Below are 113024 nucleotides of genomic sequence, written 5' to 3'. Positions count from 1 at the left end.
TTCCTTGCCGTCGACTTGCTCGGGCTGGATGGTGTCGACAAAGGCCAGCACTTTGGCGATCAGCGCTTGCAGGTCAGCGAAGGTGACTTCGGTATCTTCATATTTCGGCACTTCGATCTCGGCCAGGCGTGCGGAAACGCCCTTGGCGAAGTCGACAGCAATCTGCACCTGGCGCACCAGTTGGAACATGTCCGGGAACAGGCGTGCTTGCAGCAAGGCGTTCGGCTCGATGTTCTTGGCGGTGGCGTGGGCTTCGGCCTTGGCCAGCACACCGCTCAGGGCGGTGAGCATTTGCTTGAAGACGGGGATGGAGGCGGCGTACAGGGAAATAGTCATGGCAGTCTCTGGGTAATGTCACGGTTTGAACCAGCGGCGATTATAGCCATGCCCGCCGCTTGTCTTTTATTTTTTCCGGCTTACGCTAGGCACTTCACTGCATAGGGAAAGCGCGATGACCGCCGAGCACGACACCGAGACCCCTGAGCCGCGCCTGAACAGCACGGAAATCCGCATCCTGGGCTGCCTGATCGAAAAGCAGGCGACCAACCCGGAAACCTATCCCCTGACCCTCAATGCCCTGGTACTGGCCTGCAACCAGAAGACCAGCCGCGAGCCGGTCATGACCCTAAGCCAGGGCCAGGTCGGCCAGAGCCTGCGTGCTCTGGAAGGCCAGGGCTTCACCCGCCTGGTGATGGGCAGCCGTGCCGACCGCTGGGAACATCGTGTGGACAAGGCGCTGGAGCTGGTGCCGGCGCAGGTGATCCTCACCGGGCTGCTGTTCTTGCGTGGGCCGCAGACCGTCAATGAACTGCTGACCCGCAGCGGGCGCATGCATGACTTCGAAGATGCCGAGCAGGTGGTGCATCAGCTGGAGCGCTTGATTGCCCGCGGGCTGGCGTTGCTGGTGCCGCGCCAGGCCGGGCAGCGCGAAGACCGCTACACCCATGCGCTGGGCGATCCGGCGGACATCGAGACGATCCTCGCGGCACGGGGCAACCCAGTGGAACGCGGGGCTGGCGTTTCAGCGGACCGGATCGAAGAACTGGAAGCGCGGATTGCAGCGCTCGAAGAGCGCCTGAGCCAGTTGGAACAGGGCTGAGGGTGCTGCGCAGCAAGCGCCCTCGCCACCGTTTCAGCGCAAGGCGTTAACTAGCATTCCAATCGCCACCAGTACACACAAGCTGGCGAACCCCACTTGCAAGATACGGGCGGGAATCACCGAGCACAGGCGTCGGCCAGCCAGCATGCCGACGATGCTTGCGCCGATAAACACCCAGCCCACCGACTCGATGCGCACACCGGCATGGAATGCACCGGCCACGCCGATCAGCGAAAGCAGGCTGATCACCATCAATGAGGTGGCGACAATGCCGCGCATCTGCACATCGGTGAGTTGCTTGAACGCCGGCACGATCAGAAAGCCACCCCCAACGCCGAGCAGACCGGACACTGCACCGGTCACCGCGCCGAGGGCGGCCAGGGTCGCGCTGCATTTGGCGGTCCAGGCCAGGCGCCCGGTCTGCTGATCGAGCATGCAGTTCTTCTGGCCCCAGGACGCCGTGCCATGGTCACTCGGCCCTGCCTCGCGTTTTTCACGCTGCAACATGCGCCAGGCTACTAGCACCATCAACCCGCTGAACAGGCCCATCAGCAGCGCTTCCGGCAATTGGTGGGCAAGAAAAACACCCACTGGCGAAAACAGCGCACCGAGCAAGGCGATCAATAACGCGGCGCGGTAACGCACCAGGCCATGACGTAAACCGTCAATCGCCCCTACCGCTGCCGCCGCACCGACGGCGAGCAACGACACCGGCGCGGCCTGGGTCATGCTCAGACCCAACCCCAACACCAGCGCCGGCACCCCGAGGATGCCGCCGCCCGCGCCGGTCAGGCCCATGACCAGGCCCATCAATAATCCCAACACACTGGCCAGCAGCATTCAGTCCACCTTGCTCAGGCGGGTCAGCCATTCGCGCCCCTTGAGCATACCGTTCCAGTAGAACCACGGCAGCAAAGTGGCCTTGAGGAACCACATCGAGCGGCGCGCCTGGGTCGGGTCCAAGGGAAAGGTCGGCAGCAACTTGCCGCCGTAGCCGAACTCAGCCAGCACCACCTTGCCCTTCTCCACCGTCAATGGGCAGGAACCATAGCCATCGTATTTAAGCGGCAGCGGCGCCTGTTTGCGCAGGGCCAGCAGGTTTTCAGCGACCACTACGATCTGCTTGCGTACCGCAGCGGCGGTCTTGGCGTTGGGGGTGCCGCACACATCACCCAGGCCGAAGATGTGTGGGTAGCGCAGGTGTTGCAGACTATGGGGGTTCACTTCGCACCAACCGGCGGCGTCGGCCAGCGGGCTTTGGCGGATGAAATCCGGAGAAACCTGCGGTGGGACCACGTGCAGCAGGTCGAAGGATTTTTCTTCAATGCGCGCAGTGCCTTCGGCGTCCTTCACTTCGAACCAAGCCTTGCCAGCGGGGCCATCGACTTTCACCAGGTTGGCGTTGAACGCCAGGCGGGCGTTGTACTTCTCCACGTATTTCATCAACGGCGGCACGAAGGTCGCCACGCCGAATAACGCGGCACCGGCCAGGTTGAATTCGACGTCGATGTTTTTCAGCACGCCCTGCTTGAGCCAGTGATCGCAGGACAAATACAGGGCCTTTTGCGGCGCGCCTGCGCATTTGATCGGCATGGCTGGCTGGGTGAAGATCGCCTTGCCACCCTTGAGTTGCTGCACCCGCTGCCAGGTGTAAGCGGCGTGCTGGTAGCTGTAGTTGGACGTGACGCCATGCTTGCCGAGGGTGTCTTGCAGGCCTTCGATCTTCTCCCAGGCCAGGCGCAGGCCGGGGCAGACAATCAGGTTTTGCCAACTGACACGCTGGCCGCTGTCAAGGATCAGGGTCTGCTCGTCGGGCAGAACTTCGGTGACGGCGGCTTGCACCCAGGTAACGCCGTTGGGCAATACATCAGCCAGCGGACGACGGGTCTTTTTCAGGTCATAGGCGCCGCCGCCCACCAGGGTCCAGGCGGGCTGGTAGCAATGATGGTCGCTCGGTTCGATCAGGATGATATTCAGGTGCGGGTCGCGCTTGAGCAGGCTGGCCAGCAGGCCAATGCCCGCCGAGCCGCCGCCGATGACTACGATGTCGCCACTGATGGTTGGTCCCCAGTGTTGGTCGGTCATGGTCTATCGCCTTTGTCATACATGCACACAAGGGTCGCTGCCGGATGGCGTCACGCCCAGCTTTTTATGACCGCGCCGCAGTACAAGCCGGACAGGGTCTTCATCACTTGAATCACTTCGTGGCTGGCCAACCCGTAGAAGATGTATTTACCTTCCCGACGGGTGGCGACCAACCCTTCATCACGCAGGATGCCCAATTGTTGAGACAGCGTGGGCTGGCGCACGCCGGTCAGGGCTTCCAGTTCGCCGACATTGCGTTCGCCCTGGGTCAACTGGCACAGGATCAACAAACGGTCCTCATTGGCCAGGGCCTTGAGCAAGGAACAGGCCTTGGACGCCGATGCGCGCAACTGGGCGACTTCGCCCTCACTCAGAGTAGATTCCATTTGCCTCGGGTCCTTTTTGTCACTTAAGCTCAAAACATTATGTGAAAACGTAAACTGATTGTAACTACTTTTTTCTTCATCCGGGACAACCGCCATGCCAGCGCTGATTCAAGCCTTTCTGGACGACGCCTCTTCGACCTACACCTACGTCGTTTATGAAGCCGACGGCGGCCCCTGCGCCATCGTCGATTCGGTGCTCAACTACGACCCGGCCTCGGGGCGCACCGACACCGCCCAGGCCGACAAGGTCATCGCCTTTGTGCGCGAGCATGGGCTGCAGGTGCAATGGCTGCTGGAAACCCACGCCCACGCTGATCACTTGTCTGCCGCGCCTTACCTGCGCCGCACGCTGGGCGGCAAGATCGCCATCGGGCAGTCGATCAGCACAGTGCAGGGCGTGTTCAAGAACCTGTTCAACCTGGAGCCGGAATTTCGCGTGGATGGCTCGCAGTTCGATCACCTGTTTGCGCCGGATGAGGTGTTTCACATCGGCACGATCAAGGCCCAGGCCCTGCATGTGCCCGGGCATACCCCGGCGGACATGGCCTACCTGATCGACGACCGGTTGATCCTGGTGGGGGACACGCTGTTCATGCCGGATGTCGGTACGGCGCGCTGTGATTTCCCTGGCGGCGATGCGCGGCAGTTGTATGCGTCGATGCGCAAGTTGCTGGGCTTTCCCCTGGAAACCGAGTTGTACGTCTGCCACGACTACCCGCCTGAAGGTCGTGAGGCAAAGTGCCGGACCACGGTGGCCGAGCAGCGGGCGGGGAATATCCATGTGCATGATGGCGTGGATGAAGCCGCGTTTGTCGAAATGCGCACCACGCGCGACGCAGGGCTGGGGATGCCGACGCTCTTGCTGCCGGCGATCCAGGTGAATGTGCGGGCGGGGAATATGCCGCCGGCGGAGGACAATGGTGTGGTGTACCTGAAGATTCCGGTCAACCACCTCTAACCCAGGTTGATGCCGTTGGCCGGTAACGGCAACGCGGTTTTATAGCGCACCTGCTTGAGGGCAAAGCTGGAGCGGATGTTGGCGACGCCCGGCACCTTGGTCAAAAAGTCCATCATGAAGCGCTCCAGCGACTGGATTGTCGGCACCAGCACCCGGATCAGGTAGTCCGGGTCGCCGGCCATCAGGTAACACTCCATCACTTCTGGCCGGTCCGAGATCGCGCCTTCGAACTGCTGCAACGCCAACTCATTCTGCTTTTCCAGGCTGACGTGGATGAACACGTTGACGTGCAGCCCCAATAGATCGGCGTCGAGCAGCGTGACCTGGTCACGGATCAAGCCCAACTCCTCCATGGCCTTCACCCGGTTGAAACACGGCGTGGGCGACAGGTTCACCGAGCGGGCCAGGTCGGCGTTGGTGATGCGGGCGTTCTCCTGCAGGGCGTTGAGAATGCCGATATCGGTACGGTCCAGTTTGCGCATGAGACAAAATCACCTGTTTATTATGTTTATGCAGATTTTTTATCCGCAAATGATCCTGAGTGCAATGAAACACAGATAAATATTCTTCCACGCCCCGCCTATGATTGTTGTAGGACAAGATTTCTCCTATCCGGAGGCTGACTGTCAGCTAGCGCGCCCACTACAAGAAATTCACAAGATAGAGCGTAGAAAGCCATGACCCAGCAGTATGAACCACTGCGCCTGCACGTCCCTGAACCCTCGGGCCGCCCAGGCTGCAAGACCGACTTCACATACCTGCGCCTGACCGACGCAGGTCTAGTGCGCAAACCCGCCATCGACGTAGAACCCGCCGACACCGCCGACCTGGCCAAGGGCCTGATCCGCGTGCTCGACGACCAGGGCCAGGCCCTCGGCCCGTGGGCCGAAGGCGTCCCGGTCGAGATCCTGCGCAAAGGCATGCGTGCCATGCTCAAGACGCGCATTTTCGACAACCGCATGGTGGTCGCCCAGCGTCAGAAAAAAATGTCGTTCTACATGCAAAGCCTTGGCGAAGAAGCCATCGGCAGCGCCCAGGCCCTGGCCTTGAACATCGACGACATGTGCTTCCCCACCTACCGCCAGCAAAGCATCCTGATGGCCCGCGAAGTGCCCCTGGTGGACCTGATCTGCCAACTGCTGTCCAACGAGCGTGATCCGCTCAAGGGCCGTCAGTTGCCGATCATGTACTCGGTCAAGGACGCAGGCTTCTTCACCATTTCCGGTAACCTCGCCACCCAATTCGTACAAGGCGTGGGCTGGGGCATGGCCTCGGCGATCAAGGGCGATACCAAGATCGCCTCGGCCTGGATTGGCGACGGTGCCACCGCCGAATCGGACTTCCATACCGCCCTCACCTTCGCCCACGTGTACCGTGCGCCGGTGATCCTCAACGTGGTCAACAACCAGTGGGCCATCTCCACCTTCCAGGCCATTGCCGGGGGTGAAGCCACCACGTTCGCCGGACGCGGCGTCGGTTGCGGCATCGCTTCCCTGCGGGTGGACGGCAACGATTTCATCGCGGTGTACGCCGCCTCCGCCTGGGCCGCCGAGCGTGCGCGCCGCAACCTTGGTCCTACGCTGATCGAGTGGGTCACCTACCGCGCCGGCCCGCACTCCACTTCTGATGATCCGTCGAAATATCGCCCAGCCGACGACTGGAGCCATTTCCCTCTGGGCGACCCGATTGCCCGTCTCAAGCAGCACCTGATCAAGATTGGCCAGTGGTCCGAAGAGGAACACGCAGCGGTCAGTGCAGAACTTGAAGCCGAAGTGGTCAAGGCGCAGAAAGAAGCCGAACAGTACGGCACCCTGGCCGGCGGCCAGATTCCAAGCGCCGCGACCATGTTCGAAGACGTCTACAAAGAGATGCCGGAGCACTTGAAGCGCCAGCGTCAAGAGTTGGGGGTCTGACATGAACGATCACAACAACAGTATTGAAGTGGAAACCGCCATGACCACCACCACCATGACCATGATCCAGGCCCTGCGCTCGGCCATGGATGTGATGCTCGAACGCGACGACAACGTGGTGGTGTTCGGCCAGGACGTCGGTTATTTCGGCGGTGTGTTCCGTTGCACCGAAGGCTTGCAGACCAAATACGGCAGCTCCCGCGTGTTTGACGCGCCGATCTCCGAAAGCGGCATTATCGGCGTGGCCGTGGGCATGGGCGCCTATGGCCTGCGTCCGGTGGCCGAGATCCAGTTCGCCGACTACGTCTACCCCGCCACCGACCAGATCATCTCCGAAGCGGCGCGCCTGCGTTACCGCTCGGCCGGCCAGTTCACCGCGCCACTGACCATGCGCATGCCGTGCGGCGGCGGCATCTACGGCGGGCAGACCCACAGCCAGAGTATCGAAGCGGTGTTCACCCAGGTCTGCGGGCTGCGCACGGTGATGCCTTCGAACCCCTATGACGCCAAAGGTTTGCTGATCGCCTCCATCGAGAACGATGACCCGGTGATCTTCCTTGAGCCCAAACGCCTGTACAACGGCCCATTCGATGGCCATCACGATCGTCCGGTAACCCCGTGGTCGAAACACCCGCAAGCCCAAGTACCGGACGGTTATTACACCGTGCCGCTGGACGTGGCCGCCATCGTGCGTCCGGGTTCGGCCGTTACCGTGCTGACCTACGGCACCACCGTGTATGTGTCGCAAGTCGCCGCCGAAGAAACCGGCATTGACGCCGAGGTCATCGACCTGCGCAGCCTGTGGCCGCTGGACCTGGAAACCATCGTCAAATCCGTGAAGAAGACCGGTCGTTGCGTGGTGGTGCATGAAGCCACCCGCACCTGCGGCTTTGGTGCGGAGTTGGTGTCGCTGGTGCAAGAACACTGCTTCCACCACCTGGAAGCGCCGATCGAACGCGTCACCGGCTGGGACACCCCCTACCCGCACGCGCAAGAGTGGGCGTATTTCCCAGGGCCGTCCCGAGTGGGCGCGGCGTTGAAACGGGTCATGGAGGTCTGAATGGGCACGCACGTTATCAAGATGCCGGACATTGGCGAAGGCATCGCGGAAGTTGAACTGTCGGTGTGGCATGTGAAGGTTGGCGACATGGTCGTGGAAGACCAGGTACTGGCGGATGTGATGACCGACAAGGCGATGGTAGACATTCCCTCGCCCGTGCACGGTAAGGTGATTTCCCTCGGCGGCGAGCCGGGGGAAGTCATGGCCGTGGGCAGTATTCTGATCAGCATTGAAGTGGAAGGTGCCGGCAACGCCAAGGAAGCGCCCGCCGTGAAGGAAACGCCGAAGGCCGCGCCTGTAGTTGAAGCCAAGCCTGCGCCAGTCGTGGTTGAAAGCAAACCTGCGCCGGTTATCGCAGCCCAGGCACCTGTGGCACGTGAAGCCGACGAACGCCCATTGGCCTCCCCGGCCGTGCGCAAGCATGCATTGGACGCCGGGATTCAACTGCGTCTGGTCCAGGGCTCTGGCCCGGCGGGCCGGATTCTGCACGAAGATCTGGAGGCTTACTTGCTCCAGGGGCCGACGCAAAACAAAACGGCTGCCAACCCTTACGCCGAACGCCACACCGAAGAACAGATCCCAGTGATCGGCATGCGCCGCAAGATCGCCCAGCGCATGCAGGACGCCACCCGGCGTGCCGCGCATTTCAGTTATGTAGAAGAGATCGACGTCACCGCCCTCGACGAGTTGCGTGTGCACCTCAACGAGAAACACGGTGCTACGCGCGGCAAGCTGACCCTGCTGCCGTTCATCGTGCGCGCCATGGTGGTGGCACTGCGTGACTTCCCGCAGATCAACGCGCGTTACGACGACGAAGCCCAGGTCATCACCCGCCTCGGCGCGGTGCATGTGGGCGTCGCCACCCAGAGCGACGTTGGCCTGATGGTGCCGGTGGTGCGTCACGCTGAAGCCCGCAGCCTGTGGGGCAACGCCGAAGAAATCGCACGTTTGGCCACGGCTGCGCGCAATGGCAAGGCCAGCCGTGACGAGCTGTCGGGCTCGACCATCACCCTGACCAGCCTGGGTGCCTTGGGCGGCATCGTCAGCACGCCGGTGCTGAATCTGCCGGAAGTGGCCATCGTCGGCGTCAACCGTATCGTTGAACGGCCGATGGTGATCAAGGGCCAGATCGTGGTACGTAAGATGATGAACCTCTCCAGCTCCTTCGATCACCGGGTGGTCGATGGCATGGACGCGGCGCAATTCATCCAGGCCATTCGCGGCCTGCTCGAACAACCCGCCAGCCTGTTCCTGGAGTAAGGCATGACGCAGACATTGAATACCACGCTGTTGATTATCGGCGGCGGCCCTGGCGGTTATGTGGCGGCGATTCGTGCCGGCCAGTTGGGCATCCCGACGATTCTGGTGGAAGGCCAGGCGCTGGGCGGTACCTGCCTGAACATCGGCTGCATCCCGTCCAAGGCCTTGATCCACGTGGCCGAGCAGTTCCAGCAAACCATCCACCACAGCCAGGGTTCGCAACTGGGCATCGAAGTGGATGTACCGACCCTGGACATCCGCAAAAGCGTGGAATGGAAAGACGGCATCGTCGATCGCCTGACCACCGGCGTCGCCGCCTTGCTGAAGAAACACAAAGTGCAGGTGATCCACGGCTGGGCCAAGGTGGTGGACGGCAAGACCGTCGACGTCGGCGACCAGCGCATCCAGTGCGAACACTTGCTGCTGGCCACCGGCTCGAAAAGCGTCAACCTGCCGATGCTGCCGATTGGCGGGCCGATCATCTCGTCCACTGAAGCGCTGGCGCCAACACGAGTGCCCAAGCGCCTGATCGTGGTGGGTGGCGGGTATATCGGCCTGGAACTGGGCATCGCCTACCGCAAGCTCGGTGCCGAGGTCAGTGTGGTCGAGGCACAGGATCGTATCCTGCCGGCCTACGATGCCGAGTTGACCCAGCCAGTGAATGAATCCCTCAAGCAACTGGGCGTGAAGCTGTACCTCAAGCACAGCGTCACCGGTTTTGCCGATGGCAGCCTGCAAGTACGCGACCCGAATGGCGACACCCTGTCTCTGGCAACGGATCAAGTGCTGGTTGCTGTGGGTCGCAAACCCAACACCCAAGGCTGGAACCTCGAAGCGCTGAACCTGGAGATGAACGGCGCGGCGATCAAGATCGACAGCCGTTGCCAGACCAGCATGCGCAATGTGTATGCCATCGGCGACCTGAGCGGCGAGCCGATGCTCGCGCACCGTGCGATGGCCCAGGGTGAAATGGTCGCCGAACTGATCAGCGGCAAGTCCCGCGAATTCAACCCAGCCGCGATTCCGGCAGTGTGCTTTACCGACCCGGAACTGGTGGTGGTCGGCAAAACGCCCGACGAAGCCAAGGCCGCCGGGCTGGACTGCATCGTGTCGAGCTTCCCGTTCGCGGCCAATGGCCGGGCGATGACACTGGAGTCGAAAACCGGCTTCGTGCGGGTGGTGGCACGGCGTGACAACCACCTGATCGTCGGCTGGCAGGCCGTGGGGGTTGGCGTCTCCGAACTGTCCACCGCCTTTGGCCTGAGCCTGGAAATGGGTTCGCGCCTGGAGGACGTGGCGGGCACCATCCACGCCCATCCAACACTCGGCGAAGCGGTGCAGGAAGCCGCGCTACGCGCCTTGGGCCACGCCTTGCACCTGTAAACACAGCCTCTGTAGGAGCGAGCTTGCTCGCGAAAATCGCCAACGATGACGCGTGGAACCAGAATGAACGCGGCGCCCTTGAGTTTTTCGCGAGCAAGCTCGCTCCTACAAGGGACGCGGGGGATGCGAACGGCCCCGGGAATGAAGTATTGTTGCGCCCATCCAGAAAAAAACCGACTTGACCAACGATAGAGGGTGTCATGGGTAACGAAAGCATCAATTGGGACAAGCTGGGTTTTGACTACATCAAGACCGACAAGCGGTTTCTCCAGGTCTGGAAAAACGGCGAATGGCAAGACGGCACCCTGACCGACGACAACGTGCTGCACATCAGCGAGGGCTCCACCGCCCTGCACTACGGCCAGCAATGCTTTGAAGGCCTCAAGGCCTACCGCTGCAAGGACGGTTCGATCAACCTGTTCCGCCCGGACCAGAATGCCGCCCGCATGCAACGCAGCTGCGCGCGCCTGCTGATGCCGCATGTGCCGACCGATGTGTTCATCGACGCCTGCAAGCAAGTGGTCAAGGCCAACGAACATTTCATCCCGCCGTACGGCAGCGGCGGCGCGCTGTACCTGCGCCCGTTCGTGATCGGCACCGGTGACAACATCGGCGTGCGCACCGCGCCGGAGTTCATCTTCTCCGTGTTCTGCATCCCGGTCGGCGCCTACTTCAAAGGCGGCCTGGTGCCGCACAACTTCCAGATCTCCACCTTCGACCGCGCCGCGCCACAAGGCACCGGTGCCGCCAAGGTCGGTGGCAACTACGCCGCCAGCTTGATGCCAGGTTCCGAAGCGAAGAAAGCCGGTTTTGCCGACGCGATCTACCTGGACCCGATGACCCACTCGAAAATCGAAGAAGTCGGCTCGGCCAACTTCTTCGGGATCACCCACGACAACCAGTTCATCACGCCGAAGTCGCCTTCGGTGCTGCCAGGCATCACCCGCCTGTCGCTGATCGAACTGGCCAAGACCCGCCTGGGTCTGGACGTGGTCGAGGGCGAAGTGTTCATCGACAAGCTGGACCAGTTCAAGGAAGCCGGCGCCTGCGGTACGGCTGCGGTGATCTCGCCCATCGGCGGCATCCAGTACAACGGCAAGCTCCACGTGTTCCACAGCGAGACCGAAGTCGGCCCGATCACCCAGAAGCTCTACAAAGAGCTGACCGGTGTGCAGACCGGCGACGTTGAAGCGCCGGAAGGCTGGATCGTCAAGGTTTAAGCAACCCTGAAAAAACCCGCCAGATGGCGGGTTTTTTTATTGTTCCGGGATATTCACCGTGATCTTCTTGCCCATGCTGATCCTCGGCTCCACCCCATACCCCAATGCCTCGTAGAACCCCACCACCGCGTCATTGCCGCCATTGATCTGCAGGTTGATCTTCATGCAACCCAAGGCGGTCAACGCCTGTTCCGCATAGCGAACCAGTGAAGACCCCAAGCCATGGCGCCGATAGTCGGCATGCACCGCCACTGAATACAGCCAGCCACGATGGCCGTCATAACCGGCCAGAACCGTTCCGATCACCGTCTTTTTATCCGTGGCCACGAAGAACAACCCATCGTTGACGGCCAGCTTCTTATCGATCGCCAGGGTTGGCACGTTATGGGCAGTGTCATAGCCAAAGGCCTGCTGCCACAACGTAACCACTTGCGCCCGATGCTGACGGTCGCGGTACGGCCCGATGGGATGCCGGGACAGCAACGCCTTTTCCATCACCAACGTACGCTCGTTGCCGTGGTAAACATCGCGCACGGTGTTGAACCCCAGCTTGGTGTAGAACGGTTCGGCCGTCAGTGATGACGGCACGCTCAATACCGTCACCCCCGCCTCACGGGCGCGCAGTTCAATCTCGATCATCAACAGCCGGCCAATGCCCTGCCCTTGCAAGGCTGGATTGACGAACACCGAGCGCACCACATTACCGTCAAGGGCAGCGGTGGCGACGATCATTTGATCTTGAATGGCCACCAGTACCAGGCGGCGCTTAAGCAAGGCCAACACGGCATCAGGCGTGAAATTACTGGCCACCCGCGCAATCACATCGATCGGATAGTCCCGCGCATTACTGCTGTGCAAGGCCGCCAGGATGACCTGGCTGATCCCTTCGGCATCGGCTGCCTGGGCGAGACGGACGACGGTAGACATGATTCCTCCTGGTTGACGGCGCAATAACAAACACCTATGTACACCAACCTACCCCCCTGGCCGCAACAACTGCATCTGCTGCCGATAATCATCCGTCACCTGCCGCGCCTGCCCACTGCTGGTAATCACCTTAGGCGTAATCAACACAATCAGCTCCGTCCGATCCTTCGACTTGCTGGTACTCCCAAACAACCACCGCAACCCCGGAATCTTCCCCAGATACGGCACAGCACTCACACTCTCCCCGTTGTCCTGCTTGATCAACCCCCCCAGCAACACGGTCTGCCCACTCTGCACCGCCACTTGCGTCGACACCGAGCGCGTCGAGATACGCGGATTCACCGGCGTGTCGCTGTTCGCACTCTGACTCTCGGCATCACTGACTTGCTGCTGAATATCCATGTACACCAACCCACCCGGATTGATCCGCGGCACCACGTCCAGAATCACGCCCGTCTGCACATACTCGACACTGCTCAACGTGGTATCCGCATCCCCGGTATTCACCGTGGTCTGGTTGATCGGAATGTTGTCCCCCACCTGAATCTGCGCCGGCTGGTTGTTCATCACCACCAGCGACGGCGCCGACAGCACCTGGGTGCGGCCATTGGTTTCCAGCGCATGCAACGCCACCTGCAGATTCGAACTGACAAACGAGTAGAACAACGAATCCGTCGCCCCCAACCCCGCCCCACCCCCGCCGAGTGCGCCCTGGCTGCCGGAAACGTTGGCGACGGTGGTGCTGGAGGAATTACCCGCCAGCCGCCCCAGGTACCACTGCACGCCCAAGTCCAGTTCACCGGTGAGCTTGACCTCAAGAATCCGCGTCTCGATCTGCACTTGCAGCGGCGGGTTATCGAGCCGCTTGATCGCCGCTTCGATCTCTTTCCACTGCGCGGGCCGGGTGCGCACCAGCAGTTGATTGCTGCTCTTTTGCGCGGTAATGCGGGTGCCGGCTTCGAGCGCGCTGGTGGGCGCGACTGCCTTCTCGTCCGGCTCCGGCGCTTCGGCAGCAGGCGGGTTGTTCTGCAAGCCGCCGGTATTGAGTGACGACAGGGTCGTGGTGCGCAGGCCTGGCGCGACCTTGGCCGGTGTGTCGTCCTTGATCGCGCCGGTGCCGTAGATCTGCCGCAAGTACTTGGCCAGGTCGGCGGCCTTCATATTGCGCACGTCGTAGACGTACATCTGCGGCTCGTTGCCGCCGCCCTCGTCGATGGTGCGAATCCAGTCGCCCACCTCGCTGAGGTACTGCGGCTGGGAAGAAATCGCCACCACCGAGTTGGTCCGCTCAATCGGCAAAAAACGCAGCATGCCGGCCAGGGGCATGCCGCTGTCAGGACCGAACAGGCTTTGCAACTGGGGCATCAACTCGGCCACGGACGCCCGTTGCAGGCCGAAGACGCCCACCGACATGCCTTTGAGCCAGTCCACGTCAAAGGTGTCGATGGTGTCCTGGTAGTTGGCCAATTCATCCGGAGTGCCAGCCAGGCTCAGCACATTGCGCGCCGGGTCCACCAGCAGGAACGCATTCTCGCGGGCGAAGGGCTTGAGCAGTTTCTGCATCTCGGTGGCGGAGATGTAGCGCAGTGGGAACAACCGCGCCGACAGGCCGCTGGACGGTTGCGCCACGCTCATCTGCGGCACCAGCTTGCCCGCCACCGCTTGGTTGGCGGGCAGAATCACATAGCGATCACCCTGTTTGATCATGGCGTTGTCGGTCCAGGACAGCAGGGTTTCGAGGATCGACAGCGCCTGTTGTTTGTCCACCGGCTTGGAGGTGGAAAAGCTCACATTGCCCTTCACGCCTTGGGCGATGCTGTAGTTTTCATGCAGCAGGTCGCCCATCACGCTGTTGATCACCGCTTCGATGGGCTGGTCGGCGAAGTTGAAGACGATATCGCCACCCTCCTCTTTCGCCACCGGCTGCGCTGCCGGCCCGCGCATGAACTGCTGGTTGCCACGGATCAGTTGGCGCTGCGTTGGCGTTTTAACCGCAGGTGGTGGGCTTTCCGGCGCGGCTTGCTCGGTCGACGGGCGTTGCGAGCCGGTGCCTTGCAGGGCTTCGTGCAGCAGGTCGTCGTCCGGATCGAGGCGGTCGGGGAAGGATCCACATCCGCTCAGGACAAAAGCGGTCGCCAGGCAAAACGTTGAGGTGCGCATGTCGATCAAGGGAGAGGCTCGCGGGGCAAAGTAATGGGGGGCCGGGTGGACGGCGGCGGCAGGCGCTTGGCGTAGAAGCTCAAGGTTTGCGTGCGGCCGTCCAGGTTGAATCGGGCGGATTGCGGGGTCAGGTGGTCCAAGCGCCAGCCGTTGGGCAAGGCCTGGCCGAGGCGGACCGTCAGGGCGCGGCCATCGGCCTGCTTGAGCATGGCCATTTGCAGGTTGCCGGTGATCATGATGCCGCTGAGGGTCAGGTTGGCCAGGCTGGTGACCTGGGCTTTGCCCACGACGCGATCCGGGCTGCGATCCGGGCTGAACAACGGCGCCTGCCACGTGGCGGCGAGGTGCTCCAGCGGGACACTCGGCGCGACCTGTACCTGGGCGGTGGGATGGGCGCGCGCGGGCGCGTCAGGCAGCCATTGCGGCTCATCACCGATGCTGCTGAGGATCACCGCCATCAACACGCCCAGCAATCCCGACAAGCCGAGCAGGCCCCACTCCACGGGGCGTAATCTGCCGATCATGGCGTCACCCGCGCCGGTTGCAGGTAACCGCGCACCAGCAGGTGCACCACCAGCTTGCCCGCACCGCCACTGGCCGGCGCCTGTTGGCTGCGGCGGATGCGCAGTTCATCCACGAACAAGAACGGCGGTTGATACTCCAGCTCATGCAACAGCGCTTCCAGGGGTTCGATGGCGCAGTCGAGGGTCAGGCTGACCTTGACCTGGCGATACGGCTCGCCGTCGTCTTGCTCCGGCGTGATGGGCTTGCGCTGGGTCAGGCTGCAACCGCCGCCGAGGTTGGCGTGGCTGTTGATCAGGTCGGCAAGGCGCTGCATCAGGTCGGCGGCCACCACGTCGGGGTCGTCCCCCGGCAACAGGCTGGTGCTGCTGGCCGGGTCCTGGCGGGCTTGCTCAAGCTGTTGGCGCAGCGCATCACGTTGGCGCAACACGCCGGCATAGCGTTGCTGTTGCTCGCGCAACTGTTCGGCTTGTTCGCCCATGTCGCGCAGGGGGCCGGCGAACCAACTGTCGATCAGCAGCCAGTAGGCCGTGCCGAGTACCAACGCCAACACCAGCAAGGCAGTGCCGCGGCGTTCACGGGGTGTGAGGGGTCGGCGCATCGGCGGCCTCCTGGCGTAGGTGGGCACGCAAGGCAAACTGGTCCTTGCCGGTACGGGCATCGGGCTGGATCACCCCTTCGAACTGGGCGTTTTCCAGGCTGCGGCAGCCTTTGATGCGGGTAATCAGTGCGCTGGCCTTGGCGCTTTGACCTGAGAGGGAAATCTCGCCGTCCTTCACGTCCAACTGATCCAGCCAGGTGTCGGCGGGCAGACAAGTGGTCAGGTCGTTGAGTAGCGCGGCCAGGGGCGGTTGCGCCAGTTTGCGCCGGGTAAGGTACTGCGCCGCGCCCCGGGTATTGAGCAGTTGCTGGCGCAGGGCATGCACCTCGGCGACCTCGGCTTTCTGTTGCTGCACACTGGCGTGCATGGCGTCGATGACGCGCTGGCGGTCGTTGAGCCACAGCAGCATCGCTGCGATCAGCAAGGCCCCGCACAACCACGGCAGGCTGCGTTGCAAACCCATGCCCGGCGGGCGTTGGCGTGGGCGCAACGGCGGGGGCAGCAGGTCGATGCCCAGGTTGGCCGCATCCACGCGATGGGGATGCAGGCCTAGGGCGGTGCAGTCGCTGAGAATCTGGTCCAGGCGTTCGCGCAGGATCGCCACCAGCGTGACTTCAAGGTGGGTGGACGTGCGCCGTTCCTGGCACGCGACGAAATAGAGTTGGTCGGCCTCGAACGGGGTGTAGCGATCCAGTTCATAACCGACCACCGCGTTGAGGTTGCGCCCGGCGGCCAAAGGCAGTTGCACGCGCTGCAGCAGCACGGCATCCGCGCCAAGCATCAGCACTTGGCGCGTGCTGTCCGACGCGACCGGCGCCGGTAACGGCCAGTGGTGGATCTGCTCCGGCGGTTCTGGCCGTGCCAACCCACTCGGCACACAGGCGCGCAGCTCCGCAAGCCACAAGCGCCAACCCTGTTGCAGCAGGCTGCCGCGCCAGTGCCGGGCGATGGGTTCTAGTCGATTCATTCTTGCCAACGCAACACCCGATAGGGTTGTGCGCTGTCCTCCGTTGGGCTCAATAAAACGGTGACTTGCAGCCGCGCCTGATAACCGCCGGGGCGCTCGGCGCGGCTGTCGACCACCAGCACTTCGCCAGGGTCGGCACCTTCGGCGTTCTGGCGCGGCAGGTTCAGCGCCTTGCGCATCAGCGGGCTGGCGAAGGCGGGATCGGGGCGATCCAGGTCGCTCCACAAGGTGATCTCGGGTAGCAATTGGCTGTAGAGGGTTTGCGTCATACCGGGCAGTTGACGCACTTCTTCCAACACCCGGAACGGCGCCAGGCCCTTTTGGCGGCGCGCTTCAAGGGCCTTGGACAGTTGCGTCGCCTGGGCCGGGGTGGCGCCGCAGGCCAGGGCCAGGCGCGTGAAATCCTGTGCCTCGGCGTTAATCAGGTAAAGCTTGCCACGCTCGCTGCGCAGGCTGACGTGCAACTGGGCGTCATCAAACACCAACGGGATATCGCGACCATCGGCCACCCAGCGCCGGTCAGCCATGACCAGGGCGATACCGGCTTCCGCGGCCAGCACGGTTTGTGTGTGCTGGCGCAACCACAGGGCCTGTCGGCTTTCCAACTGCACCCAGCCGGCCAGGCCGCCGAGCAATACGCTGAGCAAGGCCAGCACCCACAGCACCAGCAGCAGGGCCGCACCACGTTGGCGCCTCATTCTTCCACGCTCCCGCTGGACAGGTTCAAGCGCAGGGCAATCACCTGGGTGACCCAGGGCACCGGGCCGTCGACGTTGGCGGCGATGCGCACGGCCGCAGGCAGGCGTTTGGGCCATGGCCAATCACTGATCCAACCCGTCGGCTGACCCAACGGCGACACGCCGCGATAACTGAACTGCACAGCCTCGATGTTGTTCAGCAGCACCTGGGGTTCACGCTGGGAAAAACCGACCTGCAAATCCTGTTCGACCCGTTGCAGGCTGAACCGATGAATCCCACCACCCAGCACGCCGGGCAAGGTCGAGACAAACTCCAGCCGCTGCGCCGTGCCGACAAAAAAACCATCGCCCTCACCCACCGCCAGTGGCAACGTTTCGCTGATCGCCGTGCGCAAAAACTGTTGAGCGGCGCGCACTTCATCCAGGTTCACGGTATACGCCTGGGCCTTGGACACGGCGCGATTGGCGCCCAGCAATGCGCCCCCAACCAGCACCAGCAAAACGCCCAACAAACTGAGCACTACGAGGATTTCCAGCAAGGTAAAGCCCTGCTCGCGGCGCGTCATAGGCGCGCCTTCAAGGTGCTGAAACGGGCCTGGTGCGGGCCTTCGCTGAGGGTCAGGTCGAGGCGAAACACATGCGTCTGTTGCCGGGTGCTGATCAGTTGCCAGTGAATACCGTCGAGCTCGCCTTGGCTGACGCCGTTACTCAATCGTCCCGCTGCCTCCTGATCGAAAATCGTCAGCGCCGCATGGGTAAGCCGATCACTGTGGGCCACCTGGGACAACGAGCGCGCACTCTGGCCGAACGCAACCAACAGCACCGTGCTGCACACCGCCATCAGCGTCAGCGCGGCGAGCATTTCCAGCAGCGTGAACCCAGCCTGGCGCCTCATGGCAATGCCTTGGATTGCACGCTGCCGGTAAGCCAGCCGATATCGATGCGCCAACGCCGTGTGCCATTGGCCAATAGAAGATTGCCGCCCGTGGAGCTACCGTCGGGATAGAACTCGACGGAGGGGCCCACCTGCTCGGCAGTGTGCAGTGTCACTTGCAACTCGGACGGCCACCGTTGCAGCGCACGTCCCGGCGCCTGGAACGTACGGTCTTGCATATCGAATGCAGTCCGTGCCGCCTGCCCGCTGACGATCGCCCCCGCACGCGTGGTGCGCAGCGCTTCCACCACCTGCCCCACCGCGCGGCGCTCTTTCGCCGTCTGCAGGCCCTGGCGCACGCCCAGCCCCAGCAAACTGGCGGCGAGGCTGATCAACAGGATCACCACCAGCATCTCCAGCAGGGTAAAGCCGCGCTGGAACATGGCCGCGTTACTCCCAATTGCCCAGGTCGGCGCTATAACCTTCGCCGCCCGGCTGGCCATCCTGGCCATAGAAGATCAGGTCGAAGGCGCCGTGCTCGCCGGGAAAACGATAGCCGAAGGCATGCCCGAACGGGTCCTTGAGGTCAGAAGGTTTGGCATAACCGCCGGGCCTGTCCACCAACTGTTGCAGGCTGGTGGGCGGCGCGCCGACGTCGAGCGCGTAGCTGTCGATCTTCATGCTCAGGCTGGCCAGTTGCGCCTTGCCCGCGCCGTACTTGCCCTTGTCCACATTGCCGCCGACCTGGCGCACGACGATGGTGGCGACGATGCCCAGCAACACGATCACCGCGAGCATTTCCAACAGGGTGAAACCGCTTTGGCGGCGGGGTTTTCTCATGGGTCAAGCTCCTTCATATATTGCTGGTCAGGCTCATCAGCGGCAGCATGATCGCCAACATGATCACCGCCACCAGCACCGCCATGACCACGGTCAGGGACGGCACCAGTGCGGCAAGCAAGCGGTCGATGCCGCGCTTGGCTTCGACGTCGAAGATGTCGGCGACCTTGAGCAACATGCTGTCGAGTTCGCCGGCCTGTTCGCCGACTTCAATCATTTGCAGTGCCAGCTCGGGCAACAGCGGCTGGCTGCCGAACGCGCTGGCGAGAGTACCGCCGCCTTTTACCGATTCCGTCGCATGGCCCACTTGAGCCTGCAATGCGCGGTTGGTGCAGACGTGCCGCGCGATCACCAAGGCTTGCAGCAACGCCACGCCATTGTTGAGCAGCGTGCCGAGGGTGCGCGTCAGGCGTGCCGCTTCGACCCGTTGCAACAACGGGCCGAGCACGCGAATGCCGAGCAGGCGTCGATCGTATTGTTCTCGAAATGCCGGATTGCGCAGGCGTACGGCCCAACACCCACCGCTGACGATCAGCCCGGCCAGCACCGCCAGGCCATAGCTGCCCAGGAACTCACCCAAGGCCAGAATCACCTCGGTAATCCACGGAATCGGCACGCCCAGGTCCTGGAAGATCGGCACGAACTGCGGCACCACATACGCCAGCAACAACGCCAGGGAACCCAGCACGCCCACCACCAGGAAGGCCGGATAGATCAGCGCATTGATCACCTCGCCGCGCAGCCGCTCGCTGCGTTCCAGGTAGTCGCTGAGCTGACGCAGGGTACTTTCCAGCGCGCCACCGGCTTCACCGGCACGCACCATGCTCAGGTACAACGGTGAGAAGCTGCCGCCCTCTTGTTCCAATGCGGCGGACAGGGGTTTACCCGCCTTGACGTGATCGCGGATGCGCTCGATCAGCGCGCGCACCTGAGCGGGGCCGGGTTGCTTGAGCAACAGGGTCAAAGAGCGTTCCAGAGGCTGGCCGGCCCCCAACAGCGTCGCCAACTGCTGGGTAAAACTCACCAACGCCGTGCCCTTCAACTGCCCACGTGGGTTGCGCAGCAGGGGCCTGCCGGCTGCTTCAATCTGCAGCAGCAACAGGCCGCGCTTGTGCAAGGCGGCGACGGCGGCAACTTGATCCGCGGCTTCCAGCGTACCGTTCTGCGGCACGCCCTGGTTGTCCAGGGCGCGGAACTTGAACAGGCTCACGCGCTGTCCCCACGGGTGACGCGCAGCACTTCTTCCAACGAGGTAATACCGGCCAAGGCCTGGCGCAGCCCTTCTTCGTACAGGGTGCGCAAACCGGCGCGGCGTGCGGCCTGTTCCAGCGTGGCGGCATCGGCGTGACGCATCAGCAGGCTGCGCAGCTCATCGTTCATCACCAGCAGCTCAGTGAGCGCACTACGACCGTAATAGCTCCCGCGATAGAGCAGGATCGGGCGTTGTTCGGTCAGGCGATCCAGGCCATGTTCTGCGATCAGTTCCGGCGGTGCTTCAAAGGCCGCGCGGCTGGCCGGGTCCAAGCGCCGCACCAGGCGCTGGGCGAGAATGCCGCTGACGGTCGAGGCGATCAGGTAGCTTTCCACGCCCATGTCCAGCAGCCGCGTGATACTCGCCGCGGCGCTGTTGGTGTGCAGGGTGGAGAGCACTAGGTGCCCGGTCAACGACGATTGAATGGCGATGCGGCAGGTTTCCAGGTCGCGGATCTCGCCGATCATGATCACGTCCGGGTCTTGGCGCACGATGGAGCGCAGCGCCCCGGCGAAGTCCAGGCCGATGGCGGGCTTGACCTGGATCTGGTTGATGCCTTCGAGTTGGTATTCCACCGGGTCTTCCACGGTAATGATCTTGCGCTCGGCGGTGTTGAGCCGCGACAACGCGGTGTAGAGCGTGGTGGTCTTGCCGGAACCGGTGGGCCCGGTGACCAGCAGAATGCCGTGGGGTCGTTCCAGCAGGTCGAGGAAAGTGGCCAGGCGCTGGCCGTCAAAGCCCAGGCTGGGGAAGTCGAACTGCACGGTTTGCCGGTCCAGCAGGCGCAGCACCACCGACTCGCCGAAACTGGTGGGCACCGTGGACACGCGAAGGTCGAGTTCCTTGCCCTGGATGCGCAGCATGATGCGCCCGTCCTGGGGCAGCCGACGTTCGGCGATGTCCAGCCGCGCCATGATCTTCACCCGCGAGATCACCGCCGCCGACGAACTGGCCGGCGGCGCTTCGGCGTCGTGCAGTACGCCGTCGATGCGATAGCGCACCTTGAGTTGGTTTTCGAAGGGTTCGATATGGATATCCGAGGCGCGCTGTTCCACGGCGCGCTGAAGGATCAGGTTGACCAGGCGGATCACCGGCGCCTCGGAGGCCATGTCCTTGAGGTGTTCGATATCTTCCTGGGCGCCGCCCTGCTCATCGAGGTTCTCGATCAGGGTGCCCATAGCCGAGCGGCCCTGACCGTAGTAGCGCTCGATCAGGGTGTCGACTTCATTGCGCGGGCCGATCGCCAGCCACACCGGCACCTGGCACGCATAGGCCAGGGCCTCGAACGGATAATGTTGCGCAGGGTTGGCCGCCAGTACCCGCAGGCCGTTGTGGTTCCAACCCATGGGCACCACTTGGTAGTGCCGCATGAAGCGTTCGGTCAGTGCAGGCAAAGGATCGAGCAGCGGCGGCGCGGCGTCGGCCAGCAACAGCGGCGCGTCGAGCAACGCCGCCCAGGCACGCGCCAGTTCAACTTCGGAGATCAGGCCCAGGCGTGTCAGCAGACTCAGCAGATCGTCCGTGGACAGGCGTCGGGCGCGCTCCAGGTCCACCGTTTTCAGCCCGGCATGCTGCATCAGCCACGCACACACCTGCTCGGTGTGCGGGATCTGCATCTGGCAGGCATCGATAGGCGCTGACGACATAATGTTCAGGTATCTAGTGTTGCGAGAAAGTATGGCTATTTGAAACTACGGAAACATGCCATTAGTTAGCCATAACCCAGGGAAAAGTAAGCAGGGGTTATCGACTGGAAGTTATAGACCTAGTTCCTGAAACAGGGGAATAAAATAAACACAACCTCCAAGACCATTGCGCCAGAGCCTTGGCAGCTAATAGCCATCATCCCACTAGTTGCAATTAGCCACTTAGGCGCTTTCACGCGCAATCAAACGGCATTCCAATAAATTCAAACGCGTTACTTCATCTTCTACAGGCAGCACACCCAAACTTTCAAGCACACGCGTGGCGGCCAACACACCTATTTCCAATGCGGGCGGTTTGATCGTACTCAGGCTCGGCAGCAGCATTTCGGCGAACGGGTAATCGCCGAAACCGAGCACCGCGCACTTCTCGGGGATCTTCAGTCCGGCCCGCTGCCCAGCCAGTAAACCACCGGCCGCCAGGTTGTCATTGGCGAAGAAGATCGCATCTGGTGGCGTAGCATGGCTCATCAATACCTCCATGGCCTGTTTACCCGCTTCGAAGGGCGCGCGATCTGGGTCGGGAGAGAAGACCCAGGGTTGCACACCCAACTCGGTCAAAGTCGCGGCGAAACCCTCACCCCGCTCCATGGCGCTGAAGTCCCCTGCTGCACTGTTCTGCACGAAGGCAATGCGCCGATAGCCTTGACCATGCAGGTAACGCGCGGCGGTGACGCCCACTTCGAAGTGGGAAAACCCAATCTGCAGCGGTGCGCGTTCGGGCACGTAGTCCCAGGTTTCTACCACCGGAACATCCGCGTCGGCGATCATCTTTTCAGTCGTCGCGCTGTGGAAGCGGCTGGTCAGTACCAGCGCCGCCGGCGACCAGCCAAGGAACGCACGCACCGCACTCTCTTCCTGCTCGGCGCTGAAGTAACTCGACGCCAGCAACAGTTGATAGCCATGCCGGCTGAGGGTGTCGCTGAAGCCCTGGATGGTATTGGCAAAGATCGGCCCCGAGATGTTCGGGATCACCATCGCCACAATGCGCCCACGTGCCGAGGCCAGCCCGCCGGCCACCAGGTTGGGCACATAACCCAGCTCGGCCACCACCTCGGCGATGCGCTCGCGGCGTTCGGGTGACACCTGTTCCGGCTGGTTGAAGTAACGCGACACGGTAATCGCCGACACCCCGGCCTGGCGGGCCACGGTATTCAAGGTGACACGCCCGGCGCCACGGCGTTTGCGCGGTTTGTCTTCGCTCACGGGATGATCCTGTTAAAAACCAAAAAGAATATAGGACTAATTTTTCAGTATTTGACGTTCTAAACCAGACCTACCAATAATGGCGATGTTAGCGCTAACAAAGCGCGTTGTCTGCTACTCGCTCGAGCGAATGCCAAAGACATTTCACAGGCGCTGACGGTCGCAAGAACCGCAGCGGTTCAGGGCATTCTTTTCGAGCGGGCACAGCATGCACACCTTCCAACGCAGCACTTTTCTGATACTGGCCGGGTTGACCACCCTTCCCGCCCCCGGTGCCTTTGCGGCCGATGCGCAGGAGCCGACACTCAAATCCGTGACCGTCACCGCCACCCGCCGCGAAGAATCGCTGCAAAAAGTCCCGGTGGCCGTCTCGGTCCTCGATGGCGAACAGCTGGAGCGCGATAACCGCAACGGCGTGGCGAGCATCGCGCAGCAGGTGCCGTCGCTGAACTTTCGCACCGGCGCTTCCAACAAGGACACCTCGCTGTTCGTGCGCGGCGTGGGCACCATTTCCACCTCCCCCGGCGTCGAGCCGACGGTGGCCACGGTGATCGACGGCGTGGTCTACGCCCGCCCCGGCCAGGCCACCCTTGACCTGCTCGACCTCGAACGCATCGAGGTGCTGCGCGGCCCCCAAGGCACACTGTTCGGCAAGAACGCCTCGGCCGGTGTGCTGAACATCACCAGCAAGGCGCCCACCGCCGAGACTCATGGCTATATCGACCAGTCGTACTACAGCGGCAACGAAAGCCGTACCCGGTTCGGCATCGGCGGCAGCCTGGTGCCGGATGTGCTCAAGGGTTCGATCAGTACGCTGTTCGGCAGCTACGACGGTAATGTCGACAACCAGCACAATGGCCAGGAGGTCAACGGCTACAACCACAAGGGCATTCGCGGCAAGTTGGAATTCACCCCCAACGACGACCTGAAACTGACCCTGATCGCCGACTACATGCAGTCCCACGACGACGCGCCGAATGGCGTGGTCAGCAAGTCCCTGACCCCGGCGTTCGCCAACGCGCTGAGCCCGGTGCGGGCCTCCAGCGACAACCGCGACGTCAACACCGATACCCGCAGCCATGTGGAAGACACCAACAAGGGCCTGTCCGCCCAGTTGGACTGGAACCTCGGCGACTACACCCTGACGTCGATCACCGCCTGGCGCGGTTGGGACAACACCCAATATCAGGACGGCGACCGCCTTGGCACGGTGACCGCCGCGTTTCCCGGTACCGCCGACAAAGGCACGCTCGCATTCAACCAATACTCCCAGGAACTGCGCCTGGCCTCGCCCAAAGGTGAGTTCCTGGAATATGTCGGCGGCCTGTTCTACATGCACGGCAAGGACGAAGAAACCTACCAGCGCACCCTCACCACCACCACGCGTACCGACCGCGGCATCGCCGACTACAGCACCACCAACGACAGCTACGCGGTGTTCGGCGAGACCACGCTGAACTTCACCTCGCGGTTTCGTGGCATCGCCGGCCTGCGCTACACCCACGATGACCTGAAATACGATCACCGCCGCGCCTCCACTTCGGCCACTACGGTCAGCGGGATTCAACCGGCCACGTCCAGCTCCGGTTCGGTGGACGAGGACGGTTGGTCCGGTCGCCTGGGCGTGCAGTACGACATCAGCGACAGCGTCACCAGCTACCTGACCTATTCGCGCGGCTACAAAGGCCCGGCCTACAACGTGTTCTTCAATATGCAGCCGCGTGACACCGACGCGCTCAAGCCGGAAACCTCCAACACCTGGGAAGCCGGGATCAAGGCCAGTGCCTGGAACAACCGCCTGACCACCAACCTGGCGGTGTTCCACAGCGATTACGACAACTACCAGGCCAACTTTTTCGACACGGTCGCCGGGCAAGTGGTGACGCGCCTGATCAACGCCGGCAGCGTCAGCACCGAAGGCGTCGAGTTGGATTACGCCTTGCAGGCCACCCAGCAACTCAAGCTGTCCGGTGCCCTGGCCTACACCCGCGCGCGCATCGACGAATTCGCCTGCCCGGCCGGTGCCGCCGCGACCTGCAACGTGAATGGCAAGCCGCTGCCTTTCAGCCCGGACTGGAAAAGCTACGTGCGCGCCGACTACAGCATCCCGCTGGATAATGGCCTGGACATCGAACTGGGCACCGACTACAGCTGGCAGAGCGAAGTGCAGTACGACATCAGCCAGAACCTTGACACCAAACAAGGTGCCTACGGCATCTGGAACGCCAGCGTGGCCCTGGCCGACTACAGCAATGGCTGGCGCGTCGCATTCCTGGCGAAGAACCTCGCCGACAAATCCTACTCACCGCTGCTGGCCAGCGGCGGCAACTACATCTACCGCGCCGTGCCCCGTGACGACGAACGTTACTTCGGCGTGCAACTGCGCAAGGATTTCTAAGCATGAGCCGTCAACTGAAACTCGGCGCCTTCCTCATGGCCACCGGGCACCACGTCGCCGCCTGGCGCCACCCGGACGTGCCGGCCAATGCCGGGCTGGATTTTGCCCAGTACAAGCATTTGGCACGGGTGGCTGAAGCGGCCAAGTTCGATGCGCTGTTCGTGGCGGATAGCATTGCGGCGGCCACAGGTGACATCGCCAGCCATATGGCGCGTTCGGATCACTTCGAACCGCTGACCTTGCTCTCGGCGTTGAGTGCAGTGACGGACCACATCGGCCTGATCGCCACGGCAACCACTAGCTACAACGAGCCCTATCACGTGGCGCGCAAATTCGCCTCGCTGGATCATCTGTCTGGAGGCCGTGCAGGCTGGAACCTGGTGACCTCGGATGCCGCCGCTGAAGCGCAGAATTTCGGCCGCGATGAACACCTCGGCCACGCCGAGCGCTACAGCCGCGCCAGGGAGTTTCATCACGTCGTGACCGGGTTGTGGGACAGCTGGGAGGACGATGCCTTCGTGCGGGACAAGGCCAGCGGCAACTACTACGACCCGGCGAAACAGCATGTGCTGGACCATGTCGGTGAACATTTCCGCGTCAAGGGCCCGCTGAACGTGGCGCGCTCGCCGCAGGGCCACCCGGTGATCGTGCAGGCGGGCTCATCGCAAACCGGCCGTGAACTGGCGGCGCAAACGGCAGAAGTGGTGTTTACCGCGCAAACGTCGCTGGAAAATGCGCAGGCGTTTTATGCGGATCTCAAAGGGCGGCTTGAGCCATATGGGCGTGAGCCGGATTCGCTGAAAATCATGCCGGGGGTGTTCGTAGTGGTCGGCCAGACCGAGGCCGAAGCCCAGGCGAAGTTCGAGGCGTTCCAGGACCTGGTCGAGCCCGAAGTGGGCATCGCCTTGCTGGGGCGCATGCTAGGTAATTTCGACTTGTCCGGCTACCCGTTGGACGGGCCGTTGCCGGAGTTGCCGCTGACCGACAGCGGGCAGCGCAGCCGTCAGCAACTGCTGAGTGATTTGGCCAACCGTGAGAAACTGACGCTGGCGCAATTGGGCCGACGGATCGCGGGTGGTCGCGGGCATTACAGCCTGATCGGCACGCCCGCGCAGATCGCCGATGAGCTGCAACGCTGGTTCGAAAACGGCGCCGCCGATGGCTTCAACATCCTGGTGCCGCACCTGCCGGGCGGGCTGGAGGATTTCGCCCAATGGGTCGTGCCGGAGCTGCAACGGCGCGGCCTGTTCCGCACCGAATACACCGGCACTACCTTGCGTGAAAACCTCGGTTTGGCGCGCCCCGAAAACCGCTTCAAAAAGGACGATGCATGAAGATTCCCGCACTGTTACTCGCCCTGCTGGCCGTCACTCAAACCGCACTGGCGGCCGACCCCGCGACCCTGCGCATCGGCTACCAGAAAGGCTCCATCGCCCTGGTGCTCGCCAAGGAACATAGCCTGCTGGAAAAACGCTTCCCGCACACCGACGTGAAGTGGATCGAATTCCCCGCCGGCCCGCAGATGCTCGAAGCGCTCAACGTCGGCGCGCTGGACGTGGGTTCGACCGGCGACATCCCGCCGCTGTTCGCCCAGGCGGCGGGCGCGGACCTGGTCTACATCGGCGCCGAACCGCCCAAGCCCAGCGCCGAAACCATCCTGGTGCGCAACGACAGCCCGCTGCATTCAGTGGCGGATCTGAAGGGTAAGAAAGTCGCCTTCCAGAAGGGTTCCAGTTCCCACAACCTGATCCTGCGCGCCCTGAACAAGGCCGGGCTGAGCTACAAGGATATCCAGCCGGTGTACCTGCCCCCTGCCGACGCGAGCGCGGCGTTCGAACAAGGCAGCGTGGATGCCTGGGCCATCTGGGAGCCCTATTCATCCTTGGCATTGAGCCAAAGCCCCAGCCATGTGCTGGCCAATGGCGAAGGCCTGGGTTTGTCGGGGCCGGTGTATACCGCGCGTCGCGACTATGCGAAGGCCAATGGCGTGTTTGTACATGACCTGCTGGATGAGCTCAGCGCTGCCGAAGCGCTCACCCGCAGCCAGCGTGAAGACAGTTTGAACGTACTGAAGGGGTTTATGGGACTGCCTGCCGAGGTGATCGCGCGTTACATGGATAACCGCCCGCCTTCGCCGATCTTGCCGATTGACGACACGATCATCGCGGCGCAGCAGGCGACGGCGGATCTGTTCTATCAGAACCACCTGTTGCCCAAGGCAATCGACGTGCGCAAAGCCGCTTCCCTGTAGGAGCCGGCTTGCCGGCGAAAAACCCACAGGCAGCGCGTCCATTCCTGTTTCCCGCGTTATCGTTGGCGACCTTCGCCGGCAAGCCGGCTCCTACAAGGGTTTATCTGTGCCTCGCGTGCTCTTTTCCACGAGGCACATGGGTGTACCGGCGACCGGCTCCTGCATCACTTGCACCTGCACATCAAACACCTGCCTCATCAACTCGGCATTGATCACCGCCCCCGGCGCACCATCAGCCACCAACTTGCCGCCGTGCATTACCGCCAAATGGTCGGCGTAGCGGCAAGCCTGGTTGATGTCGTGCAGCACCGTGATCACAGTCTTGCCTTCGGCGGCCAGTTCACCCATCAAGTCCATGAGTTCGACTTGATGGCTGATGTCGAGGTAGGTGGTGGGTTCATCCAGCAACACCACTGGCGCATTCTGCGCCAACACCATCGCCAGCCAAGCCCGTTGGCGCTGGCCGCCGGACAGATCGGCCAATGCGCGATCAGCCAACACGTCCAGCTCCAGGCGCTGCATGGCTTGGGTCACGTGGGATTGATCACTGCCGCTCAAGCGTCCCCACAGCGAGTTATGCGGGCTGCGGCCATAGGCGACCAACTGACGCACGCTGACACCTTCCGGCACCGGCAGCACCTGCGGCAAGAACGCGATCTGCCGCGCCAACTCGCGGGCGGACAGGCTGGCGTAGGCCTGGCCATCCAGGGTCAACTCGCCCTGGGTCGGCTTGAGGATGCGCGCGAAGGCCTTGAGCAAGGTCGACTTGCCGCAGCCATTGGGCCCGATCAAGGCGGTGACCTTCCCGGTCGGCGGCGCAAAGGACAGGCCTTGCACGATGCACGTGGTGCCGTAGCCAATGTCGAGCTGCCGTGCGTGAAGAATACTCATGTGATCAGCCCTTGAACCGTGCCAGCAACCAAAGAAAATACGGCGCGCCAATCACCGCCGTGAGCACCCCGGCGGGGATTTCGCTGGGCGCGATCAACGTGCGCCCCAACGTGTCGGCCAGCACCAGCAGCAACGCACCGATCAGCATTGCCGCCGGCAGCAGGTACTGGTGATGCCCGCCCACCAAGCGCCGCGCCATGTGCGGCGCGACCAGGCCGATAAAACCGATCGGCCCGATTACCCCCACGCCCAGGCTGGTCAGCAGCACCGCGCAGGCCATCGCCAGCCAGCGTGTGCGACTGAGTGGCGTGCCGAGGCTATGGGCCGCTTCATCGCCGAGGGCGATCAGGTTCAGCGGTTTGGCCAGGCACAACCCGACGGGAATCAGCACCAGGAACGGCAACACCAGCGCCACATGGTGCCAGTTGCGGCTCCATAGGCTGCCGGTGAGGGCGAGCAAGGCGGTGTTGATATCCAGCGGATGGGACAGGATCAGAAACTCGGTAACGCTGGACAGCGTCACCGCAATCGCAACCCCGGACAACGCAAAACGCACCCCGGAAAAACTCACCCCGGTGTTGTACAGCGCCAGCAGCAACGCGCCGCCGGCCCCGCCCAGGCAAGCCACCAGCGGCAGCCACACGATCGGCAAATGCGGCCAACTGATGATCGCCACGGTCAGCGCCAGCCCGGCGCCTTGGGTCACACCGAGGATTTCCGGCGAGGCCAACGGGTTGCGGATCACACCCTGCACAATCGCCCCGGCCAGGCCGAAGGCTGCACCGGCAAGGATCGCGATCAAGCTGCGTGGCAGGCGGTGGTTCCAGACTTCGAAGTCGAGGGCGTCGTTGGCCAGCAGGCGGTCCAGCACGGTGTCTGGGGTGAGCCACACAGTGCCGGCACTGAGGCTGATCAACGTCGCCAGCAGCAACAGGCCGAGCAGCAGCCATAGGCGCAAGGGAGGCCGGGTCATAGGGCGCGCCTGGCAAGAAAGAGGAAGAACGGCGCGCCGATCAGCGCGGTGACCACACCCGCCGGGGTCTCCACCGGAAACGCCACGGCGCGGCTGAGCAGGTCGGCGCCCAGCACGATCACCGCACCCAATGCCGCGCTCAGCGGGATCAGCCAGCGGTAGTCATTACCAAGGAATTGGCGAAGGATATTCGGTGCGATCAGCCCGACAAACCCGATCGGCCCCACCGCGCAGACGCTCGCGCCCACCAGCAACAGGCTGGCGATGAACACCTGCAAACGCAGGCTGGCAATGCCCACGCCCAGGGAGCGTGCGGCGTCTTCGCCGAGGTTGATCAGGTTCAGGCGCGGCGCACACCACAGCGCCCACAGGCCGCCGATCAAGGTGCACGGCCACAGCAGTTGCACCTGGGCAGCGCCGACATTGGCCAGGGAACCGGCCAGCCAGTTGAGCACGCTTTGCGCCTGGGCCTCGACCAGGATCACCGTGAGCCGGGTCAAGGCCGCGCACAACGCTGCCACGGCCACGCCGGCCAATACCAGGCGACCTTGGGCGGTGGTCGGCGACCACGCGCCGCCGAGGCTGAACACCGTGACCCAGGCCAGCGCGCCACCCAGGCAGGTCATCAACAAGGCGCCACCGGCAAACGGCGGCGCGACCAACCCGGTGGAAAACAATGCCAAGCCCAACGCCGCCCCTGCCGTCACACCAAACAAGGATGGCGAGGCCAGGCGGTTGCGGGTAATGCCCTGCATCAACGCACCGGCCAGGCCCAGGCAGGCGCCCACCAACGCGGCACACACGGCCCGTGGCACGCGCAACTGGGCGACGATGTAGGCCATGTTGCCGCCCGCGCTGCCTTGATGGATCAGGCCATTCCACGCATCCGTCGCCGTAATGGTGAAGGGTGACCAGCTGTACAGCGACAGCCAGAACAACCCGGCGCCCAGCAGCACGATGCCTGCCGCCGCAACACTTCGCCCCATGCTTATTGGCTCAGTACGGCTTTACCGCCCTTGAGGATCGCCAATGCGTCTTCAGCGATCTGCTCCGACGCCAGTACGCCGCGGTTGCGCGCCCAGCTGTCGCCATCCACTTCGGCCACCTGCTTGTTACGCACCGCGCCCAGCACTTGCCACAGCGGCTGCTTGCTCCAGCTGTCGACGATGCTGGGGCGACGGTAATGCCCGACCAGCAACCAGCCGGGGTCGAGGGCGAGCAATTGCTCCAGGCTGACGAACTCGGTAGGCGCGGCGTTGGCGCGTACCGAGGGGACTTTCAGGCCGATGGCTTCGAGCACGCTGCCGGCGTAGGAGTCCGGGCCATGCACGGAGAAACTGTCTTCACGCGCGACGCCAAACAACACGCTGGCGCCGGCCGGGATCTGTTGTGCGATAGCCTTGAGGTTCTCGCGGTTCTTCTGGATTCGCGCGGCCATCTGATCGCTCTTGCCCAACGCCTTGCCGATCAGCTCGGCGGATTTCAGGCTGCCCTGGTAATCCTCGCCGCGCGATGGCAGCAACAGGGTCGGCGCGATGCTCGCCAGGTCGTTGTACAAGGCCTGGTGACGGTTGAGGTCGGCGACGATCAGGTCCGGCTTGAGCCGGGCGATTTCCTCGATGCTCGGCTGCGAGCGCAGGCCCACGGACTTCCATTGGCCGATGGCCTGGCGCACACGGGGCAACACGCGGTTGGCATCACCATCATCGGCGGCGCCGACGGGCGTTACGTCAACGGCGGCCAGGCTGTCGAGAAAGGAGAATTCCAGCACCACCACACGCTTGGGTGCATCCGGCAGATGCACCGCGTGCTGGCCGTCGTTGAGGTCGATGGGGGCGGCGCTCAGCAGGCTTGAAGACAACGCCAGGACGCAGGCGGCAAGGGTGGGGATGGAGCGCAGCATTCGCATGACAAGGACCTCGGCGTTAAAACACCCCAGCTAGACAGGCCGGGGAAAACGGCGGGTACTATTCCATATCGGGGCGGCGTGATCAAAAAACATTCTCATTTATACCCCGCCTGTCACCTCCCACTGTAGGAGCGAGCTTGCTCGCGAAGAACCCAAGAACAACGCGTTCATCCAGGATGCCCGCGTCATCGTTGGCGTTTTTCGCGGGCAAGCCCGCTCCTACAGGTTAGAAGTCGACGGTGGCCGACAGCAGGTAGGTACGCGGCGTCGACAAGGTCAGCCCCGGCTCGCTATCGTCCGACGCACCCGCCGAACTCCAGTAGCGCTTATCGGCGACGTTCTCCACATTCGCCCGCAAGGTGATGTGTTTATCGTCCACCTTGAACCCGTAGCGCGCACCCAAATCGAGGCGGTTCCAGGCGTCGATTTCCTTGACGTTGGACTGGTCCAGGTACTGCGAGCTGGAGTAGATGCCACGGCTGGTCAACGTCAGCCCATCGAGGCCCGGCACATCCCATTCGGCACCGAGGTTGACGTTGTATTTAGGCGTGGCCGGGGCGCGGTTGCCGTCCCAGGTGCCGTTGGTGGTGTCTTTCAGCTCACTGTCGATGTACATCACCCCACCAAGCAGGCGGAAGCCCTTGAGCGGTTCGCCGAACACGCTCAGTTCTACGCCTGAGTTCTCGCGCTTGCCGTTAGGCCCGAATACACGCGTGGTGGCGTTGGTTTCATAGGCTGGCTGCTTGATGCGGAATACGGCGGCGGTCACGGCGAACGCGCCAGCGTCGTATTTGGCGCCCACTTCCACCTGGCGACTGATGAACGGCGGGAAGATCTGGTCTTCGTTTCGCGAGGTGGACGGCGCGATCTTGCCTTGGCTCAGGCCTTCCATGTAGTTGGCGTACAGCGACAACTTGTCGGTGGCCTTGAACAGCAGGCCGCCGGACGGTGAGACTTTTTCTTCGTCGTAGGCCGTGTCGCCTTTGACTCCGTCGCTCCAGTCATCGACCTTCACACGCTGCCAGCGTGCACCGAGGGTGAGCAGCAGACGGTCGTCGAAAAAGCCCAAGGTGTCGGACAAGGCGACGCCGGTAAATTTGTTTTCGGTATAGACCTTGGGATCAAACCGCGTCGGCCGTGAAGGCGTCGGGGTTTGCACGGGATTGTAGAGGTTGCTTGAGGGTGACGTATAACGCGCGCCGCCGTTGGTGAAGTCCATATCGAAGTAGCTGGCAGCCAGATTGACCTCATGGCTCACCGGCCCGGTATGGAACCAGTTGCGCACGCCAGCGGTGTAGGTGCGCACGTTTTCATCGCGAGTGAAGTCGCGAGGCGACACTGCGAAATCACCGGCGGCATTGCTGACGGATACCGCGTGACGCAGGAAATCGTGGTTGCTTTTGCGCGCGCCCACGCCGCCGTAAAGCATCACGTTGTCGCTGAGGTCGTACTCGGCATTGACCGTGCCGAACGTGTCGTTGGTGCGGGCCTTGCTCCAGGATTGCGCATAGTTGCGGCGCACGTCATTGGCGCTGGGCACCGGCGCTGCTGCCGCTACCTGTACGCGCTCTTGCGGTGCATCGGTATCACGCTCGGTGTGGCCGATGTCGGTGGAAAGGCGCAGGCGTTCGCCACGGAAATCCAGGCCCAGCACGGCCATTTCGCGGTCGACGCTTTGGTGATCCCACTCGGTGTCGCCGGATTGCTTCACGCCGTTGAAGCGGATGCCGAACTGGTTGTCTTCGCCAAAGCGCCGGCCAATGTCCACCGCGCCGCCGGCCTGGCTGTCGGACGCCCAGTTGCCGGTAAACGAGTTGATGTCCTTGTCAGTGGCACGCTTGGGCACCACGTTGATCCCGCCGCCCACGCTGCCACGCGGCGAGATGCCGTTGATCAACTGGCTCGGGCCCTTGAGGATGTCGACGCGGTCGGCCATTTCCATGTCGATGGTGTAGGTCGGCAGCACGCCATACAGGCCGTTGTAGGCCACATCACTGTTGAACAGGCTGAAGCCGCGAATGGTGAATTGCTCGTAGCGCCCACCCGCCGGGTTGGTCGCGCGCACCGAGGGGTCGGCGGCGATCAGGTCGCCGAGGGTGCGGGCCTGTTGGTTCTTCACCGCATCCGCAGTGTAAGTGGTGATGCTGAACGGGGTTTCCATGAAGTCCCGCGTGCCGAGCATGCCCTGGGCCGTGCGGCGCGCTACCTGGCCGCCGGCGTAGGTGTCGCCGTCATACAGGCCGGTGGTGCCGAGGATCGACGTCGGGGCCAACTCCAGTGTGCTGCCCTCCGGCACCGGCACCAGCATGTACGCCTGCGCGCCCATCGGTTGCAGTTTCAGGCCAGAGCCTTGCAGCAAGCGCGCAAAGCCCTCCTCCACCCCATATTCGCCGGACAAGCCGCTGCTACTGCGCCCGCTGACCAACGCCGGGTCCACAGACAGGTTGACGCCCGCCAACCCGGCAAAGCGGGTGAGCGCCGCACTCAGGCTGCCGGCGGGCACCTGGTAGCTGCGGCGGGTGGCGGTGTCTTCGGCGTAGCTGACGGCGGCGAAGAACGGGCTGGCGCTGAGGCTCAGCAGCAGGCTCAGTTTCAGCAAGGGGCGGACGACGGGCATTGGCGGAAGCTCTCAATAGTGTTCACTTGCCTGGAATGACAGGCGAGATGAAAAAAAGGGACAGGCTCCGCCAATTTTTTTTGCTTACCACACTGCGATCGTTGAATCCGTCCTCGGCTCAGTGCCGCCGCACAATACACCACTGACCGGGTCGCGCAGGATGATCTGCCCGCGCCCGTAGTCAGTGAGGTCGCTGGCGATCTGCACCTGATGTCCGCGCCGCGCCAAGGCGTTGGCCAGGTCGCGGGAGGCGCCCTGTTCGATGCCCACGTTCATGTCGCCCAGCCATTGCCAGCGCGGCGCATCCAGCGCCGCTTGCGGGTTGAGGCCGAAATCCACCAGGTTCATCACCATCTGCACGTGGCCCTGGGGCTGCATGTAGCCGCCCATCACGCCGAACGGGCCGAGAGCCTGGCCGTCCTTGGTGAGAAAGCCGGGGATGATGGTGTGGAAGGTTTTTTTGCCCGGCGCCAGGCAGTTGGCGTGGGTCGGGTCGAGGCTGAACTCCTGCCCACGGTTTTGCAGGGCGATGCCGCTGTCGGGCAGCACCACGCCGGAGCCGAAACCGTGGTAGTTGCTCTGGATAAACGAAACCATGTTGCCCTCGGCGTCGGCCGTGGCCAGGTACACCGTGCCACTGGCGTGAGGGTCCCCGGGTTTGGGCGGCTGGGCCTGCTCGCCGATCTGCCCACGGCGACGCGCGCTGTAGTCATCGCTGAGCAGGTCAGCGACGGCCACGCGCATGTGCAGTGGGTCGGTGATGTAGTGCAGGCCATCGCTGTAGGCAAGTTTCATTGCCTCCAATTGACGGTGCCAGGTCTGCTGGCTGTCGCGGTGATCGAAGCTGAAACCTTCGAGGATTTTCAGCGCCATCAACGCCACCAGGCCTTGGCCGCTGGGTGGGATCTCCCACACGTCTACACCCCGGTAGTTGACGTGGATCGGCTCCACCCACTGCGCACGGTAATCCTGGAGATCGCTGGCGCGCAGGTAGCCGCCGCTGGCCTTGGAATGCGCATCCAGGCGCTCGGCCAGGGCACCGCGATACAGGCTTTCGCAGCGGGTCGCCGCCAGTTCTTCCAGGGTGCGGGCCTGGGCCGGGTTGCGGAAAATCTCACCAGCCCGTGGCGCGCGGCCGTCGATCAGGAAGGTGTCGAACCAGGCGTCCAGGGCCGGGGCACGATGGGGGGCAAACTCATCCAGCGCGGCCTGCCACAGATGGGCGATCACCGGCGATAGCGGGAAACCGTCACGCGCCAGGCGAATGGCCGGTTGCAGCAACTCGGCGAACGGCAATTTGCCGAAGCGTCGCGACAGCTCGGCCCAGGCCGACGGGCAGCCTGGCACGGTGACGGGTGTCCAGCCATACAGCGGCATCTGGTCGTGCCCCGCAGCCTTGACCGCCTCGATGCTCAAGGCAGCCGGCGCATGGCCGTTACCATTCAGACCGTGCAACTGGCCCTTGCACCAGACCAAGGCAAACGCATCGCCGCCAAGGCCACAGCCGGTGGGTTCCACCACCGTCAAAGCGGCCGCCGTGGCAATGGCGGCGTCGATGGCGTTACCGCCCTTTTGCATCACCTCGATACCGGCCTGGGCGGCCAAGGGCTGGGACGCCGCGACCATGCCGCGCTGGGCAAACACGCTCTGGCGCTGCGAGGGATAAGGGTACTCGTGAGCAGAAAATTTCAACATGGCAGAGGCTCTTCAAAAAGGTCATAACACGCGACTGAGAAAGGCTCGGGTACGGGGATGGCTGGGGTGGCTGAAAATCTGTTCCGGTGGCCCTTGTTCGATGAGTTCACCCTGGTCGAGCACCACCACCCGGTCCGCCACTTCACGAGCGAAGCCCATTTCGTGGGTGACCACCACCATCGTCATGCCCTCCTCGGCCAGTTCCTTCATCACCTGCAGCACTTCGCCGACGGTTTCCGGGTCGAGGGCGCTGGTGGGTTCGTCGAACAGCATGGCCTGGGGTTTCATCGCCAGGGCGCGGGCGATGGCCACCCGTTGCTGCTGGCCGCCGGAGAGCATCGACGGGTAGTGGCTGGCCTTGTCGGCCAGGCCGACCCGAGCGAGTAATCCACGGGCCTGTTCCAAGGCTTCGGCGCGTGGCGTACCGAGTACCTGGATCGGCGCTTCGATGATGTTTTCCAACGCGGTCATGTGGGGGAACAGGTTGAAGCGCTGGAACACCATGCCGATGTCGCGGCGCTGACGGGCAATGTTGCGCTCCGAGTCGCGCACCAGGCTGCCGTCGCTGCGCTCGCGATAGCCCATGGCGCGGCCGTTGACGCGAATGCGCCCGCCCTGGATGTCTTCGAGCAGGTTGATGCAACGGATAAAGGTGGTCTTGCCCGAACCCGAGGCGCCGATCAGCACCACCACTTCTCCGCGCCGCACTTGCAGGGAAATCCCCTTGAGGATCTGCAGCGTGCCAAACGACTTGTGGATATCCAGCGCTTCGATGATCAGTTCTTCACTGTGGTGCGCCATGATTATCGTCCCCTCAGCAGTTTCAAGGTGCTGCGCCCGAACATGCGGCTGGACGCCGGTGGCGGCGCGGAAGGCCGGTCGGACTGGCCGAAGCGTGCCTCCAGCCAACGCTGGAAGAAGCCCCAGAGCGTGGTGAGCATCAGGAAGTAGATCGCCACTACCAGGTACAGCTCGAACACGCGGAACGTGGCCGATGTGACCATCTGCGTGCTGAGCAGTAATTCCTGCACGCCGATCACGCTGACCAGGGTGGTGTTCTTGAGCATCACGTTGAACTCGTTGCCCAGCGGCGGCACGATCACGCGGAACGCCTGGGGCAGTACGATGCGCCGCATCAGCTTGGCAAAGCCCATGCCCAGGGAGCGCCCGGCTTCGTATTGACCCTTGTCGACCGCGCCGATGCCGGCGCGGATGATTTCGGCCATGTAGGCGCCTTCGTTGAGGCCCAGGGCGATGATCGCCGCCTGGATATTGCCGGGCACGACCAGGCCGAACAGGTCGATGTCCTCAAATCGGAAAATCCCGCCCGCTGCCAACGCCGTGTACAGAAACACGATCTGCACCAGTAACGGCGTGCCGCGCATCAACCACACGTAAAACCGCACTGGCAGGTGCAGCAGCGGGTTCTTTGACAGGCGCAACAGCGCCGCCGCCAGGCCTAGCACGCAGCCCAGCAACATCGCCGACACCGCGATCAGGCAAGTCAGCCACAGCCCGGTGAGGTACACCCCGCTGGGCTGCAACAGGTACTGCCAGAACACATCCCAATTGAAGTTCATTGCGGGCAACCTCAGTCGAGAGTGTCACTGCTGACATGCCATTTGTTCAGCAACGCCACGTAGCTGCCATCGCTGCGCATGTCACTGATCACTTGCTGCACGGCGGCGGTGAGTTGCGGGTCGTCCTTGCGCATGCCCAGGCCGGTGAGGATGCGGCTGAAGGCCGGCACGCCTTCCTGGAACAGGTCCGGGGCCATCGCCGCGTAGTAGCCGGCGGTTTCCACCGTGGTGCCGTAGGCGTCGACCTGGCTGATGCGCAGGGCCTGGAAGGCGTCGGTGTCGGTGTTGTAGACCACCAGCTTCATCGGCGGTTTGCCGGCCTTGGTCAGGCTGTCGTTTTGCGCGTCCAGCAAGGTCTTGATGGTAGAACCGTTGAGCACCGCAACCTTGTGCCCGGACAAGTCATCCAGGGCCTTGATGCCTTTGGGATTGCCCTTGGGCACCACCACCGACTGGCTGGAATACATGTAGTTGACGATGTCGATCACCTGGCGCCGCTCGGGCTTGTCGAACAGCTGGTCGACGATCATGTCGCACTGCTGCGCAAGCAACGCCGGCACCAGGCCGGAGAACGGAATCACCCGCCACTGCACCTGCTTGTCGCCCAGGCGCTTGGCGATCTCGAGCCCGAGGTCGACGGTGAGCCCGCGCGGTTTCTGCGCTTCATCGAAGGACACCAGGGGCGGTGAATCCATCCCCGAGCAGTAGACGAGTTTATCGACGCTCTTCAGGCGCTCCGGTACCTGGGGCGCGGCAATGGCCCATTGGGTACAGAGGCCGAGGGAGACAGCCACCAGCAAGGCGCGGCGTTTATGCATGACCAGACACTCCAGTTCGTTGGTTAACGGGGCAGGACTCAAAGTCAACACACAGCAGGTCTTTCTTATTGTTCGGTTTGCAGGAATTGGATCAGCGCTGGCACGGTCCCCTCGATGTGCTCGCGCACCACCGCTTCGGCGCGAGCCGCGTCACCGGAACGAATGGCATCGAGGATCACCGCGTGTTCCTGGCGGGCGCTGAGGGGTTTTTCGCCGTGCTGCAACCACAGGCGCATGGGCGCTTCCACCAGCGAGTAAAGCGCCGAGATCTGTTTCATCAAACGCGGGCGGCCGCTGAGGCTGCACAGGTATTCATGAAAAGCGCGGTGGCGGCTGACCCAGGCGGCACTTTCGTCGCGGTAGTCGTCCATCTCGTCGAGCAGGCGCTCCAGTGCGGCCAATTGGCGTTCGCCGATGCGTGCGACTGCCACGCGCACAGCCAGGCCTTCGAGGGCACTGCGCATCTCGAACACTTCGTGCAATTCATCGATATCCAAGCCGCTGACCACGGCGCCCCGGTTGGGCCTTAGGGTGACCAAACCCTGGGCATCCAGACGGCGGAAGGCTTCGCGCACCGGCATGCGGCTCATGCCGATTTCGCTGGCGATGTCTTCAGCAATCAGCCGGTCGCCCTTGCGGTAGCGACCACCGCAAATGGCGTCGAGCAGGAAATTGTAGGCCTCCTCCTCGGCGGTGAGCGGCTGGCGGTCAACATAAGCGGGGGCAAATTGCATCGGCAGCACCTTTTGAATTTTTGTATCCAATTATCCATAAATGCAAAACAGCAGGATGTGTGCCAACTGATTGGGGAACGGGCCAAGTGATTGATTCAGATGAAGTCGCGGAAAAATGTCGGTAGCTGAGTGAAAAGCATAAGCAGGAGGTTGCTACCAAATGGCTCAGAAAGCGCCCCATCTGTGGGCGGAAGTAACGGGGCCCCCGTGTTGATAGCTCATCGATCAACCTCTACAAATGGCAGATACAAGAAGCCCGGCGCTGGGCCGGGCTTCAATGTAACAACGTCAGGGGCTAACGATGCTTGTTCTTGTGTTTATGCTTGTTGTTGCCTTTGTGCTTCTTGCCGTCTGATCGATGACCACTCTCATCATCTGCCAGGTTGTTACCCAGCGCGCCACCTGCAGCCCCGCCTACACCGGCGCCGATAGTCGATCCAGTTGTGCCTCCGAGACGATTACCAATCAGCGAGCCACCGGCTGAGCCGATACCGCCACCTAGCGCGGCTTCCGCTCGGTTGCCTCTTTGAGCCCCGACAGCACTGCCGGCGGCACCACCAACGCCTGCGCCTACCGCTGCGCCCGTTGAGCCACCGAGCTGTTGACCTACGATATTGCCAAGTGCACCACCAACGCCGCCTCCAAGAGCGGCTGTGCCATCTCCGGCGGCCATCGCTCCTTGCGAAATGAGGGCGCCCAAAACCAGGGCGGGTAGTGTCATTTTCATTCTGTGAACCTCTATGGGTTGTCAGCAGGCGCTCACGGTTTAAAACACGCCTGGAATTTGGATGAGAACAAAAGGCCGAAGTTCTATACCGACTGTTCCCAGGGGCGAATGGTTGTAACAAGGTATGCCTTGATGGTGCGAGAGGGAACGCTTAACACCAAAAGCCCTGCCAAACTCGCCATCCAGAAGCATTCGTGCCAGTGCTAAATATCTCGCGCGCTTACAACGAGGCCGCATCACAAAATGGTCGAAAATTCTGTAGGGGTAAATGTGGGAGTGTTTTTTCGGGCATGAAAAAGCCCAACCTGCAAAGATTGGGCTAAGACATTGAAAAATATGGTCGGGACGGAGTGATTCGAACACTCGACCCCTAGCACCCCATGCTAGTGCGCTACCGGACTGCGCTACGCCCCGACTAGGCGTGTTACTGGGTTTGCTTCTTGACGAAGCGATCCGGAATATACCGCAAGCTTTTGAAATGTGGAAGTATTTTAAAAGCTTGAATCACTTCTTCAACACCACAAGCACATCTTCAAGCTCGGCGATCATCTGGCGGATCATTTGTTTGTATTGGGTGGTGTCGTCTTTGGCTTCATCGCCGGACATACGCTGGCGCGCGCCGCTGATGGTGAACCCCTGGTCGTACAGCAACGCGCGGATCTGTCGGATCATCAGCACATCCTGGCGCTGATAATACCGACGGTTCCCGGTGCGTTTGACGGGGTTGAGTTGAGGAAACTCCTGCTCCCAATAGCGCAGCACGTGCGGTTTTACCGCACAGAGCTCGCTGACTTCACCAATGGTGAAGTAGCGTTTGCCTGGGATGACGGGTAGCTCGTCGTTATGACTTGGTTCCAGCATAAGCCTCAACTCGGGCCTTCAACTTCTGCCCTGGACGAAAGGTGACCACACGGCGAGCCGTGATCGGGATTTCTTCTCCCGTTTTTGGATTGCGGCCAGGCCGCTGGCGTTTGTCCCGCAGGTCAAAGTTGCCGAAACCGGACAATTTGACCTGCTCGTTGTCTTCCAGAGCGTGTCTGATCTCTTCAAAAAACAGCTCAACCAATTCCTTGGCTTCGCGCTTGTTCAGACCCAACTCTTCGTACAGACGTTCCGCCATCTCAGCTTTCGTCAAAGCCCCCATACGTCACTTCCTTAACGTGGCGTTCAACCTTTGTTCGAGCGAGGTGAGGATATTTTGTGTCGTGGTATTCACCTCATCGTCATTAAGAGTGCGCGATGGATGCTGCCAGGTCAAGCCAACTGCAAGGCTTTTTCTATGCGGATCAATACCTTTACCCTGATAGACGTCAAATAGCCTGAGGTCTGTCAGCCATTCCCCTGCATTTTCACGGATTACATCCAGAACGGCAGTGGCGGCCACTTCACGGTCGGCGATCAGCGCCAGGTCACGGCGCACTTCAGGGAAGCGCGACAACTCGCTGAATTTAGGCATTTTGCCCGAAGCCACTTCGGCCAGAACCAGTTCAAATACGAAGACCGGACGGTCGAGACCGAGGGTTTTCGAAAGCTCAGGGTGAATGGCGCCGACGAAACCTACCAGGCGACCTTCACGCTCGATGCGTGCCGTCTGGCCAGGGTGCAATGCAGGATGGCTGCCCGGCAGGAAGGTGAATGCATCCAGCGCACCGGCAAAGCCCAGCACCGCTTCCACGTCAGCCTTGACGTCGAAGAAGTCCACAGCGTCGCGACCCTGTGCCCAGCCTTCAGGCAGACGGCTGCCGCAAACCACACCGGCCAGCATCGGTTCTTGCTTCAGGCCATCCAGCTGACCGACGAAGCGCAGGCCACTTTCGAACATGCGCACCCGATCTTGTTGACGGTTCAGGTTATGGGAAAGGGCTTTCACCAAGCCTGGCCACAGCGACGAACGCATGGCTGCCATGTCGTTGGAGATCGGATTGGCCAGCAACAGTGGCTCGACGCCTGGGCTGAACAGCTCGAACTGCTTAGGATCGATGAAACTGTAGGTCACCGCTTCCTGATAACCACGGGCAACCAGCAGGCGACGCAGCTCCGGCAGGTGCGCACGCGCTTCGGCCTTCGGCTGTGGCGCCAGGCGCGCTTGCGGGTAACGAACCGGCAGGCGGTTGTAGCCGTAGAGACGCGCCAGTTCTTCGATCAGGTCGACTTCCAGGCTGATATCGAAGCGATGGCTTGGTACTTCAACCTGCCACTGCCCTTCCCCACTCGAGGAAATAGCCAGGCCGAGGGCCGACAACAGTTGCTCGATTTCAGCCGGTTCGATGACCAGGCCAAGCATCTGCTCAACGCTTTTGGCACGCAGGGTGATCGGTGCAACGGACGGCAGGAACTGTTCGTTGACGGTTTCGGTGATCGGGCCGGCTTCGCCACCGGTGATTTCCAGCAGCAGGCCAGTGGCGCGCTCCATGGCTTCACGGGCGAGGTTCCAGTCCACACCACGCTCGTAGCGGTGTGAGGCATCGGTGTGCAGGCCGTAGGAACGGGCTTTGCCGGCGATGGCGATCTGGTCGAAGAACGCACTCTCAAGGAACACGTCACGGGTAGTAGCGGACACACCGCTGTGCTCGCCACCCATCACGCCGGCAATCGCCAGGGCGCGGGAGTGGTCGGCGATGACCAGGGTGTCGGCACGCAGGCTGACTTCCTGACCGTCGAGCAGCACCAGCTTCTCGCCTTCTTCAGCCATACGTACGCGAATGCCGCCGTTGATTTCGGCGAGGTCGAACGCGTGTAGCGGTTGACCCAGCTCCAACATCACGTAGTTGGTGATATCGACGGCAGCATCGATGCTGCGCACATCGGCACGGCGCAGGCGCTCAACCATCCACAGCGGCGTAGGCTTGGAAAGGTCAACGTTGCGGATCACACGGCCCAGGTAACGCGGGCATGCGTTTGGCGCCAGCACGTCGATCGGGCGCACTTCGTCGTGCACTGCTGGCACGGCAGCAACCACAGGACGGGTGACCGGGGCGTTGTACAACGCGCCGACTTCACGGGCCAAACCAGCCAATGACAGGCAGTCGCCACGGTTCGGGGTCAGGTCGACCTCGATGCTGGCATCTTCCAGTTCCAGGTAACCGCGGATGTCCTGGCCCACTGGCGCGTCGGCCGGCAGCTCCATCAAGCCATCGTTGCCCTCACCGACTTGCAGCTCGGCCTGGGAGCACAGCATGCCGTTGGACTCAACGCCACGCAGCTTGGCCTTCTTGATCTTGAAGTCGCCCGGCAACTCGGCACCGATCATGGCAAACGGGATCTTCAGGCCCGGGCGCACGTTTGGCGCTCCGCACACGACCTGGAAGGTTTCCGCGCCATTGCTGACCTGGCACACGCGCAATTTGTCGGCATCGGGGTGTTGTTCGGTGCTTAGCACCTCGCCCACGACCACACCGCTGAAAACACCGGCGGCCGGCGTTACGCTATCGACCTCAAGACCGGCCATCGACAGACGCGCAACCAGCGCGTCGCGATCTACCTGCGGGCTTACCCAGCCACGCAGCCATTGTTCACTGAATTTCATCCTGCTCTCCTAAAGATTCGTTACGACTAGCGAAATTGCGCGAGGAACCGCAAGTCGTTGTCGAAGAACAGACGCAAGTCGTTCACGCCGTAACGCAGCATGGCCAGACGTTCAACGCCCATGCCGAAGGCAAAGCCCGAGAACTCTTCCGGATCGATGCCGGACATGCGCAGCACGTTAGGGTGAACCATGCCGCAGCCCATCACCTCCAGCCAGCCGGTCTGCTTGCAGACGCGGCAGCCTTTGCCGCTGCACATCACGCATTCCATGTCGACTTCTGCAGATGGCTCGGTGAATGGGAAAAACGATGGACGGAAACGTACCGCCAGCTCTTTCTCGAAGAACACGCGAAGGAACTCTTCGATGGTGCCCTTGAGGTCGGCGAAGTTGATATCGCGATCAACCAGCAGGCCTTCGACCTGGTGGAACATCGGCGAGTGGGTGATATCGGAGTCGCTACGGTACACACGGCCTGGGCAGACAATGCGGATCGGCGGCTTGTTCGCTTCCATGGTGCGGACCTGTACCGGAGAGGTATGGGTGCGCAACAGCATGTTCGCGTTGAAATAGAAGGTGTCGTGCATCGACCGGGCCGGGTGATGGCCTGGGATGTTGAGCGCCTCGAAGTTGTGATAATCGTCTTCGACCTCGGGGCCTTCGGCAATGCCGTAGCCAATGTGGGTGAAGAACTGCTCGATACGTTCCAGAGTCCGGGTGATCGGGTGCAGACCGCCCGAGGCCTGGCCGCGACCAGGCAAGGTTACATCAATGGACTCGGCGGCGAGTTTGGCCGCGAGATCGGCCTCCTCCATGGTCGCCTTGCGCGCATTGAGTACCTCTGTGACACGCTCCTTGGCGACGTTGATCAGCGCACCGACTTGCGGACGCTCTTCAGCCGGCAAATTCCCCAGGGTCTTCATCACCTGAGTCAATTCACCTTTCTTGCCAAGGTAGTGAACCCGGATTTGCTCCAGGGCATTTACATCTTCAGCGCTTTGCACAGCCTCAAGGGCTTGAGCGACGAGCGCGTCCAGGTTTTCCATGTACAGACTCCAGATACAAAATAGGGGAAGAGCTTGAAGGCTCTTCCCCTATTTAAGACGTTTACCACCTTGGGCTACAGACGTAACCCAGGGTGATTGTCGGGGGTACTTAAGCCAGAGTGGCTTTAGCTTTCTCGACAATCGCAGCAAACACCGCTTTTTCGTTCACTGCCAGTTCGGCCAGAACCTTACGGTCGATCTCGATGGAAGCTTTTTTCAGGCCAGCGATGAAACGGCTGTAGGACAGACCGTTAACACGTGCACCAGCGTTGATACGAGCGATCCACAGAGCGCGGAACTGACGTTTTTTCTGACGACGGTCGCGGTAGGCGTATTGGCCTGCCTTGATTACCGCTTGCTTGGCAACACGGAATACGCGTGAACGCGCGCCGTAGTAGCCTTTAGCAAGTTTCAGAATTTTTTTGTGACGTTTACGGGCAATGACGCCACGCTTTACACGAGCCATGAGTTACTTCCTCTATTCTTGATCCAAAAATTAACGAAGGCGCAGCATGCGCTCGACTTTTGCCACGTCAGACGGATGCAGCAAGCTGCTACCGCGCAGTTGACGCTTACGCTTGGTCGACATTTTGGTCAGGATGTGGCTCTTGAAAGCGTGCTTGTGCTTGATACCGTTAGCAGTTTTCAGAAACCGCTTAGCAGCACCACTTTTAGTCTTCATCTTTGGCATGTTCGGATACTCCGCATTCAGTTGATAAACATAATCAGAAGGCCTGCCGTGCCCTGTTGATTACTTCTTCTTTTTCGGGGCGATGACCATGATCAGCTGGCGTCCTTCCATCTTAGGATGCTGTTCAACGGAACCGTACTCGAGCAGGTCAGCTTCAACCCGCTTGAGGAGTTCCATGCCCAGCTCCTGGTGGGCCATCTCACGGCCGCGGAATCGCAAGGATACCTTGGCCCTGTCCCCATCACTCAGGAAACGTACCAGGTTGCGCAGTTTTACCTGGTAATCCCCTTCCTCCGTCCCTGGACGAAACTTGATTTCTTTTACTTGAATCTGCTTCTGGTTCTTCTTCGCCGCAGCAATCTGCTTCTTCTTTTCGAAGATCGACTTGCCGTAGTCCATCACCCGGCAAACAGGCGGGACTGCGTCGGCGGAGATTTCCACCAGGTCCAATTTGGACTCTTCAGCGATACGAAGCGCTTCATCAATCGAGACGATGCCAATCTGCTCGCCGTCAGCGCCAATTAACCGAACCTCGCGTGCCGAGATATTCTCGTTGATCGGGGCTTTCGGTGCAGCTCGTTTATCTTGTCTCATTTCACGCTTAATAATAATTACTCCGAATCTGGGCGACCACGCCGGGAAACCGCTTGCGCGAGGAACTCAGCGAACTGGGCGACGGGCATCGAGCCCAGGTCAGCACCTTCACGAGTACGCACAGCGACAGTCTGCATCTCGACTTCCCGATCTCCGATAACCAAAAGATAGGGAACCTTGAGCAAAGTATGCTCGCGGATTTTAAAGCCGATCTTTTCATTTCTCAAGTCGGACTTGGCACGAAACCCGCTTTCGTTGAGAGTTTTTTCAACTTCGGCGGCAAAATCTGCCTGTTTATCAGTGATATTCATGATCACTGCCTGGGTCGGAGCCAGCCACGCAGGGAATGCACCCTCGTAGTGCTCGATCAGGATCCCGACGAACCGTTCGAACGAACCGAGGATCGCCCGGTGCAGCATAACCGGGTGTTTACGGCTGTTGTCTTCGGACACGTATTCGGCGCCCAGACGGATCGGCAGGTTAAAATCGAGCTGCAGGGTACCACACTGCCAGACGCGGCCAAGGCAATCTTTCAGCGAGAACTCGATCTTCGGACCGTAGAACGCGCCTTCGCCCGGCTGCAGATCGTACGCAAGGCCCGCACTGTCGAGCGCAGCGGCCAGTGCAGCTTCGGCGCGATCCCACAGCTCGTCGGAACCGACGCGTTTTTCCGGACGAGTGGACAGCTTCATCTCGACTTCGGTAAAGCCGAAATCGCGATAAACATCCATGGTCAGCTTGATGAACGCGGCGGATTCGGCCTGCATCTGCTCTTCGGTGCAGAAGATGTGGGCGTCATCCTGAGTAAAACCACGCACACGCATGATGCCGTGCAGCGCACCCGATGGCTCGTTACGGTGGCAGGCACCGAACTCAGCCAGGCGCATCGGCAACTCGCGGTAGCTCTTCAGGCCTTGGTTGAACACCTGCACGTGGCACGGGCAGTTCATCGGCTTGATGGCGTAGTCGCGGTTTTCCGACTGGGTGGTGAACATGTTGTCGGCGTAGTTGGCCCAGTGCCCGGATTTCTCCCAGAGGCTACGGTCAACAACCTGGGGCGTCTTGATTTCCAGGTAGCCGTTCTCACGCTGAACCTTGCGCATGTACTGCTCGAGCACCTGGTACAGGGTCCAGCCGTTCGGGTGCCAGAACACCATGCCCGGCGCTTCTTCCTGGAGGTGGAACAGGTTCAGGCGCTTGCCGATCTTGCGGTGGTCGCGTTTTTCGGCTTCTTCGATGCGCTGGATGTAGGCCGCCAGCTGCTTCTTGTCAGCCCAGGCGGTGCCGTAGATCCGTTGCAGTTGCTCGTTCTTCGCGTCACCACGCCAGTAGGCGCCCGACAGCTTGGTCAGCTTGAACGACTTGAGGAAGCGCGTGTTCGGCACGTGCGGGCCACGGCACATGTCGACGTATTCTTCGTGGTAGTACAGACCCATGGCCTGTTCTTCCGGCATATCTTCCACCAGGCGCAGCTTGTAGTCTTCGCCACGCGCGGTGAACACGTCGATCACTTCGGCGCGCGGCGTGACCTTCTTGATCACGTCGTAATCTTTTTCGATCAGCTGGTGCATACGCTGCTCGATCGCAGCCAAGTCGTCCGGAGTGAAAGGACGCTCATAGGCGATGTCGTAATAGAAGCCTTCTTCAATGACCGGACCGATCACCATTTTTGCGGTTGGATACAGTTGCTTGACCGCGTGGCCAATCAAGTGCGCGCAAGAGTGGCGAATGATCTCCAGCCCCTCTTGATCCTTGGGCGTGATGATTTGCAGGCTGGCATCGCCGGTGATCAGGTCGCTGGCATCAACGAGCTTGCCGTCGACCTTGCCGGCCACGGTGGCCTTGGCCAGGCCTGCACCAATGGATGCGGCGACCTCAGCTACGGAAACCGAATGATCGAAAGAACGTTGACTGCCGTCGGGAAGAGTAATAGTTGGCATGGCGCCTCCTCTCCTAGTGGTGACCCCTACCAAAGGTCACGTGGGTTGGGATGAGCCAGTACAAGATCCAATACCAGGCCGTTCAATGATGAACGCCTGCCTTACAGCGGCAGGAGCCTTTCGGCCAACCGATAATCGAACCAGAGTGACTGGAGTGAGCTAAAAAGAACATGGCAAGGCGGCAATGGGCGCGCCTGGAAATAGCCAGGCGGAAGATGCTAGCACAGATGAACGGTCATCGTGCCGCCGCTATATTGCGTAAATACAAATTCCGCCCTTTATAGCTGCAAAAGTGAACTTGAGCTGTACGCAATGCCTCAAACCCACTGAGAATCGCCGTTCGTCCTCGACCCAAAGGAGCATCCTCATGATGCGTTTTACCTCTACCCTCGCTCTCGCCGCCTCCCTGACCTTCCTCTCCCTCGGCGCACAAGCTGCAGCGCCGTCGAACTGGCCAGCCGGTGCTCGCGATAGCTTCGTCAGCGACTGCAGCGCAGCCGCCAGTCAGAACGTAGACGTCAAAACTGCCAAAGCCCATTGCGAATGTGGCGCTGACAAGATCAACGCCGAGCTGAGCACTACCGAAATCAAGGAACTGATGACAAATCAGAACGCCAGCCCGGAGCTTAAAAACAAAGCAGTCGCGGCTATTTCGTCCTGCAAAGTCGTGAAGAAAAAGTAAGATTTGCCGCTGATCACACGGCTGTTTCGCTGGAAAAAAGGCCTAAAAACTGCCATTTCTCACAAAATACGCAGCTTTTACGGCTTTTTTTAACAGTTGATATTTCGAGCCGAAGCCCCGTAAATCGGGGCTTTCAGACGGATCAGGGGCTAAACGCAACGCTATTGATTAGCAAACAATGCCTTGGGGGGGCTCCCAAGCCGAACATTTCGACTATGATAGCCCGGTGTGCCCAGTTGGCCTGAGCAGCACAGCACTACTGAAAATATATGTTTCTTGGAGATACACCATGTCTAATCGCCAAACCGGCACCGTTAAATGGTTCAACGATGAAAAAGGCTTCGGCTTCATCACTCCTCAAGGTGGCGGTGACGACCTGTTCGTACACTTCAAAGCTATCGAAAGCGACGGTTTCAAAAGCCTGAAAGAAGGCCAAACCGTTTCCTTCGTGGCTGAGAAAGGCCAAAAGGGTATGCAAGCTGCACAGGTTCGCGGCGAGTAATTCTCCGCTGAGCTAAAAAAACCCCGTCCATGTGACGGGGTTTTTTATGGGCGCTGCAAAAGCCTGAAGCGATTTAGCCGCAATTGACTCGTGTGATCACCAGGTTGTCGTCGGTGTTCAGGTTCAAGCGGTCAGAGCGGTATTCCAGGGTGATCATGTCGTTAGGCTTGAGGATGCGGGCGTTCTGAGCACCAGCACGGGTGCGCGCCTGCTCCAGCAACTGGGGCGAAGCTTTCTGGCCGATGGTGAATTCGGCGGCCTTCGACTCACAGCGGCTATGACCGGCATCGGCCACGGCGGCGTCTTTGGCTGGCTCAGAGGCACCCGGGGTGCTGCAACCCGCCAACGCGAGTGCTGCCAACAAAGTACCGAATGATGCGAGCTTCCAAGGCATGAAGCCTCCTATGATAAAAAATGGACAGAGATCGTGCGACAGCGAATGGGCGGATTGGTTTCAAGACGTAAACCGCCGCCGGGCAAGTCTGCCTGACTCTCGACAGGCATTCGCCCGGTCAATCGTGACCAGATATGAACGAAATCAGTAGATGTCGATGTAGTCAAACGCCGGCTTCGGCCAATTCTGCTTCAGCGCATTGAAAATCTGGGTCACCCAGACTTCATCACTGGCGGCCACATTGCCGACGTATCCGGAGCCTCTTGCCCAGGTCTCCAAACGAAACAGCAGGCCGTCGATATCCACACCGCCCACCACCTTACCTGATGAGATATAGGCGATTCCGCTCCCGGTCACCCGCAACTGGGTATGTTCGTCGTCGCTGGCACTGGCAAGCAGTTGGCGCACATTCGCCAATGTCAGGTTCTCGGGGTTGTTCAAATCGATCTGCACGTGGTGTCCCCGGCAATTAAACAGGCAGACAGTGTCGCACAGCAGCGACGTCATTCCGAATCGCCTCATGCCTAAGTATCAGTGCCAAACGCGCTGCAAAATGGTTAACTGAGCCCGTAAGAACCGCGTTCCAGCGCACTGCCCAGTACTTTCAGCCCCGCGAGACAGTCATGACCACCGTAACGCTCCAAGCCGACATCAAAGCCAAATGGCCCCAAGGGCAAAGCTCCTACAGCCCCGGCAGCCCAGAGGAATTGGCAATCATCGGTATCGACCTGCTGGTCAAGGAACTGGGCACGCAGGCGGCGCAAGCGTTCATCGGCCAGATATTCGAGAAATACCCGGCCGATCACATGGGGGCACACGACCCCGAGCGCGAATAAGAACCGGTCGGCGAACGCCGACCGGTAGAACCATTACTTCAGACGCGCCAGACGCTCGGTCAGCAGATCGAAAAAGCCCTGGGCGTCGCCGTTCTCAACCCAGAACACATTCTTTTCCTGCTTCAGGCCGTCGTACCAATCGACGATGGTCTGCCCGAAGGTCGGCCCCTCACGGCTATCGACCACCATATTGGCCTGACGACCACTGAACAGCGAAGGCTTGAGCAGGTAAGCGATGACGGTAGCGTCATGCACCGGGCCACCTGGAATACCGTAGTGCTCCATGTCGCCCTTGACGTATTCGTTAAGAATATCGCCCACCACCTTGCTCGCGTTGTTCTTGATGTCGGCGATCTTTTTCAGGCGTGCCTCGCTGGTCAACACCTTGTGGGTCACGTCCAGCGGCAGGTAGGTCAGCTTGACGCCACTCTTAAGCACAATCTCGGCAGCCACCGGGTCGGCGAACAGGTTGAATTCAGCCACCGGAGTGATATTGCCGCCATTGAAGTGCGCACCACCCATCACCACTACTTCCTTGATGCCTTGGGTGATTTCAGGCGCCTGGGTCAGTGCCAGCGCCAGGTTGGTCTGCGGGCCGAGCATGGCGAGGGTGATGCTGTGCGGCTTGGCGGTGCTCAGGGTCTTGATCAGGTAGTCAACGGCATTGCCGTCCGCCAGGCCCTTCTTGGGCTCATGCACGGTGACGCCGGAAATACCCTCCTTGCCATGGATGTTCTCGGCGTAGATCGGCTTGCGCAGCAGCGGCGCTGGCGCACCGGCGTACACCGGAATTTCCTCGCGCCCTGCCCACTCGCGGGCCAGGCGCGCGTTGCGGGAGGTCTTGTCCAGGCGCACGTTGCCGGCGACGGTAGTCAGCGCGCGGATATTCAGCTCATCCGGGGACGCCATGGCGAACAGCAAGGCCACCACGTCATCGGCGCCGGGGTCGGTGTCGATGATCAGGTCGATCTTTTCCGCCGCCTGGGCGCTTGCAGCAGTGAGTGCGGACAAAAGCAGAACACTCCGGAACAGGTTTTTCAGGGTTGAGAGACCACGTTGCATAAAACACTCCTTGTTGTTGGGAACGCTAGAACGTTACGCCGGATACCAGCGCGATATTGCAGTAAGGCTGACATTCGCCAGTGCGCACCACGGCGCGCGCCTTGCGGCTGAGCTGCTTGAATTCTTCATGGCTGACCAGGCGCCGCTCACCGAGGGCAGCTTGTTCTGTGAGTGTGTTGAGTTCAGCCAGCGCCGGCGGTTGCTTGAGCAGGATTTCTTCGGCCAGCACATGGCTTTCCACCTGCATTTCACTGAGCACGATGCGCAAGGTGCTGATGAAATCCGGGATGCCCTGGGTCAACGCCAGGTCAATCAATTCTACGCCCGGCGGCACAGGCAGGCCGGCATCACCGATCACCAGGATGTCGCCGTGCCCAAGCGAGGCGATCACACGCGACAGGGCGATATTGAGCAGAGGTGTCTTTTTCATGAGGGCACAAAACCTTGTACGTCGTGCAGCGTTGGAATAGAGGGTTGCGCGCCGGCACGGGTGACCGAGAATGCCGCCGCAACCTGGCCAAAGCGGATAGCCTCAGCCTCGTCTTTACCGTTGGCCAAGGCCGCGGCAAAGCCACCGACAAAGGTGTCGCCTGCAGCAGTGGTGTCTACGGCCTTGACCTTCGGTGCCTGCAGATGCTCGAAGCGCTGGCCATCGGTAAACAGCGCGCCCTGAGACCCCAGGGTGATGATCACTTTACCGGCACCGGCCTGGACCAGTTGGGTCGCCGCCACCTTGGCGCTGTCAATCGAGTCGACCATCACGCCGCTCAGTGCGGTGGCTTCACTTTCATTGGGGATCAGGTAGTCGATCGAGGTATACCACTCAGCCGGCAATGGACCGCTGGCCGGAGCCGGGTTGAGGATCACCGTCTTGCCCAGCTCGCGGCCGCGTTTAAGGGTGTAGCCCACTGTATTCATCGGCACTTCCAGCTGGCAGACGATCACGTCAGCCGCCTGCAGCACCGCGTCGAACGCCTGCAACGAGGCCGGCGTCAGTTCGCCGTTGCTGCCCGCCACGATCACAATCGCGTTCTGGCTGCTGTCATCCACCACGATCAAGGCCACGCCACTGGAGCCATCCACGGTACTGACGGCCTGGCAATCAATGCCCTCAACCAGCAATGCGTCACGCAATTGAGTGCCATAGGCATCGCTGCCGACGCAGCCGATCATCGAAACATCCGCGCCCAGTCGCGCCGAAGCGACGGCCTGGTTCGCGCCCTTTCCGCCAGGCACGGTGGAAAATGTCTGCCCGATGAGTGTTTCACCGGCGCGCGGCAACCGGCTGGCGCGGGTCACCAGGTCCATGTTCAAGCTGCCTACTACCACTACTTTTGCTGGCATACATCAGTACTCATCAATTCGGTTCAGCGGTATTGGGCGAATGTTCCGGCGACGGGCGCCGTCGACTCACGCAATACAATGCTCGGCGTCACGATGCGCTGATCGATCGGCATGTGGGGTGTCGCAATTCTTCGCAGTAAAAGCTCGGCTGCCGTCTCGCCCAATTGCACGATCGACTGCCCGACCGTCGTCAACGCCGGGTAGACGTAACGGCCCATCTGAATATCATCGAAACCGATCACTGACAGCTCGCCCGGCACGCGGATATTGCGCTCGGCTGCTGCGCGCAGCACGCCGAACCCAATCATGTCGTTGCTGGCAAAAATCGCGCTCGGCGGGTTGTGCGTCAACAATTGCACGGCAGCGGCATACCCGCCTGTACTGGTGAAATCGCTTTCCTGGGTGCGATTGTCCGCCACTGCCACGCCAGCCTCATGCAGCGCGCGGTGATACCCCGCCAGACGCATCTGCGCGACACGGGTATGGGCCGGGCCGCCGATACAGGCGATGTCTCGGTGGCCCAGTTCGAGCAAGTGTCGGGTCGCCAGGTAGGCGCCCTCCTCGTGGTCGATACGCACCAGGTCCACGTCAATGCCATCCAGCGCCCGGTCGACGATCACCATGGGCGTACGCACCGCGCTCAAGCCGGCGGCAAGACCGCTGTCGTCGCCACCCACCGAGGTCACGATCAAGCCGTCGATGCGTTTTTCCAGTAACACACGCAAATAGTTGCGCTGCTTTTCAGCGTTGTCGTCGGAGTTGCACAGGATCACGCAATAACCGTTACGCTCGCAGTAATCCTCGATGCCCCGGGCCAACTCCGCAAAATACGGGTTGAGGCTGTTGGGCACCAGCAAACCGATGGTGGCTGTGGTCTTGGCCTTGAGCGAACGCGCGACGGCGCTGGGCACGTAGTCGAGCTGCTTGATCGCCGCTTCGACCTTGATACGTACCGGTTCGCTGACCGGGCGCGTCTTGTTCACCACATGGGAGACCGTGGTATAGGAAATACCTGCAAGCGCTGCCACATCCTTGATCGTTGCCATGGTTCAGCCCCGCCGACTGGCGCGCTGGCTGCGGTAGGTATCGAGGACCACGGCAATCACGATCACGGCACCGGTAATGATGCGCTTCGTGGGCTCCGTGGCACCGATCTGCGCCAGGCCAGCGGCCAATACCGAAATAATCAACACACCAAAAAAGGTACTGATCACTGAACCGCGCCCACCCATCAGGCTGGTACCGCCGATCACCACCGCCGCAATCACTTGCAGCTCCAGGCCGGAGCCGGCGTTCGGGTCAGCCGCTTCCAGGCGCGAAATCTGAAACAGCGCCGCCACACCGGCCAGCAGGCCCATGAGGCTGAACACCAGGATCTTGTACGGTTTGGGATTGATCCCCGCCAGGCGCACGGCCTCTTCGTTGGTGCCGATACCGATCAGGTAACGACCAAACACCGTACGCGTCAATACCAGCTGCGCGGCGATGATCACCAACAAGGCAATGATGAACGACGGCGAGATGCCAAAGGCAATCGGGTTGGACAGCCAGGCAAATGAATCACCGATGTAGGCAGTGCGCGAGCCGGTCATCTGGTACGCCACGCCACGGGCCATTTCCAGCACGCCGAGGGACACGATAAACGACGGAATGCGCCAGGCCACAGTGATCGAGCCGGTGATAGTGCCGGCCAATGCCGCACAGCCCATGCCGAGCACGGCGGCGGGCAACACACTCCAGCCCCAGCCGAGAATCGCTACGCTGACAGCGGACGCGGCCAACGCCAGCACCGACCCCACCGACAGGTCGATGCCGCCGATGATCAGGATGAAGGTCATGCCTACCGCCAGCACCATCAGGTCCGGAATCTGGTTGGCCAACGTGCTGAAGGTGTCGTAGGACAGGAAGTGGTCACTGAGTACCGAGAACAGCGCAATCATCGCCAGCAAGGCGCCCGCCAGGCCCAGGTAAGTACCCAGGCCGTAGAAGTTGCCGCCAGTCTTGCCGGGGGAAGTTGTGGTTTTCATGGGGTATCCCTAAGCACTGCGTCGTTGAGCAGCGCATCACGTTTCTGATAGCCGGCAAAGGCGGCGGCGAGCAATTCGTCCTGGGTCCAGCTGTCGCGCTCGAAGGTCTCGATCAAGCGCCCGGCGGACAACACGCCGATGCGGTCGCAAATCAGCATGAGTTCGCGCAGGTCACTGGACACCACCACCAGCGCTTTGCCCTGGCGGGTCAATTCGCCCAACAAGGCATAAATATCGAACTTGGCACCGACGTCGATGCCACGGGTCGGCTCATCAAATAGCATCACCGAGCAATCGCGCTCCAACCAGCGGCCAATCACCACCTTCTGCTGGTTACCACCGGACAGCTCGGACACCAACTGCGCCGGGCTGGAACTGCGGATGCGCATGGCGTCGATCTGGCGTTTGGCCAAGGCGGTTTCGTTGCGGCTGTTGACCACGCCACCGCCGGAAATTTCCGGCATGTTGCCCAGCGCGATATTGGCGCTGATGGATTGAGTCAGCAGCAGGCCTTCGCCCTTGCGGTCCTCGGTGATCAGGGCAATGCCGTGGCCCACCGCGTCCACCGGCGAGCGAATGCTCACCACCTGGGCCGGCGAGCCAAGCGCCACGGTACCGCTGTCCGCCAGGTCGGCACCGAAGATCAGGCGCAACAGTTCAGTACGACCGGCACCGATCAGGCCGGAGATGCCGTAGATCTCGCCCGCACGCACTTCGAAGGACACATCGCGGACTTTGTCCGAGCGGGTCAGGCCTTTTACCGTAAGCGCCGGGCCGCCAATGGTGCGCGGGCCCAGGTCGATGTGTTCGCCCAGCTCGCGACCGACCATCAAGGTGACCAATTGCTCGCTGTTGTAGTTGGCCATCGGCTCAACACAGACCAGCTTGCCGTCGCGCAATACCGCAATGCGTTGGGCCACACGGGCCAGCTCTTCCAGCCGGTGTGAAATGTAGATGATCGCCACGCCCCGGGCCTGCAGGCGGGTGATTTGTTCAAACAGCATCTCGACTTCACGGGCAGTGAGCATCGCCGTGGGTTCGTCGAGGATCAGTACGTGGCAGTCGCCAATCAGGTTACGGGCGATCTCGACCATCTGCTGATGGCCAATACCCAGGCTGCCGACCAGTGTATCCGGGTCGATAGCATCCAGGCCGACTTGGGCCATGGCCTCGATCGCAGCCTTGCGCAGTTGCTTGCGACTGATCCAGCCACAGTGGCTAGGCAGGTTATCCAGGAACAGGTTTTCGGCGACGGTCAGCGTCGGCAGCAGGTTGAGTTCCTGCATGACCATGCGCACGCCCAGCTCTTCGGCCTGGGTGCGGCTGCCGGGGCGATAGTCCTGCCCATTGAACTGCATGCGCCCGGTGGTCGGCGTGACTAGCCCGCCGATGATCTTCGATAAGGTGCTTTTGCCTGCACCGTTCTCACCGGTCAGCGCCAGCACTTCCCCACGATTGAGCGTCAGGGTGATGTCGGACAGAACCGGCTGGGCATAGGTCTTGCCGATACCGCTGACCGAGAGGACAGCGTTCGGGGCGGAAGATGACATAGGAAAATCTCCAGGCGCCCGCTCAGGGCGAGCGGGCGCTGTTGGGTACTGCCAGGATTACTTCTTGAGGACGAGTTCGACCGGGGTTTCGATCACGCCATCTTTGGCATCGACTTTCTCACCCTTGACCAGCTTGAGCGCGTTCTGGATACCGAACACAGCTTGCTGTGCAGCGGCCTGGTCAGCGGTCGCGAGTACGCGGCCGTCTTGCAGCATCGGCTTGATGGCTTCGATGTTGTCGTAGCCCACCACCAGCACCTTGCCGGCCTTGCCTGCCGCGCGCACGGCGGAGACGGCGCCGAGGGCCATGTTGTCGTTACCGGCCAACAGCGCCTTGAGGTCCGGATATTCACTCAACATGGCGGAAGCGACCTTCTGACCCTGGTCGATTTCCCAGTTGCCCGATTGAGTGGAGACGATCTTCATGCCGGCAGCGTCCATCGCATCCTTGTAGCCTGCGGTACGCTGCTGGGCGTTGGTGGTCGTCGGCACGCCTTCGATGATGCCGACCTTGTCACCCGACGCCAGTTGCTTGGCCAGGTAGTCGCCCACCAGCTTGGAGCCTTTGCGGTTGTCCGGGCCTACGAATGGAATATCGAGGTTTTTGCTTTTGAGCACGTCCGGGTCCAGGCGGTTGTCGATGTTGACGACCTTGATACCCGCATCCGAAGCCTTCTTCAGCACGGTGACCAGCGCCTTGGAATCGGCGGGTGCGATGACGATGGCGTTGACCTTGGCAAGGATCATCTGGTTGACGATATCGATCTGCGCGCTGGTGTCGGTTTCGTTCTTGATCCCGTTGGTTATCATGTCGAAATCGGCGGCGTGTTCTTTCTGGTACGTTTTGGCACCGTCTTGCATGGTGACAAAGAACTCGTTAGCGAGGGATTTCATGACCAGGCCAACCTTGGGTTTGGCGGCGTCATCAGCGAATGCAGAGGAGAGAGGCAGGGCAGCGGATGCGGCGGCAAGCACAGCGACAGCAAGAAGACGTCCAGCGAATGGCAGCTTCATGGGTTCACTCCGATCTTATGATTATTGTGAGCAACGCTTGCACCGAAGGGCACTTCGGCAGCCTTCCCACCCGGGTGGCTGATACGAGCTGTCACGATACTCAGGGAGCACCCCGTGAAACATCTCGCAAACGTTTGCGTTATTCAAACTATGAGAACCTTGTCGAGATTTGTCAACGGTTGTAAACGGCCTTTCATCCACGCCTCCCTCACACCTGACAATCGATGCGTTTAAACATTGCACACTGCCGATCGTTCTCTAAAACGACAGGCTGGGGCGCATCATCCATGCAACCCCCAAAGCCTGGCGGTCAGCATTTTCGGACAACCGAACGCAATAAAGTCCGATGTTCGGAAAGCCGGACGCCCACGTGATCAACAAGTCCACAAAGTCATTATTAATTGTTATAAATCAATATCTTAAATTGTTATAGCGCCCACGCTGAGCTTGGTACAAATCCTGCTCTACTCCATCACCTCGTGGCATTCAGAATCGCCCGAGTGTTCTAGATGAACCTGCTACAGCACTCATCAAAAACCAGAGAGAAAAATAATGAAATCTGCACTGAAAAACTTTGTTCCGGGCGCGTTAGCCCTTCTGCTGCTGTTCCCCGTTGCCGCCCAGGCAAAGGAAGTTGAATCCAAGACCAAACTGTCCAACGTGGTGATCCTCGCCACCGGCGGCACCATTGCCGGCGCTGGCGCCAGCGCGGCCAACAGTGCCACCTACCAGGCGGCCAAGGTCGGTATCGAGCAATTGATCGCCGGTGTTCCTGAGCTTAGCCAGATCGCCAATGTACGCGGCGAACAAGTTATGCAAATTGCGTCCGAAAGCATCAACAATGAAAACCTGCTGCAACTGGGGCGTCGCGTCGCCGAACTGGCTGACAGCAAGGACGTGGACGGCATCGTGATCACCCACGGTACCGACACCCTGGAAGAAACCGCCTACTTCCTGAACCTGGTGGAAAAAACCGACAAGCCAATCGTGGTGGTCGGTTCCATGCGCCCAGGCACCGCCATGTCGGCAGACGGCATGCTCAACCTGTACAACGCCGTGGCCGTGGCCGGTAGCAAAGACGCACGCGGCAAAGGCGTGCTAGTCACCATGAACGACGAGATCCAGTCGGGTCGTGACGTCAGCAAGATGATCAACATCAAGACCGAAGCATTCAAGAGCCCATGGGGCCCACTGGGCATGGTCGTTGAAGGCAAATCCTACTGGTTCCGCTTGCCTGCCAAGCGTCACACCATGGATTCGGAATTTGACATCAAGAACATCAAGAGCCTGCCTGACGTTGAAATCGCCTATGGCTATGGCAACGTGAGCGACACTGCGGTGAAGGCCCTAGCCCAAGCTGGCGCGAAAGCCATCATCCATGCCGGTACCGGTAATGGCTCGGTGTCTTCCAAAGTGGTCCCTGCCCTGCAGGAACTGCGCAAGCAAGGCGTTCAGATCATCCGTTCTTCCCACGTGAATGCCGGTGGTTTCGTTCTGCGTAATGCCGAACAACCTGACGACAAGTACGACTGGGTGGCCGCACATGACCTGAACCCACAAAAAGCCCGCATCCTCGCGATGGTCGCCCTGACCAAGACCCAGGACAGCAAAGAGCTGCAACGGATGTTCTGGGAATACTGATTCCTGCCGTCCTCTGTAGGAGCGAGCTTGCTCGCGAAGGTCGTTAACACTGACGCTGTCTGTCTGGATTGACCCATCGCCCTCAAGCTTCTCGCGAGCAAGCTTGCTCCTACAACCCCCTTCTACCGCCCTACACGAAATTGCCTGAATTGCTGTCAGACGGACTTCTTGAAGTTTAAGCAGTTGCGAAATCGCCTACAGTTAAATACTGTATGTGCGTACAGCCTACTAAGGAACACTCCGTGGCAAAGTCCTCTTCCGCAACGCCAACCCCGCCCGATGCCTATGAACGTCTGGCCATCCGCGTGCAAAAGATCATCAATTCGACCCATGCCCAGAAAGCCAAGGCAGCCTTGATCTTCCGTTTGCCGGAAGAGCCTGAGGATGAGTGGGCGCGTTTGCTGGAGGAAATCGCGGAGAACGATAACGTCACCCTCGCCTATAGGGACGACGGCGGTGTGCAGATTTTCTGGGTTGTACCGAAGGAAGATTGATTCAATGAGTGTCCGTTTTATCGCTGTGTGCTGCCTGTTTTTTACCTTCACCGCCCACGCCCAGGCCCCCCGAACGTTCAGCGAAGCCAAGAAAGTCGCCTGGAAGCTCTACGCCCCACAATCCACCGAGTTCTATTGCGGCTGCAAGTACACCGGCAACCGGGTGGATTTGAAAGCCTGCGGCTACATCCCACGCAAAAACGCCAACCGCGCCGCACGCATTGAGTGGGAGCATATCGTTCCGGCTTGGCAGATCGGCCATCAGCGACAGTGCTGGCAAGACGGCGGGCGCAAGAACTGTACGCGCCACGACGACGCGTTCAAGCGCGCCGAAGCCGACTTGCACAACCTGGTGCCGAGCATCGGCGAGGTCAATGGGGACCGCAACAACTTCAGTTTTGGTTGGTTGCCGGTGCAAAGCGGGCAATACGGCTCTTGCCTGACCCAGGTGGACTTCAAGGCCAAGAAGGTCATGCCGCGCCCGTCCATCCGGGGCATGATTGCGCGCACATATTTCTACATGAGCAAGCAGTACGGCTTGCGCCTGTCAAAACAGGATCGCCAGCTGTACGAAGCCTGGAACAAGACCTACCCGGTACAGGCCTGGGAGCGGCAACGCAACCAGACCGTGGCGTGCGTGATGGGGCGCGGCAATGAGTTTGTCGGCCCGGTGAACCTGAAAGCCTGCGGTTGAATGTGGGCGGGACGCCCGCCCACACGCCCCTTACTGGGCGGCGTTGTGCTCAATGATTTCTGACACAGTGTCGGTTTTCTTGGCGCGAGCCATTTTCTCGTTGAGCAGGGTCTGCTTGGCCTCGGCTTCCGCCCTGGTTGCGAAAGGCCCCAGCAGGACTTCGTCCTTGCCATCCACTTTCACGATGTAAAAATTGAAACCATGCTCCAGCAGCCAGGCCGTGAGGTCGGTGATCGCTTGCAACTTGTGGTCAGGCGGACCTACCCGCAGGTCCCATTCCTGGGCGGCAATCGCGCCGGTCTGTGGCTGGCTTTCGGTGACGGCTGGCTTAGGCTTGGGCGCATCAACGCTCTTGCCTTCACCGCAACCGGCCAATGCCAACACCGCAATTGCCATCGCTACTTTACGCACTGCCCTGCTCCTTCAAAGATAAAGAGGCGACTTTATCATTCACTGTCTATTCTGGCCGTCATAAACGTTGGCTTAAACAATGCGAATCATGTATCGCAGACCTGTATGATGCCGCCATGGGAATTAATGTCGCCTCTATGCGTCCTAAAAGAGGCAGTCACAGGGAAGCGCTTAGCAGTAAGCTACACACATCCGACACCTGCCCTGTCTGAAACATGTGTCCTTAAAAGTAATCAAGGAGAAGTCCATGCTTATACTCACCCGCAAAGTTGGTGAAAGCATAAACATCGGTGATGACATCACGATCACCATCCTGGGCGTAAGCGGCCAGCAAGTACGAATCGGCATCAACGCACCCAAGGATGTTGCCGTGCATCGCGAGGAAATCTACCAGCGCATCCAGGCTGGTCTGACTGCCCCGGACAAAAACCAGACGCCTTGACGCGCCCTCAGTAGCCAGCCTTTTCGTTCACGGTAATGGCTGGCGAAAACGTCTTCGGACTGCTCTGATCGTTGTTGCGTGATTGACGTCGCCAATGTGTTCATCTTCGTGGAAAGATGAAACTGTCTTCACGCGTGGAACTTGTCGTTTCATTCACGACCGAATTTCCTGACTGATACCCAGCCATCCGTGTGCACTTAGGAGCGCTGGACCTGGCGCTGCTGCTTGTAAGTTGTACTGGCACGCGGACTGTTGATGCGGCGCCGCTCGCTATCAGATCGCCGGTATTTACAGCGCCACAACACGACCTATGCTTGGGCGTGCATGATCAGCAAAAGGCCCTGAAGCAAGATGGATACCCTGAGTAAATCCCAGATCGAATCCGCACTGGCAGCGCGGCTGCCCAGCTATCAGGTGACCTGCACATTGCACGCCGACGGCACCCTTTCGGCGGTGCTGAGCGGGCCGGACACCGACCACTTCGCAATTACCGGGATCGTGCGCGCGCATTATCACGGCGCCGAAGCCATCGCCCGACTGGCCAATGAAATCCTCAGGGAGATGGTGTTGTCACGCCAAGGCATGCGCAATGAGCGGATGCAGCCGCCCGATGCAGCCCGCCTGGAACAAGGCCGAGACCGGTAGCGGGCTCGGCCTTTTTTATCAGTCTGCCCCGCTCCGCAAGCACAGCAAACCGTCCGCGTCGCGCTTTACCTTTAACGGCTCATATCCGTCAATCGAGGGATGCGCGGTGACCATCGGCGTGTGATGCGTCGACGTCACGACCATCACATCCGCCCCTGCCGCCTCGCCTGCATGAATGCCCACCGTCGCGTCTTCAAACACCAGGCAATCCTGCACAGGCACGTCCAGGCGTTGGGCCGCCAGCACGTAACAGGCGGGGTTTGGCTTGCCGACGGCAACGTCTTCGGCCGTGATCAACACCGCGGGCGGTGCAATACCCGCCGCCTGTAGACGACGTAATGCCAACGCCCTGGGCGCCGACGTAACCACCGCCCATTGATCGCCCGGCAAGCTGTTCAGGAACCTGAGAGCACCGGGAATCGCGACAACGCCTTCCACATCATTGATCTCAGCCTCGGTAATCCACTGCGCCTCGACTTCGGGATCGACACCGGGCAACGCCTGACGCCTGATGGTGTCGATCGCGCGGGCACCGTGGATGGTCTTCAAGAACGCCGGCACATCCAAACCATGGCGTTGCGCCCAGATGCTCCATACGCGCTCGGCGGCGGCAATGGAGTTGAGCAAGGTGCCATCCATATCAAACAGAAAGGCACGGTAACGGCGGTTGAATACGGCTGAACCTCGGTTGGACACTGCGTGGCTTCCTCTTGGGTTGTAACAAATGACGTGCCCGATGCAATCTACGGATCACCTCGCTGCTTGTAAACGCTAGGAACCTGGATTGCATTACAGGTTTGTAATCAAGCTGTAAGTCTTGCCGGCACCCTCACTTCATACAGTGGAGTCGTCAGTCACCCACATCGGATGACGCCACTTCCTACTGATGAAAAGGGTCCATCCATGAAACCTGCAAGCAAACTCTGCCTGATCGCCGCCAGCCTGATGCTGCTGGGCACTGGCACCGCCATGGCCGGTACCGTCGCGCCGGTCAAAGCCAATAACGTGGTGCTGGTGCACGGTTCCTGGGCGGACGGTTCGAGCTGGTCCGAGGTGATTACCCGGCTCCAGGCCGCCGGGCTGCACGTCACTGCCGTGCAGAACCCACTGACCTCGGTGGCCGACGATGTCGCCGCCACCAACCGTGTGCTGGATCAACAAGACGGCCCGACCGTGTTGGTCGGCCATTCCTACGCAGGCACCGTAGTCAGCGACGCCGGGGTCAATCCGAAAGTCAGCTCCCTGGTCTACGTGGCCGCTCGGGCCCCAGATGCGAACGAAGACTTCGTCGCCCTCTCGGCCAAGTACCCGACCATGCCGGTGCGCGCCGGCGTCGAAGATCACGACGGCTACCTGACCTTGAGCCAGGACGCTTTCCTCAAGTACTTCGCCGCCGATGTGCCGCACGCCAAGGCCATGGAGCTGTACGCCGTGCAGCAACCCATCACCAAGACGCTGTTCAGCGGCCGCACCGTCAATGCCGCCTGGCACACCAAGCCGTCCTGGTACGCGGTGTCGGCGAACGACCAGACCATCAACCCGGACCTGGAGCGCTTCCTCGCCAAGCGCATGAATGCCACCACTGTCGAGCTGCCATCGAGCCACTTGTCACTGGTGTCCCACGCCAAGGAAATCACCGACCTGATCCTCGAAGCCTCGGGCCGCCAGCCCTGAACCTGCATTACAAACTTGTCATCATCCTGTTGGTTGGCTGTTCGGGGCGCCTGGTTACTGTGAAGTCACTGCCATGACCTGGCAGCCAACCCTTTTAGAGAGATACCACCATGAAACTGTTTGTCCTCGGCTTTGCCGCTTTGCTCGCTACCGGTTCCGTGTTTGCCGCCGAACCCGTGACCCATGACAAAACCGGCTTTTTCGTCCACCTGGACGTGGCTAAAGTGCTGTCGAGCACCGATACCTACGGCCAATGCGGCATCGTCCCGGCACGCCTCAATTACCTCGACAGCCAGGGCCGCGAACATGTGTTGGACTACCAAGTGCAAGGCATCGGTTGCGCCAGTGATAATTGATCGGGCTACACTTGCGCCACGCATTGAGACAGGGCACTTCCCATGAACATCCTCGTAGTCGAAGACGAACCCAAGGCCGGCAACTACTTGCTCAATGGCCTGCAGGAGCTGGGCTATTCCGTGAGCCTCGCCCGCGATGGCGTGGACGGCCTGCACCAGGCCCTGGAAACGCCGTTCGACGTGATCGTGCTGGATGTGATGATGCCAAAAATGGACGGCTGGGAAGTGCTACGCCGCCTGCGCAAGGAAGTCGACACACCGGTACTTTTTCTGACGGCCCGCGATGATATTGCCGACCGTATCAAAGGCCTTGAACTGGGCGCCGACGATTACCTGATCAAGCCGTTTTCCTTCGCCGAACTGGTGGCACGCTTGCGTACGCTGACCCGTCGCGGCCCGAGCCGGGACGAGGAACAGTTGCAGATCGCCGACCTGCAAATCGACGTACTGAAGCGCCGCGTTACCCGCGCCGGCACGCGCATTACCCTGACCAATAAAGAGTTCGCCCTGCTGCATCTGTTTGCAACCCACCAGGACCAGGTGCTGTCGCGCTCGCTGATCGCATCACGGGTATGGGACATGAACTTCGACAGCGACACCAACGTAGTAGACGTCGCCGTACGGCGCCTGCGCTTGAAAATCGACGACCCGTTCCAGCTCAAGCTGATCCACAGCGTGCGCGGCATCGGCTACCGCTTCGACACCCAGCCATGAACAAACGTCGCCATTACTCACTGACCCTGCGCCTGGCATTGATCTTTGCCCTGCTCGCCTTCGCCTTGCTGGCAACCCTGGGCGTGGCGCTGTACCGCGAGCTGGAGCGTGAGTTGATCAAGCGGGACGATGCTGCATTGATTTCCCGCGTCGACCAACTGCGCAACTTGCTCAATGACAGCAACACGGTCGACCTGATCAAAACCAAGCCGGAGCTGTTCCAGAACATGCTGGGCAACCGTGAATCGATACTTAGCATCGCCGCACCTGGGCAAAAACCCTTGCTGACGGTCAATCCCGGTAATATCGACCTGCCTTCCGTTCCCCCGGTGCCCAAGAACCACGAACTGACGTTTGCTGACGTGCACCACTTCCCCAGCATTAACGGTGTGCCGTTCGCGACCGTGGCCGCGTCCATCGACTCCGGCGACCTGGGCAGCCTGCAGGTCACCACGGGGCGCCTGATGACAGAGCGCACCGCCATGCTCGCCAGCTATCGCTTGAGCGTTTATATCCTGGCGAGCATCGCCGCAATCATTCTGGCGGTGGCCGGTTATCTACTAGTGCATCGTGGACTCGTACCGTTGCGCCGCCTGGCCCGGCACGCCCAAGGCATCGGCGTCGGCAATCTCGCCGAACGCCTCGACAGCCACGGCGCGCCAAAAGAGCTGCTCCCGATGATTGACGCGTTCAACACCATGCTGGAGCGGCTGGCCAAGGGCTTTGTACAGCTGGGCCAGGTGTCCACCGACATGGCCCACGAACTGCGCACGCCGATCAACAACCTGCTGGGAGAAACCCAGGTCGCTCTGCAACAGCACCGCAGCACTGAGAGCTATCAACAATTGCTGGCATCCAATGTCGAAGAGCTTGAACGCCTGGCGCGGATGCTAGACAACATGCTGTTCCTGGCGCGCACCGACCCGGCCAGCGCCTTGCGCCAGCGTCAGGAACTCAATGCCGCAGATGAAGTGGAACGCATCGCCGACTACTTCGAAGGCTTGGCGGCGGATAGGGATATCAGCATTCGCGCTGAAGGTGACGGGGTGATCTGGGCGGAGCCGATGCTACTGCGCAGGGCCCTGGCGAACCTGTGTGCCAACGCCATCAAATATGGTGCGCCGAGCACCGAGTTGGTGATACGGGCGATTCCCGATGCCGGGGGCATTCACCTGAAGGTCAGCAACCGCGGTGAGACCATCGCTACCGAGCATCTGCCGCGACTGTTCGAACGCTTTTACCGTGTGGATGAATCACGGGAACGATCAGCGCAATCCAACGGGTTGGGTTTGTCGATTGTGGCGACCATCATGCAGTTGCACAACGGCCACTACAGCGTGAGCAGTGAGGCCGGGGTGACGTGTTTTGATTTGTTCTTTCCGAAGCGGGAGGAATGAGCAGCATGTACCCGGTGTTATTTTGCAAAGGTTTGCCTCTTACCATCGGTCTTAGACCCAACTAATCTTTCTTCCGAAGCGGCTCAAGGCAGAGCCGGCAACAGTGCAAAGGGAGATTCGGGAATGGAAATACGATTAGGTCTACTGGAAAAGGGGCTGGCTGAAATGAACGAGAAGCTGATCACCGTTTCGGGCAAGGCAGACGCCATGGATAAGCACTTCGCGTCCAAGGCAGACCTGGCAACCACTGAACTGAACCTCATCAAGTGGTACGTGGCAACCGCATTTGCAATGACTGGCCTGGCTTGCGCCATCACCTTCGGGCTCACCCGACTGTTTGCGCCGTGAGAAAAGCCGGGCCGGTCAACTGACCTGCCCACCCGTTTCCCTTACATCCGCCAGTGTTCGCCACGCCGTCAATACAGCCACGTGCAATCCCGCAACCGTCGTACCCAGCGCCATCGAAGGCCGCTGTGTACCCGCCACCTGCTCCGGCAGAAACGGTACGTGGATAAACCCACTGCGCACTCCCGACCCCGCAAGCGCATGCTGCAATAGATAAAACACCTGATTACACACAAATGTCCCTGCCGTCTGCGATACGGAGGCTGCGATCCCTACTTCACGCACGGCCTTGACCATCGCCTTGATCGGCAGCGTCGTGAAGTAGGCCGCCGGGCCATCAGCGATGACCGCCGTATCGACAGGCTGCTCGCCCAGGTTATCGGGAATGCGCGCATCGTTGACATTGATCGCCACCCGTTCGATAGAGATATCGCTACGGCCCGGCCCCAGGCCAGTAGCGATCACCATCGCCGGGCGCAACTCTTCGACCAGCCCGATCAGGCACTCGCCAACAGAGGCAAATGCGCAAGGCAATTGACGCGCAACTATCTGCACATCGGGCTCCAACTGAACACTGTCCAGTTGGCGCACAGCCTCCCAGGACGGATTAACCAAGTCTTGATCAAAGGGCTCAAAGCCCATCAGCAAAACGGTTCGCATCTTGGCCTCACATCAACAGGTAGAGCAGTACAATATTGACCACCAACATCATCAACGCCGTGGGTAGTTGAGCCTTGATCACCGCGTTCTTGTCTGGCAGTTCCAGCAACGCCGCAGGCACAATATTAAAGTTGGCGGCCATCGGCGTCATCAGTGTGCCGCAGTAGCCGGAGAACATGCCAATCGCCGCCATTACGGCTGGATTTCCGCCGTAGATACCCACCAGCACCGGCACGCCGACACCGCCGGTCATCACTGGAAAAGCCGCGAAGCCGTTACCCATGATCACCGTGAACAAGGCCATGCCCAGCACATAAACCATCACCGCCACCAACTTGAAATCCAGGTTGATGTAGGTGGTGGTGACATGCGCAACGGCTGTACCAACCCCGGCTTCGTTAAACAGCAAGCCGAGCATCGCCAGCATTTGCGGAAGCACCATCGCCCAGCCGAGGGCTTCTGTGAGACGGCGGGATTCGCGCAAGGCTTGCACCGGTGTATCGCGGGTCAGCCAGCAAGCCAGGCCGAGTGCGATCAAGCAGCCGATACCAAGGGATACAAAGGTGGTGTTTTTCGGATCCAGCAGTGGCACGCCGCCAATCTCGGTGTGCTTAAGCAGCACCGAGCCAATGACCGTGGTCAATGGAATGGCGAGCGCAGGAATGAACAGCTTGTGACCCAGCCGGCCCGCACTGGCGCGAGAGGCCTTGTCATGCAACTCGGCATGCTTGCCACGGCCAACGCCGCCCAGGCCGGCAATCAATGCCATGACCACAACGCCGGCGCCGATGGCCACCGATGGCAGGCGTTCGCCTATCAAGAACGGAATAGCGAACAACAACCAGAACAACGCACTGGACCAACGCTTGGGATGGCTCCGGTCCATCAAAATCATGCCCGCAGTGATCAGCAGCAGAACCCCGGCGAGCCAGTACAGGTATTGAATGGAAATGATCATTGCACGGCCTCCACTGGCGTAGCGGCGGGCGTCATCTCACGGGTAAGCCTTCGATCAAACCGATGCAGACGGATCGCATGAATGATGAAAGCGCAGATCGCTGTAGGAATACCCCATACCGCAATGTGCAGAGGCTCCACATCAATCCCTGAGCCGAGCAGGAAGGTGTGCATCAACGCGATTGCGCCGAAAGCGACAAAGATGTCTTCACCAAAAAACAGGCCGACGTTGTCGGTCGCAGCGCACATGGCCAACACTTTGTGACGCAATTTGTCCGGCAGCTTGCCGTAGCGTTTTTCCGCCGCACCTTCGGCCATCGGTGCCAGCAGCGGGCGCACCATCTGCGGGTGCCCGCCCAGGCTGGTCAAGCCCATGGCGGCAGTGGACTCGCGTACAAACAGATAGATGATCAGCAAACGCCCTACCGTGGCGCGCTCGAACCGCGCGATCCAGTTTTGCGCATGCAGGCGCAGTCCGTGACGCTCCAGCAGGCCAATGACCGCCAGAGGCAACAAGAGGATCAATTGCAAGGCACGGGTCTGAAGGAAGCCATCGCCCATGGTGGCGAGGATTTTTTCCAGTGGGAAATGGGCGGCAAGCCCAGTGGCGATAGCGGCGGCGGTGACCACCAACAAAGGGTTGAAGCGCAAGACAAAGCCAACCACGATCACAAGTACGCCGATCAACGGCCATAAGTTCACAACAGTTTGCATGGCGTGAGGTCCTTAAGTGCGCGCTGCGGCGCCATTACAGCAGGATGTGAACAAAGGGTTCACAGCAAGAAGTGGCGTGCAGTCGGCTCGGTTTTTTATTGTTGACCCGAAAGGTCGAGCGTCAGTGGCGGCAACTTTGCTGCCTGGGGGCGGGAGGTGTCCAACAAGAAAAATTGTTGCTGCGAACCAATAAATTTTGTGGGTGATCGAACGCTGCGCACGTAACAAGTTGTGGACAGACCTGAAAGAGGCGAAGGCCAGGTCGAGCAAAACCCGGACTGGAACCTGCTCAAGCGCGACTGGAACAACGCACTCCAGGTCGAAGCCCGCCAGACGGGCTTCAATATTACGGAAAATCCAGCGGTGGCACCGAGCGGTGAAGACGGTGTCGACATCAACATCAATGTGAGCAAGTTCCGCGACATCGAGCGCGCCGATTACGCCGACCTGCAATCCGGCACACCGACTGGCTCGCGCACCTACGACACCTCGTCGTCCGCCTGGGAAGGCATTGCCTCGGCCATGACGCAGAAACAGGTGCTGGCGATTGCCAAGCAGATGATCAGCGATATCAAAAGTGCCAAGGCTAAGTAAAACGCCGCCGCGAGCGAGTTTCTTGAGTTCACCTGGAATCTGAGCGGCGCGATACTCAAGCTGATTGAATTCAGCAACGACTACACACCACCACGGCGAAAACGCGTGCTCTCATTTGGGTTCGTGATGTTTTTGCTGTTGGTGGCGCTGATTGAACTGGTGTTGGTGCAGATGTTTCTTGGCGAGACCGGCTGAGGCGGGGTTTTAGAAATCACAGACAACAAAAAAGGGCCCACCTTTCGGTGAGCCCTTCTAGACCGCCCAGCAGAGCGGATTTTGTTTGGTAGGCGCGATTGGACTCGAACCAACGACCCCCACCATGTCAAGGTGGTGCTCTAACCAACTGAGCTACGTGCCTGCTGTGAGGCGGCATTCTACGGAATTCCGGAGGGGTGTCAACATCTTTTTTGCAGCTAACCCTATGAATATGCGAATTTTTTATTTGCGTGGGGCACACCCGTGGATTTCGGGTGGCTGGCAGGCAATTTTCAACTCAGGTAGGATCGGCGCACTCGTAAAAAATATAAAACAGAGGTTCCAGGATGGCGAACACCCCCTACCCCCAGTCGTATTACGCCGCATCCGCGAATGCCGTTCCGCCTCGCCCGGTACTGCAAGGTGAGGTCGAAACCGATGTGTGCGTGATTGGCGCCGGCTACACCGGCCTCTCGAGCGCGCTGTTTCTGCTGGAGAACGGTTTTCGCGTGACGGTGCTCGAAGCCGCCAAGGTGGGGTTCGGCGCCTCGGGCCGCAACGGCGGGCAGATCGTCAACAGCTACAGCCGTGATATCGATGTGATCGAGCGCAGCGTCGGGCCCAAACAGGCGCAGTTGCTGGGAGAGATGGCATTCGAAGGCGGCAGGATCATCCGCGAGCGCGTGGCCAAGTACCAAATCCAGTGCGACCTGAAGGATGGCGGCGTATTCGCCGCACTCAACAGCAAACACATGGGCCACCTGGAGTCGCAGAAGCGCCTGTGGGAGCGCTACGGCCATACACAGCTGGAGCTGCTGGACGAGCGCCGCATCCGTGAAGTGGTGGCCTGTGACAACTATGTGGGTGGCTTGCTAGACATGAGCGGCGGGCACATCCACCCGCTCAACCTGGCGCTTGGTGAAGCAGCGGCCGTGGAATCTCTGGGCGGCACGATCTACGAACAATCGGTAGCCGTACGAATCGAGCGCGGCGCCAATCCGGTGGTGCATACCGCGCAGGGCAAGGTCAGGGCCAAGTTCATTATCGTTGCAGGCAATGCCTACCTGGGCAACCTGGTGCCGGAGCTGGCAGCCAAGTCGATGCCCTGCGGTACGCAAGTGATCACTACCGCCCCGCTGGGTGACGAACTGGCAAAAACCCTGCTGCCGCAGGATTACTGCGTCGAAGACTGCAACTATCTGCTCGACTACTACCGCCTCACCCGCGACAAGCGCCTGATCTTCGGTGGTGGCGTGGTGTATGGCGCGCGTGATCCGGCAAATATCGAGGCGATCATCCGTCCAAAGATGCTCAAGGCCTTCCCGCAACTCAAGGACGTGAAGATCGATTACGCCTGGACCGGCAATTTCCTGCTGACCCTGTCGCGATTGCCGCAGGTGGGACGCCTGGGCGATAACATCTACTACTCACAGGGCTGCAGTGGCCATGGCGTGACGTACACGCACCTGGCCGGCAAGGTACTGGCGGAGGCACTCAGAGGCCAGGCAGAGCGTTTTGACGCGTTTGCCGACCTGCCGCACTACCCTTTCCCGGGCGGGCAACTGTTGCGTACGCCGTTTGCAGCGCTGGGTGCCTGGTATTACGGCCTACGCGACAAATTAGGATTCTGACTCGAAACTTGTAGGAGCCCGCTTGCGGGCGATGGCGTCCGTGAAATCGCCATCGCCCGCAAGCGGGCTCCTACAGATCGCGCGCATCAAATCGCAGACACAAAAAACCCCGGTCTTTCGACCAGGGTCTTTGCTATCGGATCAAAGTAGCCAGAGGCTTGCTTTGTGCTTCAAGGCGTTCAGTGGGCCTTGATGCAGATATGGCGCAGCGGACGGGACTCGAACCCGCGACCCCCGGCGTGACAGGCCGGTATTCTAACCGACTGAACTACCGCTGCGTATCGCTTGACTGATTGAGTGAAAACCCTCAACAGTCTTTGAACATCTGATCGATCAACCTTGGTTGTTCAATCTCAAGCCCGACGAATCAGACCTGGAAAATGTGGCGCAGCGGACGGGACTCGAACCCGCGACCCCCGGCGTGACAGGCCGGTATTCTAACCGACTGAACTACCGCTGCGCGTCGGTGCAACCTTTAACGTTGCGTCTTGCCCTGAGGCAAAACTCTCAAGAAGTGGTGGGTGATGACGGGATCGAACCGCCGACCCTCTGCTTGTAAGGCAGATGCTCTCCCAGCTGAGCTAATCACCCTTTGCTTCGTTGAGGCCGCGAAATTTACGCAGGTATCGGACCTAAGTCAATAGCCTGCTTGAAGTTTTTCTGAAAAAGACAAAATTGCTTCAAGACGGCTACCCGCCCTACTCGCTGTAAATCATCTTCTTGCTCATGCCACCGTCCACGACAAACTCTTGCCCGGTGACAAACCCCGCCTGGCGCGACAACAGCCACGCTACCATCGCCGCCACATCTTCTACGGTGCCTACCCTGCCCGCTGGATGCTGTGCATGATCAGCATCACTCAACGGCTCGGCCCGACGTGCAGCCGGATCACGCGCATCGATCCAGCCAGGGCTGACCGCATTGACCCGTACTTCCGGCCCCAGGCTCATCGCCAAGGCATGCGTGAGGGCCAGCAGACCACCTTTGCTCGCCGCGTAGGCTTCGGTGTCCGGTTCCGACTGGCGGGCGCGGGTCGAGGCCAAATTGACGATGGCACCGCCATGGGCACGCAGATAAGGCGCACAGTGCTTGGCCAACAACATCGGCCCACTGAGGTTCACCGCAAGCACTCGATTCCAGTACGCCAGGTCGAGGCTTTCCAGGGTGATATTACGCGGGTCAGCCACCGCCGCATTGCAGACCAACGCGTCCAGGCGCCCAAACTGCCCCAATACCTCGGCAACACCTTCGGCCACTTGCTTCTCGTCCGCCACGTCCATGCTGATGAACCAGGCGTTTTCACCCAGCACCTTGGACACCTTGGAACCGCGCTCGCGGTCCAGGTCAGTCAACACCACCTGCCAGCCTTCGCTGATCAGCCATGCGGCAATCCCGAGACCAATGCCTCGCGCCGCACCTGTGACCAGCGCAACGCGCCCGTTAGTGGCAGCCGCCGCCTCCATGGACCACTCGATCACAAGGCAGCCAGCCCGCGAGCCAAGTCAGCCTGCAAATCAGCCACGTCTTCCAGGCCAACCGCAATGCGGATCAGGCTGTCACGGATACCCGCCGCTTCACGCTCCTGCGGCGCCAGGCGCCCGTGGGAAGTGGTACTCGGATGGGTAATGGTGGTCTTGCTATCACCCAGGTTGGCGGTGATGGAAATCAGGCGAGTCGCATCGATAAAGCGCCAGGCGCCCTCTTTGCCGCCCTTGACCTCAAAGCTCACCACAGCGCCGAAACCACGCTGCTGGCGCTGGGCCAATTCGTGTTGCGGGTGACTCTTGAGGCCGGCGTAGTGCACCTTCTCGATACCGTCCTGCTGCTCCAGCCACTCGGCCAAAGCCTGGGCGTTGGCGCAGTGGGCCTTCATCCGCAGGTTGAGGGTCTCAAGACCCTTGAGGAAGATCCACGCGTTGAACGGGCTCAAGGTCGGGCCAGCCGTGCGCAGGAAGCCGACGACTTCCTTCATCTGCTCGCTGCGACCTGCAACCACACCGCCCATGCAACGGCCCTGGCCGTCGATGAACTTGGTCGCCGAGTGCACGACGATGTCCGCCCCCAGCTTCAACGGCTGTTGCAGCGCCGGGGTGCAGAAGCAGTTGTCTACGACCAGCATCGCACCTTTGGCATGCGCCACTTCAGACAACGCAGCGATATCCACCAGCTCAGCCAATGGGTTGGACGGCGACTCGACGAACAACAACTTGGTGTTGGCCTTGATCGCCGCATCCCAGCCGGAAAGATCCGCCAAGGGCACGTAGTCCACTTCGATACCGAAGCGCTTGAAATACTTCTCGAACAGGCTGATGGTCGAACCAAACACACTGCGCGACACCAACACATGGTCGCCAGCACTGCACAGGCTCATCACCACCGCCAGGATCGCCGCCATACCAGTGGCCGTCGCTACCGCCTGCTCAGCACCTTCCAGTGCCGCAATACGCTCTTCGAACGCGCGCACTGTCGGGTTGGTATAACGCGAATACACGTTGCCCGGCACTTCGCCAGCAAAGCGCGCAGCGGCATCGGCGGCGGTGCGGAACACGTAGCTGGAAGTGAAGAACATCGGGTCACCGTGCTCACCTTCCGGGGTGCGGTGCTGGCCGGCGCGCACAGCCAGGGTATCGAAAGCTACGCCATCGAGGTCGCTGTCCAACCGACCGGCATCCCATTCCTGACTCATGCTGCGACTCCTTACTCAATTCTTTATTTAAGATACAAAACCGGCCCCTCAGGGCCGGTTGTCACTCAGTTGTTGTACAGGTCGATGATCGCGCTGACCGCCTGGGTCTTGATCTTCGACGAGTCGTTACGCGCCTGCTCGATCTTGTTCAGGTAAGCCTCATCGACATCACCAGTCACATACTTGCCGTCGAACACGGCGCAGTCGAACTGGTCGATCTTGATTTTGCCACCACCGACTGCCTCGATCAGGTCCGGCAGGTCCTGGTAGATCAGCCAATCAGCGCCGATCAGGTCGGCCACGTCCTGGGTCGAACGGTTGTGAGCGATCAGTTCATGGGCGCTCGGCATGTCGATGCCGTAGACGTTCGGGTAACGCACGGCAGGCGCTGCGGAACAGAAGTACACGTTCTTCGCACCGGCTTCGCGGGCCATCTGGATGATCTGCTTGCAGGTAGTCCCGCGCACGATGGAGTCATCCACCAGCATCACGTTCTTGCCGCGGAATTCCAACTCGATGGCATTGAGCTTCTGGCGCACAGACTTCTTGCGCGCCGCCTGGCCCGGCATGATGAAGGTACGGCCAATGTAGCGGTTCTTCACAAAGCCTTCGCGGAACTTGACGCCCAAGTGGTTGGCCAACTCCAGCGCAGCGGTGCGGCTGGTGTCCGGAATCGGGATCACCACGTCGATGTCGTGCTCTGGGCGCTCGCGCAGGATCTTCTCGGCCAGTTTCTCGCCCATGCGCAGACGCGCCTTGTACACCGAAACGCCGTCGATGATCGAATCCGGACGCGCCAGGTAGACGTGTTCGAAGATGCACGGGGTGAGTTTCGGCGCCACGGCGCACTGACGGGTGTGCAACTTGCCGTCTTCGGTGATGTACACCGCTTCGCCCGGCGCGAGGTCGCGAATCAGGGTGAAACCCAGCACGTCCAGGGACACGCTTTCGGAAGCGATCATGTATTCGACGCCTTCGTCAGTGTGACGTTGGCCGAACACGATCGGACGGATGCCATGCGGGTCACGGAAGCCGACGATGCCATAACCGGTGACCATGGCCACGACGGCATAGCCACCCACGCAACGGTTGTGCACGTCGGTGACGGCGGCGAACACGTCTTCTTCGGTCGGCTGCAGCTTGCCGCGCTGGGCCAGCTCGTGGGCGAACACGTTGAGCAGCACTTCCGAGTCGGAGCTGGTGTTGACGTGGCGCAGGTCAGATTCGTAAATCTCCTTGGCCAGCTGTTCAACGTTGGTCAGGTTACCGTTATGCGCCAGGGTGATGCCGTAAGGCGAGTTGACGTAAAACGGTTGAGCTTCAGCCGACGTCGAGCTACCGGCGGTCGGGTAACGCACATGACCAATGCCCATGTGCCCGACAAGGCGCTGCATGTGACGCTGATGGAACACGTCACGCACCAGACCATTGTCCTTGCGCAGGAATAACCGGCCGTCGTGGCTGGTCACAATACCGGCAGCGTCCTGGCCGCGGTGCTGGAGGACGGTTAGCGCGTCATACAGCGCCTGATTGACGTTCGACTTACCGACGATACCGACGATGCCACACATGCGACGCAACCCCTACTTAATGAATCTTGACTGAACACAGCTTACTGAGGCGTTTTGGCCGGTAAGAGATGTTCCTTGAACGGAAGATCAGCGGGTACGCTGATTCCGCTGGCCAGCCACTGACTGCTCCACCCCAAAATGAGGTTCTTGGACCAATCTGCAACCAATAGAAATTTTGGCACGAGTACCGACTCCTGCCACCACGAATCCTGCTGTACCGGCCCCAGGCTCAACAGCCCGACCGCCACGACCACCAGCAACGCGCCACGCGCAGCACCGAAGGCCATGCCGAGGAATCGATCGGTCCCGGAGAGGCCGGTGACACGTATCAACTCGCCGATAAGATAATTGACCATTGCTCCCACCAGCAGCGTGGCGATGAACATGATGGCGCAGCCCGCGATGACGCGAGCCGAAGGTGTCTCGATGTATCCGGCCAGGTAGACCGACAATGAACCGCCGAACATCCAGGCTACGACTCCTGCGATGATCCAGGTCAGCAACGACAGTGCTTCTTTTACGAAGCCGCGGCTTAGACTGATCAAAGCGGAGATGGCGACGATTGCGACGATCGCCCAATCAACCCAGGTAAATGGCACAGTTCAGCCTACGGACAGATGAGGCGGCGCATTTTAGCAGAGCGTCGGGCTGTCGGTAAGCTGTGATTACGACTGCTTTGCAAATCAATAGTTTGGGATGAGCGAAGCCCATTTCAACCCCACCACAAAACCAATGTGGGAGGGGGCTTGCCCCCGATAGCGTTGGTCCAGCCGGCACACTTAATGCCGGTAGACTGCCATCGGGGGCAAGCCCCCTCCCACATTTCTTACTGCATTCCAGGCTGAAATCAGCCGCGCTCAGGCTGGAAACGGGTCACAAAACCCTTGAGGTTCTGCTGGCGATCCAGCAAGTCCCGCAGGCGATCCGCCTCGGCGCGCTCGATCAGCGGCCCGATAAACACACGGTTCTTGCCATCAGCGCTGCGGATGTACGCGTTGTAGCCTTGACTGCGCAGCTTCTTCTGCAAAGCGTCAGCACCTTCGCGATTGCCCAGGCTGGCGACTTGAATAGACCAGCTGATCGGCAGGCCATTCGGATCAATGCGACTCTGCCCCACATCCGGCTTGCCTGGCGCAGCCGGTTGCGGCGCTACCGGCTTCGGTGCGGGCGCAGGCGCGGCAGGCTTGGCCGCTACGGCCGGCGCAGGCGCTGGCTTGACCACTGGCACGCTCGGCTGAACCGGCATCGATGGAACTTGCTGGGCAGCAACCTCCGCATCGGTAGGCACCGGCTCTTCTTCCGGCAAGGCCTGGGGCTCAGGCACCACCACCGGTTCAACCTGTACTTGCGGCACCGACGGCGCCTGCGGGGCAGCCGGCGCTTCGACGACTACTTGACGCTCTTCGTCCTGACGCGAGAACAGCATCGGCAGGAAAATCACCGCCAACGCCACCAGCACCAGGGCGCCGACCATTCGCTGCTTGTATGCGCTATCCAGTAATGCCATGTGCAGCTTCCTCCGTGGAGCGCCGGGCCAACCACTCAAGCGCCTCGGCAACACAATAAAATGACCCGAACAACAGAATCTCATCATCGGGGGTGGCAACGGCGCACTGTGCTTCAAGGGCAGCGGTCACGCTTGCATACGACGCCACTGGCGCACCAAGGTTCTGCAAGGCCACTTCCAGCTCGGCGGCCGGACGGCTGCGCGAAGTACCCAGAGGGGCTACCGCCCATGCCTGGACATTGCCCAGCAAGGGTGCGACCACACCCTCCAGATCCTTATCGGCCAGCAAGCCAAAGACTGCAAGGCGACGACCGACCGGCGGCGTACGCGACAGGCGTTGCGCCAGGTACTCGGCCGCATGGGGGTTATGCCCCACATCCAACAACAGGTTCAGGCGCTTGCCTTGCCACTGGAACTCACGACGATCCAAACGCCCGACTACGCGAGTTGCCAGCAAGGTGGTGGCAATTTGCTCGGCATTCCACGGCAGGTCCATCAGCAGGTAGGCCTGCAGCGCGAGCGCGGCGTTTTCCATCGGCAGGTTCAGCAGCGGCAGGTCGCGCAACTCTACAGCCTGGCCACGGGCATCACGCCCGCGCCAATTCCAGTGCTGCGCACCGATTTCCAGATTGAAGTCGCGACCGCGCAGGAAAAACGGGCAATCCAGCTCGCGCACCTTGTCGAGCAAGGTGTGCGGCGGATCCAGGTCACCGCACAACGCAGGCTTGCCCTGGCGGAAGATCCCGGCTTTTTCATAGGCCACGGATTCGCGCGTATTACCCAGGTAGTCGGCGTGATCCACACCAATACTGGTGACCAATGCCAGATCAGCATCCACTACGTTGACCGTGTCCAGGCGCCCGCCCAGGCCGACTTCCAGCACCACCACATCGAGTTGCGCACGCTCGAACAGCCAAAACGCCGCCAGGGTGCCCATCTCGAAGTAGGTCAGGGAAATCTCGCCCCGGCCAGCATCGAGTGCAGCGAAGGCTTCGCAGAGTTGCGAATCAGTGGCTTCGACGCCATTGAGCTGCACCCGCTCGTTGTAACGCAGCAGGTGCGGGGAATTGTAGACGCCGACTTTCAGCCCTTGAGCCTGCAGCAGCGCCGCGACAAAGGCGCAGGTAGAGCCTTTGCCGTTGGTGCCGGTCACCGTGATCACGCGCGGCGCCGGCCGGCCCAACCCGAGGCGGGCCGCTACCTGTTGCGAGCGCTCCAGGCCCATGTCGATGGCGGACGGATGCAACTGCTCAAGGTAGGCGAGCCATTCGCCCAGGGTACGTTGGGTCATAGGTTTGCAGGCACCGGCGGCACGACAATCGGTTCAACTTTAGGCGCGACGTACACAGGGGTCGGCAGGCCCATCATTTGTGCCAGCAGGTTGCCCAGGCGTGGACGCAACTCACCGCGCGGGATGATCAGGTCGATCGCACCGTGCTCCAGCAGGAACTCGCTGCGCTGGAAGCCTTCCGGCAGTTTTTCACGTACGGTTTGCTCGATCACACGCGGGCCGGCAAAACCGATCAGGGCCTTTGGCTCGCCGACGATCACGTCACCCAGCATCGCCAGGCTGGCGGAAACGCCGCCGTAGACCGGGTCGGTCAGCACGGAGATGAACGGGATGCCTTCTTCACGCAGTCGTGCCAGTACCGCAGAGGTCTTGGCCATTTGCATCAGGGAGATCAGGGCTTCCTGCATGCGCGCACCACCGGAGGCGGCGAAGCAGATCATCGGGCAACGGTTTTCCAAGGCGTAGTTGGCGGCGCGAACGAAGCGCTCACCGACGATGGCACCCATGGAGCCGCCCATGAAGGAGAACTCGAACGCCGACACCACGACAGGCATGCCCAGCAGTTTGCCACTGACAGAAATCAGCGCGTCCTTCTCGCCGGTCTGCTTCTGCGCGCCGACCAGACGGTCCTTGTACTTCTTGCTGTCGCGGAACTTGAGGCGGTCGACCGGCTCCAGGTCGGCACCCAGCTCGTTGCGGCCTTCGGCGTCCAGGAAGATGTCGATGCGGGCGCGGGCGCCGATACGCATGTGGTGGTTGCACTTGGGGCAAACGTCCAAGGTCTTTTCCAGCTCCGGACGGTACAACACCGCGTCGCAGGATGGGCACTTGTGCCACAGACCTTCAGGAACCGAGCTTTTTTTCACCTCGGAACGCATGATCGAAGGGATCAGTTTGTCTACTAACCAGTTGCTCATGCTTTCTTTCTCCAGTACCGGTGGCTTGAACACAGCCCCGCGTATGCCCTTGAGCTAAATTCATATGTGGCGATGACACATGCTGGACGGGGTCAGACGTTCGACCGGCCTTTTCCCGCATGTATCCTCAGCCTTCCAGACAACCTGCCAGCGCAGGGTTGCCACTTCGTTTCCAGCCCACCCTCAGGCGGCGCCGGTCTGTTTTACACAGTGGTAGTTATGGACGGCGGCAGACTGCCAGCCGTCACATCCCGCGCACAGCTTGCATAAATGCGCGAATCTTGTCGTGATCCTTGATGCCCTTGCCTTGCTCCACCCCACCGCTGACGTCCACGGCATAAGGGCGGACCTGCTCGATAGCCACCGAGACGTTCGCGGGATTGAGCCCCCCGGCCAGGATGATCGGCTTGCTCAAGCCTTCGGGAATCAGCGACCAATCGAACGCTTCACCCGTACCGCCGGGCACGCCTTCGACATAGGTATCCAGCAGAATCCCGCGAGCGCCACCATAGGCGGCGCAGGCAGCCGCGATGTCATCCCCAGCTTTCACGCGCAACGCCTTGATATACGGACGCTGGTAGCTTTCACACTCGTCGGGCGTTTCGTCGCCGTGGAACTGCAGCATATCCAGCGGTACGGCATCCAGGGTTTCGTTGAGTTCGCAGCGACTGGCGTTGACGAACAACCCCACGGTGGTCACGAACGGCGGCAAGGCGGCGATGATTGCCCGCGCCTGCACCACATTCACCGCCCGCGGGCTCTTGGCATAGAACACGAAACCGATGGCATCCGCCCCCGCCTCGACCGCCGCCAACGCGTCCTCTATGCGGGTAATCCCGCAAATCTTGCTGCGAACGGCTGACATGTCGTGGAAACCCCAAGGATTGGACCGAGAAAGTCCCGGATGGTAACAAAAGCTTTTCCGGGCGTCAGCCGCCAAGTTCGCTGAAACCTGTGAGGAAGTGTGGCCCGATGAAACGTTCCGGCAATTCGAACTCGTCGCGATACTCCACATCCACCAGGTACAGGCCGAACGGATGCGCCGTGACCCCGCCCGTACGGCGGACACGGCTTTCCAGCACTTCCCTGGCCCACTCCACCGGACGCTCGCCGGTGCCGATGGTCATCAGCACTCCGGCAATGTTTCGAACCATATGGTGCAGGAACGCACCGGCACGGATATCCAGCACGATCATCTTGCCGTGACGGGTTACGCGCAGGTGATGGACTTCCTTGACCGGCGATTTGGCCTGGCACTGGCCGGCACGGAAAGCGCTGAAATCATGCACACCCACCAGATGCTGCGCAGCCTCGGCCATACGCTCGGCGTCGAGCGGGCGGTGGTTCCAAGTGATTTCTTCGTTGAGGTGCGCCGGACGGATCTGGTCGTTGTAGATCACATAGCGATAACGCCGAGCGATGGCCTTGAAGCGCGCATGAAAATGCGCCGGCATGACCTTGGCCCAACTGACGCTGACGTCGTGGGGCAAATTGATATTAGCACCCATCACCCAGGCCTTCATGGACCGCTCAGCCTGGGTGTCGAAGTGCACCACCTGGCCACAGGCGTGCACGCCTGCATCGGTGCGCCCGGCGCACATCAGCGACACTGGCGAATCAGCGACTTTCGACAGTGCTTTCTCCAGGGTTTCCTGCACCGTCAGTACGCCGGACGCCTGACGCTGCCAGCCGCGATAGCGCGAGCCTTTGTATTCCACGCCCAGGGCGATGCGGTAAAAGCCTGCGGCCGCCATTTCGGCGGCCGCGTTATCTATATTTGCCAAGAACTGAGAGCCTGATGAGTTGCGCAAAGGCGGCCATTATGCCGATTTGTGTGAGTGCCCACAAAAGCAAAACGGCGACCCGAAGGTCGCCGCTGCATTGACGTATGACGGTCAGGCCAACCGGCCGAGCATTTCCTTGGCCTCGCCGCGCTGAGTTTCGTCGCCTTCGGTCAGCACCTCGCTGAGGATGTCCCGCGCACCGTCCGCATCGCCCATGTCGATATAAGCCTGGGCCAGGTCAAGCTTGGTGGCCACCTCGTCCGTGCCGGAAAGGAAGTCGAATTCCGGCTCATCGTCGCCCTTCGCCGCATCTTCTGCGGTGAAGGAAGGCTCGATGGACGGATGCTCCAGGCTCTGGGACAAACGGTCCAGCTCGGCGTTGACATCATCCAGCTCGGACGCAAAGGCGTCAGGCTTGGCGGCAGCTTCCGGCTCATCGGCCAAGGACAGGTCGAAATCTTCCGGCAGGTCGAAGTCATCCAGGGCCGCCGGGGTCAGGGTGGGCGGCTCGACGGCCGGCACGTCCTTCATCTGCTCTTCCAGGCCCGAGAGGAAGTCGTCATCCGATTGCGCCGACGCCGGTGCATCCAGTTGCAGGTCCAGGTCGAAGTCCGACAGGTCATCCGGAGCAGCCTGAGCTTCGGTTTGCTGTTGCAGCAGCGATTCGAAGGTCTGCTGATCGTCCTTGAGCTCGGCTGGGGAGGCTTCCTCCAGCTCGTCCAGGCTCAGGTCGAAATCGGTGTCGAAGGCTTCGGGCTCCGCAGGGGCGGGTTTGTCTTCCAGCAAATCCTTGACGTATTGGGCATCCAGGGCCGCCGCAGCCACCGCGGCGCTGACGCCTGCCGCCAGCACGGCCATGGCCGGGAAGCGGCTCTTGAGCTGTTCGACCTGGGCATGGTTGTCACCATTGGCCACCAGTTGACGCTCCTGGGTCACGAAACCGTCCTTGTCGTTTTGCAGGCCGTAGACTTCCATCAGTTTCAAACGCAGGTCGCTGCGCTTGGGTTCCTGTTTGATCGCCTGTTCCAGCACGTCGGCAGCCTGGTTCAGGTGGCCACGGTCGATAAGAGACTGGGCTTGGGCCAGGGCATCGTTGGCATTCGCCGGGGCCACGGCAACGGCCAGCGGCGCCAGCACGGAGGCGACGGTCGGCACAGCGACTGCAGGTTCAACTGCTGGAGCTGGAGTTGGAGCGGCCGCCAGCTTGACGTTTGGCGGCGGCACTTCCAGGCCTTCGAAACTGTCTGGCGGCAGATCCTGATCAATGTTCGAGGTGAATACTGGCTCTTCCGCCAGGGCCCGCGCCATGCGCAGGTGTTTTTCCTCTTCGCGACGGGCGTTGCGATGGCGTATCCCCAGCAGCAGGAGCAAAAACGCCAGCAACGCTGCAGCGCCGCCGATCACCCAGAGAACGATAGGGTTGGTCAGTAGATCGTTGAATTTGCCCTCGTCGGCAGCAGGCGCCGCATCCGCCTTGACCGGCTCAGGCGCTGGCGCGGCTGGCGCGGCTGGCGCAGGTGTCGCAACAGCGGCATCAGGCGAGGCCTGAGCAGCCGCCGGCTCACCCGCCAACTGCGCAGGCATTGCCGCCGTGGCCGGAGCTGTCGGGGCGCCCTTCTCAGCCTGCAGACGCGCGAGCTGATCGTTTTTCAGTTGAATCAGTTTCTGCAGTTTATCCAACTGGCTTTGCAGGTCTGCCGCGCGGCTCTTCAACTCTTCGTTGTCGCGACGGGTGGTGTCCAGTTGCTCCTGGGTCATCGCCAGTTTGTCGCTCAACCCCGCACTATCGCCCGTCTTGCCCTTGGCGCCCTTCTTGGCCGCTTCGGCAGAAACCAGGCTCAGGTTGTCCTTGGTGTTAGTACTCGCCGGGGCATTGCCGGCCTGGGTGCGTTTGGTCGCGTCCAGTTGCTGCTTGCCCGCCGTCGGGTTGGTGGCGGCGCGTCGGCCTTGGCGCCAGGCGGCATTCTGCGCGCTGACTTCGGCGATCGCTTGGGGTTGCGGCAGCGCGGTGCTTTGTACGGGATCAGGCAGGCGGAGGACCTGGCCGGTCTTCAAACGGTTGATGTTGCCGTCGATAAACGCGTCAGGATTCAGCGCCTGGATCGCCAGCATGGTCTGCTGTACCGAGCCGCCGTTACGGTTCTTCGCGGCAATTTCCCACAAGGTGTCGCGGGAGGTGGTGGTGTGCTGTGCCGGCTTGCTTGCGGCGGGCGCGCTGCTGGCCGGTGCCGCCAGGCGCGGCGCAGGCGCGGCGGTCGTCGGAGCAGGCTGGTCGAATTTGGCCGGGTCGAGCAACACGCTGTAGTCGCGCATCAAACGGCCATTGGGCCATTGCACTTGCAGCAGGAAACGTACGTAGGAATCGGGCAACGGTTTGCTGGAGGTGACACGCACCACGCTGCGTCCGCTGGGGTTGATCACCGGGGTAAACGTCAGGTCTTCGAGGAACGCCTGGCGGTCAACGCCTGCATCCACAAAGGCTTGGGACGAAGCGAGGCTCGGCGTGATCTCGGAAGCGGTGAGGCCACCGACGTCGAGCAATTCGATTTCCACCGCCAACGGCTGGTTCAACTTCGACTTGAGGGTCATCTCCCCCAGCTGCAGCGCCTGCGCCATACCGGAGGACAGCGCCGAGGCGGCCGCTATTGCTAACACCAGTTTGCGAACTTGAACCATAGCCTCATCCTTTGTTTGAACACTCCCCGGCCTGCGAGAAGGTTGGTAACCGCTGCCATAAGGCATGGCGAGCCGATAGGTCACCGACGCGCAACTTTTCCTGCCTGGGGCCAAGCATAGCGCTTGGTTAGAATCAATCTACAAATTGCCGCCAAGTATCTTTTACGCAAGGCCTTTTATCAACAACTGCGCCAGCTGTACGGCGTTCAGTGCGGCGCCCTTGCGTACGTTATCTGACGTCAGCCACAGATTTAGTTCCGCCGGGTCATCCACACCTGCGCGAACCCGTCCTACATAGACCACGTCCTGGCCGACCGCGTCGCCCACCGCTGTTGGGTAGTCACCCTCTTCAACCCGCTCTATTCCTGGCGCGGCGTCGAGCAGGCGATTCACGGCGGCGAGGTCGACCGGTGCGCCTAGTTGCAGGGACACTGTCAGGCTATCGCCAAAAAACACCGGCGCTTGAGCGCAGGTTGCGGAAATCTTTAGCAATGGAGTTTCCAGTACTGCACGCAATTCGTGTATCAGCCTTTTCTCCAGATCGGTATGGCCTTGGTCGTCCGGTTGGCCGACTTGTGCCAGTAGATTGAAAGCAACCTGCCGATCAAACAGTTTCGGCTCCAGCGGGCGCATATTCAGCAACTCGGCAGTTTGCCGGGCCAATTCGCTGACGGCTTCACGCCCCTGGGACGACATCGCCAGGTTGGCGGTAACGCTCACGCGCTGGATATCCAAGAGACTGCGCAAGGGTGCCAGCACTACCGCCAAATGGGTCGCCGACGGGCTCGGGCTGCTGAGCCGGAAGGGTTTTTCCAGGCCGTCGAGCACATGGGCATTGGCTTCCGGCACCACGCGTGGTGCCTGTTCGGCCGACAACGCGCCGGACAAGTCGATCACCGAGCAGCCCGCCGCCGTGGCACGCGGCGCGAAACTCAAGGTCACCGCCGGCCCCGCTGCAAAAAACGCGAGCTGTACCTTGCTGAAGTCGAACTCATCGACCTCCCTCACCCGCACGTTCTTGCCACGAAACGGCACCGACGCGCCGGCGGAATTACTGCCCGCCAGCAGATGCAGGGTACCCACCGGGAAGTCCAGCTCTTCGAGGATCTGCACCAGGGTTTCACCCACCGTGCCGGTGGCGCCGATCACGGCGATATCAAAGGTCTGGGTCATGGAGGCTGCCTCGGGCATTGCGGGGGGAGCGGCACTTTACCGGGTGGCTGGGGGTGAGGCCAATAAAAAACCCGCGCCTGTCACCAGAGCGCGGGTTTCTTCATTGCTTCAAGCGATCAACGCTCCAGCAAGATCCGCAGCATGCGGCGCAGCGGTTCGGCCGCGCCCCACAGCAGTTGGTCGCCTACGGTGAACGCACCGAGGAACTGGCTGCCCATGTTCAACTTGCGCAGGCGGCCCACCGGTACATTCAGGGTGCCGGTGACCTTGGTCGGGCTCAGCTCCTGCATGCTGATATCACGGTTGTTCGGCACCAGCTTGACCCACGGGTTGTGCTGGCTGATCAAGGCTTCGATATCACTGATCGGCACGTCTTTGTTCAGCTTGATGGTCAGCGCCTGGCTGTGGCAGCGCATCGCGCCGATACGCACGCAGATGCCGTCCACCGGGATCGGGCTCTTGAAGCGGCCGAGGATCTTGTTGGTCTCGGCCTGGGCCTTCCACTCTTCACGGCTCTGGCCGTTCGGCAGTTCTTTGTCGATCCACGGGATCAGGCTACCGGCCAATGGCACGCCGAAGTTTTCGGTCGGGTACGCATCGCTGCGCATGGCTTCGGCCACACGGCGGTCGATGTCGAGGATCGCGCTGGCCGGGTCGGCCAGTTGATCGGCGACAGCCGCGTGGGTCGCGCCCATTTGCTTGATCAGCTCACGCATGTTCTGCGCGCCGGCACCGGAGGCTGCCTGATAGGTCATGGCGCTCATCCACTCGACCAGGCCAGCTTCGAACAAGCCGCCCAGGCCCATCAGCATCAGGCTGACGGTGCAGTTGCCGCCGACGTAGTTCTTGGTGCCCGCGTCCAGCTGCTGGTCGATGACCTTGCGGTTCACTGGGTCGAGAATGATCACGGCATCGTCCTGCATACGCAGGCTCGACGCGGCGTCGATCCAGTAACCCTGCCAGCCGGCTTCGCGCAGCTTGGGGAAGACTTCGCTGGTGTAGTCGCCACCCTGACAGGTCAGAATCACGTCGAGGGTTTTCAGCTCTTCAATGTTGTAGGCGTCCTTGAGCGGGGCAATATCCTTGCCCACAGACGGCCCTTGGCCACCCACATTCGAAGTGGTGAAAAACACCGGCTCAATAAGATCGAAATCCTGCTCTTCCAGCATCCGCTGCATGAGCACGGAACCGACCATACCGCGCCAACCGATCAGACCTACACGTTTCATCGCAACTACACCTTGTTAAAAAGTGGGCCGCCTGCAGCAAACTTCTGCAAGGGGGCCCGAGAGATTACAGATTCCGCAGCGCGGCGACTACTGCGTCGCCCATTTCTTGCGTACCGACCTTGGTGCAACCCTGCGACCAGATGTCGCCGGTGCGCAAACCCTGGTCCAGCACTAGGCTCACCGCCTTCTCGATCGCGTCCGCCGCATCCGCCAGGTTGAAGCTGTAACGCAGCATCATCGAGACCGACAAAATCGTCGCCAGCGGGTTGGCAATGCCCTGGCCCGCGATGTCCGGCGCCGAACCGTGGCAAGGCTCGTACATGCCCTTGTTGTTGGTGTCCAGGGACGCCGACGGCAGCATGCCGATGGAACCGGTGAGCATCGACGCCTGGTCGGACAGGATGTCGCCGAACAGGTTGTCGGTGACGATCACGTCAAACTGCTTGGGTGCACGCACCAGTTGCATGGCGGCGTTGTCGACGTACATGTGGCTCAATTCGACGTCTGGATAATCCTTGGCTACTTCTTCGACGATTTCACGCCACAACTGGCTGGAGGCCAGGACGTTGGCCTTGTCCACCGAGCAGACCTTCTTGCCACGCACGCGGGCCATGTCGAAGCCGACACGGGCAATACGGCGGATTTCGCTCTCGCTGTACGGCAGGGTGTCGTAGGCCTGGCGCTCGCCATTTTCCAGCTCACGCACGCCACGTGGCGAGCCGAAGTAGATACCACCGGTCAGCTCACGCACGATGAGAATATCCAGGCCCGCGACCACTTCCGGCTTGAGGCTCGACGCATCGGCCAGTTGCGGGTAGAGGATGGCCGGGCGCAGGTTGCCGAACAGGCCCAGTTGCGCGCGGATTTTCAGCAGGCCGCGCTCAGGGCGGATGTCACGTTCGATCTTGTCCCATTTCGGGCCACCCACGGCGCCGAGCAGTACGGCGTCGGCCGCACGGGCGCGGTCCAGGGTTTCATCGGCCAGGGGCACGCCGTGCTTGTCGATGGCGGCGCCGCCGATCACGTCGTGGCTCAGCTCGAAGCCCAGGCTGTACTTGCTGTTGGCGAGTTCCAGCACCTTGACCGCTTCGGCCATGATTTCCGGACCAATACCGTCGCCAGGGAGAATCAGAATCTGCTTGCTCATGCGTTCCTCATTTCATCAAGCGACCCGCCCATGGGCAGGTCGGGAAAAATCAATCAGCGTTCAGCAAAGACCACCAGCACGTCGGTGCTGAAGGTGCCGTCGGCCTGAATTTCGTAATAATCGCGCACTTCCTGGCCCATCGCCTTTTGCAGCTCAAGGATGGCAGCGCGCAGTACTTCTGGCGTGCGCATGCGCTCGACCCACGAGGTGTATTCCAGGCGCAGACGCTGGCGACTGCTGGTGCGCACATGCAAGCCGGATTCGCTGAGCTGCTGCATCCATTCGGCGGCGGAGTAGTCGCGCACGTGGCTGGTGTCGCGCAGCACTTCGACGGTTTGCAGGTAAGTGTCCAACAGCGGGCTGCCCGGTGACAAGACGTCGACGAAGGCCGCCACACCACCCGGTTTGAGCACGCGGCGCACTTCACGCAGGGCCAGGCCGAGGTCGCTCCAGTGGTGGGCCGAGTAACGGCTGAACACGAAGTCGAACTCGCCATCGGCGAACGGCAGGCGTTCGGCGGCGCCGTGGACGGTGCGGATGTTGCCCAGACCTCGGTCTGCAGCAGCGGCAGCGACCACGTCGAGCATCTGCTGGGACAGGTCGTAAGCCACCACTTCTTTTACCAGAGGTGCTACGTGGAAGCTGACATGACCGGCCCCGCAGCCCAAATCCAACAGTCGCGCAGCGCCCTGCCCGGCCAGTTCGGCCTGCAGCAGCGCGAATTCGGTGCCTTGGGCGTGCACGGCACTGCTCAGGTAGGCGGAGGCTTGCTCGCCGAATTGTTTTTGCACGACTTGGGTGTGGGCGGTGGTGGTCATGGTGGTTTCCTTGGGCCTTGTGGTGTTGGGTATGGCCTCATCGCCGGCAAGCCGGCTCCTACAGGGGGATTGCGGTGCATCTGTAGGAGCCGGCTTGCCGGCGATAGCGGTATCAAGCGTCGCGAAACAACCAAGGCTGGCTAGCCCGGTGCTTGGCTTCAAACGCGGCAATCGCATCGCCGTCCTGCAAGGTCAGGCCGATGTCGTCCAGGCCGTTGATCAGGCAGTGCTTACGGAACGCATCCACTTCAAAGTGATACACCTTGCCGTCTGGACGGGTCACGGTTTGCGCGGCCAGGTCGACGGTCAGCTGGTAGCCCACATCAGCTTCCACCTGCTTGAACAATTCGTCGACTTCCTCGTCGGTCAAGATGATCGGCAGCAGGCCGTTCTTGAAGCTGTTGTTGAAGAAGATGTCGGCGTAGCTCGGCGCGATGATGCTGCGAAAGCCATATTCTTCCAGGGCCCACGGCGCGTGTTCACGGCTGGAACCGCAACCGAAGTTCTCGCGGGCCAGCAGTACGCTGGCGCCTTGGTAACGGTCGGCATTGAGCACGAAGTCCTTGTTCAGCGGGCGCTTGGAGTTGTCCTGGTAGGCGTAGCCCACGTCCAGGTAGCGCCACTCGTCGAACAGGTTCGGGCCGAAACCGGTGCGCTTGATCGACTTCAAGAACTGCTTGGGGATGATCTGGTCGGTGTCGACGTTGGCGCGATCCAAAGGGGCGACAAGGCCGGTATGTTGGGTAAAAGCACGCATCGGGTATTCCTCAGATCAATTCGCGAACGTCGATGAAACGACCGTTGACGGCCGCCGCAGCGGCCATGGCCGGGCTGACCAGGTGGGTACGCCCACCGGCGCCCTGACGCCCTTCGAAGTTACGGTTGGAGGTGGACGCGCAATGCTCGCCCGACTCCAAACGGTCCGGGTTCATCGCCAGGCACATCGAGCAGCCCGGCTCACGCCATTCAAAACCGGCTTCGAGGAAGATCTTGTCGAGGCCTTCGGCTTCTGCCTGGGCTTTAACCAGACCGGAGCCTGGCACTACGATGGCTTGCTTGATGGTCGACGCCACTTTACGGCCTTTGGCGATCACGGCCGCGGCGCGCAGGTCTTCGATCCGCGAGTTGGTGCAGGAGCCGATGAACACGCGATCCAACTGGATATCGGTGATCGCCTGGTTGGCCTGCAAACCCATGTACTTCAAGGCGCGCTCGATAGAACCACGCTTGACCAGGTCGGCCTCTTTGGCCGGGTCCGGCACGTTCTGGTCAACGGCCAGGACCATTTCCGGCGACGTTCCCCAGCTGACTTGCGGCTTGATCTGAGCAGCGTCGAGTTCGACCACAGTGTCGAACACCGCATCAGCATCGGAGACCAGGTCTTTCCAGGCTTCTACCGCAGCGTCCCAATCCGCGCCTGCCGGAGCGAACGGACGGCCTTTGACGTATTCAACGGTCTTTTCGTCTGCCGCCACCATGCCCACACGGGCACCGGCTTCGATGGACATGTTGCAGATGGTCATGCGGCCTTCGATGGACAGGTCGCGAATGGCGCTGCCGGCGAACTCGATGGCATGGCCGTTACCGCCGGCGGTGCCGATCTTGCCGATCACGGCGAGGACGATGTCTTTAGCGGTCACACCGAACGGCAATTTGCCCTCAACGCGAACCAGCATGTTCTTCATTTTCTTGGCGACCAGGCACTGGGTGGCGAACACATGTTCCACCTCGGACGTGCCGATGCCATGGGCCAAGGCGCCAAAGGCACCGTGGGTGGAGGTGTGCGAGTCACCGCAGACCACGGTCATGCCCGGCAATGTCGCGCCCTGCTCCGGGCCGATCACGTGCACGATGCCTTGACGTACGTCATTCATCTTGAATTCGGTGATGCCATATTCGTCGCAGTAGTCGTCGAGCGTCTGCACCTGCAAACGCGACACCTGGTCGGCAATGGCTTCGATGCCGCCCTTGCGCTCCGGCGTGGTCGGTACGTTGTGGTCGGGGGTGGCGATGATGGAGTCGACGCGCCAAGGCTTGCGCCCGGCCAGTCGCAGGCCTTCGAACGCTTGGGGCGAGGTCACTTCATGGATGATGTGACGGTCGATATAGATCAGCGACGAGCCATCGTCGCGCCGTTTCACTTCATGGGAATCCCAAAGCTTGTCGTAAAGCGTTTTGCCGGCCATCAGTCGGTCCTCATCAGCGGTGTTTCTCTATGCCGGGCTTTTCAATAACCCTTTGGCTTGTGAGGCTGATGGTATGGCGCTACATTAAATAACTCAAATTCATATTTTTTATGCTTTGGATTACCAACTGGAATACCACAATGGACTTGGCCAACCTCAACGCCTTTATTGCCATCGCCGAGACCGGCAGCTTCTCCGGCGCCGGTGAACGCCTGCACCTGACCCAACCGGCCATCAGCAAGCGCATCGCCGGTCTGGAACAACAATTGAAGGTGCGCCTGTTCGATCGCCTGGGCCGTGAAGTCGGCTTGACCGAGGCCGGGCGGGCCTTGCTGCCACGGGCTTATCAGATTCTCAACGTGCTGGACGACACCCGTCGCGCCCTCACCAACCTCACCGGCGAAGTCAGCGGGCGCCTCACCCTGGCCACCAGCCACCACATCGGCCTGCATCGCTTGCCGCCGGTGCTGCGCACTTTTACCCGGGAATACCCGAATGTGGCGCTGGATATTCAGTTCCTCGATTCGGAAGTGGCCTACGAAGAAATCCTCCATGGCCGCGCCGAAGTGGCAGTGATCACCCTGGCGCCCGATCCTCACAACCTGGTCCGCGCCACCCCGGTCTGGGATGACCCGCTGGATTTTGTGGTCGCACCGGAGCACAGCTTGATCAGCAACGGCAGCATCAGCCTGGCCGATATTGCCGGCCACCCTGCCGTTTTCCCCGGTGGCAACACCTTTACCCACCATATTGTCAGCCGGTTGTTCGAAGCCCAGGGCCTCACGCCGAACATCGCGATGAGCACTAACTATCTGGAAACCATCAAGATGATGGTGTCGATCGGCCTGGCCTGGAGCGTGTTGCCGCGCACCATGCTCGATGATCAGGTGGCAAGTATCGCTTTGCCGGGCATACAGCTCAGTCGCCAGCTAGGCTATATCGTGCACACCGAAAGGACGCTGTCGAACGCTGCGCGGGCTTTCATGAGCCTATTGGATGCACAGGTCGATCTGCCAGGGATACCGGCATGAAGCTGTGCGGCCTCCAGGCCTGAATAAAGCCGCGCCGAACGCCCATTGAGCCAAGGCCTCTTGATAATGCGCAACCCCGTCGATTCCGTGCCACCCCTGCCCCGCATCTACGCCCTTGACCCTCAAGCGGCGGAACAAAGCTGGGACAGCGCCCCGCAATTGCTGGCAGCGCTCAATGCTGCCCGGCTGGGAGCATGGTGCTGGGAAATCGACACCGGCCGCATCAGTTGGTCACGGGGCACCCAGGCGTTGTTCGGCTTTGATCCGCGCCAGCCACTGCCCAAGGACCTGGACTACCTCGACCTGCTGGCCCCCGAAGACAGTGCTCGTGTGGTGCGGGCGTTCCATGCGGTGCTGGCGGGCGAGCCGTTCGAGCAGGCCATGCATCACCGTATCCAATGGCCGGATGGCAGCCTTCATTGGCTGGAAATCAACGGCAGCCTGGCGCCGGACAAAACCGGGCGGCGCCGCATGATCGGGGTGATCCGCGAGATCACCCACCAGCGCGATCGCGAAACCGCCCTCAGCCACTCCGAAAAACGCTTCGCCACGTTGTTCCACCTGTGCCCGAACATGGTCCTGCTGACCCGCCAGGCCGACGGCCTGATCAGCGAGGCCAACCAGTACTTCGAAATGCTGTTCGGCTGGCCGCTCGCCGATGCCATCGGCCGCACCACCCTGGACCTCGGCCTGTGGCGTCACCCGGAGCAACGCGCGCAGTTGGTCAAAGCCACCCAACGCAAGGGCGAGCCGATCACCATGGAGGTGCAGTTTTGCGCCAGTAACGGCCAGATCCACGACGGCACCCTCAGCGCGCAAAAAGTCGAGCTGGAGGGCGAGGCCTACCTGATCAGCACGTTTCTGGACACCACCGAGCGTAAAAACGCCGAGCAAGCCCTCAAGGACAGCCAGGAACGCCTCGACCTGGCCCTGGACTCGGCGCAACTGGGCACCTGGGACTGGCACATCCCGACCGGCATGCTTTATGGCTCGGCCCGCGCCGCCCAATTGCACGGCCTGCCGCCGGAACCCTTCCATGAGTCGTTCGATGCGTTCTTCGAAGGCATGCCCGATGACGAGCGCGAGAGCATGCGCAATGCCTACCGCACTCTGCGTGAGGGCCCGGCCGGCAACTACCAACTGACTTACCGCGTCCCCATGGAGGACGGCAGCTCACGCTACCTCGAAAGCCGCGCACGCCTTTACCGCGATGAACACGGCGCGCCGTTGCGCATGGCCGGCACCTTGCTCGACATCACCGACCAGGTCGAACGCGAACAACGCCTGACAGCCTCCGAAGAGAAATTCGCCAGCCTCTTTCAAGCCAGCCCCGACCCGATCTGCGTCACCGGCCTGGACAGCGGTGCGTTTATCGAGATCAACCCCGCGTTTACCCAGACTTTTGGCTGGACGGCCGCCGAAGTAATCGACAAGAGTGCCGAGCAGATTGGCCTGTGGGACGAATCCAGCAAGCGCCTGCAACGGATCGAACGGGTGATCCGCGAGCAGGCACTGAGCAATGTGGCGATCGTGGTGCATCACAAGAACGGCCAGGCGCTGACCTGCGTGATCTCCAGTCGCTTGATCAAAGTGGGTGACCAACCGTGCATCGTCACCACCTTGCGTGACATCACCCAGCAACAGCGCTCGGAAGCCGCACTCAAAGCCAGTGAAGAGAAATTTGCCAAGGCATTCCATTCCAGCCCTGACGCCATTTCCATCACCGAGCGTGACACCGGCCGTTATGTGGAGGTCAACGATGGTTTCTGCCGGCTCACCGGCTATCGCGCCGAAGAAGCCATTGGCCTGACCCTGTACCAGATCGGCATCTGGGCCGACGAGAACCAACGCGCCGCGCTGCTGGCCGAATTGCAGATCAAGGGCCGCATCCATCACTTGGAAATGCTCTGGCACAACAAACGCGGCGAGTTGCTGGCGGTGGAAGTCTCGGTAGAGCCCATCACCCTGAATGAAACTCCGTGCCTGCTGCTGACTGCGCGGGACGTGAGCCTGTTGAAAAACGCCCAGGCGCAGATCCGCCACCTGGCCTACCACGACCCGCTGACCAACCTGCCCAACCGCGCCTTGTTGATGGACCGCCTGAGCCAACAGATCGCCCTGCTCAAGCGGCATAACCTGCGCGGCGCGCTGTTGTTCCTCGACCTCGACCACTTCAAGCACATCAACGATTCCCTCGGCCATCCGGTGGGCGACACGGTGCTGAAGATCGTCACCGCACGCCTGGAAGCCAGCGTGCGCATGGAAGACACCGTGGCGCGCTTGGGTGGCGATGAGTTCGTGGTGCTGCTCAGCGGCCTGGATGGCACGCGCACGGAAGTCAGCCGCCAGGTCCAGGAACTGGCTGACACCTTGCGCGAGCTGCTTTCGGAGCCGATGTTCCTGGACGGCCATCGCTTGCAGGTCACGCCGAGCATTGGCGTGGCGTTGATTCCCGATCACGGTTCCACGCCGGCAGACTTGCTCAAGCGTGCCGATATCGCCCTTTACCGCGCCAAAGACTCAGGGCGTAACACCACACAGATGTTCCACAACAGCATGCAAAAAACCGCCAGCGAACGCCTGCGCATGGAGACCGACCTGCGCCTGGCCCTGTCGCGTGGCGAGTTCAGTGTGCATTACCAACCGCAGGTGGATGCGCGCGGCAATCGCATCGTCGGCGCCGAGGCCCTGGTTCGCTGGCAGCATCCGCAGTTGGGTGCGCAGTCGCCTTCCGAATTCATCAAGGTGCTGGAGGACAGTGGCCTGATCCTTGAAGTCGGCACGTGGATCCTGGACGAGGCCTGCGCGGCCTTCCAACAGCTGATTGCGGAAGGCCTGGTCGACCCACTGAATTTCAGCCTGTGCGTAAACATCAGCCCTCGGCAGTTTCGCCAGAACGACTTCGTGGAGCGCGTGGAGCGCAGCCTCAAGCAGCACGAGTTGCCGTTCAGCCTGTTGAAACTGGAAATCACCGAAGGCATCGTGATCCAGAACCTGGACGACACCATCAGCAAAATGCGTCGCCTGAAAAAACTCGGCGTAAGCTTTGCGATGGATGACTTCGGTACCGGCTATTCATCGCTGACCTACCTCAAGCGCCTGCCGGTGGATGCGCTGAAGATTGACCAGTCTTTTGTGCGCGATGCGACCCATGACCCCAACGACGCGGAGATCATCCGCGCGATTGTCGCCATGGCCCGCAGCCTGAACCTGGAGGTGATTGCCGAAGGCGTGGAAACCCAGGACCAACTCGCGTTCCTGCAGGGCCTGGGTTGCCATTTGTACCAAGGGTATTTGCACAGCCGGCCACTGCCCATGATCGGATTCAGGGAGCGCCTGCTCGCGGGAGACAGCCGAGGTTAAACCAGTTTCAAGGCGTGACCGCCCTGTTGCATCCAGCGTGAGCCTGGCAACTCGCGTTTGACCCCATATTCATCCATGGCACCCTCCACCACGACCACCGAATGCCCGAAGTTCGCCAAGGTGCCTGGCACGCCTGATGCCAGTTCCTGCACGCTACTGGAGCGGGTAAAGGCGTACAAGCCGAGGCGGCGTAACGCATCGCCAGGAACTTCGCCGTCGTTCAGCGTTTTCAGGGCGGCGTTAAAACCGGCGCCCGCGCGGAATTCGTGATTCTCCAGTTGAGCACGCTTGGCGCTCGCCGCGTAAAGGAAGACAGCATCGTCAACCAGGCCTTTATCCTCGCCATGGAAGTTGGCAGCCGCCCGTGCCATTTCCAGCTCGGCACGGGTAAGCCGAACCGTGCAAGAGTCGCGCATGGTGATGGTGAAACCTTCTGGCGATTCAGTGACGCGCTTGAAGATTCCTGTAGGGTTTTGCCCGTACTTCATCATCGCTGCCTTGATCGCCGACACCGTGACACAGTTACCCTCAACGCCCTGATAGAAACCGCTCCAGATATTGTCGGGCTTGACGCCGACAGGTGCAGCCGGGAACTGCGCAGGCCTACCGCTGTGGGTGGCAGGTAAGTCCGCAGCAAGCTGGTAGCCATAATCCTTGCTGACTGTCGCTTGCCCACCGTTATCATCCTTGATGCCATCCGCGACTAACGCACCCGAATAGTTAAAGGTGCTGATGACGCCGACGCTGCCTGGCTCACGCAACTTGTCTGGGGACGCAACGCGTAAGAAACCCGTCAGCCCCATACCTTTCAAAACAACGTAGGTGTGCTCCCCACGCAAGGTGCTCGATAACGCTGCATCAAACTCAACCTCGCGCTCAACTTGCTTGCGCTTGGCAAAGGCGGCCAGCATGAAATTGGCGTCGGCGACCACTTGCGCGTCAGGACCGGTAAAGCGCGAGGCTTCACACGTGCGCTGCAGCTCCTGCTTTGACAGCCTCACTTCAAACCCATCTTTCATGGTGATGCTATATCCGCCCGTCGTGGCCTCGACTTTTTCAAACATGTCGGAGGGTGAGCGACCAAACCGCAGCATCATCATCTTGATGACGGCGGCATGGCTGCTCAAGTCGAATACTTCACCGAAGTTTCGCGCGGTTGCCGCGACCCCCTGCAACACCTCAGCAATGTGGCGGCGGACTCTTTTATTGGAAGAGACTACCTCGGGGAGAACTGACGGCGGCTCGGGGGCAGGCGCAATGTGGGGCTTTGGCACACTGTCGCTCACCAATGTGTACATATAGCTTCGATCGGGAGAACGCTCCCGACCAAATTGATGCGCCTTGCCAGCGTGAATCAGCGATGACCCCGCATCATAGCTCTCCGCAACCCCCGCCCGCCCTTCGGCAACACCTGTTGCAGTGGGCACGAACCGGAGATGGCCGGACAAGCCCATGCCTTTGAGCATCTTGTAGGCCGTCTCCCCCTGCAACGATTGGATCAAGACGGCCTCGAAACTTGGCGGGGCAGCCGCATTGCCACTACCTACTTGTTTGCGCTTGATGAACGCAGCCAACGCAAAATGGGCACTGCCCAATACATCATTTTCATTGCCGGCAAAACGTGACGCAGCGGCCGCCTGTTTCAACTCATGCCTGGAAAGATGCAATTGATAGCCATCTTTCATGGTCACGTCATAACCTTCGCTGTTAGCCTTTACATCGTTGAATAAATCGGTAGGACGCGGGCCAAACGTGAGCATCATCAACTTGATGACTGCGCTGTGCGAGCTTGCGTTGAAATGCTCGCCGAAACTCCGCTCCGGCACGTCAAACGCCGGGATGCGAGCGGTTTCCAAGTTGTTCGACAACGGCGCTGCCACGGGATTTGAGCGCGCGAAAGATCCAGTTGCAAACGTACTCATATCGTTCACTCTGTTATTGAAAAGTTGGACGAGTTCGTTAGAAATGCCTGATCAAACTTTGCGGTCAATCAAAGCAATGGCGTCCCCACCTGTGGGCCGGCCGCTTTTGCGCCCATAGAGTTCCTCACTCCCATCCACGACAGCCACTGAGTGCCCGCGCCGGTTGACCATGCCAATCAAAGATTTGTCAGCGACGAAGTCACGCACCGATACGCGCGCCATATGATCCTTTAGCCCCAGACGTTTGAAGCCCTCCCCCGGCCCCCACTCATCCTCACCATCGTTGAGGCTTCTTATGGCGGCTTCAAAACTTCTCCCTGCCCACCCGTCGTTATTCTCGTTCTGCGCCCGCTTGGCAGAACATGCAAACAGGAAGTGCGCATCCTTGAGCATTCCAGGATCATTCAACCCGACAAAGTTTGAACCGCGAATAGCACTCTCCAACTCCGCCTTGCTAAGTTTTACAGTCACGTCATCACGCATCACGACTTTAAATCCATCCGCAGTTTTCTCGACAGATTTGTAAATACTCTTAGGGTTTTGGCCAAATTTTTCCATCGCCGCCTTGATCGCGGAGACCGTTACGCAGTTACCATTCCGACCCTGACGAAAACCGCTGAAGATACTAGTGGGTTTTGAATCTTTAGGTTTATTGGAAAGCTCGGGAATGGGTTCGCCTTGTTTATCGGTGGGTTTAGTATCGGGAGCGGGTTGCACAGGTCGCGGCGGTACAGGTACATCATTGTTTTTTGGTTCAACCGGACGCACGTCGCCACGCAGGAGGCTTTGCAATTGGGTGAAAAACTGCTTGAACAGTTCGCCCAACATGTTGAATAAGGCGGAAGTGTCCGCGTTATCACTGAAACTATCGGACTTCACCTCTGAGTGAGGAACAGGTGTTGCAGCCCGAATACTTTCTCTTCGTGCAGAATCAAGCGATGCACGAACTGAAAGTTCCGGTGCCCGGTAAGCTTCAATCGTTGGCGGTGCAACACAGTTATGGCTTGTCGATAACATGGCTTAAGTCTCATTGAATGCCCCCTGGCCGTCACGACCAAGGAGCCAGCGCTTATGTTTAACGCATCAAGATAACCCGCTCAAAAACGTGAGCGGAGGCTGGGCCTTTTAGCTCGATGGTTGTCGAAACACGGTTGGGAGTAGCCGCTGAAATCATCAACTAAGTCATCAGGTGCGGGGCTAGTAAGGTCTTGAGTGGGCGGTGTGACCGGAGGTTGAGGCGATGGCTGCATATCAAGTGCCGGCGTCACTGCCGGTTGCGGCGCAACCTTTTCATCTGTGTGCGGGCAATGACAGTTTTGGACCTGCACTGTCACGGATGACAGCCTATTCCGCTGTGCCAGGTCGTTGGGACTGGTGGTTGAATACGTAGAATTGAGCTTTCCGTCAGGTGAAATAGTCAGTTGGGCAGGTTTTTTATCCTGCATGACTATCACCTCTGAACCAGGCTTCACCGCTACCTTCGCCTCAGCCTCAAGCGTGCCTTTGGTCTTTTCTCCCGCATCCACAGTTGCTTTGCCATCCAGGCCGGATTTTCCATCAAGGCCAGGCCTCACCTGAGATTGCGCGTCCAACTCCCCTGGCAGCTTGGCGAACACCCCCATGCCGGCCAGCATGCTACGCATCGCCTTGACCACGAACTCAAACATGGCAAACAACTTTTCCAGGGACTCCTTATTCATCAGCACACTGTTTTCTTTTGGTGCCGGACTACCGTCCTTAAGAAACTTATTCACATTGTCCACAGGCGGAGCCAATTCGAGCGGCTTATCAGCTTGTACGGAAGACTGATCAAGCTGTGCATAATGTTTATTCATCGGCATGAATTGCTTGTTCGAGACATTAGTCATGTTTTTATTCCTAAAACTGCGCCCCCCACACAAGCAGGAGAGAGACAATGATTGAGGTTAAGTGTGAAACAGCAGCGAGCTCAGCAAACTCGCAAGATTCGTGGGGCGTAACGGAGATGAGTTCCGGACAATCGAGACTTATATAAGGAAACCAAATGACCACCAGAGACTTTTCCCTATGGACCCCCATAGGAAAATCCAGGCTGTACGCGCCTCACACCCGCCAAGAGTGGAAACGTAAAGAAACACCCTATGAACAAAGCAACTTATAGAAAACAACAAAGCTATATAAAAAACATAAAGTATGTTAATCAGCGCGCACGCAGGTACCTAAGCCCCCCAAGAACATTAAAAATTAGTATCAACCGAGGCAAACATTCATACGTACTTGCATATATCTCGCAACAACACAAATAAAACACCCAAAACAAATAAACATAACAGGCTGTCCCAAGCAGTGCTGGTGACGCCAAACGCATTTTTCAGACAAAAAAAAGGCACCTTTCGGCGCCCCTTACAGCAGCAGGTGAAACACTTATATATGTAAACCTAATCTTGCAGCGCCACCGACTGTTCACGCCGACTGGGCATTCCCAGCAAACGCCCGACCTGCTCCAGATCGGTTTCCCTACGCATCAGAGTAAACAACTCCACCGCCTCTGGATAATTGCGGGTGAGCATCGCCAGCCATTGCTTCAAACGCCCCGGCGCCTGACGCTCAGTCAATTGCGCTACCGATTGGGTCCAGAAATCCTGAAGCATGGGTTGCATGTCTGCCCAGGTCATCTCGACGACTTCCTCGCCCGCCCGCGCCGCCGCAATCTGCCGCGCCAGGTCCGGACGCGCGACCAGGCCACGGCCCAGCATGATGTCTTCAGCGCCACTGACTTCGCGGCAACGCTTCCAGTCTTCGACGCTCCAGATATCACCATTGGCGAACACCGGTACCTTGACCACGTCTTGCACGCGCGGAATCCATTCCCAATGAGCAGGCGGCTTGTAGCCATCGGTCTTGGTTCGCGCATGCACCACGATATGCGCCGCGCCACCCTCGGCCAGGGCCGTAGCACAGACCAGGGCGCCATCCGGACTGTCGAAACCCAGGCGCATCTTGGCAGTGACTGGAATGTGGGTAGGCACCGCGCGGCGCACGTGCTCGACGATCTGGTTGAGCAACTCGGGCTCTTTGAGCAGCACCGCGCCGCCACGGGACTTGTTGACGGTCTTGGCCGGGCAGCCGAAGTTCAGGTCGATGACCTGCGAACCCAGTTCACAGGCCAGCGCGGCGTTTTCCGCCAGGCAGACCGGGTCTGAGCCGAGCAATTGCACACGCAGCGGCACGCCGGCAGCGGTGTGAGCACCGTGCAGCAGTTCCGGGGCGAGCTTATGGAAATACGCGGGGGTAAGCAGGCGGTCGTTGACGCGGATGAACTCGGTCACGCACCAGTCAATACCGCCGACACGGGTGAGAACGTCCCGCAGGATGTTGTCAACCAACCCCTCCATGGGCGCCAAAGCAATTTGCATGGAAAACACTCAACAAAAATCGTGGCGCAGTTTACTGGGTTTCCTACAGCAACCGTTAACCCCCTGTCAGGGCGGGGCCATAACCGTCGAGAAATTCTGCGGGCATGCGCTTGGGCTTGCCGGTGGAGAGTTCAATGCAGACAAAGGTGGTTTGCGCACGCAGCAGGGTCGCGCCATCACGCGGGCGGACTAGCTGGAAGCGCCGGGTCATCTTCAGGCGCTGGTCCCAGTCGACGATCCAGGTGGCCAGTTGTAGCTCGTCGCCTTCGTAGCCGGCGGCCAGGTAGTCAATCTCATGGCGCACCACTGCCATGGCGCGGTCCAGGCGGCGATACTCGGCAAGGTCCAGGCCCAAGCGCTGAGAGTGGCGCCAGGCACAGCGCTCCAGCCAGGACACATATACCGCGTTGTTGGCGTGCCCCAGGCCGTCGATGTCTTCAGGGGCCACCTGCAGATCGATGATAAACGGCGTTGCCAAATCCCAGCCCATGCCTTGCTCCCGGTCGATTAACTTATCCGGGGCAGTGTATCAGGCCGTTTGCCGCGCCTGTAGACGACGGCCGGCGAGCAACGCCAGCACCGCGTCGATTACGCGAGGGTCGGCCAGCACTTTCTGATGCCCTCCCTGCTCCAGGCGCAGCAGGCGGCTGTCGAACCAGGCTTCGTGAATAGCTTCAGAGGCTTTGACCGGGACGAACGTATCGTCTTCGGCGTGCACGATCAGGCCAGGGATATTCATCTGGTAGTGGGCCACATCCAAATGCTTGAGCGGCATGCCAAAGGTCTGCTCAACCTCCTGGATGAACGCCGAGCGTGCCCGCGCCGGCAAGCCAACCATCTTGGTGAAGCCCCGTAGCACATCCAGAAAGCGTGACGGTGCGGCAATACTCACCAACGCCTCGGTGCGCAAACCCAACTGCACCGCCAGCATCGCACTGGCGCCGCCCATGGAATGACCGATCACCGCGTGCAGCGGCGGCAACTCAGCGGCGGCTTCGAGCATGGCACGGGCGAACAGCAGCACATGGGCTTCACGCCCTGGCGAACGGCCATGGGCGGGACCGTCCAGCGCAATCACTGAGTAACCGTTGTCGACCAATGCCGTGATCAGGCTGGCAAATTGAGTGGGCCGCCCTTCCCAACCGTGCATCAGCAACACAGCCGGCCCTTGGCCCCAACGCAAGGCGGACAAACCAAAACGCAAGGTGATGCGCTCCGATTGCGCCAGCAGCGGCAGTTCCCAGTCACGCGGCGGCAGGTCGCGGGGTGTCATGAAGGCACGGCGCATCTTGTTGGCCACCGTTTGCGGTGCCAGGTGCCCCAGGGTGCCGTTGAAGCGACGAATCCAGGTTAACGTGCCCATCATGACAGCCCTCTTCTAGCGCACGGCCGACTTGGCGGCGCGCAGCACACGGTCAGACAACTCACCCGGCCCCAAGGCGCGGGCCAAGGCCAGGCCACCGATCATCAGCGCCATGTCGGCCAGGGCTTTATCGGTGTCTTCAGGGCTGGCGGCGAGTTGCGCGGCCATCAGCTCGCAATGCTCGTTCAGCGCTTGGCGGAATTCATCCGGCAGGCGGCTCATCTCGCCGACCGTCGCCGGGATCGGGCAGGCCTGGGCAGTTGAGTCACGGTGCTTGCGCGACAGGTAGAACGCCGCCACCAGGCTTCTGCGCTCCTCGCCGGTCAACTGTGAGTCCATGTCATCGATCGACGCACGACGCTTGGCCAGCAACTGGGTGAAGGCCTCCAGCATCAGTGCGTCCTTGCTTTCGAAGTGCGCGTAGAAACCACCGACGGTCAGCCCCGCCGCGCCCATGACTTCACCCACACTCGGTTCCGCCGGGCCGCGCTGGATCAACGCGGCGCTGGCGGCTTGCAGAATGCGTTCGCGGGTTTGCGCTTTTTTATCGCTCATCATTGCCTCCGATGTTCATGGGTTGAATATTATTACCATAATAATATTTCGCAAGCCACCGGCATGACCGCTGGTCAGAAGAGAAGAATGGGATGGAGGAAAGGTTTGGCCAAACGCCAGACAAACAAAAGGGCCATTCAATAATTGAATGACCCTTAAAAATCCCGCAGAGCGGGTAATCGTGGCGTCCCCTAGGGGACTCGAACCCCTGTTACCGCCGTGAAAGGGCGGTGTCCTAGGCCACTAGACGAAGGGGACACAAACCTTCTGTACACTGATCAGGCTGAGACTGATCGATCCAAGGACGGTGTGGCCGGAACCTTGGAACTGTAAATTGGTGGAGCTAAACGGGATCGAACCGTTGACCTCTTGCATGCCATGCAAGCGCTCTCCCAGCTGAGCTATAGCCCCAAATTTTTCGTCTCTCGACGCAGCAGACCTTGCGAACTGCTTGTTGAAACTGGCGTCCCCTAGGGGACTCGAACCCCTGTTACCGCCGTGAAAGGGCGGTGTCCTAGGCCACTAGACGAAGGGGACAAAACCTTCTGTACAACTGATCAGCGCTGAGAACTGATCGATTCAAGGACGGTGTGGCCAGACCTTGAACCTGTAAATTGGTGGAGCTAAACGGGATCGAACCGTTGACCTCTTGCATGCCATGCAAGCGCTCTCCCAGCTGAGCTATAGCCCCTCATCGGTGAGGACGGGGCGAATCTTAATGGCGCTTTGGAAGTGTGTCAAATTTATTTTCAACATTTTCCAAAATTTTTTGCCGGGATAACAATCACTTACCGTCGAAACCCCGGAAAACCGGGGTTTCGTCGTTATAGCAGGCTGATTAAGCGATAGCACCCAGCAGCTTTTCCCACTCTTTGTTTTCTTTCTTCGACACACCACCAAGCAAATCAAGGGCTTGGCGCAGGCGGAAACGGGTCAGGTCCGGGCCGAGAATTTCCATCGCATCGAGTACCGACACCGAACTGGCCTGCCCGGTGATCGCAGCAAACATCAGCGGCATGGCATCGCGCAGCTTCAATTCCAGGGACTCCACCACCGCCTGGATCGTTGCAGTGATCGCATCCTTCTCCCACTGGCGCAGACTTTCCAGCTTCCACAGGATCAACTGCATCAATTGGCGAACCTGGTCACCCGAGAGTTTCTTCGACTCAAACAGCTTAGGATCCGGATTCACACCCCCGGCAAAGAAGAAGCTGGCCAACGGCGCGACCTGGCTGAACGTCTCCACCCTGCCCTGCACCAGCGGTGCGATCTTCATCATGTACTCGGGGTTCAACGCCCACTGCTGCACACGGCTGGCGAACTCTTCCACCGGCAGGTCACGCAGCCACTGGCCGTTGAGCCACGACAGCTTCTCGATGTCGAAGATCGGTCCGCCGAGCGACACGCGGGACAGGTCGAAGTTATCGACCATTTCCTGCAGCGAGAACTTCTCGCGCTCGTCCGGCATCGACCAGCCCATACGACCCAGGTAGTTGAGCATCGCTTCCGGCATGAAGCCCATACGCTCGTAGAAGGTCACCGAGGTCGGGTTCTTGCGCTTGGACAGCTTGCTCTTGTCCGGGTTACGCAGCAGCGGCATGTAGCACAGCTGCGGTTGCTCCCAGCCGAAGTACTCGTAGAGCAGGATAAGTTTCGGCGCCGATGGCAGCCATTCTTCACCGCGCAGCACGTGGGTGATGCCCATGAGATGGTCGTCGACCACGTTGGCCAGGAAGTACGTCGGCAGGCCGTCGGTTTTCATCAGCACCTGCATGTCCATGCGGTCCCACGGGATCTCGACGTCACCGCGCAGCATGTCCGGCACCACGCACACGCCTTCGCTCGGTACTTTCATGCGGATCACGTGGGGCTCACCGGCCGCCAGGCGCTGGGCCACTTCTTCTTTCGACAGCAGCAGCGCGCGGCCATCGTAGCGTGGGGTTTCGCCACGGGCCTGTTGCTCGGCACGCATCTGGTCCAGCTCTTCTGCGGTGCAGAAGCACGGGAACGCATGGCCCATGTCGACCAGTTGCTGGGTGTACTGCTTGTAAATGTCGCTGCGTTCGCTCTGGCGATACGGGCCGTGTGGGCCGCCGACATCCGGGCCTTCGGCCCAGGTAATGCCCAACCAGCGCAGGGCATCGAAAATCTGCTGCTCCGACTCGCGGGTGGAACGCAGTTGATCGGTGTCTTCGATCCGCAGGATGAATTCACCACCGTGCTGCTTGGCAAAGCAGTAGTTGAACAAGGCGATGTAAGCAGTGCCGACGTGGGGATCCCCAGTAGGCGATGGCGCGATGCGCGTGCGGACGGTGGTCATGGCAGGTCTCGAATGGGCGATAAAACTGAAAATTGAAACAAGGGGCGAATGGTAACAGCCCGCAGCACCTTATTGTAGGAGCGAGCTTGCTCGCGAAGCTCGTCAACGATGACGCGCCCCGCGGCGTTCTCGGGTTTTTCGCGAGCAAGCTCGCTCCTACAGTGATAGAGGTTTAGACCGCCAGCAGGCGCTCGCGCAACTTGCCGATCTCATCGCGCGTCTGCGCCGCCGCCTCGAACTCCAGGTCCCGCGCCAACTGGTACATCTTCTCTTCCAACTGGCGGATGCGCTTGGTGATCTCACTCGGCGAGCGCAGTTCGTTCTCGTACTTGGCGCTTTCCTCGGCAGCCTTGGCCATGCCCTTGCGCTTCTTGCTGCGCGAGCCCGGCACGGTGGCGCCTTCCATGATGTCGGCGACGTCCTTGAACACGCCTTTGGGGATGATGCCGTTTTCCAGGTTGAACGCAATCTGCTTGTCGCGACGGCGCTGGGTCTCGCCAATCGCCCGCTCCATGGAGCCGGTAATGCGGTCCGCATAGAGAATCGCCCGGCCATTGAGGTTGCGTGCCGCACGGCCAATGGTCTGGATCAGCGAGCGTTCGGAGCGCAGGAAGCCCTCCTTGTCCGCGTCAAGGATCGCTACCAACGACACTTCCGGCATGTCCAGGCCTTCACGCAGCAGGTTGATCCCCACCAGCACATCAAAGGTGCCCAGGCGCAGGTCGCGGATGATCTCCACGCGCTCCACGGTGTCGATGTCCGAGTGCAGGTAGCGCACGCGCACGCCGTGGTCGGCCAGGTAGTCGGTCAAGTCTTCGGACATGCGCTTGGTCAGCGTGGTGACCAGCACCCGCTCCTCCAGAGCCACACGCTTGGTGATTTCCGAGAGCAAGTCGTCGACCTGGGTCAGCGCCGGGCGGATCTCGATTTCCGGGTCCACCAGGCCGGTCGGGCGCACCAGCTGCTCAATCACGCGGCCAGCATGCTCGGCCTCATAGTTGCCTGGCGTCGCCGACACAAAGATGGTCTGCGGGCTGATGGCTTCCCACTCGTCAAAGCGCATCGGCCGGTTATCCAGGGCCGACGGCAGGCGGAAACCGTACTCCACCAGGGTTTCTTTACGCGAACGGTCGCCCTTATACATCGCGCCCACTTGCGGCACGCTGACGTGGGACTCATCGATCACCAGCAGCGCATCAGGCGGCAGGTAATCGTACAGGGTCGGCGGCGGCGCGCCGGATTCACGGCCCGACAGGTAGCGCGAGTAGTTTTCGATGCCGTTGCAGTAACCCAGCTCCAGGATCATCTCCAGGTCGAAACGGGTACGTTGCTCCAGGCGCTGGGCTTCCACCAGTTTGTTGTTGGAGCGCAGGTACTCCAGACGCTCGGCCAACTCGACCTTGATGCCCTCAATGGCGCCCATCAGGGTTTCACGCGGGGTCACGTAGTGGCTTTTCGGATAGAAGGTGAAGCGCGGCAGCTTGCGGATCACCTCGCCGGTCAATGGGTCGAAGGCCGACAGGCTCTCGACTTCATCGTCGAACAGCTCGATACGGATCGCTTCCAGATCGGATTCTGCCGGATAGATGTCGATCACATCGCCGCGCACGCGGAAGGTGGCGCGGGCAAAGTCCATGTCGTTGCGCGTGTATTGCAGGCTGGTCAGGCGGCGCAGCAGTTCGCGCTGGTCGAGTTTGTCGCCGCGATCGACGTGCAGCACCATCTTCAGATAGGTTTCCGGGCTGCCCAGGCCGTAGATGCACGACACGGTGGTGACGATGATCGCGTCCTTGCGCTCCAGCAAGGCCTTGGTCGCCGACAGCCGCATCTGCTCGATGTGGTCGTTGATCGACGCATCCTTCTCGATAAAGGTGTCGGAGGACGGCACGTAGGCTTCGGGCTGGTAGTAGTCGTAGTAGGAAACGAAGTACTCCACCGCGTTGTTCGGGAAGAACGCCTTGAACTCGCCGTACAGCTGCGCGGCCAGGGTCTTGTTCGGCGCCAGCACCAGGGTGGGACGATTGATCTGCGCGATCACGTTGGCGATGCTGAAGGTCTTGCCCGACCCGGTCACCCCGAGCAGGGTCTGGTGCGCCAGTCCGGCTTCTATGCCTTCGACCATCTGGCGAATGGCTTCCGGTTGATCGCCGGCGGGTTCAAAGCGGGTGACGAGCTGGAAATCCGACATAACGTACCTCGTGAAGTCACCCCAGACTCGAAACCGCCAGGGACGAAATAGCTCAGCAACCCGCGAAAAATCATCGCAGGTTGCAGGAAAAAACCATGATAGCTGTAGAAGTGGTGGCGAATGTGACGGGTTTCAAGGCAATCGCCCTACGCGCCCTGACCGATCAATGTTGCAATAAGACTAACGGTCAGCAAATAAACCGAAAAACTTGGCCGAAAAGCCGTTTCGGCTGTCGCCTCAGGCGGTGAGGGTCTCTATACTAACTCCCCGTTTGTGCACCGCTCTAGTGCATTCGGCTGGAGCGCGACACGTCCCTCCTACCCCCCATAGAGCTGCCGCAAAAATGAGCCTGTTCTCCGCTGTCGAAATGGCACCACGCGATCCAATCCTGGGCCTCAACGAAGCATTCAACGCCGATACACGAACCACCAAGGTCAACCTTGGCGTGGGCGTTTACTGCAACGAGGAGGGGAAGATTCCACTCTTGCGTGCCGTTGCCGAAGCGGAAGCCATTCGCGTGGCGCAACACGCCGCCCGTGGCTACTTGCCAATCGACGGCATCGCGGCCTACGACAAGGCCGTGCAAACCCTGCTGTTCGGCGCTGAATCGCCACTGCTGAACGCTGGCCGCGTCACCACCGTGCAAGCGGTAGGCGGTACTGGCGCGCTGAAGCTGGGTGCTGATTTCCTCAAGCAACTGCTGCCAAACGCCGTCGTCGCCATCAGCGACCCGAGCTGGGAAAACCACCGCGCCCTGTTCGAAACCGCCGGTTTCCCGGTGCAGAACTACCGCTACTACGATGCCGCCACCCACGACGTGAACCGTGCCGGCCTGCTCGAAGACCTCAACGCCCTGCCGCCCCAGTCCATCGTGGTACTGCACGCTTGCTGCCACAACCCGACCGGCGTCGACCTGAGCCCGGCCGACTGGCAGAACGTGCTGGACGTGATCAAGGCCAAGAACCTGGTGCCGTTCCTCGACATGGCCTACCAGGGCTTTGGCGACGGCATCCACGAAGACGCCGCCGCCGTGCGCCTGTTCGCTGAATCGGGCCTGACCTTCTTTGTCTCCAGCTCGTTCTCCAAGTCGTTCTCCCTGTACGGCGAACGGGTGGGCGCACTGTCCATCGTCGGCGACTCCAAGGAAGAAAGCGCGCGCATCCTGTCCCAGGTCAAACGCGTGATCCGCACCAACTACTCCAACCCGCCGACCCACGGCGCGGCGATCGTTGCTGCGGTACTGAACAACCCAGAACTGCGCGCCCAGTGGGAAGCCGAACTGGCCGAAATGCGCCTGCGCATCCGTGGCATGCGCGAGCAGATGGTGGCCGAACTGGCCAAGGCTGCTCCGGGCCACGACTTCAGCTTCGTCGGCCGCCAGCGTGGGATGTTCTCCTACTCCGGCCTGACCGTTGAGCAAGTCACCCGCCTGCGCAGCGAGTTTGGTATCTACGCACTGGATACCGGCCGTATCTGTGTGGCGGCGTTGAACCAGTCGAACATTGACGCAGTCACAAAGGCAATCGTTCAGGTGCTGTAAACCTGCAGCTGTTGCACCATAAGGGGAAGCCGATGGCTTCCCCTTTTTTGTCTCCAGCCCCTAGACTGAACCTTGACCGCCCCTTTGCTGTGAGAATGCTATGAGAAACGACGACCTGGACCTGCGCGCCGACCGCGACGAACTGCATGACTACGCCCCACGCACACCGCAACCCAAGCGCCAGAAGAGCCTGGTGCTGCAAGTGGCACTGGGAGTGTTCCTCGGCGGCCTGGCACTGTGGCTGGTGCAATTGGGGGCGACCGCACTTATGGCCAAGCTGGCCATGGGCACCCTGCAATTTGGCGGCTAGCGCGTTGCCCTGGCAAAGTGAATGGTGGAAAAGTGAGTGATCCACCAATACAACATTGCCAGGCCGTAACCTGTAAGAAATGCTCCGGCGGATGAATAAAGCACCTGAATCCAGGGGGCCTCATAAATGCATTTGCGGGTGCAATTGGGTTCTTCCGGAAACGTCACCGTCAGCAAGAACACGCCAATCCCCATCATCGTCACCACAGGCAAGATCGCAAGGTGGCGCCGCCTGCCCACCAACGATTTAAAAAACATTTCCCGATAAGGCACCCACCTTGCAATCAGCACGGCGTAGAAAGCAATAGAAAGCCAGGCCCAAACAAAAATCAGCCGTGTAATCTCAGGAAAAAATGACTTTCTGGCCCATGTTTCAATGGACGGCAACGTGTCAGCCGCACTGCTCACCAAAATGCCGGCCCACGCCAGATTGAGAAAATCCTCGCTGAAGCCGCCGTACACCACAATCGATATAAACAGCAGCGGCACCCAAGCGATGGGGCGCAGCAAAAATCTATCTTCAGTGGGTGTTTCAACGATTTTCGAGTCATCGGGTTTAAGCATGCCGCGCCCTGCTTGCCAAGGTTCACACAGACGAGCGTAGCCCAGAATCTCCCATTCACCGTCACGCCACCTCGCGAATCGCCCCCTGCTCCTCCAACAACTTCACGAAACTGTTCAAACTCTGCGACACCGTCCCCCGCCGCCAGATCAGCCAGGTGTGCAGGATCCGGAAATTGTCCGTCAGCGGCCACACGCTCACCGCCGTCGACCCTGGCATGCTGTCCAGCATGCTGCGCGGCATCAGCGCCAGGCCCGCGCCGGCGCTGACGCAGGCGAGCATGCCGTGGTAGGACTCGATCTCGAAGATCTTGCCCGGCACCGCGCCGTCCTGTGCAAACCAGCGTTCCAGGTGATGCCGGTACGAGCAGTTGGAGCGAAAGGTGTAGATGCTCTCCCCGTTCACGTCCTGCCCACGGGTGATCGGCGCATGATGCAGCGGCGCGATCACCACCATCTCTTCCTCGAACACCGCCACGCCTTCCAGGGTCGCGTGCAACAGCGGGCCGTCGACGAACGCCGCCGTCAGCCGCCCGGACAACACGCCTTCGATCATGGTGCCTGAAGGCCCGGTACTCAGGTCCAGCTCGACCTTGGTGTGTTTCTGGTTGTACGCCGCCAGCAGCGCCGGGATACGCACCGCCGCTGTGCTCTCCAGCGAACCCAGAGCAAACGCGCCCTGGGGCTCCTCCCCCGCCACGGTTGCGCGGGCTTCCTGTACCAGGTCGAGAATGCGCCGCGCATAACCCAGGAAATTCCACCCGGCCGGGGACAGGCGCAGGCGGCTTTTCTCGCGGATGAACAGCTCCACACCGAGGTCCTGCTCCAGTTGCTTGATGCGCGTGGTCAGGTTCGACGGCACCCGATGAATCAACTGCGCGGCGGCGCTGATGCTGCCTTGCTCGGCAACGGCCTTGAAGATTTCCAGTTGCACCAGGTCCAAATCATTCTCCAATCGTGAATGTATTGCTTAATATTATTCAGTTTCCAGAAAAGATATAGCCCCGTACGCTGAACCCCACTTAATTCACTCAGCAGGACGGTGCCATGAACGCGACTACCCACGCCCTCTCGATCAACCCGGCCAACGGCGAAACGGTCGGCAGCTATCCGTATGAAACCGCGCAGCAACTGGACGCCGCCCTCGACCGCTCCACCCTCGCCTTCCGCGCCTGGCGCCGCCAGCCGGTGAGCCAGCGCGCCGAGTTGCTGCTGAGCCTGGCCAGCGCCCTGCGCGAACAAGCCGAAGACATGGCGCAGATGATCACCCTGGAAATGGGCAAACCCATCGCCCAGGCCCGTGCCGAAATCGAAAAATGCGCGCAACTCAGCGAATGGTACGCCGCCCATGGCCCGGCCATGCTCGCCCCGGAACCCACCCTGGTGGACAACGGCAGCGCGCAGATCGAATACCGCCCACTGGGCCCGATCTTCGCCGTGATGCCGTGGAACTTCCCGGTATGGCAAGTGCTGCGCGGCGCCGTGCCGACGATGCTGGCCGGCAACACCTATGTGCTCAAACACGCACCGAACGTGATGGGCAGCGCCTATCTGATCCAGCGGGCGTTCCAGCAGGCCGGTTTCGCCGAAGGCCTGTTTGAAGTGGTCAACGTGACCAACGAAGGCGTGTCCAAAGCCATCGCCGACCCACGCATCGCCGCCGTTACCCTTACCGGCAGCGTGCGCGCCGGTATCGCCATTGGCTCCCAGGCTGGCGCGGCGCTGAAAAAATGCGTGCTGGAACTGGGCGGCTCGGACCCGTTCATCGTGCTCAACGACGCCGACCTCGACGCCGCCGTGCAAGCCGCGCTGATCGGTCGTTTCCAGAACAGCGGCCAAGTCTGCGCCGCCGCCAAACGCCTGATCATCGAGGAAGGCGTAGTGGAGGCCTTCACCGCCAAATTCCTGGAGGCCAGCCGTGCGTTGGTGATGGGCGACCCGACGTCAGCCACCACCTACATCGGCCCGATGGCACGTTTCGACCTGCGCGACGAGCTGCATGGCCAGGTCCAGGCGACCCTGGAAGAAGGCGCGACCTTGCTGCTGGGCGGTCAAAAAGTGCCGGGGGCCGGCAACTACTACGAACCCACCGTGCTGGCAGGCGTCACCGACCAGATGACGTCGTTCAAACAGGAACTGTTCGGTCCCGTGGCCTCGATCATCACCGCCCGTGACGCCGACCATGCGGTGGCCCTGGCGAATGACAGTGAGTTCGGCCTCACCGCGAGCCTCTTCACCACCGACCCGGCCAAGGCGCGCGACATCGCCAACCAGTTGGAAACCGGCGGCATCTTCGTCAACGCCTTCAGCGTTTCCGACCCTCGGGTGGCGTTTGGCGGGATCAAGAAGAGTGGTTTCGGCCGCGAGCTGTCCCACTTCGGTGTGCGGGAGTTCTGCAACGCGCAGACGGTGTGGCTGGATCGCAAGTAAGCCTGAACCGGTGCTTACCGGTGGCGAGGGCGCTAGCTCCCGTTGGCTGCGGCCGCCTCAACAGCGCACATGCCGCCGCACACACTGCACCAACCCATCCAACGCCTGCGACTTCACCGGCGCGAGCACGCAAACCGTGTGCTCGCGCTCGTCTTCCTTCACCGTCAGGGTGTAATGCACCTGCCCAGGTTTACCCGGCGCAGGTGCATGGCTTTGCGGCAATTGAAAGAAGTCGCATGCCTCGACAAGCCGCCGCAGTTCCTGCTGATCTTGCTCCGGCAGCGCATCCAGCTCCACCGTCTGTGGCTTGGCCAAGCCCGGAAAATAACCGGGCCCGCCGTTTTCCTTGATCGAAATTTGCATGGCTGTTCCTCACATCAGACAGAAATGCCGACCGCCTTCCAACCGTCCTTGACTGCCTTCTGTTCATCCTTGTTCGCGCCATAAAGTCGGCCTGCAACATCGTAAGTAATGCGCGCAAAGCGCAGGAACCCCGAGTTGGGCCGCAGCCGCGCATCCCGCAGCGCGTCGTACCAGATACGCCCGGCGCGCTCCCAGGCAAAACCGCCGAGCTTGGTCGCCACCTGGTAGAACGCATGGTTGGGAATGCCGGAGTTGATATGCACCCCGCCATTGTCCTCGTAGGTCTGCACAAAATCATCCATGTGCCCCGGCTGAGGGTCCTTGCCCAGCAGTTTGTCGTCAAATGCCGTGCCGGGGGCTTTCATCGAGCGCAGGGCGGTGCCTTTGATCTTTTTGGTGAACAGTCCTTTGCCGATCAACCAATCGGCGTCTTGCGCGCTTTGCTTCAAGGCATATTGCTTGATCAATGAGCCGAACACGTCCGACAGCGACTCATTCAGTGCTCCGGACTGATTGAAATACATCAGCTTGGCCTCATCCTCGGTGACGCCATGGGCCAACTCATGACCAATCACGTCGAGCGCCACCGTGAAGCGGTTGAACAATTGCGCATCCCCATCCCCAAACACCATCTGGGCCGAGTTCCAGAACGCATTGTTGTAGTTCTGGCCAAAATGCACCGTGGCGTCCAACGCCATACCGGCGTCGTCGATGGAGTTACGATCGAAGACCTGATCGAAAAAATCGAAGGTAGCGCCCAACCCATCGTAGGCTTCGTCCACCGCGGCATCCCCGCTGGCGGGTTGTCCCTCACCACGCACCAGCGTGCCCGGCAGGCTGTCGGTGCCCTCGGCGCTGTAGATCGAGCGGCGCTTATCCGCGCCCATGGCCAGGGCCATGTGCGCCGGCCCTTTGGCAGGCTCGGCGACCATGCGCAACGAGCGAAAGGTCGTGTCCTTGGCGCGGGTGCGCAACGCGACCTCCCGTTGCGCTTTATCACCATTGCGCGCGATCTGGTCGAGCATGTAGGGCGGGATCAGGCAGAAAATCGGGTTACGGTCATGGCGATCACACATCGGCTGGCTCCTTGTCGGCAATGACTGTTTGAGGATAGTCCCCCGGGGTTAACGCGCATCATCAATTGTCATTAAGCTATGTTGCAGTCGTGTTTATCCAAGGAGGACTGACCGATGCCCGCACGCAAAACCAAAATCGACCTTTCATACCGCCCCCGGCTCGCTGACCTGCGCCCGTTGATCGCACCGAGCCCCACGCTGCTGGAGGCGCGCGCCGCGACACCCCGCGTCACCTCCGCCAAAGACTTGAAGGACCGACGCGGCTACGCCGAGGACTTTCTCGGCAACTTCGGGGTGCCCTGGCCCACGGTTGAAGAAGCCTTGTCGGGAGACGCACAGAAGCGCCTGGACTACACGCACTTCTCGATCACGATGTCACGCGCCAAGCGACTGGCGCTGTACGTGGGCGTCAACATCGACGGTGGTCAGCACGTAGAGATCATTCGCAGCAACGACACCTGGGCCTACGACGGCCGCCTGCCCGTCGACGCGCAGGTGGGCGAAGCGCTGTATGCCAGCAATGGCCTGGATCGCGGCCACCTGGTCCGCCGACAAGACCCCAACTGGGGCGACGAGGCGCAAACCGCCAACCTCGATACCTTCCATTTCACCAACTGCTCGCCGCAGATGAGCGGGTTCAACCAGAAGACCTGGCTGGAGCTCGAAGACTACATCCTCGATAACACCCAACGCTGGAAAGCCCGCGCCACGGTGTTTACCGGCCCGGTGTTCGCCGACGACGACCGGGTGTACCGAGGCGTGCAGATCCCCAAGGCGTTCTGGAAAGTGGTCGCCTACCTCAGCGACAACGGCAAGCCTAGCGCGAGTGCCTACATGATTGACCAGAGCCGCGAACTGGGCCAACTCGACCTGGTGTTCGGCCAGCTCAGGACCTACCAGCGCAGCGTGATCCAGATCGAGCGCCTGACCGGCCTGCGCTTCGGCAACCTGGCCGACTACGACGGTTTCAGCAACGAAGAGCGCGCCACCGGCACGCGGATTGAAGCGCTGATACAGGGGCCTGAAGACATTCGCCTATGACCGACGCTTCACATGTTGAACTGCGTCACACCCAACACCAACCACGATGCGAAGCGAGCCGCTCTTGATCTTGCTCTTGATCTGGCTTTTGATCTCAGGCGCCCCG

The 113024-nt window shown here is 60.8% G+C and carries 111 protein-coding genes and 9 tRNA genes (1 of these 120 cut by a window edge); 31 read left to right on the top strand and 89 right to left on the bottom strand.

Features of this window, described 5'->3' with window-relative positions; all coding sequences use genetic code 11:
• On the bottom strand, positions 1-336 hold the 5' portion of the coding sequence (locus HX868_RS13115) for a DUF1993 domain-containing protein (protein ID WP_016978105.1). It extends 174 nt beyond the left edge of the window; only the first 336 of its 510 coding nucleotides appear in the window; its start codon is at positions 334-336; its stop codon lies beyond the left edge, outside the window.
• Positions 337-451: 115 nt separating this feature from the next.
• Here HX868_RS13115 and HX868_RS13110 point away from each other — a divergent pair, with 115 nt between their 5' ends.
• Positions 452-1099, top strand: a complete 648-nt coding sequence (locus tag HX868_RS13110) for a YceH family protein (protein WP_016978106.1) — start codon at positions 452-454, stop codon at positions 1097-1099.
• 33 nt (positions 1100-1132) lie between these two features.
• Here the strand turns inward: HX868_RS13110 and HX868_RS13105 are convergent, their stop codons facing one another.
• Genes HX868_RS13105 through HX868_RS13095 form a run of 3 tightly spaced genes read right to left on the bottom strand, consistent with a single transcriptional unit; the run spans position 1133 to position 3570 of the window.
• Complete coding sequence (locus HX868_RS13105) at positions 1133-1939, bottom strand: sulfite exporter TauE/SafE family protein (RefSeq protein ID WP_177003141.1); 807 nt, start codon at positions 1937-1939, stop codon at positions 1133-1135.
• Positions 1940-3184: an FAD/NAD(P)-binding oxidoreductase gene (locus tag HX868_RS13100; protein WP_177003140.1), complete on the bottom strand. Its 1245-nt coding sequence runs from the start codon at positions 3182-3184 to the stop codon at positions 1940-1942. It lies immediately after the preceding gene.
• Positions 3185-3234: 50 nt separating this feature from the next.
• Complete coding sequence (locus HX868_RS13095) at positions 3235-3570, bottom strand: ArsR/SmtB family transcription factor (protein ID WP_005789341.1); 336 nt, start codon at positions 3568-3570, stop codon at positions 3235-3237.
• 94 nt (positions 3571-3664) lie between these two features.
• Here HX868_RS13095 and HX868_RS13090 point away from each other — a divergent pair, with 94 nt between their 5' ends.
• Positions 3665-4528, top strand: coding sequence for an MBL fold metallo-hydrolase (locus tag HX868_RS13090; protein ID WP_177003139.1), 864 nt, complete (start codon positions 3665-3667; stop codon positions 4526-4528).
• On the opposite strand, the gene bkdR is transcribed toward HX868_RS13090, so the two are convergent.
• On the bottom strand, positions 4525-5010 hold the full coding sequence (bkdR, locus tag HX868_RS13085) for a Bkd operon transcriptional regulator BkdR (RefSeq protein WP_010209335.1): 486 nt from the start codon (positions 5008-5010) through the stop codon (positions 4525-4527). The two genes, HX868_RS13090 and bkdR, sit on opposite strands and share 4 nt — an antisense overlap.
• Before the next feature lie 195 nt (positions 5011-5205).
• Here bkdR and HX868_RS13080 point away from each other — a divergent pair, with 195 nt between their 5' ends.
• From HX868_RS13080 to HX868_RS13060, 5 genes are all read left to right on the top strand, one after another.
• A complete protein-coding gene (locus HX868_RS13080) occupies positions 5206-6441 on the top strand; it encodes a 3-methyl-2-oxobutanoate dehydrogenase (2-methylpropanoyl-transferring) subunit alpha (RefSeq protein ID WP_033902028.1) in 1236 nt (411 codons plus the stop codon).
• A 1-nt stretch (position 6442) separates the two neighbouring features.
• The gene (locus tag HX868_RS13075) at positions 6443-7501 is read left to right on the top strand and encodes an alpha-ketoacid dehydrogenase subunit beta (protein ID WP_016978112.1); all 1059 of its coding nucleotides are present in this window, start codon (positions 6443-6445) and stop codon (positions 7499-7501) included.
• Positions 7502-8761, top strand: a complete 1260-nt coding sequence (locus HX868_RS13070; RefSeq protein WP_177003138.1) for a dihydrolipoamide acetyltransferase family protein — start codon at positions 7502-7504, stop codon at positions 8759-8761.
• A gap of 3 nt (positions 8762-8764) precedes the next feature.
• Positions 8765-10144, top strand: coding sequence for a dihydrolipoyl dehydrogenase (gene lpdA, locus HX868_RS13065; protein ID WP_095016898.1), 1380 nt, complete (start codon positions 8765-8767; stop codon positions 10142-10144).
• A 200-nt stretch (positions 10145-10344) separates the two neighbouring features.
• A complete protein-coding gene (locus tag HX868_RS13060) occupies positions 10345-11364 on the top strand; it encodes a branched-chain amino acid aminotransferase (RefSeq protein ID WP_016978115.1) in 1020 nt (339 codons plus the stop codon).
• Between the two features lie 36 nt (positions 11365-11400).
• Here HX868_RS13060 and HX868_RS13055 read toward each other — a convergent pair whose 3' ends face one another.
• From HX868_RS13055 to HX868_RS12995, 13 genes are all read right to left on the bottom strand, one after another.
• Entirely contained in the window at positions 11401-12291 is an 891-nt protein-coding gene (locus tag HX868_RS13055; protein ID WP_177003137.1) for a GNAT family acetyltransferase, read from the bottom strand.
• A gap of 48 nt (positions 12292-12339) precedes the next feature.
• The gene (gene gspD, locus HX868_RS13050) at positions 12340-14451 is read right to left on the bottom strand and encodes a type II secretion system secretin GspD (RefSeq protein WP_177003136.1); all 2112 of its coding nucleotides are present in this window, start codon (positions 14449-14451) and stop codon (positions 12340-12342) included.
• A gap of 5 nt (positions 14452-14456) precedes the next feature.
• Positions 14457-14975, bottom strand: coding sequence for a general secretion pathway protein GspN (locus HX868_RS13045; protein ID WP_177003135.1), 519 nt, complete (start codon positions 14973-14975; stop codon positions 14457-14459).
• Positions 14972-15574 carry a type II secretion system protein GspM gene (gspM, locus tag HX868_RS13040; RefSeq protein WP_095016903.1) on the bottom strand — a complete coding sequence of 201 codons (603 nt, stop codon included), beginning with the start codon at positions 15572-15574 and terminating at the stop codon, positions 14972-14974. The genes HX868_RS13045 and gspM overlap by 4 nt, the downstream gene beginning before the upstream one ends.
• Positions 15549-16541, bottom strand: coding sequence for a PilN domain-containing protein (locus HX868_RS13035; RefSeq protein ID WP_177003134.1), 993 nt, complete (start codon positions 16539-16541; stop codon positions 15549-15551). The genes gspM and HX868_RS13035 overlap by 26 nt, the downstream gene beginning before the upstream one ends.
• Positions 16538-17239: a general secretion pathway protein GspK gene (locus tag HX868_RS13030; protein WP_177003133.1), complete on the bottom strand. Its 702-nt coding sequence runs from the start codon at positions 17237-17239 to the stop codon at positions 16538-16540. Before HX868_RS13030 ends, HX868_RS13035 begins: the two co-directional genes overlap by 4 nt.
• The gene (locus HX868_RS13025) at positions 17236-17805 is read right to left on the bottom strand and encodes a prepilin-type N-terminal cleavage/methylation domain-containing protein (protein WP_177003132.1); all 570 of its coding nucleotides are present in this window, start codon (positions 17803-17805) and stop codon (positions 17236-17238) included. Before HX868_RS13025 ends, HX868_RS13030 begins: the two co-directional genes overlap by 4 nt.
• Positions 17802-18134, bottom strand: coding sequence for a type II secretion system protein (locus HX868_RS13020; RefSeq protein ID WP_177003131.1), 333 nt, complete (start codon positions 18132-18134; stop codon positions 17802-17804). Before HX868_RS13020 ends, HX868_RS13025 begins: the two co-directional genes overlap by 4 nt.
• Complete coding sequence (locus tag HX868_RS13015) at positions 18131-18556, bottom strand: GspH/FimT family pseudopilin (RefSeq protein ID WP_177003130.1); 426 nt, start codon at positions 18554-18556, stop codon at positions 18131-18133. Before HX868_RS13015 ends, HX868_RS13020 begins: the two co-directional genes overlap by 4 nt.
• A 7-nt stretch (positions 18557-18563) precedes the next feature.
• Positions 18564-18953 (bottom strand): type II secretion system protein GspG, encoded by a 390-nt coding sequence (locus HX868_RS13010; protein WP_016978124.1) that lies wholly within the window; start codon positions 18951-18953, stop codon positions 18564-18566.
• A gap of 13 nt (positions 18954-18966) precedes the next feature.
• Positions 18967-20163 (bottom strand): type II secretion system inner membrane protein GspF, encoded by a 1197-nt coding sequence (gspF, locus tag HX868_RS13005; RefSeq protein WP_177003129.1) that lies wholly within the window; start codon positions 20161-20163, stop codon positions 18967-18969.
• Complete coding sequence (gene gspE, locus HX868_RS13000; protein WP_177003128.1) at positions 20160-21851, bottom strand: type II secretion system ATPase GspE; 1692 nt, start codon at positions 21849-21851, stop codon at positions 20160-20162. The genes gspF and gspE overlap by 4 nt, the downstream gene beginning before the upstream one ends.
• Positions 21852-22073: 222 nt before the next feature.
• A complete protein-coding gene (locus HX868_RS12995) occupies positions 22074-23114 on the bottom strand; it encodes a substrate-binding domain-containing protein (protein ID WP_177003127.1) in 1041 nt (346 codons plus the stop codon).
• Between the two features lie 208 nt (positions 23115-23322).
• Between HX868_RS12995 and HX868_RS12990 the strand changes: the two genes are divergently transcribed.
• From HX868_RS12990 to HX868_RS12980, 3 genes are read left to right on the top strand one after another with little or no spacing between them, the layout of a single operon-like run.
• Positions 23323-25512 carry a TonB-dependent receptor gene (locus HX868_RS12990; RefSeq protein WP_177003126.1) on the top strand — a complete coding sequence of 730 codons (2190 nt, stop codon included), beginning with the start codon at positions 23323-23325 and terminating at the stop codon, positions 25510-25512.
• 2 nt (positions 25513-25514) lie between these two features.
• Positions 25515-26846 (top strand): LLM class flavin-dependent oxidoreductase, encoded by a 1332-nt coding sequence (locus HX868_RS12985; RefSeq protein WP_177003125.1) that lies wholly within the window; start codon positions 25515-25517, stop codon positions 26844-26846.
• Positions 26843-27763: a sulfonate ABC transporter substrate-binding protein gene (locus HX868_RS12980; RefSeq protein ID WP_177003124.1), complete on the top strand. Its 921-nt coding sequence runs from the start codon at positions 26843-26845 to the stop codon at positions 27761-27763. Before HX868_RS12985 ends, HX868_RS12980 begins: the two co-directional genes overlap by 4 nt.
• A 90-nt stretch (positions 27764-27853) precedes the next feature.
• Here the strand turns inward: HX868_RS12980 and fecE are convergent, their stop codons facing one another.
• The 20 genes from fecE to thrS form a co-directional block, all read right to left on the bottom strand.
• Positions 27854-28654, bottom strand: a complete 801-nt coding sequence (fecE, locus tag HX868_RS12975; protein ID WP_177003123.1) for a Fe(3+) dicitrate ABC transporter ATP-binding protein FecE — start codon at positions 28652-28654, stop codon at positions 27854-27856.
• Between the two features lie 4 nt (positions 28655-28658).
• Positions 28659-29627 (bottom strand): iron chelate uptake ABC transporter family permease subunit, encoded by a 969-nt coding sequence (locus tag HX868_RS12970; protein ID WP_177003122.1) that lies wholly within the window; start codon positions 29625-29627, stop codon positions 28659-28661.
• The gene (gene fecC, locus HX868_RS12965) at positions 29624-30613 is read right to left on the bottom strand and encodes an iron-dicitrate ABC transporter permease FecC (RefSeq protein WP_177003121.1); all 990 of its coding nucleotides are present in this window, start codon (positions 30611-30613) and stop codon (positions 29624-29626) included. The genes HX868_RS12970 and fecC overlap by 4 nt, the downstream gene beginning before the upstream one ends.
• A 2-nt stretch (positions 30614-30615) precedes the next feature.
• The gene (locus HX868_RS12960; RefSeq protein ID WP_425504226.1) at positions 30616-31530 is read right to left on the bottom strand and encodes a Fe(3+) dicitrate ABC transporter substrate-binding protein; all 915 of its coding nucleotides are present in this window, start codon (positions 31528-31530) and stop codon (positions 30616-30618) included.
• A 232-nt stretch (positions 31531-31762) separates the two neighbouring features.
• Entirely contained in the window at positions 31763-34153 is a 2391-nt protein-coding gene (locus HX868_RS12955; protein ID WP_177003119.1) for a TonB-dependent receptor, read from the bottom strand.
• Between the two features lie 84 nt (positions 34154-34237).
• Positions 34238-35848: a gamma-glutamyltransferase family protein gene (locus HX868_RS12950; protein WP_177003118.1), complete on the bottom strand. Its 1611-nt coding sequence runs from the start codon at positions 35846-35848 to the stop codon at positions 34238-34240.
• A gap of 21 nt (positions 35849-35869) precedes the next feature.
• Complete coding sequence (locus HX868_RS12945) at positions 35870-36649, bottom strand: amino acid ABC transporter ATP-binding protein (RefSeq protein WP_177003117.1); 780 nt, start codon at positions 36647-36649, stop codon at positions 35870-35872.
• Positions 36650-36651: 2 nt separating this feature from the next.
• A complete protein-coding gene (locus HX868_RS12940) occupies positions 36652-37428 on the bottom strand; it encodes an amino acid ABC transporter permease (RefSeq protein ID WP_010209179.1) in 777 nt (258 codons plus the stop codon).
• A gap of 11 nt (positions 37429-37439) precedes the next feature.
• Entirely contained in the window at positions 37440-38246 is an 807-nt protein-coding gene (locus tag HX868_RS12935) for an ABC transporter substrate-binding protein (RefSeq protein WP_177003116.1), read from the bottom strand.
• Between the two features lie 65 nt (positions 38247-38311).
• A complete protein-coding gene (locus tag HX868_RS12930) occupies positions 38312-38980 on the bottom strand; it encodes a GntR family transcriptional regulator (protein ID WP_095016922.1) in 669 nt (222 codons plus the stop codon).
• 295 nt (positions 38981-39275) lie between these two features.
• Positions 39276-39707, bottom strand: coding sequence for a hypothetical protein (locus HX868_RS12925; protein WP_177003115.1), 432 nt, complete (start codon positions 39705-39707; stop codon positions 39276-39278).
• Between the two features lie 337 nt (positions 39708-40044).
• Positions 40045-40121, bottom strand: a tRNA-Pro gene (locus HX868_RS12920).
• Between the two features lie 90 nt (positions 40122-40211).
• A complete protein-coding gene (locus HX868_RS12915) occupies positions 40212-40568 on the bottom strand; it encodes a MerR family transcriptional regulator (protein WP_010209127.1) in 357 nt (118 codons plus the stop codon).
• A complete protein-coding gene (ihfA, locus tag HX868_RS12910) occupies positions 40549-40851 on the bottom strand; it encodes an integration host factor subunit alpha (RefSeq protein WP_002553164.1) in 303 nt (100 codons plus the stop codon). Before ihfA ends, HX868_RS12915 begins: the two co-directional genes overlap by 20 nt.
• A gap of 3 nt (positions 40852-40854) precedes the next feature.
• A complete protein-coding gene (gene pheT, locus HX868_RS12905) occupies positions 40855-43233 on the bottom strand; it encodes a phenylalanine--tRNA ligase subunit beta (protein WP_177003114.1) in 2379 nt (792 codons plus the stop codon).
• A 26-nt stretch (positions 43234-43259) separates the two neighbouring features.
• Entirely contained in the window at positions 43260-44276 is a 1017-nt protein-coding gene (pheS, locus tag HX868_RS12900; protein WP_010209123.1) for a phenylalanine--tRNA ligase subunit alpha, read from the bottom strand.
• Positions 44277-44385: 109 nt separating this feature from the next.
• The gene (gene rplT / locus HX868_RS12895) at positions 44386-44742 is read right to left on the bottom strand and encodes a 50S ribosomal protein L20 (RefSeq protein WP_003174975.1); all 357 of its coding nucleotides are present in this window, start codon (positions 44740-44742) and stop codon (positions 44386-44388) included.
• Positions 44743-44772: 30 nt separating this feature from the next.
• The gene (gene rpmI, locus HX868_RS12890) at positions 44773-44967 is read right to left on the bottom strand and encodes a 50S ribosomal protein L35 (RefSeq protein WP_002553160.1); all 195 of its coding nucleotides are present in this window, start codon (positions 44965-44967) and stop codon (positions 44773-44775) included.
• A 60-nt stretch (positions 44968-45027) separates the two neighbouring features.
• Positions 45028-45579, bottom strand: coding sequence for a translation initiation factor IF-3 (gene infC, locus HX868_RS12885; protein WP_169850653.1), 552 nt, complete (start codon positions 45577-45579; stop codon positions 45028-45030).
• Complete coding sequence (gene thrS, locus HX868_RS12880; protein ID WP_016978146.1) at positions 45579-47501, bottom strand: threonine--tRNA ligase; 1923 nt, start codon at positions 47499-47501, stop codon at positions 45579-45581. The genes infC and thrS overlap by 1 nt, the downstream gene beginning before the upstream one ends.
• A 367-nt stretch (positions 47502-47868) precedes the next feature.
• Here thrS and HX868_RS12875 point away from each other — a divergent pair, with 367 nt between their 5' ends.
• Both HX868_RS12875 and HX868_RS12870 read left to right on the top strand, forming a co-directional pair.
• Positions 47869-48183, top strand: coding sequence for a hypothetical protein (locus HX868_RS12875; protein ID WP_177003113.1), 315 nt, complete (start codon positions 47869-47871; stop codon positions 48181-48183).
• A 289-nt stretch (positions 48184-48472) separates the two neighbouring features.
• The gene (locus tag HX868_RS12870; protein ID WP_003234260.1) at positions 48473-48685 is read left to right on the top strand and encodes a cold-shock protein; all 213 of its coding nucleotides are present in this window, start codon (positions 48473-48475) and stop codon (positions 48683-48685) included.
• A gap of 73 nt (positions 48686-48758) precedes the next feature.
• On the opposite strand, the gene HX868_RS12865 is transcribed toward HX868_RS12870, so the two are convergent.
• Entirely contained in the window at positions 48759-49079 is a 321-nt protein-coding gene (locus HX868_RS12865; RefSeq protein WP_025857833.1) for an I78 family peptidase inhibitor, read from the bottom strand.
• A gap of 144 nt (positions 49080-49223) precedes the next feature.
• Positions 49224-49532 (bottom strand): hypothetical protein, encoded by a 309-nt coding sequence (locus tag HX868_RS12860; protein WP_177003271.1) that lies wholly within the window; start codon positions 49530-49532, stop codon positions 49224-49226.
• 170 nt (positions 49533-49702) lie between these two features.
• Here HX868_RS12860 and HX868_RS12855 point away from each other — a divergent pair, with 170 nt between their 5' ends.
• Entirely contained in the window at positions 49703-49915 is a 213-nt protein-coding gene (locus tag HX868_RS12855) for a hypothetical protein (protein ID WP_010209115.1), read from the top strand.
• Positions 49916-49948: 33 nt separating this feature from the next.
• On the opposite strand, the gene HX868_RS12850 is transcribed toward HX868_RS12855, so the two are convergent.
• The 7 genes from HX868_RS12850 to HX868_RS12820 are packed head-to-tail and all read right to left on the bottom strand — an operon-like array spanning position 49949 to position 56912.
• Positions 49949-50977: a nucleoside hydrolase gene (locus HX868_RS12850; protein ID WP_177003112.1), complete on the bottom strand. Its 1029-nt coding sequence runs from the start codon at positions 50975-50977 to the stop codon at positions 49949-49951.
• 25 nt (positions 50978-51002) lie between these two features.
• Positions 51003-51407, bottom strand: coding sequence for a D-ribose pyranase (rbsD, locus tag HX868_RS12845; RefSeq protein WP_016978152.1), 405 nt, complete (start codon positions 51405-51407; stop codon positions 51003-51005).
• Positions 51404-52321 (bottom strand): ribokinase, encoded by a 918-nt coding sequence (gene rbsK, locus HX868_RS12840; protein WP_177003111.1) that lies wholly within the window; start codon positions 52319-52321, stop codon positions 51404-51406. Before rbsK ends, rbsD begins: the two co-directional genes overlap by 4 nt.
• Positions 52322-52344: 23 nt before the next feature.
• Complete coding sequence (locus tag HX868_RS12835) at positions 52345-53367, bottom strand: LacI family DNA-binding transcriptional regulator (protein ID WP_095016930.1); 1023 nt, start codon at positions 53365-53367, stop codon at positions 52345-52347.
• Positions 53368-53370: 3 nt separating this feature from the next.
• Positions 53371-54348, bottom strand: coding sequence for an ABC transporter permease (locus HX868_RS12830; RefSeq protein ID WP_010209107.1), 978 nt, complete (start codon positions 54346-54348; stop codon positions 53371-53373).
• Complete coding sequence (locus tag HX868_RS12825; RefSeq protein WP_177003110.1) at positions 54345-55898, bottom strand: sugar ABC transporter ATP-binding protein; 1554 nt, start codon at positions 55896-55898, stop codon at positions 54345-54347. The genes HX868_RS12830 and HX868_RS12825 overlap by 4 nt, the downstream gene beginning before the upstream one ends.
• Before the next feature lie 57 nt (positions 55899-55955).
• Positions 55956-56912: a sugar ABC transporter substrate-binding protein gene (locus HX868_RS12820; RefSeq protein WP_016978157.1), complete on the bottom strand. Its 957-nt coding sequence runs from the start codon at positions 56910-56912 to the stop codon at positions 55956-55958.
• A gap of 552 nt (positions 56913-57464) precedes the next feature.
• On the opposite strand from HX868_RS12820, the gene HX868_RS12815 reads away from it, so the two are divergent.
• The 3 genes from HX868_RS12815 to HX868_RS12805 all read left to right on the top strand — a co-directional run bounded on the left by HX868_RS12815 (position 57465) and on the right by HX868_RS12805 (position 59741).
• A complete protein-coding gene (locus HX868_RS12815) occupies positions 57465-58553 on the top strand; it encodes an asparaginase (RefSeq protein ID WP_016978158.1) in 1089 nt (362 codons plus the stop codon).
• Positions 58554-58795: 242 nt separating this feature from the next.
• Positions 58796-59047, top strand: coding sequence for a DUF1654 domain-containing protein (locus tag HX868_RS12810; protein WP_016978159.1), 252 nt, complete (start codon positions 58796-58798; stop codon positions 59045-59047).
• 4 nt (positions 59048-59051) lie between these two features.
• The gene (locus HX868_RS12805) at positions 59052-59741 is read left to right on the top strand and encodes an endonuclease (RefSeq protein ID WP_177003109.1); all 690 of its coding nucleotides are present in this window, start codon (positions 59052-59054) and stop codon (positions 59739-59741) included.
• Positions 59742-59771: 30 nt separating this feature from the next.
• On the opposite strand, the gene HX868_RS12800 is transcribed toward HX868_RS12805, so the two are convergent.
• On the bottom strand, positions 59772-60137 hold the full coding sequence (locus tag HX868_RS12800; protein WP_016978161.1) for an SPOR domain-containing protein: 366 nt from the start codon (positions 60135-60137) through the stop codon (positions 59772-59774).
• Positions 60138-60399: 262 nt separating this feature from the next.
• On the opposite strand from HX868_RS12800, the gene csrA reads away from it, so the two are divergent.
• On the top strand, positions 60400-60594 hold the full coding sequence (gene csrA, locus HX868_RS12795) for a carbon storage regulator CsrA (RefSeq protein WP_003192511.1): 195 nt from the start codon (positions 60400-60402) through the stop codon (positions 60592-60594).
• A 351-nt stretch (positions 60595-60945) separates the two neighbouring features.
• Positions 60946-61239, top strand: a complete 294-nt coding sequence (locus HX868_RS12790) for a hypothetical protein (RefSeq protein ID WP_016978162.1) — start codon at positions 60946-60948, stop codon at positions 61237-61239.
• An 18-nt stretch (positions 61240-61257) separates the two neighbouring features.
• Here the strand turns inward: HX868_RS12790 and HX868_RS12785 are convergent, their stop codons facing one another.
• Positions 61258-61935: an HAD-IA family hydrolase gene (locus tag HX868_RS12785; protein ID WP_177003108.1), complete on the bottom strand. Its 678-nt coding sequence runs from the start codon at positions 61933-61935 to the stop codon at positions 61258-61260.
• Positions 61936-62142: 207 nt separating this feature from the next.
• On the opposite strand from HX868_RS12785, the gene HX868_RS12780 reads away from it, so the two are divergent.
• The 5 genes from HX868_RS12780 (at position 62143) to HX868_RS12760 (ending at position 65728) form a co-directional block, all read left to right on the top strand.
• Entirely contained in the window at positions 62143-62913 is a 771-nt protein-coding gene (locus HX868_RS12780; protein ID WP_177003107.1) for an alpha/beta fold hydrolase, read from the top strand.
• Positions 62914-63023: 110 nt separating this feature from the next.
• Positions 63024-63269 carry a DUF2790 domain-containing protein gene (locus HX868_RS12775; RefSeq protein ID WP_177003106.1) on the top strand — a complete coding sequence of 82 codons (246 nt, stop codon included), beginning with the start codon at positions 63024-63026 and terminating at the stop codon, positions 63267-63269.
• Positions 63270-63311: 42 nt separating this feature from the next.
• Positions 63312-63983: a heavy metal response regulator transcription factor gene (locus tag HX868_RS12770; RefSeq protein ID WP_016978166.1), complete on the top strand. Its 672-nt coding sequence runs from the start codon at positions 63312-63314 to the stop codon at positions 63981-63983.
• The gene (locus HX868_RS12765; RefSeq protein WP_177003105.1) at positions 63980-65380 is read left to right on the top strand and encodes a heavy metal sensor histidine kinase; all 1401 of its coding nucleotides are present in this window, start codon (positions 63980-63982) and stop codon (positions 65378-65380) included. Before HX868_RS12770 ends, HX868_RS12765 begins: the two co-directional genes overlap by 4 nt.
• Positions 65381-65503: 123 nt before the next feature.
• Complete coding sequence (locus HX868_RS12760) at positions 65504-65728, top strand: hypothetical protein (RefSeq protein ID WP_177003104.1); 225 nt, start codon at positions 65504-65506, stop codon at positions 65726-65728.
• A 15-nt stretch (positions 65729-65743) separates the two neighbouring features.
• Here the strand turns inward: HX868_RS12760 and pcp are convergent, their stop codons facing one another.
• From pcp to HX868_RS12745, 3 genes are read right to left on the bottom strand one after another with little or no spacing between them, the layout of a single operon-like run.
• Complete coding sequence (pcp, locus tag HX868_RS12755; protein ID WP_177003103.1) at positions 65744-66385, bottom strand: pyroglutamyl-peptidase I; 642 nt, start codon at positions 66383-66385, stop codon at positions 65744-65746.
• 7 nt (positions 66386-66392) lie between these two features.
• Entirely contained in the window at positions 66393-67343 is a 951-nt protein-coding gene (locus tag HX868_RS12750; protein ID WP_177003102.1) for a DUF979 domain-containing protein, read from the bottom strand.
• On the bottom strand, positions 67340-68056 hold the full coding sequence (locus tag HX868_RS12745) for a DUF969 domain-containing protein (protein ID WP_016978172.1): 717 nt from the start codon (positions 68054-68056) through the stop codon (positions 67340-67342). Before HX868_RS12745 ends, HX868_RS12750 begins: the two co-directional genes overlap by 4 nt.
• A 231-nt stretch (positions 68057-68287) precedes the next feature.
• Here HX868_RS12745 and HX868_RS12740 point away from each other — a divergent pair, with 231 nt between their 5' ends.
• Positions 68288-68650: a hypothetical protein gene (locus HX868_RS12740; protein ID WP_246355522.1), complete on the top strand. Its 363-nt coding sequence runs from the start codon at positions 68288-68290 to the stop codon at positions 68648-68650.
• A 281-nt stretch (positions 68651-68931) separates the two neighbouring features.
• Here the strand turns inward: HX868_RS12740 and HX868_RS12735 are convergent.
• Positions 68932-69008: transfer RNA gene (locus HX868_RS12735), tRNA-Val, on the bottom strand.
• Between the two features lie 184 nt (positions 69009-69192).
• On the opposite strand from HX868_RS12735, the gene HX868_RS12730 reads away from it, so the two are divergent.
• Positions 69193-70476 (top strand): NAD(P)/FAD-dependent oxidoreductase, encoded by a 1284-nt coding sequence (locus tag HX868_RS12730; protein WP_177003101.1) that lies wholly within the window; start codon positions 69193-69195, stop codon positions 70474-70476.
• Between the two features lie 201 nt (positions 70477-70677).
• On the opposite strand, the gene HX868_RS12725 is transcribed toward HX868_RS12730, so the two are convergent.
• The 19 genes from HX868_RS12725 to leuC all read right to left on the bottom strand — a co-directional run bounded on the left by HX868_RS12725 (position 70678) and on the right by leuC (position 89461).
• Positions 70678-70754, bottom strand: a tRNA-Asp gene (locus tag HX868_RS12725).
• 105 nt (positions 70755-70859) lie between these two features.
• Positions 70860-70936, bottom strand: a tRNA-Asp gene (locus tag HX868_RS12720).
• Positions 70937-70991: 55 nt separating this feature from the next.
• Positions 70992-71067: transfer RNA gene (locus HX868_RS12715), tRNA-Val, on the bottom strand.
• A gap of 107 nt (positions 71068-71174) precedes the next feature.
• Positions 71175-71939, bottom strand: coding sequence for an SDR family oxidoreductase (locus tag HX868_RS12710; RefSeq protein ID WP_177003270.1), 765 nt, complete (start codon positions 71937-71939; stop codon positions 71175-71177).
• Between the two features lie 11 nt (positions 71940-71950).
• Positions 71951-73162 carry an O-succinylhomoserine sulfhydrylase gene (locus HX868_RS12705; protein WP_016976635.1) on the bottom strand — a complete coding sequence of 404 codons (1212 nt, stop codon included), beginning with the start codon at positions 73160-73162 and terminating at the stop codon, positions 71951-71953.
• 65 nt (positions 73163-73227) lie between these two features.
• Positions 73228-74733 (bottom strand): amidophosphoribosyltransferase, encoded by a 1506-nt coding sequence (purF, locus tag HX868_RS12700; RefSeq protein ID WP_015884965.1) that lies wholly within the window; start codon positions 74731-74733, stop codon positions 73228-73230.
• 41 nt (positions 74734-74774) lie between these two features.
• On the bottom strand, positions 74775-75332 hold the full coding sequence (locus HX868_RS12695; RefSeq protein ID WP_003192538.1) for a CvpA family protein: 558 nt from the start codon (positions 75330-75332) through the stop codon (positions 74775-74777).
• Between the two features lie 248 nt (positions 75333-75580).
• Positions 75581-76240, bottom strand: a complete 660-nt coding sequence (locus HX868_RS12690) for an SPOR domain-containing protein (protein ID WP_177003100.1) — start codon at positions 76238-76240, stop codon at positions 75581-75583.
• Positions 76224-77531, bottom strand: a complete 1308-nt coding sequence (gene folC / locus HX868_RS12685) for a bifunctional tetrahydrofolate synthase/dihydrofolate synthase (protein ID WP_177003099.1) — start codon at positions 77529-77531, stop codon at positions 76224-76226. The genes HX868_RS12690 and folC overlap by 17 nt, the downstream gene beginning before the upstream one ends.
• On the bottom strand, positions 77528-78448 hold the full coding sequence (gene accD, locus HX868_RS12680; RefSeq protein ID WP_016976632.1) for an acetyl-CoA carboxylase, carboxyltransferase subunit beta: 921 nt from the start codon (positions 78446-78448) through the stop codon (positions 77528-77530). Before accD ends, folC begins: the two co-directional genes overlap by 4 nt.
• Positions 78449-78692: 244 nt before the next feature.
• A complete protein-coding gene (locus HX868_RS12675; RefSeq protein WP_177003098.1) occupies positions 78693-79313 on the bottom strand; it encodes a phosphoribosylanthranilate isomerase in 621 nt (206 codons plus the stop codon).
• 64 nt (positions 79314-79377) lie between these two features.
• Positions 79378-80202 carry a tRNA pseudouridine(38-40) synthase TruA gene (gene truA / locus HX868_RS12670; protein ID WP_177003269.1) on the bottom strand — a complete coding sequence of 275 codons (825 nt, stop codon included), beginning with the start codon at positions 80200-80202 and terminating at the stop codon, positions 79378-79380.
• Positions 80203-80343: 141 nt separating this feature from the next.
• Positions 80344-82908: a FimV/HubP family polar landmark protein gene (locus HX868_RS12665; RefSeq protein WP_177003097.1), complete on the bottom strand. Its 2565-nt coding sequence runs from the start codon at positions 82906-82908 to the stop codon at positions 80344-80346.
• A gap of 162 nt (positions 82909-83070) precedes the next feature.
• A complete protein-coding gene (locus HX868_RS12660; protein ID WP_177003096.1) occupies positions 83071-84081 on the bottom strand; it encodes an aspartate-semialdehyde dehydrogenase in 1011 nt (336 codons plus the stop codon).
• Between the two features lie 116 nt (positions 84082-84197).
• On the bottom strand, positions 84198-85310 hold the full coding sequence (asd, locus tag HX868_RS12655) for an aspartate-semialdehyde dehydrogenase (RefSeq protein WP_016976627.1): 1113 nt from the start codon (positions 85308-85310) through the stop codon (positions 84198-84200).
• 64 nt (positions 85311-85374) lie between these two features.
• Positions 85375-86457, bottom strand: a complete 1083-nt coding sequence (gene leuB, locus HX868_RS12650; protein WP_033901802.1) for a 3-isopropylmalate dehydrogenase — start codon at positions 86455-86457, stop codon at positions 85375-85377.
• Between the two features lie 53 nt (positions 86458-86510).
• On the bottom strand, positions 86511-87275 hold the full coding sequence (locus HX868_RS12645) for a class I SAM-dependent methyltransferase (RefSeq protein WP_177003095.1): 765 nt from the start codon (positions 87273-87275) through the stop codon (positions 86511-86513).
• A gap of 112 nt (positions 87276-87387) precedes the next feature.
• On the bottom strand, positions 87388-88032 hold the full coding sequence (gene leuD / locus HX868_RS12640) for a 3-isopropylmalate dehydratase small subunit (RefSeq protein WP_177003094.1): 645 nt from the start codon (positions 88030-88032) through the stop codon (positions 87388-87390).
• 10 nt (positions 88033-88042) lie between these two features.
• A complete protein-coding gene (gene leuC, locus HX868_RS12635) occupies positions 88043-89461 on the bottom strand; it encodes a 3-isopropylmalate dehydratase large subunit (RefSeq protein WP_028617121.1) in 1419 nt (472 codons plus the stop codon).
• A gap of 140 nt (positions 89462-89601) precedes the next feature.
• Between leuC and HX868_RS12630 the strand changes: the two genes are divergently transcribed.
• Both HX868_RS12630 and HX868_RS12625 read left to right on the top strand, forming a co-directional pair.
• Positions 89602-90492, top strand: a complete 891-nt coding sequence (locus HX868_RS12630) for a LysR family transcriptional regulator (RefSeq protein WP_038845586.1) — start codon at positions 89602-89604, stop codon at positions 90490-90492.
• 66 nt (positions 90493-90558) lie between these two features.
• Positions 90559-93855, top strand: a complete 3297-nt coding sequence (locus HX868_RS12625) for an EAL domain-containing protein (protein ID WP_177003093.1) — start codon at positions 90559-90561, stop codon at positions 93853-93855.
• Here HX868_RS12625 and HX868_RS12620 read toward each other — a convergent pair.
• The 13 genes from HX868_RS12620 to uvrB form a co-directional block, all read right to left on the bottom strand.
• Positions 93852-95777: a hypothetical protein gene (locus HX868_RS12620; RefSeq protein ID WP_177003092.1), complete on the bottom strand. Its 1926-nt coding sequence runs from the start codon at positions 95775-95777 to the stop codon at positions 93852-93854. The two genes, HX868_RS12625 and HX868_RS12620, sit on opposite strands and share 4 nt — an antisense overlap.
• Positions 95778-95828: 51 nt before the next feature.
• Positions 95829-96794, bottom strand: coding sequence for a hypothetical protein (locus HX868_RS12615; RefSeq protein WP_425504223.1), 966 nt, complete (start codon positions 96792-96794; stop codon positions 95829-95831).
• Between the two features lie 80 nt (positions 96795-96874).
• On the bottom strand, positions 96875-97645 hold the full coding sequence (locus HX868_RS12610) for a hypothetical protein (RefSeq protein ID WP_177003091.1): 771 nt from the start codon (positions 97643-97645) through the stop codon (positions 96875-96877).
• A 549-nt stretch (positions 97646-98194) separates the two neighbouring features.
• Positions 98195-99172: a tRNA dihydrouridine synthase gene (locus tag HX868_RS12605; RefSeq protein ID WP_177003090.1), complete on the bottom strand. Its 978-nt coding sequence runs from the start codon at positions 99170-99172 to the stop codon at positions 98195-98197.
• Between the two features lie 55 nt (positions 99173-99227).
• Positions 99228-99662, bottom strand: a complete 435-nt coding sequence (locus HX868_RS12600) for an acyl-CoA thioesterase (RefSeq protein ID WP_177003089.1) — start codon at positions 99660-99662, stop codon at positions 99228-99230.
• 39 nt (positions 99663-99701) lie between these two features.
• Positions 99702-100535 carry an alpha/beta hydrolase gene (locus HX868_RS12595; protein ID WP_177003267.1) on the bottom strand — a complete coding sequence of 278 codons (834 nt, stop codon included), beginning with the start codon at positions 100533-100535 and terminating at the stop codon, positions 99702-99704.
• Between the two features lie 15 nt (positions 100536-100550).
• Entirely contained in the window at positions 100551-101090 is a 540-nt protein-coding gene (locus HX868_RS12590) for a TetR/AcrR family transcriptional regulator (RefSeq protein WP_058426896.1), read from the bottom strand.
• Between the two features lie 182 nt (positions 101091-101272).
• Positions 101273-101348, bottom strand: a tRNA-Glu gene (locus HX868_RS12585).
• A gap of 77 nt (positions 101349-101425) precedes the next feature.
• A tRNA-Ala gene (locus HX868_RS12580) sits at positions 101426-101501 on the bottom strand.
• Positions 101502-101551: 50 nt separating this feature from the next.
• Positions 101552-101627 (bottom strand) — tRNA-Glu (locus HX868_RS12575).
• A 78-nt stretch (positions 101628-101705) separates the two neighbouring features.
• Positions 101706-101781: transfer RNA gene (locus tag HX868_RS12570), tRNA-Ala, on the bottom strand.
• Positions 101782-101928: 147 nt separating this feature from the next.
• Entirely contained in the window at positions 101929-103410 is a 1482-nt protein-coding gene (gene gltX, locus HX868_RS12565) for a glutamate--tRNA ligase (protein WP_015884987.1), read from the bottom strand.
• Positions 103411-103582: 172 nt separating this feature from the next.
• Entirely contained in the window at positions 103583-105598 is a 2016-nt protein-coding gene (gene uvrB / locus HX868_RS12560) for an excinuclease ABC subunit UvrB (RefSeq protein ID WP_177003088.1), read from the bottom strand.
• A gap of 343 nt (positions 105599-105941) precedes the next feature.
• Between uvrB and HX868_RS12555 the strand changes: the two genes are divergently transcribed.
• Both HX868_RS12555 and HX868_RS12550 read left to right on the top strand, forming a co-directional pair.
• On the top strand, positions 105942-107138 hold the full coding sequence (locus HX868_RS12555) for an amino acid aminotransferase (protein WP_016979489.1): 1197 nt from the start codon (positions 105942-105944) through the stop codon (positions 107136-107138).
• A 100-nt stretch (positions 107139-107238) separates the two neighbouring features.
• Positions 107239-107448: a hypothetical protein gene (locus tag HX868_RS12550; RefSeq protein WP_095016960.1), complete on the top strand. Its 210-nt coding sequence runs from the start codon at positions 107239-107241 to the stop codon at positions 107446-107448.
• Here HX868_RS12550 and HX868_RS12545 read toward each other — a convergent pair.
• Positions 107445-108011, bottom strand: a complete 567-nt coding sequence (locus HX868_RS12545) for a hypothetical protein (RefSeq protein WP_177003087.1) — start codon at positions 108009-108011, stop codon at positions 107445-107447. The two genes, HX868_RS12550 and HX868_RS12545, sit on opposite strands and share 4 nt — an antisense overlap.
• Before the next feature lie 61 nt (positions 108012-108072).
• Positions 108073-108951, bottom strand: coding sequence for a putrescine utilization regulator PtrR (gene ptrR, locus HX868_RS12540; protein ID WP_177003086.1), 879 nt, complete (start codon positions 108949-108951; stop codon positions 108073-108075).
• Positions 108952-109055: 104 nt separating this feature from the next.
• Between ptrR and HX868_RS12535 the strand changes: the two genes are divergently transcribed.
• Positions 109056-110438: an aldehyde dehydrogenase family protein gene (locus HX868_RS12535; RefSeq protein WP_177003085.1), complete on the top strand. Its 1383-nt coding sequence runs from the start codon at positions 109056-109058 to the stop codon at positions 110436-110438.
• A 57-nt stretch (positions 110439-110495) separates the two neighbouring features.
• Here the strand turns inward: HX868_RS12535 and HX868_RS12530 are convergent, their stop codons facing one another.
• A complete protein-coding gene (locus HX868_RS12530) occupies positions 110496-110801 on the bottom strand; it encodes a protealysin inhibitor emfourin (RefSeq protein WP_016979494.1) in 306 nt (101 codons plus the stop codon).
• Between the two features lie 14 nt (positions 110802-110815).
• Entirely contained in the window at positions 110816-111877 is a 1062-nt protein-coding gene (locus tag HX868_RS12525) for a M4 family metallopeptidase (protein ID WP_177003084.1), read from the bottom strand.
• 114 nt (positions 111878-111991) lie between these two features.
• Here HX868_RS12525 and HX868_RS12520 point away from each other — a divergent pair, with 114 nt between their 5' ends.
• Positions 111992-112918, top strand: coding sequence for a DNA/RNA non-specific endonuclease (locus tag HX868_RS12520; RefSeq protein ID WP_177003083.1), 927 nt, complete (start codon positions 111992-111994; stop codon positions 112916-112918).
• Positions 112919-113024 lie beyond the last annotated feature (106 nt).

The organism is Pseudomonas reactans (assembly GCF_013385825.1).
In the GTDB taxonomy this organism is placed as follows: Bacteria; Pseudomonadota; Gammaproteobacteria; order Pseudomonadales; family Pseudomonadaceae; genus Aquipseudomonas; species Aquipseudomonas reactans.
The sequence above is the reverse complement of the archived record's forward strand: the minus strand, read 5'-3'. Positions and strand labels throughout refer to the sequence as shown.

Excerpts from the sequence above, each read along its gene's own strand:
- pheT (WP_177003114.1), bottom strand. The coding sequence starts at position 43,233 with ATGAAATTCAGTGAACAATGGCTGCGTGGCTGGGTAAGCCCGCAGGTA.
- HX868_RS13030 (WP_177003133.1), bottom strand. The coding sequence starts at position 17,239 with ATGAGGCGCCAACGTGGTGCGGCCCTGCTGCTGGTGCTGTGGGTGCTG.
- HX868_RS13105 (WP_177003141.1), bottom strand. The coding sequence starts at position 1,939 with ATGCTGCTGGCCAGTGTGTTGGGATTATTGATGGGCCTGGTCATGGGC.
- HX868_RS13055 (WP_177003137.1), bottom strand. The coding sequence starts at position 12,291 with ATGTCTACCGTCGTCCGTCTCGCCCAGGCAGCCGATGCCGAAGGGATC.
- HX868_RS12945 (WP_177003117.1), bottom strand. The coding sequence starts at position 36,649 with ATGGCGCACCACAGTGAAGAACTGATCATCGAAGCGCTGGATATCCAC.
- gspE (WP_177003128.1), bottom strand. The coding sequence starts at position 21,851 with ATGTCGTCAGCGCCTATCGATGCCTGCCAGATGCAGATCCCGCACACC.
- HX868_RS13035 (WP_177003134.1), bottom strand. The coding sequence starts at position 16,541 with ATGAATCGACTAGAACCCATCGCCCGGCACTGGCGCGGCAGCCTGCTG.
- uvrB (WP_177003088.1), bottom strand. The coding sequence starts at position 105,598 with ATGTCGGATTTCCAGCTCGTCACCCGCTTTGAACCCGCCGGCGATCAA.
- HX868_RS12595 (WP_177003267.1), bottom strand. The coding sequence starts at position 100,535 with ATGGGCACGTTAACCTGGATTCGTCGCTTCAACGGCACCCTGGGGCAC.
- folC (WP_177003099.1), bottom strand. The coding sequence starts at position 77,531 with ATGACCCAACGTACCCTGGGCGAATGGCTCGCCTACCTTGAGCAGTTG.
- leuC (WP_028617121.1), bottom strand. The coding sequence starts at position 89,461 with ATGGCCGGCAAAACGCTTTACGACAAGCTTTGGGATTCCCATGAAGTG.
- HX868_RS12600 (WP_177003089.1), bottom strand. The coding sequence starts at position 99,662 with ATGGGCTGGGATTTGGCAACGCCGTTTATCATCGATCTGCAGGTGGCC.
- gspD (WP_177003136.1), bottom strand. The coding sequence starts at position 14,451 with ATGCGCACCTCAACGTTTTGCCTGGCGACCGCTTTTGTCCTGAGCGGA.
- gltX (WP_015884987.1), bottom strand. The coding sequence starts at position 103,410 with ATGACCACCGTCCGCACGCGCATCGCGCCATCGCCTACTGGGGATCCC.
- leuD (WP_177003094.1), bottom strand. The coding sequence starts at position 88,032 with ATGCGTGCTTTTACCCAACATACCGGCCTTGTCGCCCCTTTGGATCGC.
- HX868_RS13060 (WP_016978115.1), top strand. The coding sequence starts at position 10,345 with ATGGGTAACGAAAGCATCAATTGGGACAAGCTGGGTTTTGACTACATC.
- HX868_RS12855 (WP_010209115.1), top strand. The coding sequence starts at position 49,703 with ATGACCACCGTAACGCTCCAAGCCGACATCAAAGCCAAATGGCCCCAA.
- HX868_RS13095 (WP_005789341.1), bottom strand. The coding sequence starts at position 3,570 with ATGGAATCTACTCTGAGTGAGGGCGAAGTCGCCCAGTTGCGCGCATCG.
- HX868_RS12605 (WP_177003090.1), bottom strand. The coding sequence starts at position 99,172 with ATGCAAATTGCTTTGGCGCCCATGGAGGGGTTGGTTGACAACATCCTG.
- HX868_RS12960 (WP_425504226.1), bottom strand. The coding sequence starts at position 31,530 with ATGCTGCGCTCCATCCCCACCCTTGCCGCCTGCGTCCTGGCGTTGTCT.
- HX868_RS12705 (WP_016976635.1), bottom strand. The coding sequence starts at position 73,162 with ATGAGTCAGGAATGGGATGCCGGTCGGTTGGACAGCGACCTCGATGGC.
- HX868_RS12955 (WP_177003119.1), bottom strand. The coding sequence starts at position 34,153 with ATGCCCGTCGTCCGCCCCTTGCTGAAACTGAGCCTGCTGCTGAGCCTC.
- HX868_RS12940 (WP_010209179.1), bottom strand. The coding sequence starts at position 37,428 with ATGAACTTCAATTGGGATGTGTTCTGGCAGTACCTGTTGCAGCCCAGC.
- leuB (WP_033901802.1), bottom strand. The coding sequence starts at position 86,457 with ATGAGCAAGCAGATTCTGATTCTCCCTGGCGACGGTATTGGTCCGGAA.
- HX868_RS13090 (WP_177003139.1), top strand. The coding sequence starts at position 3,665 with ATGCCAGCGCTGATTCAAGCCTTTCTGGACGACGCCTCTTCGACCTAC.
- HX868_RS12815 (WP_016978158.1), top strand. The coding sequence starts at position 57,465 with ATGAAATCTGCACTGAAAAACTTTGTTCCGGGCGCGTTAGCCCTTCTG.
- HX868_RS12780 (WP_177003107.1), top strand. The coding sequence starts at position 62,143 with ATGAAACCTGCAAGCAAACTCTGCCTGATCGCCGCCAGCCTGATGCTG.
- HX868_RS12825 (WP_177003110.1), bottom strand. The coding sequence starts at position 55,898 with ATGTCATCTTCCGCCCCGAACGCTGTCCTCTCGGTCAGCGGTATCGGC.
- HX868_RS12790 (WP_016978162.1), top strand. The coding sequence starts at position 60,946 with ATGGATACCCTGAGTAAATCCCAGATCGAATCCGCACTGGCAGCGCGG.
- HX868_RS12835 (WP_095016930.1), bottom strand. The coding sequence starts at position 53,367 with ATGGCAACGATCAAGGATGTGGCAGCGCTTGCAGGTATTTCCTATACC.
- HX868_RS13070 (WP_177003138.1), top strand. The coding sequence starts at position 7,502 with ATGGGCACGCACGTTATCAAGATGCCGGACATTGGCGAAGGCATCGCG.
- HX868_RS12930 (WP_095016922.1), bottom strand. The coding sequence starts at position 38,980 with ATGCAATTTGCCCCCGCTTATGTTGACCGCCAGCCGCTCACCGCCGAG.
- HX868_RS13100 (WP_177003140.1), bottom strand. The coding sequence starts at position 3,184 with ATGACCGACCAACACTGGGGACCAACCATCAGTGGCGACATCGTAGTC.
- HX868_RS12870 (WP_003234260.1), top strand. The coding sequence starts at position 48,473 with ATGTCTAATCGCCAAACCGGCACCGTTAAATGGTTCAACGATGAAAAA.
- HX868_RS12950 (WP_177003118.1), bottom strand. The coding sequence starts at position 35,848 with ATGTTGAAATTTTCTGCTCACGAGTACCCTTATCCCTCGCAGCGCCAG.
- HX868_RS12555 (WP_016979489.1), top strand. The coding sequence starts at position 105,942 with ATGAGCCTGTTCTCCGCTGTCGAAATGGCACCACGCGATCCAATCCTG.
- HX868_RS12980 (WP_177003124.1), top strand. The coding sequence starts at position 26,843 with ATGAAGATTCCCGCACTGTTACTCGCCCTGCTGGCCGTCACTCAAACC.
- HX868_RS12535 (WP_177003085.1), top strand. The coding sequence starts at position 109,056 with ATGAACGCGACTACCCACGCCCTCTCGATCAACCCGGCCAACGGCGAA.
- lpdA (WP_095016898.1), top strand. The coding sequence starts at position 8,765 with ATGACGCAGACATTGAATACCACGCTGTTGATTATCGGCGGCGGCCCT.
- HX868_RS12645 (WP_177003095.1), bottom strand. The coding sequence starts at position 87,275 with ATGACCACCACCGCCCACACCCAAGTCGTGCAAAAACAATTCGGCGAG.
- csrA (WP_003192511.1), top strand. The coding sequence starts at position 60,400 with ATGCTTATACTCACCCGCAAAGTTGGTGAAAGCATAAACATCGGTGAT.
- HX868_RS12615 (WP_425504223.1), bottom strand. The coding sequence starts at position 96,794 with ATGTTATCGACAAGCCATAACTGTGTTGCACCGCCAACGATTGAAGCT.
- rbsK (WP_177003111.1), bottom strand. The coding sequence starts at position 52,321 with ATGCCAGCAAAAGTAGTGGTAGTAGGCAGCTTGAACATGGACCTGGTG.
- ihfA (WP_002553164.1), bottom strand. The coding sequence starts at position 40,851 with ATGGGGGCTTTGACGAAAGCTGAGATGGCGGAACGTCTGTACGAAGAG.
- HX868_RS12925 (WP_177003115.1), bottom strand. The coding sequence starts at position 39,707 with ATGAAAATGACACTACCCGCCCTGGTTTTGGGCGCCCTCATTTCGCAA.
- asd (WP_016976627.1), bottom strand. The coding sequence starts at position 85,310 with ATGAAACGTGTAGGTCTGATCGGTTGGCGCGGTATGGTCGGTTCCGTG.
- HX868_RS12805 (WP_177003109.1), top strand. The coding sequence starts at position 59,052 with ATGAGTGTCCGTTTTATCGCTGTGTGCTGCCTGTTTTTTACCTTCACC.
- HX868_RS12990 (WP_177003126.1), top strand. The coding sequence starts at position 23,323 with ATGCACACCTTCCAACGCAGCACTTTTCTGATACTGGCCGGGTTGACC.
- HX868_RS12875 (WP_177003113.1), top strand. The coding sequence starts at position 47,869 with ATGATGCGTTTTACCTCTACCCTCGCTCTCGCCGCCTCCCTGACCTTC.
- pheS (WP_010209123.1), bottom strand. The coding sequence starts at position 44,276 with ATGGAAAACCTGGACGCGCTCGTCGCTCAAGCCCTTGAGGCTGTGCAA.
- HX868_RS12770 (WP_016978166.1), top strand. The coding sequence starts at position 63,312 with ATGAACATCCTCGTAGTCGAAGACGAACCCAAGGCCGGCAACTACTTG.
- HX868_RS12665 (WP_177003097.1), bottom strand. The coding sequence starts at position 82,908 with ATGGTTCAAGTTCGCAAACTGGTGTTAGCAATAGCGGCCGCCTCGGCG.
- gspM (WP_095016903.1), bottom strand. The coding sequence starts at position 15,574 with ATGCGCCGACCCCTCACACCCCGTGAACGCCGCGGCACTGCCTTGCTG.
- HX868_RS13010 (WP_016978124.1), bottom strand. The coding sequence starts at position 18,953 with ATGAGAAAACCCCGCCGCCAAAGCGGTTTCACCCTGTTGGAAATGCTC.
- HX868_RS12610 (WP_177003091.1), bottom strand. The coding sequence starts at position 97,645 with ATGACTAATGTCTCGAACAAGCAATTCATGCCGATGAATAAACATTAT.
- HX868_RS12765 (WP_177003105.1), top strand. The coding sequence starts at position 63,980 with ATGAACAAACGTCGCCATTACTCACTGACCCTGCGCCTGGCATTGATC.
- HX868_RS12520 (WP_177003083.1), top strand. The coding sequence starts at position 111,992 with ATGCCCGCACGCAAAACCAAAATCGACCTTTCATACCGCCCCCGGCTC.
- HX868_RS12620 (WP_177003092.1), bottom strand. The coding sequence starts at position 95,777 with ATGAGTACGTTTGCAACTGGATCTTTCGCGCGCTCAAATCCCGTGGCA.
- HX868_RS12935 (WP_177003116.1), bottom strand. The coding sequence starts at position 38,246 with ATGCATAAACGCCGCGCCTTGCTGGTGGCTGTCTCCCTCGGCCTCTGT.
- HX868_RS12525 (WP_177003084.1), bottom strand. The coding sequence starts at position 111,877 with ATGTGTGATCGCCATGACCGTAACCCGATTTTCTGCCTGATCCCGCCC.
- truA (WP_177003269.1), bottom strand. The coding sequence starts at position 80,202 with ATGGCGGCCGCAGGCTTTTACCGCATCGCCCTGGGCGTGGAATACAAA.
- HX868_RS12630 (WP_038845586.1), top strand. The coding sequence starts at position 89,602 with ATGGACTTGGCCAACCTCAACGCCTTTATTGCCATCGCCGAGACCGGC.
- HX868_RS12750 (WP_177003102.1), bottom strand. The coding sequence starts at position 67,343 with ATGATCATTTCCATTCAATACCTGTACTGGCTCGCCGGGGTTCTGCTG.
- rpmI (WP_002553160.1), bottom strand. The coding sequence starts at position 44,967 with ATGCCAAAGATGAAGACTAAAAGTGGTGCTGCTAAGCGGTTTCTGAAA.
- HX868_RS12625 (WP_177003093.1), top strand. The coding sequence starts at position 90,559 with ATGCGCAACCCCGTCGATTCCGTGCCACCCCTGCCCCGCATCTACGCC.
- HX868_RS12710 (WP_177003270.1), bottom strand. The coding sequence starts at position 71,939 with ATGGAGGCGGCGGCTGCCACTAACGGGCGCGTTGCGCTGGTCACAGGT.
- HX868_RS12545 (WP_177003087.1), bottom strand. The coding sequence starts at position 108,011 with ATGCTTAAACCCGATGACTCGAAAATCGTTGAAACACCCACTGAAGAT.
- pcp (WP_177003103.1), bottom strand. The coding sequence starts at position 66,385 with ATGCGAACCGTTTTGCTGATGGGCTTTGAGCCCTTTGATCAAGACTTG.
- HX868_RS12915 (WP_010209127.1), bottom strand. The coding sequence starts at position 40,568 with ATGCTGGAACCAAGTCATAACGACGAGCTACCCGTCATCCCAGGCAAA.
- fecC (WP_177003121.1), bottom strand. The coding sequence starts at position 30,613 with ATGGGGCGAAGTGTTGCGGCGGCAGGCATCGTGCTGCTGGGCGCCGGG.
- HX868_RS12660 (WP_177003096.1), bottom strand. The coding sequence starts at position 84,081 with ATGACCCAGACCTTTGATATCGCCGTGATCGGCGCCACCGGCACGGTG.
- HX868_RS12830 (WP_010209107.1), bottom strand. The coding sequence starts at position 54,348 with ATGAAAACCACAACTTCCCCCGGCAAGACTGGCGGCAACTTCTACGGC.
- HX868_RS12590 (WP_058426896.1), bottom strand. The coding sequence starts at position 101,090 with ATGAGCGATAAAAAAGCGCAAACCCGCGAACGCATTCTGCAAGCCGCC.
- HX868_RS12760 (WP_177003104.1), top strand. The coding sequence starts at position 65,504 with ATGGAAATACGATTAGGTCTACTGGAAAAGGGGCTGGCTGAAATGAAC.
- HX868_RS13110 (WP_016978106.1), top strand. The coding sequence starts at position 452 with ATGACCGCCGAGCACGACACCGAGACCCCTGAGCCGCGCCTGAACAGC.
- HX868_RS12530 (WP_016979494.1), bottom strand. The coding sequence starts at position 110,801 with ATGCAAATTTCGATCAAGGAAAACGGCGGGCCCGGTTATTTTCCGGGC.
- bkdR (WP_010209335.1), bottom strand. The coding sequence starts at position 5,010 with ATGCGCAAACTGGACCGTACCGATATCGGCATTCTCAACGCCCTGCAG.
- HX868_RS12800 (WP_016978161.1), bottom strand. The coding sequence starts at position 60,137 with ATGGCAATTGCGGTGTTGGCATTGGCCGGTTGCGGTGAAGGCAAGAGC.
- fecE (WP_177003123.1), bottom strand. The coding sequence starts at position 28,654 with ATGAGTATTCTTCACGCACGGCAGCTCGACATTGGCTACGGCACCACG.
- HX868_RS12730 (WP_177003101.1), top strand. The coding sequence starts at position 69,193 with ATGGCGAACACCCCCTACCCCCAGTCGTATTACGCCGCATCCGCGAAT.
- HX868_RS13015 (WP_177003130.1), bottom strand. The coding sequence starts at position 18,556 with ATGTTCCAGCGCGGCTTTACCCTGCTGGAGATGCTGGTGGTGATCCTG.
- HX868_RS12745 (WP_016978172.1), bottom strand. The coding sequence starts at position 68,056 with ATGCAAACTGTTGTGAACTTATGGCCGTTGATCGGCGTACTTGTGATC.
- rbsD (WP_016978152.1), bottom strand. The coding sequence starts at position 51,407 with ATGAAAAAGACACCTCTGCTCAATATCGCCCTGTCGCGTGTGATCGCC.
- thrS (WP_016978146.1), bottom strand. The coding sequence starts at position 47,501 with ATGCCAACTATTACTCTTCCCGACGGCAGTCAACGTTCTTTCGATCAT.
- HX868_RS12985 (WP_177003125.1), top strand. The coding sequence starts at position 25,515 with ATGAGCCGTCAACTGAAACTCGGCGCCTTCCTCATGGCCACCGGGCAC.
- purF (WP_015884965.1), bottom strand. The coding sequence starts at position 74,733 with ATGTGTGGCATCGTCGGTATCGTCGGTAAGTCGAACGTCAATCAGGCG.
- accD (WP_016976632.1), bottom strand. The coding sequence starts at position 78,448 with ATGAGCAACTGGTTAGTAGACAAACTGATCCCTTCGATCATGCGTTCC.
- HX868_RS13025 (WP_177003132.1), bottom strand. The coding sequence starts at position 17,805 with ATGACGCGCCGCGAGCAGGGCTTTACCTTGCTGGAAATCCTCGTAGTG.
- HX868_RS12850 (WP_177003112.1), bottom strand. The coding sequence starts at position 50,977 with ATGCAACGTGGTCTCTCAACCCTGAAAAACCTGTTCCGGAGTGTTCTG.
- HX868_RS12775 (WP_177003106.1), top strand. The coding sequence starts at position 63,024 with ATGAAACTGTTTGTCCTCGGCTTTGCCGCTTTGCTCGCTACCGGTTCC.
- HX868_RS13080 (WP_033902028.1), top strand. The coding sequence starts at position 5,206 with ATGACCCAGCAGTATGAACCACTGCGCCTGCACGTCCCTGAACCCTCG.
- HX868_RS12675 (WP_177003098.1), bottom strand. The coding sequence starts at position 79,313 with ATGTCAGCCGTTCGCAGCAAGATTTGCGGGATTACCCGCATAGAGGAC.
- HX868_RS12865 (WP_025857833.1), bottom strand. The coding sequence starts at position 49,079 with ATGCCTTGGAAGCTCGCATCATTCGGTACTTTGTTGGCAGCACTCGCG.
- HX868_RS12550 (WP_095016960.1), top strand. The coding sequence starts at position 107,239 with ATGAGAAACGACGACCTGGACCTGCGCGCCGACCGCGACGAACTGCAT.
- HX868_RS13020 (WP_177003131.1), bottom strand. The coding sequence starts at position 18,134 with ATGAGGCGCCAGGCTGGGTTCACGCTGCTGGAAATGCTCGCCGCGCTG.
- rplT (WP_003174975.1), bottom strand. The coding sequence starts at position 44,742 with ATGGCTCGTGTAAAGCGTGGCGTCATTGCCCGTAAACGTCACAAAAAA.
- HX868_RS12970 (WP_177003122.1), bottom strand. The coding sequence starts at position 29,627 with ATGACCCGGCCTCCCTTGCGCCTATGGCTGCTGCTCGGCCTGTTGCTG.
- HX868_RS12820 (WP_016978157.1), bottom strand. The coding sequence starts at position 56,912 with ATGAAGCTGCCATTCGCTGGACGTCTTCTTGCTGTCGCTGTGCTTGCC.
- HX868_RS13075 (WP_016978112.1), top strand. The coding sequence starts at position 6,443 with ATGAACGATCACAACAACAGTATTGAAGTGGAAACCGCCATGACCACC.
- HX868_RS12690 (WP_177003100.1), bottom strand. The coding sequence starts at position 76,240 with ATGGCATTACTGGATAGCGCATACAAGCAGCGAATGGTCGGCGCCCTG.
- HX868_RS13045 (WP_177003135.1), bottom strand. The coding sequence starts at position 14,975 with ATGATCGGCAGATTACGCCCCGTGGAGTGGGGCCTGCTCGGCTTGTCG.